The organism is Klebsiella sp. GN_Kp190 (assembly GCF_040061795.1).
Lineage (GTDB): Bacteria > Pseudomonadota > Gammaproteobacteria > Enterobacterales > Enterobacteriaceae > Klebsiella > Klebsiella michiganensis.
Genome location: NZ_JBEAFN010000016.1, coordinates 1 through 103395 on the forward strand (window position 1 = coordinate 1; position 103395 = coordinate 103395).

99 protein-coding genes, 2 tRNA genes and 7 pseudogenes are annotated in these 103395 nt (G+C 55.1%); 46 read left to right on the top strand and 62 right to left on the bottom strand.

What is annotated here, in order from left to right:
• From ABLU67_RS12335 to ABLU67_RS12415, 17 genes and pseudogenes are all read left to right on the top strand, one after another.
• Nucleotides 1-926, top strand: a pseudogene (locus tag ABLU67_RS12335) (hypothetical protein); the annotation flags it as partial.
• Nucleotides 853-1902, top strand: coding sequence for a T6SS effector BTH_I2691 family protein (locus ABLU67_RS12340; RefSeq protein ID WP_139512708.1), 1050 nt, complete (start codon nt 853-855; stop codon nt 1900-1902). The pseudogene ABLU67_RS12335 and the gene ABLU67_RS12340, both read left to right, overlap by 74 nt.
• Nucleotides 1899-2858, top strand: coding sequence for a putative type VI secretion system effector (locus tag ABLU67_RS12345; protein ID WP_196096764.1), 960 nt, complete (start codon nt 1899-1901; stop codon nt 2856-2858). The genes ABLU67_RS12340 and ABLU67_RS12345 overlap by 4 nt, the downstream gene beginning before the upstream one ends.
• A 171-nt stretch (nt 2859-3029) precedes the next feature.
• Complete coding sequence (locus ABLU67_RS12350; RefSeq protein WP_064375894.1) at nt 3030-3218, top strand: hypothetical protein; 189 nt, start codon at nt 3030-3032, stop codon at nt 3216-3218.
• On the top strand, nt 3215-3940 hold the full coding sequence (locus ABLU67_RS12355; protein ID WP_154918345.1) for a putative type VI secretion system effector: 726 nt from the start codon (nt 3215-3217) through the stop codon (nt 3938-3940). The genes ABLU67_RS12350 and ABLU67_RS12355 overlap by 4 nt, the downstream gene beginning before the upstream one ends.
• A 455-nt stretch (nt 3941-4395) precedes the next feature.
• The gene (locus tag ABLU67_RS12360; protein WP_158510894.1) at nt 4396-5301 is read left to right on the top strand and encodes a DUF4123 domain-containing protein; all 906 of its coding nucleotides are present in this window, start codon (nt 4396-4398) and stop codon (nt 5299-5301) included.
• 50 nt (nt 5302-5351) lie between these two features.
• Nucleotides 5352-6527, top strand: a complete 1176-nt coding sequence (locus ABLU67_RS12365; protein ID WP_064375803.1) for a hypothetical protein — start codon at nt 5352-5354, stop codon at nt 6525-6527.
• Nucleotides 6490-9951 (top strand): ImcF-related family protein, encoded by a 3462-nt coding sequence (locus ABLU67_RS12370; RefSeq protein ID WP_348852314.1) that lies wholly within the window; start codon nt 6490-6492, stop codon nt 9949-9951. The genes ABLU67_RS12365 and ABLU67_RS12370 overlap by 38 nt, the downstream gene beginning before the upstream one ends.
• Nucleotides 9951-10160: pseudogene (locus ABLU67_RS12375) on the top strand (type VI secretion system protein TssA); the annotation flags it as partial. The gene ABLU67_RS12370 and the pseudogene ABLU67_RS12375, both read left to right, overlap by 1 nt.
• 80 nt (nt 10161-10240) lie before the next feature.
• Nucleotides 10241-10426: pseudogene (locus tag ABLU67_RS12380) on the top strand (type VI secretion system protein TssA); the annotation flags it as partial.
• Nucleotides 10427-10452: 26 nt separating this feature from the next.
• Nucleotides 10453-10704, top strand: a pseudogene (locus ABLU67_RS12385) (PAAR domain-containing protein); the annotation flags it as partial.
• Between the two features lie 126 nt (nt 10705-10830).
• A complete protein-coding gene (gene tssF / locus ABLU67_RS12390; RefSeq protein ID WP_148851291.1) occupies nt 10831-12585 on the top strand; it encodes a type VI secretion system baseplate subunit TssF in 1755 nt (584 codons plus the stop codon).
• A complete protein-coding gene (gene tssG / locus ABLU67_RS12395) occupies nt 12549-13634 on the top strand; it encodes a type VI secretion system baseplate subunit TssG (protein WP_348852315.1) in 1086 nt (361 codons plus the stop codon). Before tssF ends, tssG begins: the two co-directional genes overlap by 37 nt.
• Nucleotides 13612-14157 carry a type VI secretion system lipoprotein TssJ gene (tssJ, locus tag ABLU67_RS12400; RefSeq protein ID WP_047723692.1) on the top strand — a complete coding sequence of 182 codons (546 nt, stop codon included), beginning with the start codon at nt 13612-13614 and terminating at the stop codon, nt 14155-14157. Before tssG ends, tssJ begins: the two co-directional genes overlap by 23 nt.
• 502 nt (nt 14158-14659) lie before the next feature.
• Nucleotides 14660-15748, top strand: a complete 1089-nt coding sequence (locus tag ABLU67_RS12405; RefSeq protein ID WP_004851647.1) for an ABC transporter substrate-binding protein — start codon at nt 14660-14662, stop codon at nt 15746-15748.
• Nucleotides 15749-15819: 71 nt separating this feature from the next.
• A complete protein-coding gene (locus ABLU67_RS12410) occupies nt 15820-17589 on the top strand; it encodes an iron ABC transporter permease (protein ID WP_014229644.1) in 1770 nt (589 codons plus the stop codon).
• Nucleotides 17582-18652, top strand: coding sequence for an ABC transporter ATP-binding protein (locus ABLU67_RS12415; RefSeq protein WP_348852316.1), 1071 nt, complete (start codon nt 17582-17584; stop codon nt 18650-18652). The genes ABLU67_RS12410 and ABLU67_RS12415 overlap by 8 nt, the downstream gene beginning before the upstream one ends.
• A 56-nt stretch (nt 18653-18708) precedes the next feature.
• On the opposite strand, the gene ABLU67_RS12420 is transcribed toward ABLU67_RS12415, so the two are convergent.
• Genes ABLU67_RS12420 through budA form a run of 3 tightly spaced genes read right to left on the bottom strand, consistent with a single transcriptional unit; the run spans nt 18709 to nt 21972 of the window.
• Complete coding sequence (locus ABLU67_RS12420) at nt 18709-19479, bottom strand: (S)-acetoin forming diacetyl reductase (RefSeq protein WP_014838693.1); 771 nt, start codon at nt 19477-19479, stop codon at nt 18709-18711.
• 23 nt (nt 19480-19502) lie between these two features.
• Complete coding sequence (gene alsS, locus ABLU67_RS12425; RefSeq protein WP_014838692.1) at nt 19503-21182, bottom strand: acetolactate synthase AlsS; 1680 nt, start codon at nt 21180-21182, stop codon at nt 19503-19505.
• Between the two features lie 10 nt (nt 21183-21192).
• Entirely contained in the window at nt 21193-21972 is a 780-nt protein-coding gene (gene budA / locus ABLU67_RS12430; protein ID WP_004851637.1) for an acetolactate decarboxylase, read from the bottom strand.
• Between the two features lie 106 nt (nt 21973-22078).
• Here budA and ABLU67_RS12435 point away from each other — a divergent pair, with 106 nt between their 5' ends.
• Nucleotides 22079-22951, top strand: coding sequence for a LysR family transcriptional regulator (locus tag ABLU67_RS12435; protein WP_014229640.1), 873 nt, complete (start codon nt 22079-22081; stop codon nt 22949-22951).
• A 28-nt stretch (nt 22952-22979) separates the two neighbouring features.
• On the opposite strand, the gene cspF is transcribed toward ABLU67_RS12435, so the two are convergent.
• The gene (gene cspF / locus ABLU67_RS12440) at nt 22980-23192 is read right to left on the bottom strand and encodes a cold shock-like protein CspF (RefSeq protein WP_004136705.1); all 213 of its coding nucleotides are present in this window, start codon (nt 23190-23192) and stop codon (nt 22980-22982) included.
• Here cspF and ABLU67_RS12445 point away from each other — a divergent pair.
• The gene (locus tag ABLU67_RS12445) at nt 23140-23418 is read left to right on the top strand and encodes a hypothetical protein (protein WP_162097154.1); all 279 of its coding nucleotides are present in this window, start codon (nt 23140-23142) and stop codon (nt 23416-23418) included. The genes cspF and ABLU67_RS12445 overlap by 53 nt on opposite strands.
• Here ABLU67_RS12445 and ABLU67_RS12450 read toward each other — a convergent pair.
• Entirely contained in the window at nt 23363-23533 is a 171-nt protein-coding gene (locus ABLU67_RS12450; RefSeq protein WP_213220741.1) for a YnfU family zinc-binding protein, read from the bottom strand. The genes ABLU67_RS12445 and ABLU67_RS12450 overlap by 56 nt on opposite strands.
• 365 nt (nt 23534-23898) lie before the next feature.
• Between ABLU67_RS12450 and ABLU67_RS12455 the strand changes: the two are divergent.
• Nucleotides 23899-24096, top strand: a pseudogene (locus tag ABLU67_RS12455) (sodium:proton antiporter); the annotation flags it as partial.
• A gap of 60 nt (nt 24097-24156) precedes the next feature.
• On the opposite strand, the gene ABLU67_RS12460 reads toward ABLU67_RS12455, so the two are convergent.
• Nucleotides 24157-24297 (bottom strand): hypothetical protein, encoded by a 141-nt coding sequence (locus tag ABLU67_RS12460; protein ID WP_004851627.1) that lies wholly within the window; start codon nt 24295-24297, stop codon nt 24157-24159.
• Between the two features lie 315 nt (nt 24298-24612).
• Here ABLU67_RS12460 and ABLU67_RS12465 point away from each other — a divergent pair, with 315 nt between their 5' ends.
• Complete coding sequence (locus tag ABLU67_RS12465; RefSeq protein WP_025105876.1) at nt 24613-25521, top strand: DUF535 family protein; 909 nt, start codon at nt 24613-24615, stop codon at nt 25519-25521.
• 115 nt (nt 25522-25636) lie between these two features.
• Here ABLU67_RS12465 and ABLU67_RS12470 read toward each other — a convergent pair whose 3' ends face one another.
• Nucleotides 25637-26308, bottom strand: a complete 672-nt coding sequence (locus ABLU67_RS12470; protein ID WP_025105875.1) for a helix-turn-helix domain-containing protein — start codon at nt 26306-26308, stop codon at nt 25637-25639.
• A gap of 404 nt (nt 26309-26712) precedes the next feature.
• On the opposite strand from ABLU67_RS12470, the gene ABLU67_RS12475 reads away from it, so the two are divergent.
• Complete coding sequence (locus tag ABLU67_RS12475) at nt 26713-27264, top strand: tyrosine-type DNA invertase (RefSeq protein ID WP_014838689.1); 552 nt, start codon at nt 26713-26715, stop codon at nt 27262-27264.
• A gap of 37 nt (nt 27265-27301) precedes the next feature.
• Here ABLU67_RS12475 and ABLU67_RS12480 read toward each other — a convergent pair whose 3' ends face one another.
• The 6 genes from ABLU67_RS12480 to ABLU67_RS12505 all read right to left on the bottom strand — a co-directional run bounded on the left by ABLU67_RS12480 (nt 27302) and on the right by ABLU67_RS12505 (nt 33836).
• A complete protein-coding gene (locus ABLU67_RS12480; protein ID WP_025105874.1) occupies nt 27302-27829 on the bottom strand; it encodes a fimbrial protein in 528 nt (175 codons plus the stop codon).
• A gap of 45 nt (nt 27830-27874) precedes the next feature.
• Nucleotides 27875-28876 (bottom strand): fimbrial protein, encoded by a 1002-nt coding sequence (locus ABLU67_RS12485; protein WP_348852317.1) that lies wholly within the window; start codon nt 28874-28876, stop codon nt 27875-27877.
• Nucleotides 28877-28891: 15 nt separating this feature from the next.
• Entirely contained in the window at nt 28892-31462 is a 2571-nt protein-coding gene (locus ABLU67_RS12490) for a fimbria/pilus outer membrane usher protein (protein WP_048262250.1), read from the bottom strand.
• Between the two features lie 60 nt (nt 31463-31522).
• Nucleotides 31523-32212: a fimbria/pilus periplasmic chaperone gene (locus ABLU67_RS12495; protein WP_025105871.1), complete on the bottom strand. Its 690-nt coding sequence runs from the start codon at nt 32210-32212 to the stop codon at nt 31523-31525.
• 100 nt (nt 32213-32312) lie between these two features.
• Nucleotides 32313-32831 (bottom strand): fimbrial protein, encoded by a 519-nt coding sequence (locus tag ABLU67_RS12500; protein WP_064374877.1) that lies wholly within the window; start codon nt 32829-32831, stop codon nt 32313-32315.
• 456 nt (nt 32832-33287) lie between these two features.
• On the bottom strand, nt 33288-33836 hold the full coding sequence (locus ABLU67_RS12505) for a tyrosine-type DNA invertase (protein ID WP_025105869.1): 549 nt from the start codon (nt 33834-33836) through the stop codon (nt 33288-33290).
• Nucleotides 33837-34260: 424 nt separating this feature from the next.
• Here ABLU67_RS12505 and ABLU67_RS12510 point away from each other — a divergent pair.
• Nucleotides 34261-36665, top strand: a pseudogene (locus tag ABLU67_RS12510) (membrane-bound PQQ-dependent dehydrogenase, glucose/quinate/shikimate family).
• A gap of 75 nt (nt 36666-36740) precedes the next feature.
• Here ABLU67_RS12510 and ABLU67_RS12515 read toward each other — a convergent pair.
• The 11 genes from ABLU67_RS12515 to ABLU67_RS12565 form a co-directional block, all read right to left on the bottom strand.
• Nucleotides 36741-37706: an oligopeptide/dipeptide ABC transporter ATP-binding protein gene (locus ABLU67_RS12515; RefSeq protein ID WP_064377220.1), complete on the bottom strand. Its 966-nt coding sequence runs from the start codon at nt 37704-37706 to the stop codon at nt 36741-36743.
• A complete protein-coding gene (locus ABLU67_RS12520) occupies nt 37703-38683 on the bottom strand; it encodes an ABC transporter ATP-binding protein (protein WP_049083735.1) in 981 nt (326 codons plus the stop codon). Before ABLU67_RS12520 ends, ABLU67_RS12515 begins: the two co-directional genes overlap by 4 nt.
• On the bottom strand, nt 38680-39630 hold the full coding sequence (gene opp4C / locus ABLU67_RS12525) for an oligopeptide ABC transporter permease (RefSeq protein WP_102076002.1): 951 nt from the start codon (nt 39628-39630) through the stop codon (nt 38680-38682). Before opp4C ends, ABLU67_RS12520 begins: the two co-directional genes overlap by 4 nt.
• Nucleotides 39627-40586: an ABC transporter permease gene (locus ABLU67_RS12530; protein WP_049083734.1), complete on the bottom strand. Its 960-nt coding sequence runs from the start codon at nt 40584-40586 to the stop codon at nt 39627-39629. The genes opp4C and ABLU67_RS12530 overlap by 4 nt, the downstream gene beginning before the upstream one ends.
• Before the next feature lie 43 nt (nt 40587-40629).
• Entirely contained in the window at nt 40630-42333 is a 1704-nt protein-coding gene (locus tag ABLU67_RS12535; RefSeq protein WP_102803299.1) for an ABC transporter substrate-binding protein, read from the bottom strand.
• Between the two features lie 149 nt (nt 42334-42482).
• The gene (locus tag ABLU67_RS12540; protein ID WP_348852318.1) at nt 42483-43529 is read right to left on the bottom strand and encodes an ATP-binding cassette domain-containing protein; all 1047 of its coding nucleotides are present in this window, start codon (nt 43527-43529) and stop codon (nt 42483-42485) included.
• Between the two features lie 62 nt (nt 43530-43591).
• A complete protein-coding gene (locus ABLU67_RS12545) occupies nt 43592-44368 on the bottom strand; it encodes a MetQ/NlpA family ABC transporter substrate-binding protein (RefSeq protein ID WP_046878498.1) in 777 nt (258 codons plus the stop codon).
• Between the two features lie 22 nt (nt 44369-44390).
• Nucleotides 44391-45065 (bottom strand): methionine ABC transporter permease, encoded by a 675-nt coding sequence (locus tag ABLU67_RS12550; protein WP_046878497.1) that lies wholly within the window; start codon nt 45063-45065, stop codon nt 44391-44393.
• 1 nt (nt 45066) lies between these two features.
• Entirely contained in the window at nt 45067-46290 is a 1224-nt protein-coding gene (locus ABLU67_RS12555) for an SfnB family sulfur acquisition oxidoreductase (protein ID WP_047723712.1), read from the bottom strand.
• Between the two features lie 272 nt (nt 46291-46562).
• A complete protein-coding gene (locus ABLU67_RS12560; protein WP_025105858.1) occupies nt 46563-47201 on the bottom strand; it encodes a CatA-like O-acetyltransferase, family 1 in 639 nt (212 codons plus the stop codon).
• 30 nt (nt 47202-47231) lie between these two features.
• A complete protein-coding gene (locus ABLU67_RS12565) occupies nt 47232-47615 on the bottom strand; it encodes a VOC family protein (RefSeq protein ID WP_048262238.1) in 384 nt (127 codons plus the stop codon).
• Nucleotides 47616-47708: 93 nt separating this feature from the next.
• Between ABLU67_RS12565 and ABLU67_RS12570 the strand changes: the two genes are divergently transcribed.
• Entirely contained in the window at nt 47709-48479 is a 771-nt protein-coding gene (locus tag ABLU67_RS12570; RefSeq protein WP_004851588.1) for a DeoR/GlpR family DNA-binding transcription regulator, read from the top strand.
• A gap of 12 nt (nt 48480-48491) precedes the next feature.
• Here the strand turns inward: ABLU67_RS12570 and ABLU67_RS12575 are convergent, their stop codons facing one another.
• Nucleotides 48492-49121 (bottom strand): LysE family transporter, encoded by a 630-nt coding sequence (locus ABLU67_RS12575; protein WP_014229623.1) that lies wholly within the window; start codon nt 49119-49121, stop codon nt 48492-48494.
• Nucleotides 49122-49345: 224 nt separating this feature from the next.
• On the opposite strand from ABLU67_RS12575, the gene ABLU67_RS12580 reads away from it, so the two are divergent.
• Both ABLU67_RS12580 and ABLU67_RS12585 read left to right on the top strand, forming a co-directional pair.
• Nucleotides 49346-49981: a carbonic anhydrase gene (locus tag ABLU67_RS12580; RefSeq protein WP_004119381.1), complete on the top strand. Its 636-nt coding sequence runs from the start codon at nt 49346-49348 to the stop codon at nt 49979-49981.
• 106 nt (nt 49982-50087) lie between these two features.
• Nucleotides 50088-50894, top strand: coding sequence for an MBL fold metallo-hydrolase (locus ABLU67_RS12585; protein WP_109240441.1), 807 nt, complete (start codon nt 50088-50090; stop codon nt 50892-50894).
• A gap of 22 nt (nt 50895-50916) precedes the next feature.
• Here ABLU67_RS12585 and ABLU67_RS12590 read toward each other — a convergent pair whose 3' ends face one another.
• A complete protein-coding gene (locus ABLU67_RS12590; protein WP_186006115.1) occupies nt 50917-51801 on the bottom strand; it encodes an SDR family oxidoreductase in 885 nt (294 codons plus the stop codon).
• A 373-nt stretch (nt 51802-52174) separates the two neighbouring features.
• Between ABLU67_RS12590 and ABLU67_RS12595 the strand changes: the two genes are divergently transcribed.
• Complete coding sequence (locus tag ABLU67_RS12595; RefSeq protein ID WP_200914248.1) at nt 52175-52567, top strand: YdeI family stress tolerance OB fold protein; 393 nt, start codon at nt 52175-52177, stop codon at nt 52565-52567.
• A gap of 21 nt (nt 52568-52588) precedes the next feature.
• Nucleotides 52589-52738: a hypothetical protein gene (locus ABLU67_RS12600; protein ID WP_004851580.1), complete on the top strand. Its 150-nt coding sequence runs from the start codon at nt 52589-52591 to the stop codon at nt 52736-52738.
• Between the two features lie 37 nt (nt 52739-52775).
• On the opposite strand, the gene ABLU67_RS12605 is transcribed toward ABLU67_RS12600, so the two are convergent.
• From ABLU67_RS12605 to ABLU67_RS12625, 5 genes are all read right to left on the bottom strand, one after another.
• On the bottom strand, nt 52776-54386 hold the full coding sequence (locus ABLU67_RS12605; RefSeq protein ID WP_348852319.1) for an FAD-NAD(P)-binding protein: 1611 nt from the start codon (nt 54384-54386) through the stop codon (nt 52776-52778).
• Between the two features lie 182 nt (nt 54387-54568).
• Entirely contained in the window at nt 54569-56143 is a 1575-nt protein-coding gene (locus ABLU67_RS12610) for a carbohydrate porin (RefSeq protein ID WP_221842451.1), read from the bottom strand.
• A 117-nt stretch (nt 56144-56260) separates the two neighbouring features.
• Nucleotides 56261-57658, bottom strand: coding sequence for a PTS transporter subunit EIIC (locus ABLU67_RS12615; RefSeq protein ID WP_025105851.1), 1398 nt, complete (start codon nt 57656-57658; stop codon nt 56261-56263).
• 7 nt (nt 57659-57665) lie between these two features.
• Complete coding sequence (locus ABLU67_RS12620) at nt 57666-59333, bottom strand: alpha-glucosidase (RefSeq protein ID WP_260632052.1); 1668 nt, start codon at nt 59331-59333, stop codon at nt 57666-57668.
• 42 nt (nt 59334-59375) lie between these two features.
• Nucleotides 59376-60374, bottom strand: a complete 999-nt coding sequence (locus tag ABLU67_RS12625; protein WP_004851570.1) for a LacI family DNA-binding transcriptional regulator — start codon at nt 60372-60374, stop codon at nt 59376-59378.
• Between the two features lie 354 nt (nt 60375-60728).
• Here ABLU67_RS12625 and ABLU67_RS12630 point away from each other — a divergent pair, with 354 nt between their 5' ends.
• The 4 genes from ABLU67_RS12630 to ABLU67_RS12645 are packed head-to-tail and all read left to right on the top strand — an operon-like array spanning nt 60729 to nt 63231.
• A complete protein-coding gene (locus ABLU67_RS12630; protein WP_046878490.1) occupies nt 60729-61232 on the top strand; it encodes a hypothetical protein in 504 nt (167 codons plus the stop codon).
• A 9-nt stretch (nt 61233-61241) separates the two neighbouring features.
• The gene (locus tag ABLU67_RS12635) at nt 61242-61688 is read left to right on the top strand and encodes a YetF domain-containing protein (RefSeq protein WP_025105847.1); all 447 of its coding nucleotides are present in this window, start codon (nt 61242-61244) and stop codon (nt 61686-61688) included.
• A gap of 12 nt (nt 61689-61700) precedes the next feature.
• Complete coding sequence (locus tag ABLU67_RS12640; RefSeq protein WP_009653693.1) at nt 61701-62219, top strand: 2-oxo-tetronate isomerase; 519 nt, start codon at nt 61701-61703, stop codon at nt 62217-62219.
• A gap of 22 nt (nt 62220-62241) precedes the next feature.
• Complete coding sequence (locus ABLU67_RS12645; RefSeq protein ID WP_134897281.1) at nt 62242-63231, top strand: SDR family oxidoreductase; 990 nt, start codon at nt 62242-62244, stop codon at nt 63229-63231.
• On the opposite strand, the gene ABLU67_RS12650 is transcribed toward ABLU67_RS12645, so the two are convergent.
• The 10 genes from ABLU67_RS12650 to mdtK all read right to left on the bottom strand — a co-directional run bounded on the left by ABLU67_RS12650 (nt 63228) and on the right by mdtK (nt 71735).
• Nucleotides 63228-64853: an alpha-amylase family protein gene (locus ABLU67_RS12650; protein ID WP_224259933.1), complete on the bottom strand. Its 1626-nt coding sequence runs from the start codon at nt 64851-64853 to the stop codon at nt 63228-63230. The two genes, ABLU67_RS12645 and ABLU67_RS12650, sit on opposite strands and share 4 nt — an antisense overlap.
• 8 nt (nt 64854-64861) lie before the next feature.
• Nucleotides 64862-65872: a cytochrome d ubiquinol oxidase subunit II gene (gene cydB / locus ABLU67_RS12655; protein ID WP_046878487.1), complete on the bottom strand. Its 1011-nt coding sequence runs from the start codon at nt 65870-65872 to the stop codon at nt 64862-64864.
• The gene (locus tag ABLU67_RS12660) at nt 65872-67275 is read right to left on the bottom strand and encodes a cytochrome ubiquinol oxidase subunit I (RefSeq protein WP_049070108.1); all 1404 of its coding nucleotides are present in this window, start codon (nt 67273-67275) and stop codon (nt 65872-65874) included. The genes cydB and ABLU67_RS12660 overlap by 1 nt, the downstream gene beginning before the upstream one ends.
• A 62-nt stretch (nt 67276-67337) precedes the next feature.
• Complete coding sequence (locus tag ABLU67_RS12665) at nt 67338-68219, bottom strand: manganese catalase family protein (RefSeq protein ID WP_348852320.1); 882 nt, start codon at nt 68217-68219, stop codon at nt 67338-67340.
• Nucleotides 68220-68238: 19 nt separating this feature from the next.
• Nucleotides 68239-68745, bottom strand: a complete 507-nt coding sequence (locus tag ABLU67_RS12670) for a ferritin-like domain-containing protein (RefSeq protein ID WP_009653688.1) — start codon at nt 68743-68745, stop codon at nt 68239-68241.
• A gap of 32 nt (nt 68746-68777) precedes the next feature.
• Nucleotides 68778-69275 (bottom strand): ferritin-like domain-containing protein, encoded by a 498-nt coding sequence (locus tag ABLU67_RS12675; protein ID WP_014229611.1) that lies wholly within the window; start codon nt 69273-69275, stop codon nt 68778-68780.
• Nucleotides 69276-69363: 88 nt separating this feature from the next.
• Nucleotides 69364-69549: a general stress protein gene (locus ABLU67_RS12680; protein WP_004136767.1), complete on the bottom strand. Its 186-nt coding sequence runs from the start codon at nt 69547-69549 to the stop codon at nt 69364-69366.
• Nucleotides 69550-69993: 444 nt separating this feature from the next.
• Nucleotides 69994-70070 (bottom strand) — tRNA-Val (locus ABLU67_RS12685).
• 4 nt (nt 70071-70074) lie between these two features.
• Nucleotides 70075-70151: transfer RNA gene (locus ABLU67_RS12690), tRNA-Val, on the bottom strand.
• A 210-nt stretch (nt 70152-70361) separates the two neighbouring features.
• Nucleotides 70362-71735, bottom strand: a complete 1374-nt coding sequence (mdtK, locus tag ABLU67_RS12695; protein ID WP_348852321.1) for an MdtK family multidrug efflux MATE transporter — start codon at nt 71733-71735, stop codon at nt 70362-70364.
• A gap of 229 nt (nt 71736-71964) precedes the next feature.
• On the opposite strand from mdtK, the gene ABLU67_RS12700 reads away from it, so the two are divergent.
• Nucleotides 71965-72600, top strand: a complete 636-nt coding sequence (locus tag ABLU67_RS12700; protein ID WP_004851490.1) for a riboflavin synthase — start codon at nt 71965-71967, stop codon at nt 72598-72600.
• 30 nt (nt 72601-72630) lie between these two features.
• Here ABLU67_RS12700 and cfa read toward each other — a convergent pair whose 3' ends face one another.
• Together cfa and punC are read right to left on the bottom strand one after the other, a co-directional pair.
• The gene (cfa, locus tag ABLU67_RS12705) at nt 72631-73779 is read right to left on the bottom strand and encodes a cyclopropane fatty acyl phospholipid synthase (RefSeq protein ID WP_046878484.1); all 1149 of its coding nucleotides are present in this window, start codon (nt 73777-73779) and stop codon (nt 72631-72633) included.
• A gap of 298 nt (nt 73780-74077) precedes the next feature.
• On the bottom strand, nt 74078-75262 hold the full coding sequence (punC, locus tag ABLU67_RS12710; protein ID WP_046878483.1) for a purine nucleoside transporter PunC: 1185 nt from the start codon (nt 75260-75262) through the stop codon (nt 74078-74080).
• 112 nt (nt 75263-75374) lie between these two features.
• Between punC and punR the strand changes: the two genes are divergently transcribed.
• The gene (punR, locus tag ABLU67_RS12715) at nt 75375-76286 is read left to right on the top strand and encodes a DNA-binding transcriptional activator PunR (RefSeq protein ID WP_004851483.1); all 912 of its coding nucleotides are present in this window, start codon (nt 75375-75377) and stop codon (nt 76284-76286) included.
• Nucleotides 76287-76304: 18 nt separating this feature from the next.
• Here the strand turns inward: punR and purR are convergent, their stop codons facing one another.
• The gene (gene purR / locus ABLU67_RS12720) at nt 76305-77330 is read right to left on the bottom strand and encodes an HTH-type transcriptional repressor PurR (RefSeq protein WP_004851481.1); all 1026 of its coding nucleotides are present in this window, start codon (nt 77328-77330) and stop codon (nt 76305-76307) included.
• Between the two features lie 296 nt (nt 77331-77626).
• Between purR and ABLU67_RS12725 the strand changes: the two genes are divergently transcribed.
• Nucleotides 77627-77716 carry a YnhF family membrane protein gene (locus ABLU67_RS12725; RefSeq protein WP_049082851.1) on the top strand — a complete coding sequence of 30 codons (90 nt, stop codon included), beginning with the start codon at nt 77627-77629 and terminating at the stop codon, nt 77714-77716.
• Nucleotides 77717-77880: 164 nt separating this feature from the next.
• Nucleotides 77881-79047 (top strand): MFS transporter, encoded by a 1167-nt coding sequence (locus ABLU67_RS12730; protein ID WP_004851479.1) that lies wholly within the window; start codon nt 77881-77883, stop codon nt 79045-79047.
• A 56-nt stretch (nt 79048-79103) separates the two neighbouring features.
• Here ABLU67_RS12730 and sodB read toward each other — a convergent pair whose 3' ends face one another.
• Entirely contained in the window at nt 79104-79685 is a 582-nt protein-coding gene (sodB, locus tag ABLU67_RS12735) for a superoxide dismutase [Fe] (protein ID WP_004851476.1), read from the bottom strand.
• Nucleotides 79686-79809: 124 nt separating this feature from the next.
• Complete coding sequence (locus ABLU67_RS12740) at nt 79810-80664, bottom strand: C40 family peptidase (RefSeq protein WP_348852322.1); 855 nt, start codon at nt 80662-80664, stop codon at nt 79810-79812.
• A gap of 339 nt (nt 80665-81003) precedes the next feature.
• On the opposite strand from ABLU67_RS12740, the gene grxD reads away from it, so the two are divergent.
• The gene (gene grxD / locus ABLU67_RS12745; protein WP_004102692.1) at nt 81004-81351 is read left to right on the top strand and encodes a monothiol glutaredoxin 4; all 348 of its coding nucleotides are present in this window, start codon (nt 81004-81006) and stop codon (nt 81349-81351) included.
• A 51-nt stretch (nt 81352-81402) separates the two neighbouring features.
• Here the strand turns inward: grxD and rnt are convergent, their stop codons facing one another.
• The 4 genes from rnt to ABLU67_RS12765 all read right to left on the bottom strand — a co-directional run bounded on the left by rnt (nt 81403) and on the right by ABLU67_RS12765 (nt 84391).
• Nucleotides 81403-82047 carry a ribonuclease T gene (gene rnt, locus ABLU67_RS12750; protein WP_049071466.1) on the bottom strand — a complete coding sequence of 215 codons (645 nt, stop codon included), beginning with the start codon at nt 82045-82047 and terminating at the stop codon, nt 81403-81405.
• 106 nt (nt 82048-82153) lie between these two features.
• Nucleotides 82154-82561, bottom strand: coding sequence for a lactoylglutathione lyase (gloA, locus tag ABLU67_RS12755; RefSeq protein WP_004119471.1), 408 nt, complete (start codon nt 82559-82561; stop codon nt 82154-82156).
• A gap of 79 nt (nt 82562-82640) precedes the next feature.
• A complete protein-coding gene (locus tag ABLU67_RS12760) occupies nt 82641-83738 on the bottom strand; it encodes an alkene reductase (RefSeq protein WP_004851469.1) in 1098 nt (365 codons plus the stop codon).
• Between the two features lie 53 nt (nt 83739-83791).
• A complete protein-coding gene (locus ABLU67_RS12765; protein ID WP_014229601.1) occupies nt 83792-84391 on the bottom strand; it encodes a TetR/AcrR family transcriptional regulator in 600 nt (199 codons plus the stop codon).
• Between the two features lie 121 nt (nt 84392-84512).
• Between ABLU67_RS12765 and ABLU67_RS12770 the strand changes: the two genes are divergently transcribed.
• Genes ABLU67_RS12770 through sodC form a run of 3 tightly spaced genes read left to right on the top strand, consistent with a single transcriptional unit; the run spans nt 84513 to nt 86299 of the window.
• Nucleotides 84513-84773 (top strand): DUF1289 domain-containing protein, encoded by a 261-nt coding sequence (locus ABLU67_RS12770; RefSeq protein WP_162140793.1) that lies wholly within the window; start codon nt 84513-84515, stop codon nt 84771-84773.
• 48 nt (nt 84774-84821) lie between these two features.
• A complete protein-coding gene (locus ABLU67_RS12775; protein ID WP_009654772.1) occupies nt 84822-85718 on the top strand; it encodes an aldo/keto reductase family oxidoreductase in 897 nt (298 codons plus the stop codon).
• A 59-nt stretch (nt 85719-85777) separates the two neighbouring features.
• Complete coding sequence (gene sodC / locus ABLU67_RS12780) at nt 85778-86299, top strand: superoxide dismutase [Cu-Zn] SodC (RefSeq protein ID WP_004119475.1); 522 nt, start codon at nt 85778-85780, stop codon at nt 86297-86299.
• Here sodC and ABLU67_RS12785 read toward each other — a convergent pair.
• The 3 genes from ABLU67_RS12785 to ABLU67_RS12795 are packed head-to-tail and all read right to left on the bottom strand — an operon-like array spanning nt 86292 to nt 89459.
• Nucleotides 86292-88316 carry an FUSC family protein gene (locus tag ABLU67_RS12785; RefSeq protein ID WP_025105834.1) on the bottom strand — a complete coding sequence of 675 codons (2025 nt, stop codon included), beginning with the start codon at nt 88314-88316 and terminating at the stop codon, nt 86292-86294. The two genes, sodC and ABLU67_RS12785, sit on opposite strands and share 8 nt — an antisense overlap.
• Nucleotides 88316-89212: an HlyD family secretion protein gene (locus tag ABLU67_RS12790; protein ID WP_014229597.1), complete on the bottom strand. Its 897-nt coding sequence runs from the start codon at nt 89210-89212 to the stop codon at nt 88316-88318. Before ABLU67_RS12790 ends, ABLU67_RS12785 begins: the two co-directional genes overlap by 1 nt.
• Nucleotides 89213-89222: 10 nt before the next feature.
• On the bottom strand, nt 89223-89459 hold the full coding sequence (locus tag ABLU67_RS12795; RefSeq protein ID WP_004851455.1) for a DUF1656 domain-containing protein: 237 nt from the start codon (nt 89457-89459) through the stop codon (nt 89223-89225).
• A gap of 171 nt (nt 89460-89630) precedes the next feature.
• On the opposite strand from ABLU67_RS12795, the gene slyA reads away from it, so the two are divergent.
• The gene (slyA, locus tag ABLU67_RS12800) at nt 89631-90071 is read left to right on the top strand and encodes a transcriptional regulator SlyA (RefSeq protein ID WP_016810099.1); all 441 of its coding nucleotides are present in this window, start codon (nt 89631-89633) and stop codon (nt 90069-90071) included.
• Between the two features lie 41 nt (nt 90072-90112).
• On the opposite strand, the gene ABLU67_RS12805 is transcribed toward slyA, so the two are convergent.
• Nucleotides 90113-91465: a GGDEF domain-containing protein gene (locus ABLU67_RS12805; RefSeq protein WP_064357277.1), complete on the bottom strand. Its 1353-nt coding sequence runs from the start codon at nt 91463-91465 to the stop codon at nt 90113-90115.
• Between the two features lie 226 nt (nt 91466-91691).
• A complete protein-coding gene (slyB, locus tag ABLU67_RS12810) occupies nt 91692-92159 on the bottom strand; it encodes an outer membrane lipoprotein SlyB (RefSeq protein ID WP_004851450.1) in 468 nt (155 codons plus the stop codon).
• A gap of 271 nt (nt 92160-92430) precedes the next feature.
• Here slyB and anmK point away from each other — a divergent pair, with 271 nt between their 5' ends.
• The 5 genes from anmK to pdxY all read left to right on the top strand — a co-directional run bounded on the left by anmK (nt 92431) and on the right by pdxY (nt 97135).
• On the top strand, nt 92431-93555 hold the full coding sequence (anmK, locus tag ABLU67_RS12815; RefSeq protein WP_032748924.1) for an anhydro-N-acetylmuramic acid kinase: 1125 nt from the start codon (nt 92431-92433) through the stop codon (nt 93553-93555).
• A gap of 92 nt (nt 93556-93647) precedes the next feature.
• Complete coding sequence (gene mliC, locus ABLU67_RS12820) at nt 93648-93971, top strand: C-type lysozyme inhibitor (protein ID WP_077599002.1); 324 nt, start codon at nt 93648-93650, stop codon at nt 93969-93971.
• 57 nt (nt 93972-94028) lie between these two features.
• Nucleotides 94029-94685 carry a pyridoxamine 5'-phosphate oxidase gene (pdxH, locus tag ABLU67_RS12825; RefSeq protein ID WP_004851446.1) on the top strand — a complete coding sequence of 219 codons (657 nt, stop codon included), beginning with the start codon at nt 94029-94031 and terminating at the stop codon, nt 94683-94685.
• Nucleotides 94686-94938: 253 nt separating this feature from the next.
• Complete coding sequence (tyrS, locus tag ABLU67_RS12830) at nt 94939-96213, top strand: tyrosine--tRNA ligase (RefSeq protein ID WP_004851444.1); 1275 nt, start codon at nt 94939-94941, stop codon at nt 96211-96213.
• Between the two features lie 61 nt (nt 96214-96274).
• Nucleotides 96275-97135 carry a pyridoxal kinase PdxY gene (gene pdxY, locus ABLU67_RS12835; RefSeq protein WP_009654806.1) on the top strand — a complete coding sequence of 287 codons (861 nt, stop codon included), beginning with the start codon at nt 96275-96277 and terminating at the stop codon, nt 97133-97135.
• A gap of 47 nt (nt 97136-97182) precedes the next feature.
• Here pdxY and gstA read toward each other — a convergent pair whose 3' ends face one another.
• From gstA to ABLU67_RS12870, 7 genes and pseudogenes are all read right to left on the bottom strand, one after another.
• Complete coding sequence (gstA, locus tag ABLU67_RS12840) at nt 97183-97788, bottom strand: glutathione transferase GstA (RefSeq protein ID WP_004851441.1); 606 nt, start codon at nt 97786-97788, stop codon at nt 97183-97185.
• Between the two features lie 108 nt (nt 97789-97896).
• Nucleotides 97897-99402 (bottom strand): dipeptide/tripeptide permease DtpA, encoded by a 1506-nt coding sequence (dtpA, locus tag ABLU67_RS12845; protein ID WP_014229591.1) that lies wholly within the window; start codon nt 99400-99402, stop codon nt 97897-97899.
• A 597-nt stretch (nt 99403-99999) separates the two neighbouring features.
• The gene (nth, locus tag ABLU67_RS12850) at nt 100000-100635 is read right to left on the bottom strand and encodes an endonuclease III (RefSeq protein ID WP_004851438.1); all 636 of its coding nucleotides are present in this window, start codon (nt 100633-100635) and stop codon (nt 100000-100002) included.
• Nucleotides 100628-101335: an electron transport complex subunit E gene (locus ABLU67_RS12855; protein ID WP_004851436.1), complete on the bottom strand. Its 708-nt coding sequence runs from the start codon at nt 101333-101335 to the stop codon at nt 100628-100630. The genes nth and ABLU67_RS12855 overlap by 8 nt, the downstream gene beginning before the upstream one ends.
• A gap of 3 nt (nt 101336-101338) precedes the next feature.
• Complete coding sequence (gene rsxG / locus ABLU67_RS12860) at nt 101339-101959, bottom strand: electron transport complex subunit RsxG (protein ID WP_254540018.1); 621 nt, start codon at nt 101957-101959, stop codon at nt 101339-101341.
• Nucleotides 101960-101969: 10 nt separating this feature from the next.
• The gene (rsxD, locus tag ABLU67_RS12865) at nt 101970-103022 is read right to left on the bottom strand and encodes an electron transport complex subunit RsxD (RefSeq protein WP_254540020.1); all 1053 of its coding nucleotides are present in this window, start codon (nt 103020-103022) and stop codon (nt 101970-101972) included.
• Nucleotides 103023-103395: pseudogene (locus tag ABLU67_RS12870) on the bottom strand (electron transport complex subunit RsxC); the annotation flags it as partial.

Sequence of the window (103395 nt, forward strand, 5' to 3'; positions counted from 1 at the left end):
GCGGCAATGTGTGGTTTGCGTTCAGTCAGTATCCGTGGGAGCAGGAGACGCTCGACCGGTATCGCACCAGACCTGAGGAGCGCATCGCGAGAATGCAGAAAGTGATGCCTTCGGTGGCGGGGGCTCAGCGCACAAAAACAGGGACCGATGTCACCGCAGCAAGCCTGAATCAGGTGCTGGACTATCAGGTGCCTTCTGTTTCGGGTCTGCTGCCCGGTCCGGATGATGCGAAAGTGGTAAATGTCAGCCGGGTATCGTCACTCTGGGAGCCGACGGAGGATAACCCCTGGCGGGTCAGCCATGATGTGGTGAAAATGCAGTCCAGCCTGTATCCGTGGGCGCAAAACCGCAGTGGCAGGGCAGGCGCGACGGTCACGGCCATGGAAAACCGAAGTGAGGGAATGACACCGCTGCTGCTTCCACTCTGGGATCCGGTGGGGATTGTCCATGAGCTAAATGGCTGGAGCCAGGATGTGCTGGGGCGCCAGGCGCAGTTTCTGCAGGAGCGTGAGCTTGAGTGCGCCACCAGAACAAACCTCGACGCCGTCAGAACGCTGCTGGAAGGCAATGCCGAATCTCTGGAGGACGCGATGCGGAGACGGAGAATGGACAGTCCGTTGCTGACAGACGAATATCTGGATACCCGTCTGCAGGCGCTGGAGAAAAGGTATAAGGATAAGCCTGATGTGCTGGCACAAATCAGGGCAGATGACAGGTTAGTCAGGAAGTGGCATGCGCAGAACGTGACGGCATCATACCCGGAGAGCGTGCTGATGAGTCCACCTGAACCGCTGGCTGCTCACCAGCGCCGGGTTGCCGCGATAGGCAGCCCTGATGCAGCAGGTCAGCAATATGAAAAAACTGGAGGAGTACTACCAGAAATCGCTGTCCGCGGTGGTGAAGGGGCTGCGGGAAAATGCCGGTAAACTGGAAGTACAGCTCTTTAGCACGGATGCGTTTATCGTCACGGTGGGAGACAGGGTAAGCCGCATTCTGCTGGTGGATAAGGCAGGCGAGAAGCTGGCGACCACGGCCTTCAGGCTGGTATTTATGGTAAGGGCGGGGATACCGTCAGAGACCGTTCACGCGTTAGTGGATGAGTATCTGAAAGATGCCCCGGCGTTGCGTCAGACGGTGCTGGAAGGTATACGGCGCAGCGGACGTTTTATGGCGAGCCGGAATGAAGTCACCGCGATTAGACAGACGATGAGCAGCAGGCTGGCAGAGCACTTTGCAACAGAAAAGGGTCAGGCTGAATACCGGCTGGCGGGAATAAACAGCCTGTTGCTGGTGCTGAATGCGATGGATTTTATCTACCTGTGCGGACAGGTCAGGGAAGAGAAAAAGCCGCTGTCGAGCCTGATGGCCAGCGGGCTGGCGATGGTGAGTCAGGGGACGTCAGTTATTTTACCGGCAATAGAGAAAGGACTGGAAGCCCGTGAGCTTACGGTTTCCTGGGTCAAAGGAGTCGGGGCGGCAGCAGGTGGGGCAGCTTCGATGTTTTCGGTATATGCGGATGGTGCAAATACTTACGAAGAGTTTCAGAATAATCGATTTGTCCTGATGAGTGTGATGGGGTTGAAAACATTTGTGGATGGGCTGGCTGTCACAAAATCGGTCGGTCTTCTGCTGGAACAGTTTAGTAAACCGATAGCTAAAAAAATCGCTGGCAAAATTACAGGTGCTTTGGCCTGGGAGCTTTTAGGGATCCGAATACTTGCAGTACTGATGACCTGGGAAGTCTTGGTGGCAATAACTTTGCTGCAGGTGGTTGTGACCTGGATATCGGACGATGAGCTCCAGGTGTGGTGTAAGAAATGTGTGTTTGGCACAGCACCATTCAACCGCAGTGTGACAGACCAGAATAAAGCCCTGGAAGCAGCAATAAAGGATATTTCATGAATTCAGTTGAAAATCAGCAGATATGTTCGCGGTTTGTTGCGCCAGAAAAATTAGCCAATTTACGAACCAGGCAGGAAATTGAGGTGATGAACGGCAGACCGTGGACGCGGGAGCTTCCCCCTCCGCCGGTATTGCCACCTTATGGTCCTCTGGAAAAAATCAATGGCCGAATTGAATCTTTTCGCAGCGAATATTATCGGGAGTATTTTGATGCAAATGCCTACCGAACTCACTCTTTGCCGGAGATAACTGACGGGCAGCGAGGTGCGGCTGCCGGTGCAGCGATAGTTGCAGGAAGTCCTGGCGTCGGGGCTGTGATGATGGCTGAAAGTGAATCTTCAAATGATTCGGCGGAATATGTACAGGGGATGATTAATGGTCAGCCGTTCCGTGGTTGGGTGGGTGTCACCCGACTTCAGGCTGGCGATAATGTGGACATGGTTGTTGAGTGGCAGCATGACCATTATGAAGTCTATGCCATTGCGTTACCGAAAGAGCGGATAGTCTCGATATGTCCGAAATGTGATATGGGGCATATTGCGCATATGCTTTGGCGGATTAAAAATATGATTATTTTAACAGCTATACTCATCTTTATGTTTGCATGTATTTGCCTTGTTAAATCCTTAAATGAGGTGGGCTGGGGACAGTTGAATTTTTGGAAAGAATATTTTGTTTTTCTCATGATGATGCTAGGGCTGGCTTTTCTTTTTACTGGAGCGATTGCTATTGCAGCTTATAAAACCTACTCTTCCACTTGTTGTAAGCTGGCTGAAGAGATATTTCAGTTGCTGGGGGTGAATAATTTTGTAGCAGTCAATCTCAATAAATTAACCCAAAAACGCGAAAAAAAAATGATGCAGAAGAGGGAATGGTACGATCCGGGTGATAAAAATAAACCGGCCTGCCCTTCTTCTAAGTTTATTTATTCGGGGGAGTGGTGGTTTTACTATTAGTTAAATATATTACAATATTTATTCTTAACTGATGGGGTTGAAAACATTTGTGGATGAGCTGGCTTTCACAAAATTGTTCGGTCTTCTGCTGGAACCGTTTAGTAAACCGATAGCTAAAAATATAGCTGGAAAAATCACAGGTGCTTTGGCCTGGAGTTTTTAGGGACCCGAATGCTTGCAGTACTGATGACCTGGGAAGCCATGGTGGCGATAACTTTGTTACAGGTGGTTGTGACCTGGATATCGGACGATGAGCTCCAGATATGGTGTAAAAAATGCGTGTTTGGCACAGCACCATTCAACCGCAACGTGGCAGACCAGAATAAAGCTCTGGAAGCGGCGATAAAGGATATATCATGAATTCAGAAGAGCAGAAGCAAATATGTTCCCGGTTTATCAAATCAGAAAAATTAGCCGATTTACGGACAAAACAGGAAATTGAGGTGATGAACGGCAGGCCGTGGACGCGTGAGCTTCCTCCTCCGCCGGTATTGCCGCCTTATGGCCCTCTGGAAAAAATCAGCGGGCGGCTGCAGTCTTTCCGTAGCGAATATTTTCGGGAATATTTTGATGCAGATGCCTACCGGACCAGCACGTTGCCGGAGATATCAGATGGCCAGCGCGGAGCTGCCGCTGCTGCCGCGATAGTGGCAGGAAGTCCTGGCGTCGGGGCTGTAATTATGGCTGAGAGCGAATCATCGAATAATTCGGCGGAATATGTGCAGGGAGAGATTAATGGCAGGCCATTTCGCGGCTGGGTGGGTGTCACCCGGCTTCAGGCTGGTGATAAGGTGGACATGATTGTTGAGTGGCAACACGATCATTACGAGGTCTATGCCATTGCGTTACCGGAAGAGCGGATAGTGTCTGTATGTCCGAAATGTGATATGGGGCATATTGCGCATATGCTGTGGCGGATTAAAAATATGTTTATTCTCACGGGGATTTTTTTCTTCTCGGTGCTTTTTGCGGGAGTTCTGAGTGAAGTGATTGAAGGCACCTGGAAGAGCCTTGAGTCATTTATCACCACATACTTTTGGTTGTATGTTATAGCATTGTTGGGGGGGGGCTTTCAGGATTAATTGCATTCTTTGCCTATAAAGCCAGTGCGCCAACACGCTGCAAACTGGCTGAGGAGATATTTCATTTGCTGGGTGTGAAAAATATTTCAATAGTAAATCTCAATAAGCTGACAAAAGAACGTGAGCAACAACTTAAAAAATAAAGGGGAGTGGTATGACCCGGATGATGAGAATAAACCTGCCTGCCCTAGTGCTGAATTCATTTATTCATTTGAGAGCTGGTTTTACTACTAATTAAATAGACTGCAGTATTGGTTTTTAGCGCAAACGGAAATATCTGCACAAATGTGTGGCAGTAACGTTGTAAAAATGATTGAGCGAAATTTAATGGGGAAGAGTAGGTGTCATGCTCTATGAGGGGGCGCTGAGGAGATTTATTATTCAGCGAAATGGGAAACATTATAAACACCAATAAATTGCAATGTGCTTTTAATATCATTATGGCAGGGTTGATTATGGATAGTGAATCTTTTTATGATATAAATGAAAAAATTACCAATGCCGCTTTTGAAAAAAACGGGCAATGCTTTCTACTGATAGATGCATCTTTAGAACAGTATCAATCAGAGCTTTTTTTGCCTGATATTCTTAGGGAGTATAAATCTTATCCTGTTATATTCCACCAGAGAGAACTTCAAAGCGTTGTACCACTTTACCTTTTTCCTCTTAGTACCTTCAGTGAGAGAGATGGTCAGTTGTTTAAGAATAGTATTTATCATTCACTGAATGAGTTGAAAACAGAAAAACTTGATTCCGGGGAAGGACGCAGCGTGTGTGCATGGATTTCGACGGATTTAACTGGGGAACAGCTTGCTGAACAGGTCGCTTTGTCCACCGTACAGTCGATTCAATCAGTTGGTGATATATTACTTCGCTATTACGATCCATCAGTATTTGGTTTGTTAATGCCTATTCTGGATAAATGGCAAAAACAACAACTATTAAGCAATGTTAATACATGGTCTTATATCGATGGGGACGGAATAGCTCAGATAGTGAATGGTGATGGTGAATGCAAAAAAAAATTAAACCACTCACTTGGATTGACCGAGCAAAATGCATTAGAAATTGAGCGAATTTTAGTTATTAATAATGTTTTGCGCATATATCGAAAAATGAATGCGCCCCATAAACTCAGTGAGCGCGAGGTGATGAAATTATTGCGCCCTGCGCTGAATTATTATTATGCAACTTTCTCTGCATCCAATAATGATGTTATTGAGTTCGGGCTTGATGTGTTGAACGCACAGCGACTATTTTATCAGGATGGAGTATTTGAGAAGTTCGTATTTAGTAATCGCAGCAAAGACCTTCAGTTATACTCAGATATTAAATCCAGAATTGACAGTATGGCATGTTAAGAAGTGTTTTCGTTTAAGAAAATGTGCCATTAACAATGGTGGAGAATGATATGAATTGGCCCGTACAAATAATCCCTCCAGCCGATAAGGCTCCTGGAATTAAATGGAGTAACTGGTTTTTTTCTTTCATAGGTATTTTGTTGACTTTGGTGGTTAGTTGGGTTGGGGCAAAAATCGCTTCCCCTACGGAAGAGAATGCGCTATTAAAATTGCTTACCTTGTTGTTTTTTTTGGTGCCGCTTGCTTTTTCTCTCATTATTTCCTTTAGGGCCTATTACCATGGTTTGTGTTTGTCGGCATTCGAAGCAAGAGAGCGCGAAGCAGCATTAGTCAGGGAGCACTGGTCTGAATGGGCAAATCAAAAATTTTATGTTTCCGCTTATAAATTGTTTCTCCCTTCTGTAATATCGCAAACCGATATAGCAATGTCTAATTCTGTTGAGATATATAATAATCAGCAATTGAAACTACGGGGTCATAACGATGAGTTATATACTGAAGAACAACTAATTTATGAACTGTTGGCGTCTGTCAGGGTAAGGTTGTTACGACTGAAAGAATCATGTATATTCGATATCGTATTTACCTATGATAGTAGTTATATTACTTTCTCTACATTTAAAGAATGTTGGGCTGCAATCGGTTTTGATGGTAGTTGCTTAGGTAATTATTATTATTGGAATAAAATATTAGAGCAGGAATTTGATACACTATCTAATGTTTCATCCAATCGGGTATTAATAATAATATCTGCAAACATTGAGAGTTTTGAAAAATATCCCCCTAACTCAACGGAATTTGCTTCAATATTGCTGGTGACTCATCAAGAGCAACCGCCGGAAAAAGACAATGGTGGTGTGGCTTTGCGAGCGATGGCATGCAACAAAAATCTAACCAAACAAGAAGTCATCCACATGATGACTTACCAGCCAGATGTGCTTAAAACGACAAAAGTGCTTTTTAGCAATATGAATATACAGGATGTTTCAGAAGTCTCAGAGATATTAAGGCTCTCTTCTTTATCTATGAATGTTGAATGGGAACATGATATAAAGCATTTAAATTTGATATTGGGTAATTTATGTGAGACCCATTTTTGGTTGGTGTTCGCTCTGGCGCTTTTCATATCAGAAAAAAATAATGAATCGGTTTTAATGGTCGCCAGCGTTGGTGATGAATACGTTTTTAATGTCATTAAACCGTTTGATAATAGCAAGGAGCATTAAATTGAATACCCCGGCAAAATGGAGAGTGATTGGCCTTGTCTCCTGTCTCATTATCTTTGGCGTGCTGACTTTTATAGGATGTTACTACTATGGGGATATCTTTGGATGGGTATCTTCTAAAGAAAAAGTGAGCCTTTGGTTCTTATGCATGTTTTTATTTTCCGTATTCCTGATGTTGATGAACTTTGGTGTGTGGTTCCATCAAAAAGAGTATCGCTTTCAGCGTATGGCGGGAGGGAAGTCCGTCACAGCTAATGTCCGTAATAACTATAAAAAATCCAGTAAAAAGGATCCTGTAAAAGCTCATTTACGCCGGCGCTATAGCTTCTTATGGCGTCGTAAAGTCCGCCTGCTGTTAATCACCGGCGATGAAGCCGCTATCGAACAGCTGGTTCCCGGCCTGCAACAGCAGCAGTGGCTCGAAGGCAACCGCACCGTGCTGATTTACGGCGGCAGCCTGGCACCGGAGCCTGACCGCGAAAAATACACCGCATTGCGCAAGCTGCGCCGCGGACGCCCGCTGGACGGGATTGTCCGTGTCATGCCCCCGTCACTTAACCTGACCCCGCAAATCAGCGACTGCGATTTACGCGGACTGGAAAAAATCAGCGAACTGCTGCGCTATTCCGCCCCGGTCTGGCTGTGGCAGCTGTGCGACAGCAACTGGTCGCAGCGTACGCGTCCTGAGCAGGCTGTCGGGGCAAGCTTTCCCCTGCGCGCAAAAGAAGACGATATTATCCGCCAGCTGGAGCGGATGCTGCCGGCCCTGCGGGCGCAGGGGGTAAGTCAGGTCGCGGAAGACAACAGCCACGACTTCCTGCTGCGTCTGGGCCAGCACCTCCAGGACGGCGGTATCGTCCGCCGGGCTCAGCAACTGCTGCCATGGCTCTACGACTCTCAGCAGCGCGTTCCGCTGCGTGGCCTGATGTTCAGCCTGCCGGAGAATACATCCGCCAGTACGTCAGGGGGAACAGCCGATGATGAGCAATATATCCCTGAATTACAGCGCCATGCCCTGACCCTGCCGGCGACCTGGCAGGGTATCGTTGACGACTGCACCCGTGTGCGGGGCCGCCGTGTCGGCATGGCGTGGGAGAGGATGCTTGCCTGGACACTGATGACCATCATCGTTGTCTGGGGGGCGGGAATGCTGCTGTCGTTTACGGTCAACCGTCAGCAGATAGTCTCCGTCGCCGAACAGGCACATGCCCTGGTGGCGCATCCTTCCGTATCGGACAACCAGCTGACGGCCCTGCATACTCTGCGTAATGATGCCGGGCGTCTGCAGCATAATGCTCAGGAGGGCGCCCCCTGGTATCAGCGCTTCGGCCTGGACCATAACCAGCAGTTGCTCGACGCGATGCTCCCCTGGTACGGCGTGGCCAACAACCGCCTGATACGCGACCCGGCAAATGAGGCGCTTAAGCAAAAGCTCAGTGCGCTGGCAAACTCTGCACCCAACAGCGACCAGCGGGCACAGCTGGCGAAACCGGGCTACGACCAGTTGAAAGCCTGGCTGATGATGGCCAGGCCGGATAAAGCCGACGGTGCATTCTACGCACAGACCATGAAAACCGTGCAGCCGACGCGGACAGGTATCTCAACCGGTCTGTGGCAGAGCCTGGCGCCGGATTTGTGGGCTTTTTACATTTCCGAACTGCCTGCGCAGCCAAAGTGGGTAATCACGCCGGATGCGCAGCTGATCAGCCAGAGCCGCCAGGTCCTGCTGCAGCAGATAGGACGGCGCAACGCGGAAAGCACGCTGTATGAGAACATGCTCAAATCCGTGCGTCGTAACTTTGCCGATGTGTCTCTGGAGGACATGACTGGCGGTACCGATGCGCGGCGACTGTTTACCACCGAGGAGGTGGTGCCGGGCATGTTTACCCGCCAGGCCTGGGACCGGGGGATTCAGCAGGCCATCGAAAAGGCGGCGAACTCCCGCCGGGATGAAATCGACTGGGTGCTCAGCGACAGCCGAAAAGCCGTCTCCTCAGACCTGTCGCCGGAAGCCCTGAAAGCGCGTCTGACACAACGTTACTTCACTGACTTTGCCGGCAGCTGGCTGAGCTTCCTCAACAGCCTGCAGCTTAATCCGGCGAACAATATTGCAGACGTTACCGACCAGCTGACGCTGATGAGTGACGTCCGCCAGTCGCCGCTGATTGCCCTGATGAATACGCTCGCCTGGCAGGGACAGACCGGCCAGCAAAGCGAAGGTCTTTCGGACGCCATCATCAAATCGGCCAAAGACCTCGTAGGCAGAAAGGACAAACCGATGATTGACCAGTCTGCCTCAGGCCCGCAGGGGCCGCTGGATGAAACCTTTGGCCCGCTGCTTCAACTGCTGGGCAAAAACAAAGGCAGCAACGTGATGTCGGCGGATAACACGCTGAGCCTGCAGACGTACCTGACCCGTATCACCCGCGTGCGGCTGCGCCTGCAACAGGTGGCCAGCGCTTCTGACCCGCAGGCGATGATGCAGACCCTGGCGCAGACCGTGTTCCAGGGCAAAAGCGTGGACCTTACCGACACCTGGCAGTACGGTAGCCTGATTTCGGCAAGCCTTGGCGAGGAGTGGAGCGGATTTGGCAGCACAATGTTTGTGCAGCCGCTGACCCAGGCCTGGGAGACCGTGCTTCAGCCGTCGGCAGCCAGCCTGAATGATAAATGGAGCCGCTCGGTTGTCGCGAACTGGCAAACTGCCTTTGACGGTCGTTTCCCGTTTGCCGCCAGCAAAAGTGATGCCTCCCTGCCGATGCTGGCGGAGTTTGTGCGCAAGGACAGCGGGCGCATTGAGCGCTTCCTGACGACGGAGCTCAGCGGTGTGCTGCACAAGGAGGGCAGCCAGTGGGTGCCGGATAGGGTCAACAGCCAGGGGCTGAGCTTCAACCCGGCCTTCCTGCGGGCCATTAATCAGTTGAGCCAGCTGTCGGACATTCTGTTTACCGATGGTAGTCAGGGCATCAGCTTTGAGCTGCAGGCGCGCCCTGTGCCGCAGGTGGTGGAAACGCAGCTGACCATTGATGGGCAAAAGCTGCACTACTTTAACCAGATGGCTGACTGGCAGTCCATTCGCTGGCCTGGCTACACTTACAAACCAGGAACCATGCTGACATGGACCACCGTCAATGCCGGTGCGCGTCTGTTTGGTGATTACAGCGGGACCTGGGGCTTTATTCGCTGGCTTGACCTGGGTAAGCGTCAGCAGCTTGACCGCAGCCAGTGGATGATGAGTTTCACCGCACCGGATGGCCGCACCCTGCAGTGGGTGCTGCGCTCACAGCTCGGAAAAGGTCCGCTGGCGCTGCTGGAATTACGCGGCTTCACGTTGCCGGATCAGATATTCAGCGTCGACAGCGCGGCTACGGCTCAGGCGCTGATGACCAAAACGGAAGACAGTGATATGGACGGAACCGAATAATGGGCACTCTGCAGAATCGGCTTGCTGCCTGTCAGGCGGATGAAAACCTGCTGCGACAGCAGGCGCAGTCACGCACGGAAAACTGGCAGCCCTGGCTCGCCCCGGTCAGCGCTACCCGTCCGAGGGAAGAGGTGCCGGGATATGACGATGATTCCCAGCTCATCCGGGAGGAGGTCAATAAACTCTCCGGCATACGCCGCGGGCTGATCAGCGGGCGATGCTCAAACGTCTGTACCTGCAATAGAGTTGGCTGGAAATACCGGAGCAGGCGACTGCATCTTTTCGCATGGCGCTAACCCTCACGCAGTGGGTGCCGGCACTGTTGTTTGAAGTGAAATCGTCCCGCCTCAGACTACTGCGCATGAAAGCCGCACGCAGTGAAACCGATAAAACGCGGTTACAGCCAGAGATGGACCAGCTTCTGGCCGGTCTGATTGCGCTCGATCCGGCAGGCAGTGCGGTGCTTTGCGGTTGAATGATTGATGAACTCAGGATGGGAAAATGGCGAAAGGTTATTATCTGGTAAAGGGTGACATGACCACTTGTGGTGGAAAAATCCTTGGAGGTGATCCGACCGATACCGTCATGGGGATCCCTGTAGCCCGGGAGCAGGAGAATGTGACCTGCGGAAAACATGCCGGTATGTACAAAATAGTGGGACATATTCCGAACAATAATGCCAATGGGCGGAAATATGCTGGTTCGCTACATAGCACCAGCAGTTGCCCCTGCGGCGCAAAATTTATCCCTTCCCGGCATCAACGTACTTATGGTGGCTAATGACAGCATCTGCCATCGTTATGTTTTTTAACCTTATGCTGAAGTTACTACAGGGCGCAGCTGTGCTCTGAATCCAACGGAAATAAAGCAAAAATAAATATGGACGACTTAACCCTGCGTTATTACGACGCCGAAATGCGCTACCTGCTGGAAGCCGGCGAAGAGTTTGCCCGCGCTCACCCCGAGCAGGCGGCAATGCTCAATCTCGATAAAGCGGGCGCGCGCGACCCGTACGTGGAGCGCCTGTTTGAGGGCTTTGCCTTCCTGATGGGGCGTCTTCGCGAGAAACTCGATGACGACCTGCCGGAACTGACCGAAGGGCTGGTCAGCCTGCTGTGGCCGCAATACCTGCGCACCATTCCGTCGATGTCGGTGGTGGAGTTCACGCCCGACTGGCGCGAGATGAAAGAGAAGATGCGTATCGTCAAAGGTTTCGAGGTCAATTCGCAGCCGATCGGCGAGAAGGGCACGCGCTGCCGGTACACCACCACCAAAGAAATCACCCTTCAGCCGCTGTCGCTGGAGCATGCCCGTCTGTCGACTGACCCTGACGGGCGTTCGGTCATCAACCTGCGCTTTAACTGTAGCCATCTCGCCGACTGGAGTCGTGCCGATCTCAGCCAGATCCCGTTCTACTTCAATGCTGACGCACCGCTGGCCTGCGCCATGCATGAAGCCTTTACCATGAACACGGCGCGTCTCTGGCTGCGGATGCCGGGTGATACGGACAGAAAGCCACTCGACGGGTATTTCACCGCGCTGGGATTCGGCGATGATGACGGGCTGTGGCCGAAGGACAGCAGCAGCTTTAGCGGTTATCAACTTTTGCTGGAGTACTTCACCTTCCGCGAAAAGTTCATGTTCACGGGCCTGCGCGGGCTGGAGACCGCGGTCTTTCCGGCTGAGCTTCCGTGGTTTGAAATCGACGTGGTGCTGGCGGAACGCTGGGAGCATGACTTCAGCTTTACCGAAAAACATCTGCGCCTGAACTGTGTGCCGGTGATTAACCTGTTTCCGCTGGAATCTGACCCGCTGACGCTGAATTCACTGCAGACCGAATACATGCTGCGCCCGATGCGCGTGCAGGATGGCCATACCGAGATTTATGCTGTCGATTCGGTGATATCCTCAAGCCAGTATACCTATGTACCGTTCTCCAGTTTCCGCCACAAAGGCGGCATGATGCGCCATGAAGCGCCGGAGTATTACTACCACACCCGCGTGCGCCGTGGTCCGTCAGGACTGTATAACACGTGGCTTATCCTCGGCGGCGAAGCCTTTGATAATCACACGGTGCCGGAAAACGAAAGCCTGTCCCTCACGCTCACCGGTACCAATGGCCAGCTGCCGCGACGCGCATTACAAAGCACCGTGCTGGATACGGTGATGAAAAGCACCTCGGCCAGCGTCGCCGTGCGTAACCTGTGTGCGCCGACGCTGCCCTGCTATCCCCCGGCACAGGACCGTTTTCACTGGCGCGTGCTGAGCCACCTCGGCAGCGGGTTTCTGTCGATGATGGATAATGCCGACGTGCTGCGCGGCACCCTGGCGCTGTATGAATGGACCGACAGCGAGATGAACCGCCGTCGCCTGGAAGCCATTATTGACGTGAAGCACAGTGAGACCGGGCGATTTGAGCAGGGCTACCTGGTACGCGGCGTGCAGATTGAGGTGACCCTTGACAGCCACGGCTTTGCCGGTCGCGGCGACATCTGCCTGTTCGGCGAGATGCTGAGTCGCTTCTTCGCGCTTTACACCGACATCTATCTGTTTAACCGCCTGATTATTATTCTGCAACCGACCGGAGAGCGCCTGGAATGGGAAGAGAAGCACAACCGCCGCATTCCTGGCTGAGCCCGCGGCTCGTAGCCGACCTGCACCGCATGAATTTTTATCGCTTCTGTCAGCTTCTGGAGAAGCGTAATCCGGACAGGCCGCTGATGGGGTCAACCAGCCACCCTGCTGATGACCCGGTGCGGTTTGCGCCGCATCCGGGGATGGGGTTTCCGGGCAGCGAACTGAAAGCCGTCGAATATGACAAGGATGATGACAGCAGGCCACCTCGCATCCGCACAACCTTTATGGGGATGTACGGTGTCGACTCACCCCTGCCGACAGCCTATCTCGATGACATCACTCAGTGCCGTGAAGGGCATGACGCGCTGCAGGGCTTTCTGGATATTTTCAGCCACCGTATCCTGACGCAGTTTTACCGCATCTGGCGGAAATACTCTTATCCGGCCACGTTTGAGGCAGGGGGAACTGACTGCATTTCGCAGTCGCTGCTGGGTCTGGTGGGGCTGGGCATACCGGGAACCGCAAACCACATCGCCACACCGGTATCCCGCTTTCTGGCGCTGCTCGGTGTGCTGCGCCAACCCGGCAAAACCCAGGAGGGGATGCAGGCGCTGGTGAGACTGCTGGCCCCGGATACTACGGTGCAGGTAAGTCCGTACTGCCTGCGGCCGGTGGAGATCGGCCAGCCGCTGGGTTTTTACGGCGATGACGATTTTCTGCTGGACGGCAATACGCCGCTGGGGGAAGAAGCGATGGATGCGGGCAGTCAGCTGCTGGTTGCGCTCAGGACGGATAACGAACAGGAAGCGCAGGGCTGGAAACCGGATGGTCTGCTGTATCAGGATTTTCTGGTGATGCTGCGTGTTTATCTCGGCTGGCGTTTTAAGGCCAGGATCACCCTGACCACCCGGACCCAACTGCTGGCCGTCCCGCCGCTCGGCGAAGAACCTTTCTGGCTCGGCATGAACGGCGTGCTGGGAGCGGAGGAGGGGGCGTTTGCGGACGATCTCCCGCTGACCTTTACGACAGAACTGGGTTACTACACCGGGCTGGCGCCTGCGAAACCACAACAAGGAAATCGACGTGCTAAGTACAAATTTGATTAAGCCCGCGTGCTGGCTACCTGCTCTACTGGCGTTCAGCCTGGTGGGCTGTGGGGTGACGCAGAGTATTACGGATGGCACCAAATCGGTGTATACGGCGGTGTTTTATAAGAAGATTAAGGTGCTGCATCTGGATTTTACAGCCCGTGAAGCACTGAATACGGATTCCCGCGAGAGTAACTCACTCTCCGAGCCGGTGGTGGTTCGTGTCTACCAGTTGAAAGACCGCAAAACCTTCGACAAAACGGTTTATCAGCAACTCCTCAAGAACGGCGACACGATCCTGAAAGCCGACCTGCTGGCGACCCGCGATGTGGTGATAAAGCCGGGTGGGGATGCGAATCTTGATATGCCAATGGAAGAAGGCGCGCAGTTTGTCGCGGTGGCCGGATTGTTCCGCCATCCGGATATGGTCAACAACACCTGGAAGCAGGTTCTCAGACGTGAAGATCTCGATCCGGATAAACCCCGTATTCTGGAAGCCGGAAATAACCACCTGGCATTACAGCCGCTGAAGGAGGACTAATGCCACAGGGACACAACACCCCCTCGCTGTATGAAATGCTAAGTGGTAATCCCGCCAGTCAGCAATGACGTCAAGGACATAGCGGAGATAGCTTTCTGGCTACATAGGCCTGGTTCCATTTTAAATTCAGGAGAATGGCGAGTTCATTTGATGAAATGCCTTTCCATTACCTTATTTAACAGCTCAATTGTAAGGCCGATCGCAAAATTTACCCTGATGGCAATATCCATAAGCTCGATTGATGTTCGCCCGGCGCCAGCGGGTGTTATTTTTGTGTGTAAGAAAACGCAATACTGAGGGGGTAAGAAACAGAAAAACTTAATCTTTTCTTAATATTTCCGCCCAACAACCTTTATCTCTTTAGCCGCGCCCCACGAATCTTCCTTTAAATTACGCCAGCGTCACAAAAGCCGTAAAAAAACAAACCCCGGCGTTGCAAGGCTCTGGCGTCCCGCTATATGTTAAATTTAAGTTTAATAATTGATATCTAAAGGTTGACTTTATGTATATGAAAATTAGTGGGTTAGTGATTTCACTGACGGCAGCTATCTCCGGACAGGTCCTTGCCGCAGTTCCTCAGGGCTATCCGGCGGATTATCAAAAGGTGGTGGATGCCGGGATTAAAGAAGGCAAAGTGGTTATCTATTCAACGACCGATACCAAGGCCGCAGGCCCGTTAATTAAAGGGTTTGAAGCGCAATATCCCGGCATTAAAGTTGAATATAACGATATGAACAGCACCGAATTGTACAACCGCTATATCAGCGAACAGGCGGCGGGCGGCGGCAGCGGCGACGTGGTCTGGAGCTCTTCCATGGATACGGCGCTGAAGCTCGCCACCGATTACGCCGAAGAGTACGCCTCGCCGGAGCGGGATAAGCTGCCAAAATGGGCGGTCTGGCAACAGAAAGCCTACGGCACGACCTACGAGCCGGTGGTCTTTATCTACAATAAGCGGCTGATCCCTCAGGGCGAAGTACCGGATTCGCATACCGCGCTGGCGAAGCTGATCGCCGGCCAGGCCGATAAATTCAAAGGTAAGGTCACGACTTATGACATTGAAAAATCGGGTCTGGGTTTTATGCTGGCGGTACAGGACAGCAAAGCCGATGCCAGCTACTTTGACGATCTGGCGGGCATAGCGAAAGGCGGCCTGACCGTGCAATCGTCCACCGGTACGATGATGGAGCGCGTCTCCTCCGGGGAAAACCTGATTGGCTACAATATTCTCGGATCCTACGCGGAGGCGCGGGCCAAAAACGATCCTTCGCTCGGCATCTCCTATCCGAAAGATTATGTACTGGTGCTCTCGCGGGTCTCTTTTATTACCGCAGAAGCCGAGCACCTTAATGCCGCGAAGCTGTGGTTTGATTACGTGCTGTCGGAAAAGGGACAAAGCATCCTGGCGAACCAGGCCGATATTCCCTCCCTGCGCAATGATATCGAAGGTAAAAATGATATCGACGGTATGACCAAAATGCTCGGTAGCGCGCTGAAGCCTATTCCGGTCGATGAAACGCTGCTGGCGTATCTTGAGCCGAAACAACGACTGGAGTTTATCAAACAGTGGCGCACCGCCGCGGCGAAATAACCCTCCGGCGCTGCGCATCATTTCAGGATGCGCAGCCCGCTTAACGCCCGCCAGGTTTAAAGGGATCGCTTATGAATGTCTTACGTCGAAAATGGCAGGGTTTGCCGCGCGGTATCGTCGTCGTGATGACGGCGCTGGCGATTTATGTCCCGCTGTTATTTATCGTGGTGCAGAGCTTTCTCTCGGCGCCTTTTTTTGCCCGCACGAAATCGTTCAGCCTCGAAGCCTTCGCCTTCATCTTTAGCGACCCGGATTTTTATCTGGCGCTCAAGTCCGGGTTTATTCTGGCGTTTGGTCTGGTGGCGATTGCCATCCCCCTCGGCGGGATCCTCGCCTTTTTAATGGTACGTACCGATTTACCCGGGCGGCGGTTTATCGAGCCGCTGATTCTGGTACCGATTTTCGTTTCGCCGATGGTACTGGGCTTTGGTTACGTGGTGGCGGCCGGGCCGGTGGGCTTCTTTTCGCAGTGGGCCGAGCAGCTGATCGGCTTCGTGCCGTGGAATATTTACTCGATGTTCAGCATCGTGGTAATTGCCGGGCTGACGCACGTTCCGCATGCCTATCTCTATATCTCTTCCGCGCTGCGCAGCGTCGGATCGGATGTCGAGGAGGCCGCGCGGACGGTGGGCGCATCGCCGCTGCAGGTGATGACTTCGGTGAGCCTGCCGATGGTGCGACCGTCGATACTCTACGCCTGCGTACTGCTGTTTTTCCTCGGCCTGGAGGTATTTGGCCTGATGCTGGTGCTGGGCGATCCGGAAGGCAACATGGTGCTGGCGACCTATCTCTATAAGCTCACCAACAAGCTCGGTACGCCTTCTTATCACCTGATGGCGGCGGTGGCGGTAGTCCTGATCTGCATCACCGTTCCGCTGGTGATGCTCCAGCGCCGCCTGATGCGTACCGCCAACCGCTTTGTCACCATGAAGGGAAAAGCGTCCCAGGCCCGCGCGCTGCCGCTGGGGAAGTGGCGCTGGGTCGCCGGGGTTGTGGTGGTGGCATGGCTGACGGTCACCATTGGGGTGCCGCTGATCGGCGTGGCGCTGCGGGCCTTTATTTCAAACTGGGGTGTGGGCGTTTCGCTGTGGGATGAACTCTCGCTGGCGACGTTCCGTAACATCTGGCAGCAGCCGAATCTGCTACGCGCCATCGTTAACTCTATGGCGATTGGGGTGATTGGCGGCGCGCTGGCGGTGGTCTGCTATCTGTTCGTGGGCATCGCGATGCACCGCAAACCGGATAACGTCACGCGCTTTCTGGACTATAGCGTGCTGGTGCCGCGCGCGGTGCCCGGGCTGCTGGCCGGGCTGGCGTTTCTGTGGGTATTTCTGTTTCTGCCGATGTGGCTCGATCAGTCGCTGAAAAACGGCTGGCTCTCGGCGCTGCCGGTGGCAGACTGGCTGCGTGAACATCTGATCGTTCAGCTGCGCGCGCTGCGTAACACCATTTTTAGCGTCTGGCTGGCCTATACCGTCGTATGGATGGCTTACGGGCTGCGGCTCATCTCCTCGACGCTGCTGCAGGTAGCGCCGGAGCTGGAGGAGGCCGCACGCAGTACCGGCGCATCGCGCGGGCAGATCACCCGCCACGTCACGGTTCCGCTGTCGCGCTACGGCTTAATCGGCTCCTGGCTGCTGATGTTTCTTATCTTCGAGCGCGAATATTCCACCGGGGTTTATCTGCTCTCTCCGGGCACCGAAACCATCGGTTCGATGCTGGTGTCGCTGTGGGCGGCGGGGGCTATCGATATCGTTGCCGCGCTCTCCTTTATTAATATTCTGCTGGTGGTCGTGGGCCTGGGTATCGCCCTGCGCTTTGGAGTGAAATTACATGATTGAAGTATCGGTAGAAAACCTGCATCTGACCTACGGTGATAATCCGGTGCTCAAGGGCGTGTCAATGGAACTGAAGCGGGGTGAGGTGGTCTCGCTGCTCGGGCCATCGGGCAGCGGAAAAACCACGCTGCTGCGGGCGGTCGCCGGGCTGGAGAAGCCGACCAGCGGCATTATCACCATTGGTAAAACCCGCGTTTATGACGGCAACCCGCGTAGCGAAATCCCGGCGGAGGCGCGCAACCTGGGGCTGGTATTTCAGTCCTACGCGCTGTGGCCGCATAAAACGGTGTTTGAAAACGTGGCGTATCCGCTGAAGCTGCGTAAGGTTGCCGCCGCGGAGATCAAGCAGCGGGTGCAGACCGTGCTTGAACAGCTGGGTCTGGGGCATCTTGGCAATCGCCATCCGCACCAGCTCTCCGGAGGGCAGCAGCAGCGCGTGGCCATCGGCCGGGCGCTGGTTTACAACCCGCCGGTAATTCTGCTGGATGAGCCGCTGTCGAACCTTGACGCCAAGCTGCGGGAAGAGGCGCGGGTCTTTTTGCGCGAGCTGATCGTCAAGCTGGGGCTGTCGGCGCTGATGGTCACGCACGATCAGAACGAGGCGATGGCGATTTCCGATCGCATTCTGCTGCTCAATAACGGGGTGATCGAGCAGCAGGGAACGCCGCAGGAGATGTACGGTAGCCCGAGAACGCTATTTGCCGCCGAGTTTATGGGCAGCAATAACCGGCTGCATGGCACCGTCACCGCTCTGGATAATGGTCGGGCGCGAATTGAGGGCGCCAGCTGGGCGCTGTGGGGGATGGTCGGGGAGGGGGTCAAGGTGGGGGAAGAGGCGACGGCGGTGATCCGCGTTGAACGCCTGCGCATCGCCTCAGCGCCTGAGGAGAATATGCTGGCACTGCCGCTGCTGACCAGTATGTATCTCGGCGACCGCTGGGAGTACCTGTTTCGCACCGAGGGCGATGATTTCGCCATTCGCGCCTACGGCAGCGCGCTGCGCGATGCCGAGCGCTGCCATCTGGCCTTGCCCGTCAGCGACCTGTGGATCTTCCCTAAAGGGTGAGATAAAAAAGCCCCGGCGCTGAAGCCGGGGCAAACCATGTCAGAGCTTATTTATTATTAGCTAAATACCATGCCGCCATCGATCAGCAGCGATTGGCCGGTCATATAGTTGGAGTCCGGACCGGCGAGATAAGAGACGCAGGCCGCGACGTCTTCCGGCTCGGAAAGCCGTCCAAGGGTAATGCGTTTGGCGAACTCCTGGGTCCCGTAGCCCAGCGGTTTACCCGCCGCTTCGGAAACCTGACGGTCGATTTCCGCCCACATTGGGGTTTTAACGATCCCCGGGCAGTAGCCGTTAACGGTAATTCCCAGATGCGCCAGATCGCGGGCGGCGGTTTGCGTCAGGCCGCGCACGGCAAACTTACTTGAGCTATAGACCGCCAGTTCCGGGTTACCCACGTGGCCCGCCTGGGAGCAGGCGTTGATGATTTTGCCGCCGTGGCCCTCTTTTTTAAACGCCTCTACCGCGGCCTGGATACCCCAGATAACGCCTTTGACGTTGATATTGTAGACTTTATCGATCACGTCCTCGCGAATCTCTTCGATAGGCGTGGAGGGGGCCACCCCGGCGTTGTTCACAATCACGTCAAAACCGCCCAGGCCCTTCCGCGCCTGTTCTACGGCGGCAAAAACCTGGTCGCGTTTAGAGACATCCACCTTCACCGCCAGCGCCTGACCGCCGCCGCGGTTAATTTCATCGGCGACCGCCTGTGCGGTGGCGTCATTGTAATCGGCGATAGCCACGGCAAAACCATCTTTAACCAGGCGAAGGGCGATAGCTTTCCCGATGCCCTGGCCCGCGCCGGTCACGAGTGCGACTTTTTTCATTGCTGGATTCCTTCTGTAGTAACTCAAAGTATTTGACTGAGATGAAGCTGGCCCATCAGCAGCGGGTTGTCGCTGTAATCAACGGGGATGGCGACCACGGCGGGGCCGTCGACGTCCATCGCCGCCCGCAGCGTCGGCTCAAGGGCGGCAGCGCTCTCTACCGCAAACCCTTTGGCGCCGAAGGCTTCGGCGTAGGCTTTAAAGTCCACCGGACCGAACTCAACGCCGGAGAGCCGCTGGTATTTTTTCTCTTCCTGAATCGCCACCATGTTGTAGCCGTTATCGACCCAGATGATATGCAGGACGTTAGCTTTTAGCCGTACGGCGGTCTCCAGCTCCATACTGGATTGCAGGAAGCCGCCGTCGCCGGAAACCGAAACCACTTTGCGCTGCGGGTTCACCAGCCAGGCGCCAATCGCCCACGGCAGCGCCACCCCCATGGTCTGCTGGCCGTTGGAAATCATGACCTGACGGGCGCGGAAGCTGTAGAGATAGCGGGCGATCCAGATATGAAAGCTCCCCATATCGACGGTCAGCGTTACGTCGCTGTTGACGATGTCCTGCATGGCGCGAACGATGCGCAGCGGATGAAGGGCAAACTGGTTCAGCTGTGCGCCGCGGCGGTCGAGCAGCTCCCGCTGATGCTGGCGGTCAACCAGGATCTCGGCGGCCTGCGGCGACAGCACCAGCTGGTGGTCGATACGCTGAGAGAGTTTGTTTAGAGTGGCGGCAATATTGCCGACCAGCTCGATGTCCGGGGTATAGTTGCGCTCTTCGTAAGCCGGCAGCACGTCGATATGCACCAGCGTGGCGTTGCCGTTATTCCACATGGCCGGTTCGTACTCCACCGGGCTATAGCCGATGCAGATGACCAGGTCGGCGAGATGCAGGAGTCGATCCCCCGCCTGGTTATTGAACAGCCCAACCCGCCCGGCGAAGCGGGTAAAGTGGTCCTGATTCACCGCGCCGGCGGCCTGATAGGTGCTGGTAACCGGGATATGGCTTTTTTTCAGCAATTCACGCAGCGCCGCGCTGTTTTCCGCCTGGCTGGCCATCAGGCCGAGCAGGAATATTGGATTTTTAGCGCCGGCAATCATCTTCGCGACTCGCTCAATGGCTTCGTCCGGCGCCGCACCGGTCTGCGGCGCATCGCTGGCGGGCAGAACCCTGGCGTGGACCGGCCCGTCGACCACGTCCTGCGGCAGGCTGACGAAGGCGCTGCCGGGACGTCCCTGCTCGGCGGCGCGAAACGCGTTGGAAACCACTTCCGCCAGCGCTTCCGCGGCGGTGACTTCCACCGAGTATTTGGTTACCGGACTAAACATCGCCACCGTATCCATACTCTGGTGCACCTGTTTGGCCTTGTCGGCGCGTTTTACCGCACCGCCCAGCGCCACCACCGGGTCGCCTTCGCTGTTTGCGGTGGCCATGCCGGTAATCAGGTTGGAGCAGCCGGGGCCGGACGTGACCAGCGCGACGCCCGCTTTCCCGGTGATGCGGCCAACCGCGGCGGCCATAAACGCGGCGTTGGCTTCGTGGCGTACCGGAATAATGCGAATGGAGGAGTCCAGCAGCGAATCGAAGACTTTATCGATTTTGGCCCCTGGAATGCCGAACACCTGTTGTACGCCCTGCGCCTCAAGCTGGCTGACGATAAGGTCGGCGCCGTGCGCCCACTGGCGCGGTTGATGTTGATTATCCACGAGAATCTCCTTAGTTTTCGACTGAGCGAATGGCGGCATCAAGATTGTCAGGATGCAGATCCGCCTGCAGGAAGGCGCTATCGGCAGGAAGGTCAATCATCAATTTGTGGATCTCACCAAAGGTCAGCACGCCGTGGTCGAGCTGATAATCGAGCAGATGGCCGCCGCCCTGGCGGTCATCGGTGATGAAGTGTTCGTGGTAGCCGGCAACGTTAATGCCCTGCATATGCTGCGGCGTGCGAAACCCCACCAGTACCCCTTCGCGCTGGTTGAAGCGGAAAACGGGCTGGTCGTCGAGCACGTCGGTCATCGCCCGGTAGGGCGGCGTCTGGCGCGGTACGGTGCGGGTATGGGCGTGGCGAAAATGGCCGTTGATACGCAGGGCGCAGAACAGATTATCGGAGGGGATTTGCCGGTCGATAATGTCGTGCAGCTGTTCGCGGCTGACCGGTTTATCAAACGTTTTGCGGTACTGCGGCTGAAACCAGGTCATCACCGCGAAGGGCGTACGCTGCTCCATGCGGGCTTTGCGGGCGCTGCCGTCGGCGCGCAGCTGGTAAACCTCGCTGCTAAACGCGATCAGCTCGCCGTCCAGTTCATTAAAGGTGCCCAGGCCGAAATCGCCGTGGGTGAGCAAATCGGCGATGGTGGTATTGCCCTCATAAACGCCGCTCAACAGCGCGCTCATCAGAGAAGTCTGGTAGATGACGCTATCGGGATGTTGCGCGGAAAATCCTCGTAGAGTTTCACACAGGCTCTCTTCGCAAGAGCATTCAGCAGAATGGTTCATTACCCGCTTCCTCGTTCAACGAATATCAGAAAGGTTAAATAAATGTTGACGCGATTCAGCTCACAGTTCCAATATAGAATCTATGATTTTTTGAGACGTTTTCGATATGGAACTTCGTTATCTGCGCTACTTCGTCGCCGTCGCTGAGGCGCGACACTTCACTAAAGCGGCAAAAGAACTTGGCATCTCCCAGCCGCCATTAAGCCAGCAAATACAGAGACTTGAACGGGAAATTGGCACGCCGCTTTTCCGCCGTTTAACCCGCGGCGTCGAGCTGACGGAAGCGGGGGAGTCTTTCTATGAGGATGCCTGCCAGATCCTGGCATTAAGCGACGCGGCGCTGGAAAAGACCAAGGGGATCGCCCGCGGGTTGAACGGCCGACTCTCGCTGGGCATTACCAGTTCTGATGCCTTTCATCCGCAGATCTTTAGCCTGCTCCAGCAGTTTCAGCACAGTCACCCGGGAGTCACGTTACATCAGGTCGAGGGCAATATGGCGACGCTGATGGGGGCGCTTGGCGAAGCGGAGCTGGATATCGCTTTTGTGCGCCTGCCCTGTGAAAGCAGTAAAGCGTTCAACCTGCGAATTATCGACCAGGAGCCGATGGTGATTGCGCTGGCGCGTTCGCATCCGCTGTCGTCCCACAGCGAGCTGACGCTGGAGCAGTTAACGGACGTGGCGCCGATTCTTTTCCCGCGGGAAGTGGCTCCGGGGCTGTATGAGCTGGTGTATAACAGCTATCTGCGCGCCGGTATTGATATGCAACGAACGTATCAGTCATCGCAAATATCATCGTCGTTAAGCATGGTGGAGGCCGGATTCGGGTTTGCGCTGGTGCCGCAGTCCATGACCTGCATCACGCTACCTAACGTCAGCTATCACCCTTTGTCGGGCACGCCGCTAAAAACCGATATTGCTATCGCCTGGCGACGCTACGAGCGCTCGCGCACGGTGAAGCGTTTTCTGGCCATGTTTTAATCCGCTCGGTAGCGCCTGGAGCCGGTGTTTACGAAAGATAGACATTGGCGGCGGTTGGCCCTCGCAGTCCGTTAACGCGACGAAATTCAACGCGGATTCCCGGGCTGATTGTGGTGGGTTCGCCGGGCGATAATGCGGAAATATGAACCTGAACGTCTTTGCGACCATCGGAGGGGATTATCAGGCCTTTGCCTGTTTTATTATCAAATGCTTTGACAATACCTGTCATTTTTTGGAACAACGAAATACCTTTTAAATATGAAAACCGGCACGACTATACAGTAAGCGCGCGGGAAGTCTATTCAAATCAAAATAAAACCCGCGCTGGCGGGCTTTTTTTCGCCAAAAGAGATCGGCGCTGGCTGATTATTGCTCAACCACGCGCGGCAATCGGCATCTGGCAAGAGAAAATTATGCAGCGGGTCGTGATGAGGACTGAAAGAGTTTATGGCAGTAGGGACAAATGAGTTGCGCACCTTTTTGGACTCGGCTGAAGCTGTGTTCTGAATCCTGGGAGCAGTTAGGGCAGGAGCATTTAACCAGATAATTACGGCGAGTTTTAGCGTCTTTGCGTTCTGACATATGATATTTCCTGATTTAAGAGCGTATGACCATACAGCATTCTAAAGAAAATAGCTCTAACTCATTCTTCGCAGCGGTGGCTCAGGCTGTGAGCGGCAGGACGAAAAAAAGATCCAGCGGAAGCGTGCAGGAGAAGATTTTTCCTCTACCTTTTGTGATTAACATCACCCTTTAAAATAAAGTTATTTTATATCAATTGCTTAATGATTATTGATTTTGGCGTGTAGAGAACAGTTTTCTCGTTTTTTCCCTGAATAGAGTGAAAATAGGCAAAATTTTCTTCCTTGTCTGATATACATTTTAATAGTGATTGAAGGACGCAAATCTCTTTTATCTGGTTCCGCGCGCGGTATTCTGAACGTTGAGAACTTTTCAAAGAACTTTATATCGGCTAAGCCAGCATAGTTAAAATTAGTTTAATCATGATCCTGGCTTTCCTGATGGGGCATATTTCAGCGGAACTGAACACCGGGCAGTATATTGCCTCCATTACCTCCGGCGTTATTCCATCCGGTTTCGCGATCGGCTTTATCTTTCTGATTGCCACGGTGATGTCGCTGGCCGCGGGCATCCCCTGGGGGAGAGGCAGGTAAAAAAAACCGGCAGGGCAGCCGGTTTCGTCGTTAGATCTTACAGGCGTCGCCGCAGTCATCGTCGGCAACAACGGCCTGCGCTTTTTTATCGGCCTCTTCAAGGCGCTCAGCGTTGCGCTCTTGCGCTTCTTCCAGCCCGCTAAAGACGAGGTTATCGAGATCAATTTCCATGCGTTACCCACTTAAGTTCAGTTTTGACCGTGAGCAAGTATAGGCAAAACGCCGGAGGGATGCACCTGGTGTGAACCCGTGTAGCACATAGCGATAAGTGCGGGTGTATTATTGCGTGCTGTCGTGAGCGAGCGCGGGTCGGGATCCTACTAATAATAATAGTTGAAAGCATGTTTCATAACCTGCCGGCGATTATTATAGTCGCGATCAAATTATTTATTAAACGAATCGACAACGAGCGCTGGGTTAGACATTGACTTGTATAAAATATGCTAATATTGACCGGCTTATGGATGTATCTATGGATTATGGTCAATGGTCTCGACAACAGCAGTAGCCGCTATCAAAGAATGGCGGAAAACTAATAAATTTATTTGTCACGTTAAACTCAACTATAAAAAGGTATTGCGGAAATGCAGAGAGATATCTTTAATTGGAGGGAAATATAAGGAATATCAGACGTTATGTGAAAATTACGCTTGCGCAAAACTAACAGGAGCAACCGAGGGGCTGGTTAACTTTGAAGATAAACCCTTTAAGGCCTATTTAAATAAAAAGATGTCAAAAAGAGCGAAGCTCAATATTGCTCATGGCGCTTTGAATTTTATAGAGAAAACCTTTCTTCCCGAGGCGTTGCCGCAGCTGTACGATATGAAAGCATTTGGTCGTTCGCTAATCACTATTCCGCTGAAAAACGGTACCTGCATTGATGTGAAGCTGCTGGCATCGCCTTTTCAGGAGGAGGGGGAGCTGATGCTATTAATGTTCCTGGGTGATAAACGCGTCTACAGTATCTGTTTTTCCTGCACCGAAGATGGCCGGGCCTGGATTGGCGGCATCCAGGGTGGGAAAGACATTGATAATGAAGAAGTGAAAGCGCTGACCAAGGAGCTTTACGGCATCCGACCTAAGAACTTAATTATCACGCTGCTGTACGGTTTTTTGTCGCATTTCAATATCAAGGAGATCTATGCGATCGACAGCCATTACCATGTTAAAAGCGACAGAGTAAAAACCAGCTATTCTGAGCTTTGGCTGGAAATTGGCGGTGAGAAGCATCGTCGCGGCTGGTATAAATTACCGGCGAACGAGATAAAGAAAAGCCTGGAAGAGGTTAAAAGCAAGCACCGGAGCCAGTTTATCAAGCGAGAAGGCTTGAAAGAGCTGGCCCAGCTGGATATGGCCGCCGCGCTACGCGACATTAGCGTGGATCGTCACTGCTGATTATCCTCGTTTCGCATTTGCCGGTGGGCAGGGGGCTGCCCACCGGCAATGGCGGAGTCAACGCAAGCTGAATGCGGCCGGCGCCTTCATCGCGGTGGCCGCTCGGCGAAAGACGTTATTCACTAAGCTTTAGGCTGGGAGGCAGTTGATTCATCGTCACCAGAATCCCTCGATGGAGCTGAATAGCGCCCAGCTGTTTTAATTTGGCCAGGGTTCTCATGACCCCACTGCGCGACAAAAAGGTTCGCGACAGAATATAATTGGCGGCGGTGATTTTATTTTTGATCGCTTCCGGTTCATTGTTTAATTCTATAAGCTGATGAACGATAATTTCATAACAGGAAAGTTTAGAAACCTTAAAGCAGTGGGCGTAGACTTTTGCCGACGAATATTCCAGAAGTCGTGAGACATTTTCCCATAATTGCTGTTCGGCGATGATCTTATGCGCCTCGTTAATTGATATCAGACCAATAGAAGATGTTTCCTGGGTGCGCAGGTAAATATGCCGAGAATAACGTAGCTGACTATTCATGCCAAAGATGAATGGACTCGTTTCGGAGTTGATGATGAGTCCATCGTTGTTGCGATATAAAGACATCGTGCCACGGAACAAAACCAAGCATTGATGCTGGTTTTCTTTTACTATGCCGATGTTTCGTCTTCCATCCATTAACATTTGGTTACATTTGGGTGCCAGGCAACGAATGAGTTTATCAATGTCGTCTATGGGTTTGGTGATGGTTCGGAGCAGATCTGTGTCATGTTGCACACGAGGGATTGTTTCCATGCTTATGATTTCCTTATAAAAAAGAGAACTCCCAAAAAACAGCAAACTGTAGCCAAAACATTATCGATGACGCTGAGGGGGCGAATAAACCCCCAATGAGTCTACACATAGACTTAAAAAAACTTGCCGCCTCATCAGACTTAAGATAAATATTAATAGCATAAGCTTATAAATCTCCTTATTTACATAACAGCTAAATCTATTTGGTTTTAATTTTATCGATGTGGCATTTGGGCTATTCCTGATATTTGATATTATTGGGCGGTAGCGTTTATGACTATTAACAGTGTTCAGGACTTGCAGTTATCAAGGATTGCTCGACAGTGGATTGCCAGTAGCCATGAGCAGAGTCAATAAAGGAGCCAAATCTCAGGGGCTCCATTGAAGAAACCGTCAGGTTGGCTATGAAAAAACGAAAATATTTAAGTAAAAAAGAGGTGCAGGCATTAATTGATGCTTCGCAGCAGCAGGATGGCTCGCTGCGTGATTATTGCATGCTCCTCATGTGTTTTATTCACGGACTGCGCGTAAGTGAATTACGTTTTTTAAAAGTGAGCGATATTGATTTATCCAGCCAGCGGATCGCCATTCGGCGTTTAAAAAATGGCTTTTCAACTATTCATCCTCTTCAGCCCCGTGAACAGCTGGCGTTAAGCCAGTGGCTGGTTAAGCGCACGAGCTGTTTAAACGCCGATCTTCCCTGGCTGTTCCTGTCGCGAAAAGGCACTCCGCTTTCCCGACAGCACATTCACGTTATGATGCGAAATTATGGCGTGCAGGCCGGCATTGCCGTTCCGGTACACCCGCATATGCTGCGCCACGCCTGCGGTTATGCGCTTGCGGAAGAGGGCGTTGATACACGCCTGATTCAGGATTATCTCGGCCATCGCAATATCCAGCATACCGTCTTGTATACGGCGAGCAATCCGGCGCGCTTTAGCTCGATTACCCTCTGAAGCCGGAGTATCTGGCTCGATAAGAGCCAGATACCCTTTAGTTATAGGTAAAGTTCATAACGACCATCGCGCTGATATGACCCGCGGTGGCGTCCCCTGCGACGCTAAATATGCGCGCGCGCATATCGAATATGGCCTGACGGTTATTATCGACGTCGACGGCAATAGATTTTCCGCTGCCTGCATTAATTGAACCGGTTATACGCTGAAGTTCTATCGCGACATTGCGTGAACTGTCCGGGCTGCTCACGTTGGCATATAAATCAGGGTCAGCTCCGTCGACAGGGCCTGTAAAGTGAGCGGTAACGCTTGATGTTCCTACAGGGCAGTGGCTCAGCGTGACGTAAAATTCTTTCCACTCGGAGTAAGAGTTGGCCGCGCTAAGCCGGCGGCTGGGAATATTTTGTCCGAGATCGATATTATAAATACCGTTGTTTTCGACGGTGCAGGAAGACGCAACAATATCGCCGTTGATATAAAGAGTGACATCCGCAGCATAAGCGGGTAATGACGACGAAATCGCCGTAAATAACGTTATGACGGCCGGGCTGGCGATAATTCTCATTATCGACTCCTTAAGTAAGCAGTGAGAAACGAGAGCGGGATAAACTCAGTTGTACATCATCGTTAAGGTGGCCACCGCGTTGGCGTGGCCGGGATGGATCTCCGGCGTGTTCTGGTAATAGCGAAAGGTGAGCGGCAGGGTTATCGATGCGCCAGCCTCAGGGATGGTGCCGACCGGGAAAAAACGATCGAACTGGACGGGCGAGCCGTTATAAAGCACCTGAACGCCGACCCCCTGGGCTACGCCGATTTCATTGCTTAAGGCCACTACGCCGAGCGTCGGGGAGAGATAATCTTGACTGCTTATTGACGTATTCACGGCGACCTTATCGTCGCACCGCACCGGAATTGACAAACTCTGTTCGCCGCTGGTGCTGCCCGGACCAGAGAATTGGCCCACCGGAACAGCACCCATGTTGACAGTTAACGTCGAGGGGACGGTGCAGCTTACCGCTTTATAAACAATATCTCCGGCATAGCCGATATAGTTTTGCTGCCCCTGGCTGCCGATGCCCAGACCGGTATCATAGACCCCCATACCAAATTTGGTTTGCGCGACATCGAGAGTGCCGCTCGTTGCCGTATCCCCCGTTTTTACCAGCGTTAGTGTGACCGTATATCCAAAGGTCATGCTGGCGTCGCGGGAGATATACCCCAGCGCCTGCGCGCGCGTATCGCAATCGCTGCCGATACCACTCACCCTTTGGCCGGCGCTATTTTGCAGCGCAATACCGATGCCTTCGACGCCGGTTTCATAGACCCCCGGAAAACCCGCGACTTCTTCGCCGCTGCCGTAATAGCAGGCGATAATGGGGTGCCCCGGGGTGACATCCGCCCAACCGCTGCGGCCTTTGCAGTTTCCGTTAAAGGTGAAGACCCGCTGCGTGCCGGGAATATCGCTGCCTACCGGCAGCGCCCGCGATACCGCGATCTGCGCGAGCTGCTGGGTAAACGGCGTGGGCGGAGAACTGGGACAATAGTTGTTCTCCGCGTGGGCAGCGCTGGCGATCAGAGTAACCAGCATAAGGGGGACGTTGACTCGTTTCATATCGTCATGCTCCTGCTATAAACACTGTGCATTAAGGTTGATGATCCCGCTGGCGCTTTGCGTCAGGCTGTAATTCACTCTGCACCGGCCATCAGGGTCGTGACTCCAGCTAACCTCCAGCTGACCCGCGTCTTTTAGCCCCGTCAGATAAACCTGTCCTCCATCGCCTACGATGAAGCTTTTTGGCGTCGGGGAGGCGGGATCGATAACCGTTGCGCCGAACGGTACCGACGCGCCGTTGCGTTTTCTCAGGGTCATCAGGACCCGTTTACCGAGGCTGGTTTCATAGCTGGCCTTCACCAGCGCGCCGCGCGTGGGGATGACCGTCTGCGTTGCCAGCGCCAGTTCGGCATCATCGGCCAGGGTTTCGGTATTCAGCGTGAGATCGTTTTTGCGATAGGGGCTGAGGTAGGGGACGACGGTGTAGCCGAAGCGATCGGTTTTGACGCCTGACTGCCCAAGCACCGCTACGTTTTGTGCGCCGGGCGCGGCGATCAGCGCCATCGTTTCGCCGAGGGGCTGGCTAAAGGTGAGGCCGTTGCGATGCGCCACGATCCCGCCCTGCAAGCCATAGTTAACGCGTTCGCTGTAGCGATCGCGGGCGTAGCCGACGAGGGTCTCGGCGTAAGAGGCGCGCCAGTCGGCATTAATCCCGCTATTGCTTCCCTGGCCCTGAGAACCATAGCCCTGCATGACGCTCCAGCTCAGATTGTTATCGGCCAATAAGGTACCGCCCAGGCTCAGATTATTGGTGGTATTCCCCTGCTTACTGGTATTCATCATGTAGCTGACGTAGGTGGGATGGCCGCCGAATAATTTCTCCAGAGGAATACTCATGGTGAGCGCAAACAGCCCATCGCGGTCGTAGATGCGCCCGGAGCGCTGGCCGTAGCGTTCTGCAGAGTGAATGTTATAGCTGTAGCTCAGACCGAAACTGATGCCTTTATACGAACCGTTGTAGCTCGCGCTATATGACTCCATGCGTTTGTTTGTATCCCAATAGTCTTCCACGATGGCGCTAAGCGCGAGGTTGCCTGGTATCTGAAACAGGTTCTGGCTGACGGTTAACTCGGCGCGGTTGCGCCTGCGTTCCGGCATCACGTAGCGCCGCCCATCGCGCCAGGTATTAAGAACGTCCTGCATATCCCAGTAGCCGCTGGTGGCATAGCGATAGCCAGCGAAGGTGAAGTTAGTCCCGGTCTGCACCAGGTTTTTGCTGTAGCGAATACGCCAGGATTGGCCTTCTTCTCGCGGTCGATTTTTTTGCTGCGACCAGGCCTGGGTGATATCGGTGGATAGGGCGCCAATGGAGCCCAGGTTTTTACCTATGCCCAACGCTAACGCCTGGTATCTGTTACTGAACTGGCCGCCGCCGTATACGGTGTAGCCGGCGGGAAGGCCATAAATCGCCGTGCCGGCGGCCAACGGGGCTTTATCAATGCCGTTGTCATAGGCGCGGTAAACGCCGGTGGTCATGGCGTATTTTAACCGGCCTTCGCGCTGCAGCACCGGGACCGAGGCGTAGGGCACCACGAGGAATTGTTCGCTGCCGTCAGACTCTTTGATGGTGACGTACAGATCCCCGGAACCGCCGGTGGGGTACATATCGGTGATTTCGAAGCTGCCGGGCGAAACGTAGGTCTGATAAATGATGTATCCGTTTTGTCGGATCGTGACCTGGGCATGGGTACGGGCGATCCCCCGCACTACGGGGGCATAGCCGCGCAGGCTCTCCGGCAGCATATCGTCGTCAGACGCCAGCTGGCCGCCGCGAAACGGAATACTGTCGAAAATATCGGAAGGCGTGGTGCTATCGCCCAGCGTCAGTCGGCTCTTCAGCGAGCGTATATCGCGCTGGGCGTAGGTATAAACGGTATCCCATTTTGTTGAGGTGCCGCTTTCACCGTTCTGGCTGTTGCGGTTCCAGGTGGTGTAATTACGCAATCGCCAGGGACCGATATTAAGACCGGGGCGTAAATTAATGTACTGCGCGTTTCCGCCGCCGCCGCCGCCTTTTTTGTCCCGGTTGTTGGCGCCGCTGACGCTGTAATTGACCAGCGCCGCCGGAATGCCGTCATCCCACCGCGCCGGATCGACCCAGCCGCGCGCGGCGTTGGTAAGGGAAGATTGGGGAAAACTTAACAGCAGCTGCTGGTGCGAGAAACGAAAGTCGGCGCTGGCCTGAGGAATCGCCGACAGCCTTGCGCAGCTGGCATCGGGCTGGCCTAACGTCGGATAACGCTGGATCATGACGCCCCATGAGGCCAAATCGTTCAGGGACAGGCAGGGCTGTAATGTGTTCTGTCCCTGCGCGTTTTGCTGTATGCGGAACTCAACGTCCCGGGTATCCACCTTGCTGTCATTGACATAAATATCCACCCTGTAGCGTCCGGGCTGCTGCCCGCCATGCTCCTCGAAGGCGGAGAGATCGGTGGTGGCCAGCCCGCCTGCGCCGGTTTCCAGATGGGCGGGGTTGAACCGTTCCCGGGCGTTAGCTGAGGGGCTTATCCCCACAATCAGGGCAATCTGGGTGGCGATAAGGTAAGCTAAATTCAAGGGCGAGTCGCTTGAGGTTCTTTTGTTCATCCTGAAATGCTCCTTAGCTGACGGCAAATCGCCGCAGCGCAAACCGTCGGCAGCGGCGGGTTAGCGAACCTGCGTGTGGCTTTTTCCCACGCCGCCAAAGTCGCTAATGATTTTCCATGACACCAGGCCGGTCACCTTGCCAGGGGTAGCAAACGTGGCTGAGCTCATTGGTGCGACAAAGGTGGCTTCGGTAATGGGATGATTGCCCACCGTGACCTCGTTGAAATTCATGTAAAACGGCGTCGGATTCGATACCGTTAGCCTGCTGCCCGTCAGGCTCCATTTCAGCTTATGGGTCACCTCTTCCGGGATACCCTTCAGCGTTTTGGGACGATAAATAAGCTTGAGGCGCGTTCTTACGGCGATTTGCAACGTGTTCGCGTCTTCCGGGGCGGTATTTGTCGGAATAGCTTTGACGTTTAGCCAATAAAGCGACTCGCGATCGGTAGGGAGCTGGCCGCCGGTATTGACGATCCGCAGCAGGTTTTGCTGATTGCCGTCGAGGCGGAACAGCGGCGGGGTAATAATAAACGGCGGCCTGGCCGGATCGTTATTGCGCGGCTCCACCCACGACTGGATCAGATATGGGCCGGTATCCGAATTGCTGACGCTTAAAGAGGCCTCTTTTTTGCCGCCATCAAAAATCAGTCGCGTGCCGCCAATTGTGACGCCGCCGCTTTCTGTCGCCGCCGCTAATTCGCTCGCCAGCACCAGGAGGAGAAGGGGAAATATTCTATATCCTTTATGCATGATAGCTATTGACTCCACAAATACGAAAAGGGACGGACCGGCCGCTGCCGGTCCGCGGAAATAACGCCAGCGCAACAGAAATACGCCGACGAAATATCCGTTAGTTGTAATTGAGGGTAAATGTGCTGGTAGAGTTAGCGAACCCTGCGTTTACGGTGCTTGATGTCGCATAATAGCGGGCGACGAAAGCGAGACTATTTTCGCCCGGCTGTAGCGGGTAAGCGGACGAGGCGGTATATAATGGGACGACGACGTTTTTATTATCCATTAACTGGATCCCGACGCCCTGTGCCACGCCAGGCTCTTGGGTGAGCGCCAGAATAGTGCCGACGCTGCTATCCGCCGTGCCGTCGAATTTTACCGTGGCCGACTTAGCGGATTTCGGGCAATCTTTCAGGGCAATAATAAATTTGGTCGCCGAGGCCGTGGAGCCCGCGCCGGTGAAGGCCTTGCTGGAGACATTCCCCATCATAACCGACAGCGGGTTGGTCATATTATTGATCACGGTACAGGCGCTATCGGTGATGGAACCGTAAAAATTAATACGGCCATCATCCGCGAATACGGAGGCGGACATGACACCGGCTAACAGACCAACAGCAATAAGACTCTTGTTCATAAGGTAGTCCTTATAGGCAATATAGAAAGGTAATAGCCTCACAGAAATAAATTTCTCATGAGCCTTTATTAATCTGATAGCCAGATGTCGTGCTGAAATAGATTCAGTGACGCTGAGGTTTATTTCTGCAGAAGACATTTTGTATCAAAGTGTCATGTTTAGTTTTATCTATTTTGTTTGTTGATTTTTTAGATGTAGATGCCAGGGATGGCGATTTTTGCAATATTAAAAACCATAAATTCAGGATTGGATGGTAAATAATCTGGTGTTTCGGAGGCTGACGTCTGAGGTCCGGGGTTGCTGGAAAATGCGCGTTAGTTTCTAATCTATTGATAATTAATGTTTTTAATTTTTCGAGATGCGAAAAACCTTACGGGTTGACAGGTTATTGGTGATTTATTATGTTAGTGACAATCTGATACATTATGTCAAGTAAGAAATATATTGGTTATCGCGTCACCATATATTTTTAAATCTTGCAGCATTGCTCGCAGTATAAAGCACCGTATGCTGAATATTTCTGTGACCGAGATAATCCTGAATTAGCCGGGTATCCATGCCCTTATCGGCCAGCGAAAAACCGCAGGCGTGGCGCAGCATATGCGGATGGGCCGCAATCCTTAAACCCGCACTTTGGCTATAGTGGCTAATCAATACGTGGATCCGCTGACGCGATAGCGGCGTTCCTTTTTGCGAAAGAAATAGCCAGTCGCTGTCGCTGTTGCGATAGTTTTTACGCGCCGACAGCCATTCACGGATAAACGTCATCTCGCTGGAAAAGAGAGGATGCGTGGTGGAAAACCCATTTTTAAGCCGTTTGACGTAAATTGAGTGGTTATGCAAGTCAAGGTCAGATAGCCGCCAGTGGCGAATTTCGCTGACGCGGCAGCCGTGAATGAAGCACATCCAGATTAAACAACGATCCCTCTCCGGGTTCGCTCCCTTATACGCCTCGTTGATGATTTTTTTTATCTCAGTTTCGGTGAGATATTTTCGTTTATTCATGTTTACTCTCCTGAACAGCCATGAAATTTTTCCCCTTCAGGTGTCAAGGCGAATGGCTTCGCCCGATGTAAGCGGTCAAATGAACGCGCCGGGTATGATTAAACAGCGGGGGGAGGATAGCAAGACGATCGGACTGATTCGCCTGGATCGAAACGGGCTTAACAGCGGATGCAACGCGGGCTTTGCGGCTTTCGTTATAACCCATCATTCGTTCAACTTACTTTTATAAATTAAAAAATTTTAAACATTTAATGCCTGATAGTTTTACATTATTTTTACAAATACATATAATTCCTTACGTTCTTCGCTCTGTCCGAGAGCGTCCAACCAACATGATATGCGGTATGCGCTTTTCTTGGTCTGATAACGCGCTGTTTATATGAGATGTTTTGGTTTTTTCGACTGACGTCGTATGGGATGAAATATGGACGAACAACAAGGTAGCGGTAGGGGCCTGTTCTTTACCGTTTACCGGGTACTTTTTGCATTACTGAGCTTTGGCACTGGACTCTTTTTCACTATCTGGGGGGCAAACTCTTCTCTCTCGGCGGCAGCGCCTGGTATCTGTTAGCCGGTCTCGCTTATCTGCTTATCGCCGTCGGCTATCTTGTCCGCAGCCGCTATGTCCTGCCTTTTGCCATTCTGACTTTCCTGTTGACCCTTTGCTGGGCGCTGTATGAAGTGCAGCTCAGCTATTGGGGCCTGATCCCCCGGCTGGTCGTTCCCGCGCTGATGCTGATGCTGGCGCTGTGGCTGGCGGCGACGCTGCCGATCCCGCCTGCGCGCAGACGCTACGCCAACTGGAGCGCCTCGGCGATTTTCCTCCTGCTGCTGGCGACGCTGGTTTCCACCTTCTACCCGCACGGCGGTATTCATCACGGCGTGGTGAAAGCGAGCGACGACAGCACGCCGACCCTGGCTGCCAAAAGCGATAACTGGGCGTTCTTCGGCCGCGATGCCTCCGGCACCCGTTTTGCGCCGTACGATGAGATCACGCCGCAAAACGTCAAAAACCTGAAAGTCGCCTGGACGTATCACACCGGCCGCCGGCTAACCGGCGCCGGGATTGGCGTCGATGAAAATACCCCGCTGCAAATTGGCGACACGCTGTACTCCTGTACGCCGCTGAACGTGGTTACGGCGCTGGATGCGGATACCGGGAAAGCGCGCTGGCGTTTTGACCCGCACGCAAGTACCGCCGAACACGTCACCTGTCGCGGGGTCGGCTATTACGATGTACAAAGCGATGATTCGCTGAGCGCAGAAGAGAAGGCCAGCCCGGCGCTGCAGCAGTGCCCGCAGCGTATCCTGGTGTCTACCGTCGACGCCCGTTTGATCGCCCTGAACGCCAAAACCGGCGAACTGTGCGATGACTTCGGCGATCACGGTAGCGTCGATCTGAAACAGGGTATGGACAATACCGAAAACAGCAAACGCTACCACCCGACCTCAACGCCGGTGATTATGGGGCATATTGCGGTGCTCGGCGGCTGGGTGCGCGATATCGTGCACGGTGAACCGTCCGGGGTGGTACGCGCGTTTGACGTACGTAACGGAAACGTGGTGTGGGCGTGGGACGTCGGCCAGCCGGAAAACGTTACCGACCCGGTAAAAGGTCGCGTCTATACCCTCGAAACGCCGAACGTCTGGACGGTGCCGGGCTTTGACAAAGAGCTGAACCTGATTTATCTGCCGACCGGTAACGGTCCGCCGGACTACTGGGGCGGCGATCGCAACGCGGCCAAAGAGAAATACGGATCTTCCGTGGTGGCGGTGGACGCCAGCACCGGCGAGACGAAGTGGGTCTTCCAGACCGTGCATCATGATATCTGGGACTATGACCTGCCGTCGCAGCCGGTACTGTTCCATATGAAAAACGAGCGGGGCGAAGAGGTTCCGGTTCTGATCCAGACCACCAAAACCGGGCAGATTTACGTACTCGACCGGCGTACCGGTAAGCCGGTGACCCGCGTGGAAGAGCAGCCTGTCGCCCATGATGGCGCGGAAGGCGAGCATCTCTCCGCCACCCAGCCTTTCTCCACCGGCATGCCGCAGCTGGGCGTCGAGCCGCTCACCGAGAAATCGATGTGGGGCGTGACGCCGTTCGATCAGCTGATGTGCCGTATCGACTTCAAAGCGTCGACTTATCTGGGCATGTACACGCCGCCGTCAGAGAAGCCGTACATCGAGTGGCCAAGCCTGCTGGGCGGCATGAACTGGGGCGGTATCACTATCGATGAGCGCACAGGAACGCTGTTCGTCAACGATATGCGGATGCCGTTGAGAATGTCGCTGGTGCGCAAAGAGGATATGGCGAAATATAAAGTCTCCACCGACGAGGTGCCCGGCTTTATGGGAACCGTGCGGCCGCAAATTGCCGGGCCATACGGCGGCGTGCGGATCGATATTTTGCAGTCGGCGCTGGGCGTTCCCTGTAATACCCCGCCGTTTGGCACCATGAGCGCCATTGACCTCAACACTCGCCAGCTGTTGTGGCAGGTGCCGATGGGGTCGGTGGAGGATACCGGTCCGCTGGGGCTGAAAACGCACATGCATATCCCGCTGGGTATGCCGACGCTGGGCGGCCCGACGTCAACCGCTTCCGGACTGGTGTTCTTCGCGGGAACTCAGGATAACTACCTGCGCGCGCTGGATTCCGCCACCGGTAAAGAGCTGTGGCGCGCTCGTCTGCCGGTTGGGGCAGTGGCGGCGCCGCTGATCTATAAATCACCGAAAAGCGGTAAAGAGTACGTGGTGATCTCCGCCGGGGGCGCCAGCCACTCGCCGGACGTGGGCGATGATATTATTGCCTTCGCGCTGGAAGAGTAGCCGCAGCCGTTTCGCTCTTGCGCAAGTAACCGCCCCCTGTGGGCGGTTTTTTTATGGTCCGAAGCCTGGCCGGCGCTAAACCGCGTGACAGGCGACGTGGTGGCCGTCGGCGACCTCCCTTAATAGTGGAATATCGCGACGGCAGCGGTCGCTGGCCTGCGGGCAGCGGGAGGAAAAGCGACAGCCGGAAAGCGGCCGGGACGGGTCGGGAATTTCACCTTGTACCACCGCGACCGGCTCGCTGTCCGGATCGAGGGTCGGTACCGCCGCCAGCAGCGCCCGGGTGTAGGGATGCAAAGGCCGGCTGAATAGCGCATCGCGGCTGGCAGTCTCCACCAGTTGCCCGAGATACATCACCGCCACGTCATCGCAGAGATGTTCTACCACCCCGAGATCGTGGGAGATAAACAAAAACGTCACCCCATGATCGTCGCGCAGATCGGAAAACAGATTAATAATCTGCGCCTGAATCGACACATCGAGGGCCGAAATCGGCTCATCGGCAATAATAAAATCCGGGTTTAAGATCAGCGCCCGGGCAATGCCGATGCGCTGACGCTGGCCGCCGGAAAACTCGTGCGGGAAGCGGTTGTAATGCTGCGGCGCCAGCCCGCAGATGCGCATCACCTCAAGGGTTTTGTCATACAGCTCCGCCCGGCGACAGAGCTTGTGCTCCAGCATCGCTTCGCCAATGGCGTCGCCGATGCGAATGCGCGGGTTTAACGAACTGTAGGGGTCCTGAAACACCAGCTGGATTTTAGGCCGCAGCGCGCGCATTGCCCGCGGCGGCAGTTCGGCAAGTTCCTGACCGCGAAACTTGACGCTGCCGGCGGTCTTCTCATACAGCCCCAGTAGCGTACGGCCAACGGTGGTTTTCCCGCTGCCGGATTCGCCCACCAGACCAAAAATCGTTCCCCGGCGAATCTTAAAGCTCACGCCATCCACCGCCCGCAGTACACCGGTCTGCTGACCGAACAGCCCATCGCGCAGCGGGAAGTGTTTTTTCAGCCCATCCACTTCAATCACGTATTCATGACTCATGTCACGGACTCCGAAAGTTCACTGTAAAAGCAGGCGGCCTGCCGGTCTTGCCCTGACAGCGGCGGAATGCTCTGTCGGCAGCGCGCGGTGGCTTTTGCGCAGCGCTCGGCGAAGGCGCATCCAGCGGGAAGGGCGGCGAGGTCCGGCACCTGGCCGGGGATTGAATAGAGGCGTCGGCGCCGCGCCCCCGGCACCGGCCGCGAGGCAATCAGCCCCTGGGTATAGGGATGCTGCGGGTGACGCAGAATCGCGGCGGTCGCGCCCTGCTCGACGATACGCCCGGCGTACATCACCACAACGTGCTCGGCCATCTGCGCGATAACCCCGAGATCGTGGGTAATCAGCATCATCGCCATCCGGTTGGCCCGCGCCTGGTCGCGCAGCAGGCGCAGGATCTGCGCCTGCACGGTGACGTCCAGGGCGGTTGTCGGCTCATCGGCAATCAGCAGCTTCGGCTGGCAGCTCAGCGCCATGGCAATCATCACCCGCTGCAGCATGCCGCCGGAAAGCTGATGAGGATAGCTGGCCATCAGGCTCTCCGCGCGCGCCAGCCCGACATCCGTCAGGCGCTGGGTAGCGTGCCGCCATGCGGCCTTCGGCGGCTCGCCGCGGTGGCGAATCAGCGGTTCGCAGAGCTGCTCGCCGACGGTGAGTACCGGATTCAGGGCGGTCATCGGCTCCTGAAAAATCATCGCCAGCTGATTGCCGCGCAGGTCGGCCATACGGGCGTTTTTCAGTCGCAGCAGGTCCTGGCCCTCAAAAAGAATTTCCCCGCCGTCAATGCGCGCCGCCTGCGGTGGCAGCAGACCCATTAACGACATGGCGGTGACGCTTTTGCCGCAGCCGGATTCGCCGACCACGCCAACGGTCTGCCCGGCGCGAATAGTGAACGACACATCCTGTACCGCGCGTACCCGGTTTTTGTCGGCGGCAAAAGAGACCGAAAGCTGATTAAAGGTGATTAATGCGCGACTCATTTCAGCCTCTGTTTCATTTTAGGGTCCATGGCGTCGCGCAGGCCGTCGCCCAGCACGTTAATGGCGATGACGGTGATAAAAATGGCGATCCCCGGCGGCATCCACAGCCAGGGCCGGCGCTGAAAGTCGATCAGGCTATTGGCGGCGTCCATCATATTGCCCCACGATGGCGTCGGCGGTACCACGCCAAGCCCGAGGTAGCTGAGCGCCGACTCGCTGAGGATGGCGTTCGCCACCGCCATGGTCGCCATGACCACCAGAATCGGTACCGTATTCGGCAGCAGATGACCAAACAGACGGCGTCGCGCCGACAGTCCCAGCACCTGGGTTGCCAGCATAAAGTCGCGCTCGCGCAGGGAGAGGCACTGCCCGCGTACCAGACGCGCCAGCTTCGGCCACTCCAGCAGGCTCAGCATAATCACCACCATATAGATGCGTGAGTCCGGTGAGAAATCGAGCTCCGAGAGCATCGCGCCCGCGACAATCAGCAGCGGCAGGCCGGGGATAGTCATCACCAGATCGGCAAAACGCATAATAAGTTTATCGGTCAGGCCGCCGGCGTAGCCCGACAGCGCGCCGAGCAGATAGCCAAGGGTGACCGACAGCAGCATGGTCAGCAGGCCGATAATCAGCGAAATGCGCCCGGCCAGCAGCAGGCGGGTGTAAATATCGCGACCGAGAAAGTCGGTACCCAGCCAGTGTTCCGCGCCGGGCGGCCTGTTAATCATCAGCGCGTCGGTGGCATCGTCTTTCCACGGCGACCACAGCGGCCCCAGTATGCACCAGAGGGCCATGATGACCAGCAGCAGCAGGCACAGCATCGCCAGGCGATTGCGGCGCAGCGCCTGCCAGGCCTGACGCCAGGGGGATGGGGTCACCTGCGCCAGCGCCGGGATTTCCGCCTTGCGCAGGCGTCGGTTAGCAGAAAACAGAGAGCTGAGCATCAGGACCTCACGCGAATGCGCGGGTCGACCCACGCGTAAAGCACATCGGCAATCAGGTTGCCAAGAATGGTCAGCACCGCCAGAAACAGGGTAAAGCCCATTAACACCGGGTAGTCGCGGGCGGCCAGCGAATCGATATGAATATGCCCGGCCCCCGGCCAGTTAAACACTTTTTCGGTAATGATCGCCCCGGAGAACAGCCCCGGCAGCTCGAAGCCGAGCAGGGTGATGATCGGCAGCAGGGCGTTACGCAGGGCGTGCTTGAGGATAACCGTGCGTTCGCGCAGCCCTTTCGCGCGGGCGGTGCGGATAAAATCCATTTTCACCACGTCGAGCATGCTGGCGCGAAAATAGCGGGTCAGGCTGCCCGCCTGGAGCATCACCAGCGCCAGTACCGGCAGCACCAGATGGGCGGCGACCTGCAGCACATACTCCCAGCCGCGATCGTCGCTGCCGGTATTGGTCATGCCGCCCACCGGCAGCCAGTGCAGGTCGACGGCGAACCACTTGATGAGCAGCAGACAGAGAAAAAAGGTCGGGAACGACATGGCGGCGAACACCGCGACGCTCACCAGATGATCGAACGCAGAATTGGGCTTCAGCGCTGAGACCACGCCCACCGTCAGGCCAATTCCCCAGTAAAATACCAGCGCCACGCTGGCCAGCAGGAAAGAGTTCCAGATGTACTGGTTGAGCAGCTGGCTGACCGGGATCTGGTACTGCAGCGAAAACCCGAGATCGCCGCGCAGCAGCTGGCCGAGCCAGTGGATATAGCGGGTGAGCAGCGGTTGATCCAGGCCGTAAATGGCTTTCAGTTCGGCGGCGCGGGCGGCGGTGAGGGTGATATTGCCGTCGATAAAATCGCCCGGCGTTTTGGCAAACAGCATAAAGATAATAAAGGAGGCCAGCAGCAGCATCGGCAGCGTTTGCAGCAGCCGTCTCAGGATGAAATTTCTCATGACATTCTCACGTCAGCCGCCGGTCATCCCGGCGGCCGGGGATTTACTTAACGATTTTGACATCCGGCAGGCTGCCGGTCAGGCCGTTGTAGATATCCGGTTTGAAGCCGGTGACCCGGGCGCTGCTCGCCGAGAGAATTTCACGGTAGCCGAGAAGGATCACCGGCGGGTCCTGCGCCAGTACCTGATACAGCTGGTGGTAGATAGGCTTACGTTTCTCGACGTCGAGCACCGAGTTACCTTCGGTAATCAGCTTATCGACCTGCGGGTTGTTATAGCCGGACTCTTTCGCTTCCGCGCTGTAAAAATCCCACACGCCATCATGCGGGTCGTTAAGGGTGCTGGTGCTGAACGACGCCAGATCGTAATTACCCGACTTACGCTGCGCCATCAGGGCGTTGAAATCGACGACCTGCGGTTTTAACAGGACGCCAATCTGCTGCCAGTTCTCTTTGGCGATGGGGATCAGCGCATCGTTGAGCACTTTCTTGCTCACCAGCAGCGTTAACTCCAGGCGTTTGCCCTCTTTAACGCGGATACCGTCCGGCCCCGGTTTCCAGCCGGCTTCGTCAAGCAGCTTTTTCGCCTGCGCCGGGTCATAGTGATACGGGTTTACCCCGTCGGCGTTCCAGGCCCAGGAGATCGGCGCGATAGGCTCAATCGCCACCTTGCCGTAGCCCTGGTAGACCACATCAATCAGCTTCTGGCGGTCGAGGCCGTAAATCAGCGCCTGGCGTACCTTCACGTCCTTCAGCGCCGGGCGGCGGACGTTAAATTCCACCTGGCTGTAGTCGCTGGAGCCGTAAAGGTTGATGTTGGCAAAGCCGAGCATTTTCAGCTGTTCGATATCGTCAGGACGCGAGGTAAAGGCGTCGTAGTCGGTTTCGCCCGTCTGGAAGAGCTGGAAGTTGGTTGACGGGTTGGTCACGCGATAGATAAAGCGCGGGGTGGGCGGCGTACCGCGATAAAAATGGCTGTTGGCGTGGAAACGAATCTCCTGGCCGGGGATGTATTTGTCGTAAACGTAGGGACCGTTGCCCAGCGGTTTGCCGTGCAGGGTGCGCAGATAGTCGAGGTTGCCGCGCTGGTAGCCTTTGCCGTAATAGGCTTTGGATAGGACCGGGCCGCCAATTTTTGCCAGCGTCGTCGCGCCCGGCTGGGTGGTGGTCACCTGCAGCGTTAAGGCGTCAAGCACTTTCAGACCGCTGACGCTATCGGCTTTCGCCGCTTTGTACTCCGCGCCGCCGGCAATATTGGCGAGCGTGATATCGGTATCGCCGTCGTATTTCGGATCCAGCAGCACGGTAAGGGTAAAGGCGACATCGTCGGCGGTCAGCGGCGAACCGTCGCTAAAGGTCAGGTTGGGGCGCAGCTTGATGGTGTAGACCTTGTTATCCGGACTCACCGTCCAGCTTTCGGCGAGGCCCGGCACCAGATTGCCGTGGCTGTCCCAGTCGATCAGGCGAGAGAAAATCACGTTGGTGACGTTCTCATCCCAGCCGTTGACGAAGAAGTAGGGGTTAAAAATGCCCTGCGGCTCGGAGATGCCGGCCACGACGGTATCTTTGCGCAGCTTCGCGGCGGCGGGGATCTGGCTGGCATCGCTGGCCGGGGTGATCCCTTCTTTTAAAATGTCGTCGGCGATGGCGACCGAAGAAAATGCCACCGCGCCGCCGAGCAACGCGATTTTCAGAGCAAGCGCGAACCGCGTCTGTTTGGTTTTTAACCCGTGCAGTAGTCTGGACAAAAGTGCTCCCTCATCAAAGAATTGCGTAAAATATTTACAAATCATGACGAAAGATAAGAGGCGCACCGCGCACTGTCTAACACCGAAAAGCTATGGCTTATAGCGATTTAGCATTAGCAATAATTCAGCATTAATCTGTCATTTTTGCGCTAAGCGCCAGCATTCTCTGCTGTCGGTTCGCCGGAGAAGGTCAGGCGGTCTGCTACCCAGCCGGCATGCTGCGCTAAGCGCTGATTTGCCAGCGGTGTCGCCAGGCGTACCCGCAGCTGGCCAATCACCCGTCCCTGAATCTGCTCGCAGCTGCCGTAAAGCAGGCGAGCATCGTCGCCCAGCAGCGCGGCGATATGCTGTAAGTTGGGTTCATGTCCGCTGCTGCCGTCAAAATGCAGCGTGACCAGCTGCTGGTTTCCGCTCAGCGGCGGACGCTCGTCCGGGCGGTCATGGTGCAGCGTGCCGAGCAGGCTTTGGGTGACTTCGTGCCGGGGATGGCCAAATACTCGCCACACCTCCCCCTGTTCGATAATTTCTCCGCGCTCAAGCACCGCGACCCGGTCGCAGAGGGTGCGAATGACGTCCATCTCATGGGTGATCAGTACGATGGTCAGACCGAGGCGCTGATTAATCTCTTTTAGCAGTTTCAGCACCGCAAGGGTATTTTCCAGGTCGAGGGCCGAGGTGGCTTCGTCGCACAGCAGGATCTCCGGCTGCGTAACCAGCGCGCGGGCGATGCCGGTACGCTGCTTTTGTCCCCCGGAAAGCTTAGCCGGCCAGCTGTCGCGCAGGGCGCTGAGGCCGACCAGCGCCAGGATCTCATCGACCCGTCGCCGCCGCTCCGCTCGCGGTACCCCGGCCATTTTCAGCGGCAGCTCAACGTTCTGCGCCACCGTTTTGGTGGCCATCAAATTAAAGTGCTGGAAGATCATCGCGACCCGGCGGCGCAGGTCGCGCAGCTGGCTGCGGGAGTAGTGCCGCGTATGCTCGCCGTGAATGATAATTTCACCGCTATCGGCATTTTCCAGGCGGTTGAACAGGCGCAGCAGGGTTGATTTTCCGGCGCCGCTGCGCCCGATAATGCCGAAGATTTCTCCCTGCGCGATCTGCAGATTAATATCCCGCAGCGCCTGCACGCCGTTGGGGTAGGCTTTACTTATCTGGCTTAGCTGAATATGCGTTGTGGCGTTGGGTTTTTGCGTCACGATAGCGGCTCTGTTAACGAAATTAAGCGGCAGCCCGCAGGCTGCCGATGAACATCCGGCGATTAAAAACCGGGCAAAATTTTGCCTTTATAGCGGGTGAGAATAAAGCTGCGCACGCGGTCTGAGTTCAGGGCTTTCGCCAGCTTCTGAATGCCGGGATCGTTGATGTTGTCGGGACGCGCCACCAGATACTCGACGTACAGGTCGCTGCCTTTTTCCACCAGCAGCGCCTTGTCGGTATCAATTCCGGCCTCCAGCGCATAGTTGGCGAAGATAAACGCCAGATCGACCTGATTCACCGCCCGCGCCAGCATTGCGCCTTCCAGCTCGCGAATTTTAAAATGGTGTGGATTAGCGGTGATATCTTTGGTCGCCGACTGCGGATCCTGCGGGTTTTTCAGGGTAATCAGCCCGGCATTGCTGAGCATCACCAGCGCGCGACCGGTATTCACCGGATCGTTCGGAATGGCAACGGTGGCGCCATCCGGTACCTCTTTGAGCGTTTTATATTTACTCGAATAAGCGCCAAAGGGTTCAATATGCACGCCGACCACAGGAAGCAGATGGGTATGGCGGGTCTGATTGTAGTTATCAAGGAAAGGGCGGTACTGGTAGTAGTTGGCGTCGAGATTTTTCTCCGCCAGCTGCTGGTTAGGCTGGATAAAGTCGTTAAAGACTTTAATTTTCAGATCGACCCCCTGTTTCGCCAGCTCGGGCTTCACGAACTCGAGAATTTCGGCATGGGGGACCGGCGTTGCGCCCACGGTCAGCGTCTCATTGGCGCTGGCGGACAGGGAGAAAAGGGCCAGAAGCCCCGCTGCGAGGATTGTTTTTTTCATTGTCTTATTCCTGAAGCTATTGTTATTTGCGGCTCATCGCCTTCACCAGACGATCGCCGCTCATTTGTACTATCTGCACCAGCGCAATCAGCAGCAGAACGGTAATCGCCATGATGTCCGTCTGGAAGCGCTGATAGCCAAAGCGGATGGCCAGGTCGCCCAGCCCGCCGCCGCCGATGACCCCGGCCATCGAGGTGTAATCCACCAGTAAAATCGCGGTCACGGTCACGGCGGCAATCAGCCCGGCGCGCGACTCCGGCAGCAGGGTGTGCCAGATAAGCTGCCAGGTGTTGCCGCCCATCGACCAGCTGGCCTCCACCAGGCCGTGCTCCACCTCGCGCAGCGCGGTCTCAACCAGCCGGGCAAAGAAGGGCGCGCAGCCGACAACCAGCGGCGGGATGGTGCCTTCAACGCCGAGCGAAGTGCCGGTAATCAGCGTCGTCACCGGGATCATCACGATCAATAAAATGATAAACGGCAGCGATCGCAGGACGTTGACCCCCAGCGACAGCAGGCGATAGAGGCGCGGCGCGTGAAGCAGGCGAGGCTGGCCGCTGAGATAGAGCACAATCCCCAGCGGCAGGCCAATCAGCACGGTAAAGCCCAGCGACCAGCCCAGCATGGTCAAGGTATCGACGCTGGCCTGCGCCACGTCGCCCCAGTCGATATTCGCGAAAAAAGCCAGCGCGCGGTTCATCTCAGTTCCAGTCATGGCGTTGCGGACGAATGCCGTTGAGCACCCAGTTGCCCAGCAGCTGATATTTCCAGCGCACCGGGTCGTGCAGGGTGTGGACGCGCCCGTTGCGCCAGTGGCGATCAAGATTGAGGGCGATGCTGGTCGAGCGAGTGCCGCTAAGCTCAAACAGGCGGCTGGCGGCTTCCAGCGCCGCTTCGGTGGTAAAGACCTTGGCGCGCGCCACGGCGATAGACGCCTGGGCGACGTTATCCTCGCTCAGATCGTATTTATACCGGTCGAGCACCTTCCCGGCCCGCTCCAGCAGCGCGTCGGCGGCCGCCAGGCGGCTGTCAAGCTGGCCTATCTGATAGATAGTCAGCGGATCTTCGCTGGCGCGCTCAACGCCGGCATCAATCCACGGCCGGGCGAATTCGCTGACAAAGCTTACCGTATCGCTAAGCGCCGCGCGGGCGATCCCCAGATCGATGGCGGCGGTGGTGAGCTGGGCAAACGGTCCGGCAAGGGTTGGCGTCGCGTAGGATTTCCACGTCGGGAACAGGTGGAAAGGCTCGACGGCCAGATCCTCCGCCAGGACCGTCCCGCTGGCGGTGGTGCGCTGGCCGAGGCAGGCCCAGTCGTCGATGACCGTCAGCCCTGCAGATTCGCGCGGAACAAACGCCAGCTGCGCGTTATTCTCCGCATCCAGCGCCAGAATGCCGATCCAGTGGGCGTAGAGCGATCCGGTGCAGTATCCTTTACGACCGGTGATGCGCAGACCGCGATCGCTGGCCTCCAGGCGGGTGCGGATATCGAGCACCGTCTTACCGCCGGTCTCAGAAAGGGCATTGGCGAAGCGATAGCCTTTCAGCACCTGAGCGAAGAAAAAGGCCTGCTGCGCTTCGCTGCCCTGCAGACGAATATCCTCCAGCAGGCAGTAGTGGTTCTGCGGGATTTGCCCCAGCGACGGGTCGGCGGCGGAAATAATCGCAATCACCTGAGCCAGCGTCGCGGCAGAAACCTCGGCGCCGCCCCACTGCCGCGGGACGGTAATCCCCCACAGGCCGCTGTTGGAGTAGGTATCGATAATCTCCGGCGGCACGCTGCCGCTGCGATCGCGTTGCGCCGCGTCGGGCTGCAGTACCGCCGCGATCTCATGGGCGATGGCGATCGCTTCGTCATCGCTGCGGATAACGTATGCCTTTGGCGTCTGGCGGGTATAGCGAAGGGTTAGTTTTTCGTCGGGCATAGTCACATCTCACGGTTCAATAAACGGTATATGCAAAAAATAACTATCTAAATAGTTAATAATTCCTGTGGGTTATATGACAGCTAAAGCAAAGGCTATGCCAGAACACATTTCATTTTTAATGTTTATTAATCAGTGAGATAGGTTTTGTGGAAAGCGCGCGGGCTGCTGCAATTGCAACCTGAGGCAACCCGCGTGTTGGATTTGCAGCAGCGCAGGGAGGGGAAGCCACCCCGGGAAAGGTCGGGGCAGGGGAATGACAGGGACGATATTTATTCTGCCTGCCAGAGGGTCTCCGGCTCGGCGAACCCCTCTTCGACTCGGGCAAAGAAGCGGCTGGCGTGCAGGCCGTCAACAAAGGCGTGATTGAATTTGCCCGCCACCGGGATTATGCCGTTTTTCAGCTTGCCCCAGGTGAGGGCGGGCACCGCCGCGCCGACGTAATACTCCGCGTGAGTGATGGCGCTGAAATGCAGCCACGGCAGGCAGCTGGCGCAGAAGAAATTCTCGCCGTTGACGATAAGCGGCGCCGGCGCGGTATGTTTCGCCGCTTCAATGTTCGGCGTGGCGGCATGGCTGAAGGCGGCAAAATCGGCGGCGTTGTCGCACCAGACCTGGCGAAAGCCTTCCTGGGCGGTCATCACCGGCGTCATTACCGCCAGCTGGTCATATTCGATAATATCGTCGCCCAGCAGCCGCTGTTTCAGCTGCGGCACCCCGTTCGCCGCGCGAACCAGGGCGTAGAGCGCCAGCTGGAAAAACGAGACGCCGCGATCTTTCGCGCACTCATATAGCCGCTGCGCCTCGACAGGAACGCAGAGATTAAAGCTGGGGTTGGCAAAACCGCGATAAAAATCAAAATGATCTTTTCGCGGCCAGTTTTGTTTGTCGATTACGCGATAGTTGGCCACGGGCGTCTCCTGTTGAGTCAGTGCCTGATACTATGCGACGATTTCAATCAGGTTGCCATCGGGGTCTTTAATCACCGCTTCATAATAGCCATCGCCGGTGGTCCGCGGCGGCGAGACCAGAATCCCCTGCGCGGCGGCGCGGTTTGCCAGCGTATTGACCTTTTCAGCGCCGCCAACGGTAATCGCCAGGTGTACCCAGCCGGTGTGGTTGTTATCCGCCGTCTGCGCGACAAGCCCCGGCTTGGTCATCAGCTCAATGGCAATGCCGTCGCCAATCTTGACAAAAAAGGACTCAAAGCCCGGGTTGGTTTGGCTGCAGTACTTCTCATTAATCTCGCCGTCGAAGAAGGCCACCCAAAAGCGGGCCTGTTGCTCAAGCTGGCGGGTCCATAGGGCGATGTGGGCAATTTTCATAGCAAACCTCTTTATAGGGTGTATTGACAGTCAGGGTCTGAATGCACGATCATGCACTTTGTTGCTCGATAAAGATTTTATCAGGAGTTATTTGTGCTCGATTATGCTGCTTTTCCTAAACAACGACAAGCGCTTATTTGCCAGATCCTGCAGGAGAACGGCAGGGTGGTTTGCGCCGAACTCGCCAGCCGCCTTAACGTCTCCGAGCATACTATTCGCCGTGATTTACATGAACTTAGCCGCGAAGGGTACTGTAAAAAGGTCTACGGCGGCGCGGTCATGACCCTGCCGGAGGCGGGGGACTATAGCGAGCGCAAAGAGAAAAATACGGCGACAAAAAGCAGGATCGCGCAGAAGTGCGCAAAGCTGGTGAAGCCCGGCGGCTGCATTTTTATCGATACCGGCACCACCAACCTGGCGATGGCGGAAGCGCTGCCGGCGGAGCTGGCGTTAACGGTGGTCACGAATTCTCCCGAGATCGCTGCCGTACTGCTCAAAAAACCGCTGTATGACGTGGTGATGCTTGGCGGTCAAATCCAGCGGGCCAGCGGCGGCTGCGTGGGCGCCTCCGCCGTGGCGCAGATTCAGGGCATGCTCTTCGATCAGGGATTTATCGGCGGCTGCGCCATGGCGCCTGAGTCCGGTCTGACGGGCTTTGACTACGCCGACTGTGAATTTAAAAAAGCGGTGATAAAACAGTGCAGCGAAATCATCGTCGGCCTGACCTCGGATAAAATCCCGGCGGTGGCGCGCTTTGTGGTGGTCGAAAGCAGCGCCATTGACGTGCTGGTGGTCGAGGAGAATATCAGTCGCGAATATCGCGACGCGTTTAGCGAACACGATATTCGTATTTATACCGTTTAAACGGTTGCTGGCCTACTTTGACAGCGAAGTGGCAATCAGGCGCAGGCCGAGCGCGCCCAGCACGGTGGCGGTGACGATATCGATCTTACGCTTCATGCGCAGGTAGACGCTGCGCGGTCGCGCGGAAGAGAGCACCAGGGCCACCAGCGAATACCAGCTGACGTCAATCAGGAAGCTCATCAGCGGCACGATATAGTAAAAGGCCAGCGGGATGCGCTCCGGCAGCAGGGCGGTAAAAATAGAGGCGAACACCAGCGCCGTTTTTGGGTTGCTGAGCTGGGTATAGAGGCCATCGCGGAAGGTTTTCAGCAGGGAATGTTCCGCCGCCATGCCGCCTGCCGCAAAATCCATCGGCTGCGCCGCGCCGCGGTAGATTTTATACCCCAGCCAGAGCAGATAGAGGCCGCCCGCGACCTTCAGGCCAATAAACATTTCCGGCACCGCGGTCAGCACTTTTTGCAGCCCCATCATGGCCATAATCGAAAAGATAGCCGCCCCCGTCCCGGTTCCCAGCGCGGTGACCAGACCATGCATCCTTGAGCGCGCAACGGCGTTGCGGGCCACGTAAATAAAGCTTGGGCCGGGGCTGATCACGCCCATAATGAGTACGGCGGCAATGGCCATCAGGCTGGATAAAAACATAAACGCTCCTGGTTGATGTTGAGCGCTAAAGTCGCATCCGGCTCCCGCTCATGATTGTTTCACCGTCAAAAAATAAACAATCTTTAGCGCGCTGTCACCCGACTTTACGGCGCGATGTTTCATCGCCTGTTCGAATAACGATTCCCATTTCGCGCGTCGGTGATAAACTGGCTAAATGTGATCTTTGTCATATCGTCATTAAAACAGAGAAAAGAGACACTGCTATGCAACATATCATTGAGGGCTTCCTCAACTTCCAGAAAGAGATTTTCCCGCAACGTAAAGAGCTCTTCCGCAGCCTGGCCTCCAGCCAAAATCCTAAAGCGCTGTTTATCTCTTGTTCCGATAGCCGCCTGGTGCCGGAGCTGGTGACCCAGCAGGAGCCGGGCCAGCTGTTTGTGATCCGTAACGCCGGGAATATCGTGCCCTCTTTCGGTCCTGAGCCGGGCGGGGTTTCCGCGACGATCGAGTATGCCGTCGTGGCCCTGGGCGTGACCGATATCGTCATTTGCGGCCACTCCAACTGCGGCGCGATGAAAGCCATCGCCACCTGCCAGTGCCTGGACCCCATGCCTGCCGTTTCCCACTGGCTGCGCTACTCCGATGCGGCGAAAGCCGTCGTGGAGAAGAAAACCTGGGCCAACGAGACCGATAAAGTCAACGGTATGGTGCAGGAAAACGTTATCGCCCAGCTGAACAATATTAAAACCCACCCGTCGGTTGCCGTGGGTCTGCGGGATAGCACGTTGCGTCTGCACGGCTGGTTCTACGATATTGAAAGCGGTGACATTCGCGCGCTGGATAAAAACAGCAAAACCTTTGTGTCGCTGTCGGAAAACCCTGACGTTTATTTCGAATAAACTTCTCTTTCAGGGCACGGAAGCCCTGAGATGCTCACCTCCTGCCATAAATTTCCTGTCTGCCATACTCATTACGGCTTCCTGAATGATTTCTTAAGGAGAAGTGATGATTAAGCTGTGCGCAACCTGCGGGACGTCTTATGACGATCGCGGCAACACCCTGAACCATTGTCGTATCTGTGAGGATGAACGCCAGTACGTCCCGGCCAGCGGGCAGGTCTGGATCAAGCCAGACGATCTGACCGAGACGCATACGAATACGTGGCAGCAGCATAACGATCGGCTGTTGAGCGTCAGGACGGTACCGAAATTTGCAATCGATCAGCGCGCGTTTCTGCTGCTAACGCCGCAGGGGAATATTCTCTGGGACTGCATCGCCAATCTTGATGCCGCCAGCAAAACGCTGATTACCGCCCTGGGCGGGTTAAACGCGATCGCCATCTCCCATCCTCATTACTACACCACGATGCAGGACTGGGCCGACGCCTTTAATGCGCGAATTTATCTCCACGCCAGCGATCGCGAATGGATTATGCGCGATAGCCCGGCCATCACGCTATGGGAAGGAGATGCGCTGGAGATCCTCCCGGCGGTGCGGCTGCTGCGCCTGGGCGGCCATTTCGCCGGAGGAACCGTTCTGCACTGGGCGAAAGATGACGGTATTATGCTGGCGGGCGATATTATCCAGGTGACGCCGGGGGCGCGCGCCGTTTCGTTTATGTGGAGCTATCCCAATTTGCTGCCGTTGGCGGCCGCCAGCGTGGAGAAGATCGTTGAACGTCTGGGCGATACGCCTTTCGGGGCGCTGTACGGCGCCTTTAAGGGGCAGAACGTCCCCAAAAATGCCCGGCAGATCGTTCTGGACTCAGCGCAGAAATACCTCGCCTGTCTTAAGACGACGGCACACCGCTGAGAGGCGCGCCGCCGCGCGGGATTTACAGCACGCCGTCGCCGCCGTCGGAGCACCATACCTGGCCGGAGGTGAAGGAGCAGGCATCAGAGGCAAGGGTAACGTACAGCGGCGCAATCTCTACCGGCTGCCCGGGACGCCCCAGCGGCGTATCGGCGCCGAACTGACGCACCTTCTCATCCGGCTGGCCGCCGCTTGACTGCAGCACCGTCCAGTAGGGACCGGGGGCGACCGCGTTTACCCGGATACCCTTCGGCCCGAGCTGTTTGGCCAGCGATTTCGTGAACGCCACCAGGCAGGCTTTGGTTTGCGCGTAGTCCAGCAGGATGGGGCTCGGCTTAAAGGCCTGCACGGATGAAGTATTAATAATCGCGCTGTGTTCTTTAAGATGACGCAGGGCGGCTTTGGTGATCCAGAAGGCCGCATAAACGTTGGTTTTGAAGGTGGCGTCAAAGTCGGCGGTGGTGAGTTCTTCCAGTGATTCGCAATATTGCTGGCGTCCGGCGTTATTGACCAGAATATCCAGCCCTCCGAGTTCGCTGGCGGCCTTTTCCACCAGGGTTTCGCAGAAGGATTCGTCGCGCACATCTCCCGGAATCGCGACGGCTGTACGTCCTTCGGCCTGAATCAGGGCAATCACGGTTTCCGCATCGGACTCCTCTTCCGGCAGATAGTTTATCGCCACATCGGCGCCTTCGCGGGCGAAGGCGATCGCGACCGCGCGCCCAATCCCGGAATCGCCGCCGGTAATCAGGGCGCGCTTACCGGCGAGCCGCCCGGAACCGACATAGCTCAGCTCACCGTGATCCGGCTGCGGCTTCATCTCTTCGGCAAGACCCGGCGGCGATTGCGGCTGGTCAACAAAGGGGGGACGGGGATACTTCGCGGTATTGTTAGCGCTGTCGCTCATACTGACCTCCTCGTGTTAAAAGAGTAAGCGTAGTTGCCTGGTCAGCCTGCCGTGGAATATTGAAGAATAATTGAACGGCTTCGCTGTTATAATTTTGGCGCTTTGATTCCTCTCCCATCGGTAATTTACTGATTGCCGGGAAACTTTTCAAAATGAGAGGCACCAGCAGCGTTTGGCATTTTAGGATTATTCTATCGCAAGCCTGACGGTATATTTAGCGCCTTTTTAATGCTGTCCGGCGCGCATATTTACGCGGGCGGTGAAGTCGTTAAAAATATTTCCCGGGCGACTCATCAGGTACGGAACTTGTGAAAATGAACATCAGCAACCAGACTTATTAAGACAAGACAAAAATATGCCGGAGGTATGGTTGATGAAAAAATTACTGCCCGTTATTTTCTGTGCGCTGATGGCTCAGGGCGTTTATGCCGCGGACGACGGGGGATTTAAAAAAGATGCCGCTCCGCCGCCGCCGCATAAAATTGACGATGGCTACCGCGGGACGGAGGACGGACGAATTATGACCGTGCGCCAGGCCCTGGAAATGCACGATGGGGCAACCATCTCATTACGCGGCAATCTTATCGAGCAGCACGGTAACGACCGCTATAGCTTTCGCGATAAAACCGACACCATCGCAGTGGTTATCCCCGCCGCGGTTTTTGATGGCCGCGAAGTGAAGCCCGATCAGATGATCAGCATCAACGGCAGCCTCGATAAAAAAATGACGCCGCCGGTAGTGCGGGTGGACCGGATCCAGAAATAACCGCTCAAGCAGGAGGAATTGATGTCCGTACAGCATCCAGCCGACCCGGATAAGCGGGGCCGTCATCCATCGAAAGAGGACCCGCGCGAGCAGGGGGAAGTGCCGCGTAAAAGAGACGACAGCGAAGATCATAAAAAAGATCCCTGGCATCCCCAGCCTGAAAAGCGTTAAAAATAGCCGCCCGTCAACGGGCGGCTATTTTTCTTTCCTAAAGATCGAGCGGGGATAAACGCCTGCGCGAGCGGCTTGCCGGCTGGGATATCGCTTTCGCTATCGCCGCGCCGATCTCCGCGCAGGCGGTGATACCCTGAACGAAAGGCTGGTCGTGCATCAGCCAGGGAATGGCGGCGAACGCGATGCGCTCGCGTACTTCGGGCGGTTCCCGCAACGTATAGTCGTCTCCGACCTCAGGAATCTCTTCTCCGGTCGCCAGCAGCTGCTCCCTTAAATGCGGGAAGGGAAGATCTTTATTTTTCAGCGGCTTTTGCCCTCTGGCATCAATAAACACATCAAACGTATAGCGATTTTGTTCGCTGGTAATCACCGTTTTTTCCTGCTCTACCGCCATCTCATAGTCATGCCCTAAGGCGAGAATAGTGATGACGCCCGCTTCGCGCAGCGCCAGCAGCCGGCGGATAGACTCTGAAGGAATGGCGGCATAGCAGTCGATAAAGACCCGCGCAAGGCCATTTTTGAAACGCTCCCGGTCATGGTCATTAAGGTGAGGCACCATCGTCTGAACGGCTTCATGCAGCCGCAGGATCGCGTAGCGCCAGGGAACCGTATATCGCGCGCGTTTGTTGCGCTCAACCTCTTCAAGGTTATCCAGCGCCCAGTGGAACGGATTATGCTGCTGGCGTTTAGCAAACCACGCCTCGCTGAAGCTGTCGGCGTTAAGGCTGTGAAGGGCGATATTTTCGCTCCATAGGGGGTCGGCAAGCGTGATTTCCTGCGCCACCAGCTCAAAGACGCGATCGAGCAGACCGTCGTTGCCCGCGGCGATGGCTTGCTCCATCGCGCTTTCGCTGACGATGCTCAGCGGCTCCCAGGGAATAGGGCAGTAAAAATCCGCTTCCGGCAGAATGCCGGAGCGCGACATCAGCGCGATGCTTAGCGCCTCGCTTGCCTCGTCCAGCCTGAAGGCGAGGGCGTCATCGTCGGACCCTATAAACCGACCGTGCTGGACGGCGACGGCCATCGCGGCGTCAATTCCGCTTAGCGAGGTACCCATAATGCCCACCCGGCAGGGGGGAATGCTGGCCTCCATGAGGCCAGACCACGGGCTGGGAAACCAGGTGCGGGTCGACTCTTCTTCATCGGGCCAGACGTGTCCGGTGGCGATTACCGCGAGGTCAAAGGCTTCGGCGACCGGCTCATCCTCAACCCACAGTCTGACCCCTTCTTCGGTCGCCTGCAGGTCGCTGACCCGGCAGGACTCATTGACCCGGATGCGAAAACCCTGCTCCCTGGCCTCTCCGACCAGCGCAAGAAACTGGTCGCGAAAGTATTCACCCAGCAGGATGCGCGGTAAAAATTGACGATCGTGCAAAGCGTCGTAATCCACGCCGTAGCGCGCAAGGCGGGTCCGGCTCTGGGCTTTCAGCCAGTCGAGATAGCTGCTCTGAATGGGAGGGATTTCAATGCTGGCGATATTGGCCAGCATCATGCGCGAATTCTCTTCATCGCTGTAGGGCATGCCCACGCCCGCTTCCTCGGCCTGCTCGTAAATTGACACGTCCAGCGGCTCGCCCTGTTTGAGTAATGAGAACAGGGTATAAATTCCGGTTGGACCTGCGCCGATAATGGCAATTTTCTTCATAATGACTGACCCGCCGTTGTTGTTATCACATTTGTTGTCGGTGGCCTTCCGCCAGTTGAAAAGCTCCACGATAGATCATTTCCGGGTAACGGAAATCTGGCCCAATAATTGTGGTTCAAAATGAGGAAGAGGGCCAATTGCTGGCGCGCATCTTCCTCGGGGTTAGTCAAAGAGGCAGGCTTTCAGAACCAGGTTTCGAGCTGGGCGCCGAAGAATAGCGTCCCCGCGCTATGGTATCCGGCGCTGCCGAAGGTGTCCGTCGAGGAGTAGTCATCCAGCGATTTGTCCCAGCGCATCCAGGTGGCAAAAAAGCGGATTTCCGGGCGTTCAAAGAAGTCCGTCACGTTCTGCATCTTGAAAGTAGGAGCAAACGTCAGCTTGTAATAGCTGCCGCTGGCAGCTCTGTTGCCATTAAAGCCTTTCGGATCGATATCCATATACTGATAGCTGCTTTCGTACTGCAGGGCGAAGTTCTGCTTAATCTGCTGAATTATTCTCGCGTTCAGGGTCACCCAGTCGTAATGGTCTGAATCGATATAGCGGCTATTGCTGCTCTGGGCGACGATCAGCGGCGCGAAGCTCAGCCTGTCGGTGAGGGACGTTATCCCGTAAGAGGCAAACTTGACGGTCCATGCCGGGTTTATCAGATAGCCGTCGGAGCCCGGGCCGCGAACCTCCGCCCCCAGCGCGCGGCCATAAAGCAGGGCCGTTTTGGTACTGCCGGGACGCAGGCCGTAGAAGCTGTCGCCATGGTACGCCAGCATGGTGTTGAACCCCTGCGAGGCCGCTTTATCCGACGCCAGGCCATCGTTAATGCGTTTATCGTTGTCCTGCGAGTATAACCCGTTGAGCATCCACTGCCAGCTGTCCAGCCGGTTATTCAGCGAGAAGGTGTAGTTTTGAATATAGGTGTTATCCGCGCCGGTCATGTTGTTATATTCAACGTTGTCCATCGTATCGATATCGTTGAAATTACGCCCGTATACGGCGAGATTGGTTTTGATATCGCCCCACAAGTTCACGTCATAAATACCGGCGCCGGTACCGATTAAATTCATCATATCGGAATCAAGCCAGTGAATATCAAAGTTATCCCGGTCTTCACGCTTGCCGGCCCACAGCGTGGCCTGTTTAAATGCGCCGCTAAACGAAGGCATATCGCTCATTTCGACAAACGCCTGCCGTACGTTCATCTGACCGTTGAATGAACTGTCGGTATTGTACGTTTTATCCCACTCGGCGATTTTCATGTAATAACGCAGCTGGCTGTTATTATCATATTTTCGCCGGTAGTTGATATCGGCGGTTACGTAGGTATCTGATTCATTGCCCAGGCGCCCGACGCTGCCGCCGGTACTGCCCGCAGGCGTCAGAGAGGGGCCTACGGTGCTGGTGGTGCCTTTGCTGGTCAATATTCCGCTGCGCGCGTAGCCGCCGAATTTAATCTCCCGATCCTTCTCTTGTGCGATAAGAGGCTGCGACGGTTTACTTTTTATTCGCGCCAGGTCTTGCTCGGTTTGCTGTTCGACAAACTGTAATCTTTCTTGCGCGCGCGCCGCGTTTTTTTCGGCGCTGGCCGCTCTTTTTTCCGCAGCGTCTATTTTTCGCGTCGCATCCTGTAATTGGATGCGCGACTGTTTTAATTCGGCCTCAAGCCTTTCGAGTCGGGCGTTAATTTCATTCAGGGTCGTATCCGCCGCAGCGGCGGATGCTGGCAAAGCCAGCGCGCAGAGCGTAAGCATATAGGCTTTCATCATTAATACCTGTACAGGGGTAGCTGTGCTCTGGACGCGCGGGCGCAGAGCACAGGTTACTGTGCCATTAAAATGGGATGTTTATTGGGGTGTTAAATTAATAGTTGGGCTTTATTTTTTTCAGGCCTCTTTGGTCGCTTTATCGGTTTTGACAAAAATGAACGTGATAATAAAGGCAAAAATAAAGACCGCGAGTCCGACGGTAATATAGGTAACAAACTGATAGCGATCGTAGAGATACATCAGCGGCGACAGCAGGACCGCCAGACCGTATGAGTTCGCTTTTATCGACAATAGCGACAGCACCATGCCGCCCAGCGCCGAGCTGGTGAGCATCACCATTATCGCCCGTAGCCCGGATTGCATCACGATACCGAATAAAGCCGGTTCCGAAACGCCTAATAGCTGAGTAATGGTCGCGGAAATCCCGGCGGTTTTAAACGCGATATTTTTCGCCTTCAGTGAAATAGCCAGACATACGGCGGCGTTGGCAAAGCCGTACATCGCGCACACCGTAATTAATGGATTAAACCCGGTACCGGCAATCAGCGAGGTTTCAATCATAATAAACATATGATGCATCCCGGTCATCACGGCAATGGGATAGATGAAGCCGATTAACAGACCGCCAATACCCGCAGGCAACGTCAGAAATTGCTGAATAGCCATCACGGCATAATGTTCAAACGCATGCACCAGCGGCCCTAAAACCAGTAAAGCGATGGCCACCGCAATCAGGATGACGATAAACGGCGTAAAAATCAGATCCATCGAGTTGGGCATCACCCGGCGGAAAAAAATTTCCAGCTTAGCGCCGATAATGCCGGTGATCAGGGCGGTCAGAATAGACCCCTGATAGCCGACCAGAGGAATAAAACCCAATACATAAATTGGGCTGCTGTTGCCGTACGCCACGTCATAGGCGTTCGGCAGCGCGGGGGAGACCAGCATCAGGCCGATTAAGAAGCCGATTATTGGCGTACCGCCAAATTTCTTAAACGCCGACCAGCAAATAAACGCCGCCAGAAAGGCGAAAGCGGTGTCGCAAAGCACCGTGGTCAGCGTTTGCAGCGCCACCGGAACCTGATGAACGCTGCCGCCAAACCACGCCTGGACGGTATCGTTAAAAATGACCCCCTTCAGGCCGAGAAACAGGCCGGTGGCCCCGAGTACCGGGACAATCGGCACAAACACGTCCGATAAATTGCGAATTCCCCGCTGTAACCGGCCCGTACTCTGCTTCGTCATTTCATCCTTGCTGATTTCGGCCACCTGGAATTCGTTAACAAACGCCTGGTAAACCTTATTGACGATCCCGGTTCCGAGGATTATCTGATACTGGCCAGCATTAAAAAATACGCCTTTGACTTCGCTAATATTGCGGATTTTATCGTCATCAATTTTCTGTCGATCTTTTACCTGCAAACGTAAACGGGTGGCGCAGTGGGTGGCTGAGGCAATATTTTCCTTGCCGATGATATTCACGATCTCAACGGCGATATTTTTATAGTTGTTCATATTTGACTCATTCCTTAACGAGAAGGGTTTGATAGGGTTTCAGGGGAGTCTCAGCGTTGGCATAATTATTGAGGACAATCTCACCCGCCGGGAGCGTAAAGGGCAGAGGCTGTGCGCTTAAATTGGTTATCGAGATAAAACGCGCGGTCGCCGTTCTCCGTTCGTAGGCAATGATGCGATCGTCAACGTCTTCTATGGCGGCGAATGAACCATAGATCAGCGTTTGCGGATAGTGCTTATTTCGCAAGGCGATCATCTTTTGGTAAAACGCGAATACTGAATCCGCATCGTTTATCTGGCTTTGCGCGTTGACGCTGAATTCAGCTGCGGAAAACGCCAGCCAGGGCCGCGCGCCCCGGTTAAATCCGCCGTTGGCGCTATCTGACCACGGAAAGGGCGTTCGCGAATTGTCCCGCGAGCGCTGGTTGATAAAGCCTAACGCCTGCTGTTCAGAGAAACCTTCCGCCAGGGCGCGGTGGTAGTTATCAATACTGGAAATATCGTCAAATTCCGCGATCGATTGTCGGCGGAAATTTTTCATCCCCAGCTCCTGGCCCTGATAAATAAACGGCGTTCCGGCCATAAAGAAGTACATCGCGGCCAGCGCTTTGGCACCGATGTCATTTTGATAATCCGCGTCGCGGATAAGCTTGGACAGCGCGCGGGGCTGGTCGTGGTTTTCAATAAACGTCGTTCCCCAGCCGGCCTGGCAAAAGGCCCGTTGGCTGGCAAATAGCGCCTCCCTGAATTCGCGAACGTTCCAGTCGCGCTGCTTAAACCATTCAGAACCGTTTTCGACATCAATATCGGCGGCGTGAAAATCGAAAATCATATTAAAGTAGCCGTCTGCCCCAATATAGCTGTCGTACTCTTCCAGAGGCACGCCCGGCGCTTCGCCCACGGTTACGCAGCGGTGACGACGGAAAGTGCGCTCTTTTAGCTCATGGAGAAAGCGCTCGATGCCCGGACGGTTGCGCGATTTCGCTTTAATCGATGCCAGACCATCAATACCGTCTGCGGGCAGAGAGGCGTAGTCCTGATCTTTTTTAATAAAGGTAATTGCATCGATGCGAAAACCGGCGATGCCTTTATCCAGCCACCAGTTAATCATGGCGTAGATTTCCTCGCGCAGCTGCGGGTTTTCCCAGTTGAGATCCGGCTGCTTTTTATGAAAAACGTGCAGATAGTAGCACTCCTCGCCAGCGACTTTTTCCCACGCGCTGCCGCCAAAAATCGATCGCCAGTTATTGGGCGCGCCGCCCGCCGAGGCGGGTTTAAAGATGTAATAATCACGATATTTCGATTGAGGGTCGGCCAGCGCGGCCTGAAACCAGGGGTGTTCATCGCTGGTATGGTTAACCACCAGGTCGACCATTACCTCAATGCCCAGCTCGCCAGCCTGTTTAATCAGGTTATCAACGTCCTGCATCTGGCCTAAATCGGGATTCACCGCATAGTAGTCCGCGATATCGTAGCCGTTATCTGCTCCCGGCGAGCGGTAGAACGGCGAGACCCAAATCAGGGTGATGCCCAGCGTTTTCAGATACGGCAGTTTAGCGATAATACCCGGGATATCGCCAACGCCATCGTTATTGCTGTCATAGAAGCTTTTTGGGTACACCTGATAAATAACCGATTCTTTCCACCATGCGCTTTGTTGTGATTGATTCATCATTTCTCCTGAGTATGAAATCGATACCATATTGAGTGAAAAAAATTACGCCGAGGCTCTGATAACCAGTTCCGATTTCAGGTCTTCCTCGTCATAGCGATACTGCGTGTGGTTGATCAGGGACAGCAGGCGTTCTACAGAGATGCGGCCCAGCTGCTCAATGGGCTGGCTAACGGTAGTGAGCGGAATATGCACCATCTCCGCCACGGGAAGGTTATCAAAGCCCATGACCGCCAGTTCGCCGGGAACGCTGACGCCGTGGGCCGATAGCGCGGAAATCAGGCCGCAGGCGACCTCATCGCTGCCGGCGAAAATCGCATCGGGACGTTCGCTTTTCGTCATCTGCAGAATTTGCTCAGCCAGGCGCTGCCCGTCGCGCCAGGTGTGGACATGACGAAAAATAAACCGCTCGTTAACCGCCTGCTGTCCGTCTTGCATAGCGGCAATAAAGCCGCGGTTCCTTCTGCTGCCGTGGCCCTTTTGCTGGAATGCGCCACCGGTGGAGTAGGCGATTTTTTTATACCCTTTGTTAAGCAGCCAGCTGACGGCGTTATAGGTTGCCAGTTCATCGTTCATTCTGACGACGGGCAAAGTGGTATTATCTATGCTGGTGTTGCACAGCAGGATAGGGCCATATTTCTGATATTGCTCAATGACGTCTTTGTCACTCTCTACGGCGCATAAGATCAGCCCGTCGATGATTTTTTTCTTCAGCAGATCGAGACAGTTTTCTTCTTCGCCCGCGCTATTGTGGTTCTGGACGATCAGCACCGAATAGCCGTTTTTTCGTGCCGTAACTTCAAGGGCGTCGACCAGGCTGGCAAAAAAAGGGTTGGTTATCCTTGAGATAAGCACGCCAATCCGGTGGGTTTTCACCCCGCGCATCTGCTGCGCGACGGTGCTCGGCTCGTAATCCAGCTCTTTCATGGCCGCGAGGATTTTTTCCTTTTTATCTTCAGAGATATAAGGATGATTGTTCAGGAAGCGGGATACCGTCGTGACCGACAGGCCGGCTTTTACAGCGACGTCTTTTATGGTTGCCATGGTTTTTATGAAATCGATATCACATGGGCATAAAATATTTTCGCGCAGGAGTCGGGTCAACCTCATTTTTATAAAACATGACCTGACTCACAATAAAGTTAACGACACGCCTGCTGAGCGGTACGGATGTTGTCGCGGGCAACGGCCTAAGCTCGAGACAACATCCGTGCACCCGCCGCGCTAAATGGAAACATCTTCCTCCGGATGGAGGCGGGGGAGATGCTCAACGAATAACAAGCGAGATGTCCCGTTTTGCTATTATTCAGGGTTTGGCGCGACGAACTTGACATATTAAACCGGGTTGCTATTCCTTAATCTGGCGCTCCGATAATAAGCGCAACGGTGAGGTGAAAAATGGCAAGTGAAAAAGAGAGGCTGCCCGGGATTAAAGAGAACGAATTTTTTCTTAATTTTGAATGCGCTGCCCGCCAGATAGGCCTCGGAATATTATTGGCGATCATACTGGCAGCCCTTTTGGGTCTCTTTTCTGGAGGATATTTTAGCACTGCCGAAAAAACAACTGCGCAGCGCAATTTAACGGTGGCCTATGACCGCTTCGGTCGTTTGCAAACTGAATTCAGGCTAAAGATTACCGCCCACCCGCGGGTCGCGGATAAATATATTTTTAGCCTTGGCGGTGATTTTACCTCTTCTTTTGAACCTGGCAGTATCTGGCCCCGGCCAGACAGGATGTACAGTCAGAACGACCGGCTCTTTCTGGTCTATAATGATTTGAAAAGCATGAATGATTTTTCTATATGGCTCTACGTTACGCCCACCCGCCCAGGTAAGTTGAACCACTCTTTGCAGCTAAACGGCGAACCCGAAATCCGCTTCTGGCAATTTATTTATCCTTAGGAGGATGCGATGGAGATGGTCTTGCGTGCGTTAGCGATATATTTAATTTTGCTGGTGGTGTTTAAAATCGCCGGCCGCCGGGCGCTATTACAAATGACCAGCTTTGATCTGATTTTATTACTTATTATCAGCGAGGCTACCCAGCAGGCGCTGCTGGGGAACGATTTTTCGGTGACCGGCGCAATGCTGACGATTATGACGCTGGTGGTCGTGGATATGCTTTTCGGATTAATGAAGAAATATTCTGCTGGCGCAGAGTCAGCGCTTGATGGTTGCCCGGTGATTTTAGTCGAAAATGGCGTGCCGTTAATTGACAAGCTGAAAAAAGTGGACGTCTCCTGTGATGATATTCTGGTCGCCGCGCGGCAGAATCAGGGTATTACGGAATTAAGTAAAATCAAATATGCCATACTGGAACGGAATGGCCACATTTCTATTATTCCTGCTGAGAGTTAAAAAGGTCTTTTTATGTCAAATAACCCTTATAACCAGGCGAAAACCACCGGCGAGTTGACTAAACAGGTCGCCAGCGCGCTGATTGACCGTCGTTTACGCTTAACCACCGCGGAATCCTGCACCGGCGGTAGCCTGGCGGCAGCGCTGTGCGCGGAAGCGGATACGGCCGCATTCTACGATATTGGCTTAATCACTTTTAGCGATCGGGCGAAACAGCAGCTTCTCGACGTCAACGCCTCAACGCTGGAGAAATATAGCGCCGTCAGTCGGCAGACCGTTGAAGAGATGTCCACCGGCGCGCTGGCGCGTTCCGGGGCGGATATCAGTATCGCCATTAGCGGATACGCGGGGCCGGACGGCGGCGATGACGGGACGCCTGCGGGGACCGTCTGGTTCGCGTGGAACTTTCGCGGCAGTATCGACGCGCATAAAACGCTGTTTTCCGGCGAGTGCCAGGATGTTGTGGAGAAAGCCGTACGCTATTCACTGGCGATGCTCATCGAGAAACTGCCCGGCTGGCAGAGCGCATAACGCTTTTATTGCGGAGGTTTATATGGCAGTCATGGCGATCACTGGCGGTACTGCGGGAGTCGGTAAAGCAACGGCCCTGCGCTTTGCGCAGGCAGGCTATGACGTCGGCATTATTGCCCGCGATGGCCGAAGCCTTGAGGCGACGAAGCAGGAGCTCCTTCGTTGCGGCGTTCGGGTGCATACCGTGCAGGCCGATGTGGCAAATGCCGATGCGCTCTTGACCGCCGCCGGCGAAATCGAAAATCGGCTCGGGGCTATCGAGGTATGGGTCAATAACGCGATGTGTGCGGTGCTGGCGCCTTTCAGAGCGATGACCCACGACGAATTTAGACGGGTAACCGAGGTCACCTATCTCGGCTACGTTAACGGGACTCGCGCCGCGCTGGCGCTGATGACGCCCCGCGATCGCGGAGTGATTATCCAGGTTGGCTCCGCGCTCGCCTATCGCTCCATTCCGCTACAGTCCGCCTACTGCGGGGCAAAGGCCGCGATTCGGGGTTTTACCGATGCGGTACGTACGGAGCTGATGCATGAGAATAGCGGCGTGAGTATTGCGATGGTACAGATGCCGGGGCTGAATACGCCGCAGTTCGAGTGGGCGCGCAATAAGTTTGCCTGGGCGATGCGCCCGGTGCCGCCCGTATTTCAGCCGGAAGTGGCCGCCCAGGCTATCTTCAACGTCGCGCGCCGGCCCGTACGCGAACTCTGGGTAGGGAGCAGCACGATTCAGTCCATTATTGGGCAATTTCTTTTCCCGGGCTTCCTTGACCGGCTGATGGTCAAAAAAGCGTGGGAAGGGCAAATGACCCGGCGCTTGAATGCCGACGACCGTCAGGACTATCTCGAACAGCCGGTCAGCGGATTGCATAAAACGCACGGGCGTTTTTCCTCTGAGGCGAAATATCGCGCCACCGCCATCACTTCCGGCGTGCCGGGAAAAGCGCTGCTGGGCGGCGCGGCAGCGGCGGGGGTACTTTTAGCAAAATGGTTCATCTCGCGTAAAAAACGCTAACGCAGCGCGCTACTGTTGGTCCAGAACCATCGATAGCCATATGCGCTAATCTCCAGCTTAGCGTGCTTACCGGGAGTGAGCGCGTCCGCGTAGGTTTTGTCGGCCAGGCAGGGCGTCCACACCGCCGCATAGATCCCTTTCGCGGTAAAACGCAGCGGTTTATCACTGAAATTAAGAAAGGCGATAACGCTGCGCTCGTGGTCATCGTAGCAGATCCCGAGAATCGCCTGCCGATCGGTGCTAATGATGCGGAAAGGCGCAACGGCGATTTCCGGAAATTCTGACCGCGTATTGGCGATATCAATAATACGGTGCAGGAGAGAATGGCGGTGCAGCAGGGAATCCGCGACGTTGACTTTCTGATAGCGAAACGGCCCCCGGTCGATCATGGGTGCCACAAACGTCTGCGGATCGGCTGCGGAGAAGCCGCCGCCCGCTGAACCGGCCCACTGCATCGGCGTACGCACCGCGTAGCGCTCTTCCAGCGCCAGGTCGTCACCCATGCCGATCTCATCCCCGTAGCGCATGATCGGTACGCCAGGCAGCGAAAAAAGCACGGCATGGCAGAACGCCAGCCGCCGCCGGTCGCCGTTCAGCATGGGCGCCAGCCGACGGCGAATACCGCGCTGATAAACGTTCATCTCCTTATCCGGCGCGAAGGCATCCAGCACGGTCCGCTTGTTCTTATTACCGATCCCTTCAAGATCCAGTTCATCGTGGTTGCGCAGCCAGTTTGCGAAGCAGCAGGCGTCAGGAGGCACCACCATTTTCTTGATGGCGTCGATCAGCGGGCGGGCGCTCTGGCTGGCGAGGCTGACGTAAAAATATTTGTTCAGCCAGAAGTTAAGTACCATATTAAGTCGGTTATTATCGCCAAAATAGTCGCGATACTGCGCCACCTCAACGTCGACTTCGCCGAGCAGTATGGCCTGCGGATTATGTCGTTCAACCAGCCGACGCAGATGTTCCAGGAGCCATAGCCCGCGTTTCTCCTCGCCGCGTCCGGCCTGTTTCGTCAAATGCGAGGCGGCATCCAGACGAAAGCCGGAAACCCCCAGCTTCAGCCAAAAGATAACGATGTTTTCGACCTCTTTGATCACCGCGGGAGAGGCCAGATTGAGATCGGGTTCATGGCGGTAAAACATATGGCGAAAATATTGCCCGGCTTCGTCATCCCACGACCAGATGCTCTCTTCGACGCCGGGAAACATGGGCGGCGTATCGTCATCATCGCTATCTGCCCACAGATAATAGTCGCGGAACGGCGAGCGACGGCTGCGCCGCGCTTGTTGAAACCAGGGGTGAGCGTCGGAGGTATGCTGGATCAGCAATTCAATAATAACCTGCATGCCTAATTCGCGGGCCTGCTCGATAAAAGCAATGATATCAGCCAGTTGACCAAATCGCGGATCGACCTGCAGATGGTCGCTGACATCGTAACCCTCATCCAGAAACGGCGTCAGGTAGAAGGGCGTTATCCAGATCACCGTCGCGCCCAGCCGGCGAATATAGCGCAGCTTCGCCGCGATCCCGGCGATATCGCCGCAGCCATCGCCGTTAAGATCGTAAAACAGCGCTGAATCAATCTGATAGATAATGGCCCGCGTATGCCAGTCAGCCATAGCCCACCTCAGTGATAGCCTTCATTTCCGGAAACTTTGCCGCGGAATACGTAGTAGCTCCATGCGGTGTAAACCAAAATCACCGGAATGATAAGCAGGGTTCCTACCAGCATAAATAGCTGGCTGGCCGGCGGCGCGGAGGCTTCCCACAGCGTGATATGCGGAGGGATGATATTGGGCCACAGACTGATGCCCAGGCCGCTGAAGCCGAGAAAAATAAGCCCAAGCGTCAGGAGGAAAGGGCGGGCGTGGCTCGCGGGATGAGCGCTCAGGCGCCAGATCCACAGGCTAAAAACGAGTACCAGAATGGGAACGGGCACAAACCAGTAGAAATTAGGCAGGGTAAACCAGCGTTGAGCAACGGACGGCCAGCCCAGCGGCGTCCAGACGCTGACCACGGCGATGACCGCCATCAGCGCCAGAAGCGTGTGACGGGTCAGCTCACGCATGCGCTGCTGCAGCGCGCCTTCGCTTTTCATGATAAGCCAGGTGGTGCCGAGGAGCGTATAAGCCACCACCAGCCCTAAGCCGCAGAACAGGCTAAAGGGCGTCAGCCAGTCCAGCGCTGAGCCGATGAACCTGCGGTCGGCAACCTCGAAGCCGCTGATGACCGCGCCCACAACTATCCCCTGGCTAAAGGTAGCCAACAACGAGCCGCCCACAAATGAGTAATCCCAGAATTTTTGATGAGAGGGGGTGGCCTTAAAACGAAATTCGAAGGCGACGCCGCGAAAGATCAGTCCAATTAACATGGCGGTGAGCGGAATCGTTAGCGCATCGGTGATGACGGCGTACGCCAGCGGAAAGGCGCCGAATAGCCCCGCGCCGCCCAGCACAAGCCATGTCTCATTGCCGTCCCAAACCGGGGCGACGCTGTTCATCATCACGTCGCGCTCGTTGGCGTTGGGCACAAAGCTGAAGACGATTCCGATGCCGAGATCGAAGCCGTCCATAACGATATACATCAGCGTGGCAAACACTATGATGACAAACCAGATAACGGGGATATCGATGCCCATTAGCGAGTCTCCTCTTCAGGCACGGCCTCTGCGGCGGAAAGGGGGCGAGCCGGCGTACCGGAGGTTGTCGATGTCAATTCGCTGACGGGCTGAGGCCCTTTCTGAATCAGCCGGATAATGTAGTAATAACCTACGCCAAACACCGAACAGTACACCACGAAAAAGACCAGCAGGCTGACGATCATTTGCGCTGTGCTGTGGAGAGAGACCGCATCCCGGGTGCGTAATAAACCATAGATGACCCAGGGCTGGCGTCCCGCTTCGGTCGTGATCCAGCCGGCCAGCAGCGCCAGCAGCCCCGCCGGCCCCATCGCCAGCGCAAACCACTGAAAGGCGCGGGAGTGAAAAAGACGCTGCCGGTAGCGAAGCCACAGGCTCCATACGCCGAGGGTAATCATCAACACGCCCATGCCGACCATGATGCGGAAAGACCAGAAGACGATAAGGGAGTTTGGCCGATTCTGCGGCGGAAAATCTTTCAGCGCCGGGACCTGCTTGTTCAGGCTATGGGTGAGGATCAGGCTGCCAAGCGCAGGGATTTCCAGCCCGTATTTGGTGCGCTCTTCATCCATATCGGGCACGCCAAACAGCAGCAGCGGGGTGGCTTCTCCGGGTTTGTTCTCCCAGTGGCCTTCTATGGCAGCGATTTTTGCCGGCTGATGTTCAAGCGTGTTGAGCCCGTGCATATCGCCAACGATAGCCTGAACCGGCGCGACCAGCAGGGCCATCCACATCGCCATGGAAAACATTTTACGTATGGCCGGCGTATCATTGCCCCGCAGAAGATGCCAGGCGGCGGAGGCGCCGACGAACATCGCGCTGCTGAGAAAAGCGGCAATCGCCATATGGGACAGACGATAGGGGAAAGAAGGGTTAAAGATAATCGCCAGCCAGTCCTGGGGAATGACATGACCGTTTTCAATGGTAAAACCCTGTGGCGTCTGCATCCAGCTATTTGATGCGAGGATCCAGAAGGTTGACATCAGCGTGCCCAGCGCCACCATGCAGGTGGTGAAGAAGTGCAGACCGGGAGGAACTTTGTTCCAGCCAAAGAGCATAACGCCTAAGAAACCGGCTTCGAGAAAAAAGGCGGTGAGCACTTCGTAAAGCAGCAGGGGGCCGGTAATGCTACCGGCAAACTGTGAGAAACCGCTCCAGTTGGTGCCGAATTGATAAGCCATGACCAGGCCTGAAACCACGCCCATCCCGAAATTAACGGCAAAAATTTTCAGCCAGAAATTATACAATGAGCGCCAGACGTCATCTTTTGTCCGCAGCCACATCCCCTCCAGCACCACCAGATAGCTGGCCAGTCCGATGGTAATCGCCGGAAAAAGGATATGAAAAGAGACGGTAAATGCGAACTGCAGCCGAGCCAGATTAAACGCGTCGAGTTCAAACATATTCCGGACCCCATCACAGAACAACCCCCCGAATTGAGCAGGGGGAAGTGATTAACAGCAGGTTATTGAGGACCAGGGCTTTTCTTGCCTGCGCCGAGCTCTGCGCCGGTAAGAGGATCGCCATCCGGGTCGGATTGGGTTCGTTCCGCCATGGCTTTAACCAGCGCCTGCTGCTCGGCACTTAGCTTGACGCTGACGCCTCCGTCTCCGCCGTCGACTGCAGGCTGGGGATTCGCCACATACTCAAAGTGCCGATCGCTATTCCAGCTACCGCGAATGTCGTCGCCCTCTGACATATTGTAGTAGGTGCTGGCGTATTCATTGACGGGCGGTAATTTCCCCGGCGGATAGTTGTTTCTGATGGACTGGAGCGCTTTTTCGAAAGAGAGCTGATGAGCGGCTTCCCGGGTCATCAGAAAGGCCAGCGCATCCTTGACTCCGGGATCATCAGTGACGTTGATCAGGCGCTCATAGATGATTTTGGCTCGCGCCTCGGCCGCTACGTTGGAGCGTAAATCCGCGGTTGGCTCACCAATCGTATCAATATAGGCGGCGGTCCAGGGCACCCCGGCGGAGTTGGTCAGCGGCGTGCCTGCGCCATATAGCAAAGAGGTGATATGGCTGTCGTTACCGTTAGCGGTAAGCGAGCGGTACAGGTCGGCTTCGTTTTCCACGCCTTCCGCCAGGGCGCCTTTGGCCCCTTTATTGAGCATGCCAACCAGCGAGCCGATAATTTCAAGGTGGCTCAGCTCTTCGGTGGCTATGTCCATCAGCATATCTTTACGGCCCGGATCGTCATCGCTCAGGCCCTGAGTAAAATACCGGCATGCGGCGGCCAGTTCGCCCTGGGGCCCGCCGAATTGTTCCAGAAGGAGGTTCGCCAGTCCCGGATTCGGCTCGGCGACCCTTACGGTATACTGAAGCTGCTTAACGTGTCGGAACATAGGCTCTTATCCTTATTGCTTATTTTTTCGCTTCAACGCCTTCGGCTTCAGAGCGCAGAAGGAACTCTTCCGTCGTTTGCGGAATATGTTTCAGCAGCCAGTCGGCCATGGCCCGCTCTTCTGCCAGAATCGATTCGATGGCGGGGATTGAGGCGGTGTCGCCGGCTTTATTCGCGGCGGCAAGCAGGGAGGTATAACAGGCAATTTCAAACTGCTCAAATACATAACCGCTAATTGACCCTTTAACGATTTCATCGGAAGGGAACATCCCGCCAATGGATTGGCCCAACGCGGCCATTTTGCTCATGGAATCCTTCAGCACCGAGCGTGATATATTATTACGATCCAGAATCTCCTCCAGTACCGTAATTTGGCGTTTGGTTTCAGTTACGTGCTGTTGAATTCTGCTGCGCAGGTCAGGATAATTATCGATGCGGCTCGCCATGGATTCCAGCATAGATTCTGCCTGTTTTTCCATTGCATGCGCATCGCGTAGCCAGTCGTGATAATGTTCAAGATAATTCATAATCAACTCCTTAATATTGGTTTACCATCTGGCTATTTATTTTGGGCGTCTTTATTAATATTGCCGACCGCCAGGTCAGTTAATTTAAGGTCGGTTGATTTTTCTTCTTCTAACGTTTCCGCTAAAAGTTTAACCGCTTTTTTATAGCCAAGCTGTTCTGCTAAAGTGGCGAGAGTGCCGTAGCTGGCAATTTCATAATGTTCAACCTTTTGCGCAGCGGCAATTAACGCCGCATCCCGCACTTCATTTTTCTCCGTGCTCTCAATAACTTCGTTAGCTTCTTCAATTAGCCCCTCCATCGCCACGCATTTCATCCGTTTGATTTTGATATCAGGCTCTTGTTCGACAATTTGATCGATACGTTCAATTTGCCCCTGAGTCTCCTCCAGGTGGGCTTTGAACGCGGCGCTAAGCTGTTCGCTGGACGCCGCTCTGGCGAGTTTCGCCAGGCCGCGGGTTAATTGTTTTTCTGCGCTATACGTATCCGATAAAAGATGAATAAAAACGTCTTCTATGCTCTTCATATTCATATTAATTACCTTTATACACGGAGAATAACTGCGAGTCCGCAGACTCGCAGGTTACTCTTTTAGTTACAAGAGAATGAGGCGATTAATATCAGGAATTATCAGATTTACGCCCGCCGCCATGGCTATTTTGGCCGCCTTTTTTACCGGCCTCAGATGCGCGCTGCGGATCGTTTTTAAAGTTACCACCGCTGTGCTGACCGCCTTTACGTCCTGCTTCAGATGCTTTATCACGGTCTTCAGCGAAATTACCGGAACCACCACGATGTTCTGCCATATTTTCATACCTCTGTTGTTGAGTTTATGTCAGGAAGATACGCTATAGGTACGTATCCGTTGTCGTTCAGAAATTAAATTTAGTCGTTATTTTTGAACAGTCAAACCGGTTTGTGGTGATATTTTTTGAAATACTCTGAATTGCACTGCCGTTACCGTTTCGCTTGTTTTTAATGAATGTCAGCATAACGGGTTATGATCTAACGAAAGATTTTTATTCGCGAGGGAATATCGGCGGGGCCGCTGCGTTAATAAATGCAGCGTAGACGCGGCGCAGGGCTTTACGTCAATTTACATAAGCGCGGGAAATAAGTTGTCGGAATGGTGAAAGATATTAAGGACACGACCGGGAAAAATCAGAAAATAGCGTATTGCCAGCGCTGAAAGTAATTTTCGGATATTTCAATGCGGGAGATAAAAGGCACCAGATCACGAGGCTGTGAAATGGTGCGTCCGAGTGGACTCGAACCACCGACCCCCACCATGTCAAGGTGGTGCTCTAACCAACTGAGCTACGGACGCATTATGGTGCGTTTAATTGGACTCGAACCAACGACCCCCACCATGTCAAGGTGGTGCTCTAACCAACTGAGCTATGAACGCAATGTTGCAGTGGCAACGGGGACGCATATTAGCGGGAGGGAGGGGTTGTGGCAAGAGGCAAACGTCACTTTTCTTCCAGATTTCTCACGATCGCAGAAGTTTTATCCATATTGGTTATATTTTACTGATGCAAAAGAATATTTCTTCACCAGCTTGAGAAAACGGCGCTGAATCAGCGCCGTTGGATAGCGACTTCGCTTCCGCGACGGGCTAGCGCGCCGCGCGTTGTAAAATGACGCTGGAAGGCTGACGCTGCAGGAAACGCATGCGCAGCATCATCATTACGGCGGCGGAGGTGAGGCCAATAATAAAGCCGCACCAGAACCCGGCGGGGCCCATGCGCGGTACCACGATATCGGTCAGCGCCAGCAGGTAGCCGCTCGGCAGTCCCAATACCCAGTAGGCGGTAAAGGTGATAAAGAAGATGGAACGCGTGTCTTTGTAGCCGCGCAGAATCCCGCTGCCGATCACCTGAATGGAGTCGGAAATCTGGTAGATCGCCGCCAGCAGCATCAGCTGGGACGCGAGGGTAACCACCTCGGGATTATCGTTATACAGCAGCGCGATTTGCTTGCGCATCAGGATGGTGAAAACCGCCGTGAAAACGGCCATGCACACCCCGACGCCGACGCCGGTTCTGGCCGAGGTCTGGGCCTCCAGCGTGGAACCCTGCCCGAGACGGAAACCGACGCGAATGGTCACCGCTGCCGCCAGCGAGAGCGGCAAGACGAACATCAGCGAGCTGAAGTTGAGGGCTATCTGATGCCCGGCGACGTCAACGATCCCCAACGGCGAAACCAGCAGCGCCACGACGGCGAAGAGGGTCACTTCGAAAAACAGCGCCAGCGCAATCGGCAGGCCCAGCTGTACCAGACGCTGGATGACGGCGAAATCAGGTTTACTGAAGCGCTCTGTGTAATGAATATCGCGCATCGAACGCGCGCGGCGCACCCAGAAGAGCATGCTGAAAAACATGACCCAGTAAACCGATGCCGTCGCCACGCCGCAGCCGATACCGCCGAGCTCCGGCATACCAAAGTGGCCGTAGATAAAAATGTAGTTCACCGGAATGTTGACCAGCAGACCGATAAATCCCATTACCATACCCGGCTTGGTTTTCGCCAGGCCTTCACACTGGTTGCGAGCGACCTGAAAGAACAGATAGCCGGGCGCGCCCCACAGCAGCGCCCGCAGGTAGCCGACCGCCTTCTCTGCCATCGCCGGGTCGATGTTATGCATTGAGCTGATAATGTAACCGGCGTTCCACAGCACGACCATCACCAGGAGGGAGACGAAGCCAGCCAGCCAGAACCCCTGGCGTACCTGGTGAGCAATACGCTCGCGACGGCCGGAACCATTCAGTTGGGCAATAACGGGCGTCAGGGCCAGCAGCAGGCCGTGGCCAAAGAGGATCGCCGGTAGCCAGATAGAGGTACCGATGGCGACGGCCGCCATGTCGGTGGCGCTATAGCCACCCGCCATAACGGTATCGACAAAGCCCATGGCGGTTTGCGCCACCTGGGCGAGTATAACGGGTATAGCCAGTGATAATAACTGACGCGCTTCAATAAAATACTTCTGCACGTAAACACCTTTATATTGTTGTTATTGGAGGACTAAAAAAGCCGCCATATGTGGCAGCAAGAAGAAAAGCAGAGGGATTTGCCAGACTATTGTAGCGAGGATTAGCCATTTAGCCAGTGAAAAAATTCCACTGCACGTTGTGCGCTGGCAACCTGTTTTGCCACCTGTTATTGTTCGTCATAGCCTAAAACGGTACTGATACCGTCACGAATTTATACAGGAGCAAAATATGTTTACCGGTATTGTGCAGGGGACCGCCAAAGTGGTGGCGATCGATGAAAAACCTAACTTTCGCACCCACGTCGTGGAGCTGCCTGAGCATATGCTGGCGGGGCTCGAAACCGGGGCTTCCGTAGCGCACAACGGCTGCTGCTTGACCGTCACCCATATAGACGGCGCGCGAGTGAGTTTTGACCTGATGAAAGAGACCCTGCGTATAACTAATCTGGGCGAGGTTGGCGAGGGCGACAGCGTTAACGTTGAGCGCGCGGCGAAATTCAGCGATGAAATTGGCGGTCACCTGATGTCCGGCCATATTATGACCACCGCGGAAGTAGTGAAAATTCTCACCTCGGAAAATAACCGCCAGATCTGGTTTAAGGTTCAGGACCCGACGTTGATGAAATATATCCTCTATAAAGGCTATATCGGCGTAGATGGGATTAGCCTCACCGTCGGTGAAGTGACGCCAACCCGCTTTTGCGTTCATTTAATTCCGGAAACGCTGCAGCGCACCACGCTTGGGGTGAAAAAGCTGGGCGATCGGGTGAATATTGAAATCGATCCGCAGACTCAGGCGGTCATCGATACCGTCGAGCGCGTGCTGGCGGCGAAAGAGGCGGCACTGAAAACGGCGGCCGAGTAAAAAATACCCCCGCCGATGCGGGGGATATTTTTAGCGGGCCACGCGCAGGCCGTGTTCGGCCCCGCGAGAAAAAACCACCTGCCAGAGCTGAATATCGCGCGCGCGGAAAGCGCCAGCGCAGGCATTCAGATAATAGCTAAACATACGTTTGAAGCGTTCCGAGTAGTTGTCGGCGATTTCCGGCCAGCTGGCGAGGAAGCGCTCATACCAGGCCATCAGCGTCGTGTCGTAGTCGACACCAAAATTATGCCAGTCTTCCATAACGAAATGCGATTCGCTGGCTTCGGCAATATGGCGCACCGACGGCAGGCAGCCGTTAGGGAAGATATATTTGTTAATCCACGGGTCAACGCTATGATCGGTTTTTTTCGAACCGATAGTATGCAGCAGGAAACGACCGTCGGGTTTCAGATTACGATCGACCACATCAAAATAGGTGGCGTAATTTTTAGGCCCGACATGTTCGAACATGCCGACGGAAACAATACGATCGAAGCTTTCGTGCAGGTCGCGATAGTCCTGGAGCAGGATAGTGACGTCGAGGTCCGCGCAGCGCTGCTGCGCCATTTTCTGCTGCTCTGCCGAGATGGTCACGCCAACCACGCTGACCTGGTAATGTTTGGCCATGTAGTAAGCCAGCCCGCCCCAGCCGCAGCCGATATCCAGCACCCGCATCCCTGGCTCAAGCTCAAGTTTACGGCAGATCAGATCTAATTTTGCCTGCTGCGCGTCATCGAGAGTCTGCGCGTCTTTCCAGTAAGCGCAAGAGTACTGCATATAGGGGTCGAGCATGCGGCTGAACAGATCGTTACCTAAATCGTAATGCTCTTTACCGACAATCCAGGATCGTTTTTTACTTTGCAGATTGAATAAGCGTGCGCTGGCGATACGCAAGGTATCTTTGAAATGATGGGGAAGCTGATTTTCCAGACCGGCGCGTAAAACTTTATGGAAAAATATATCCAGCCGCTCACAATCCCACCAGCCGTCCATATAGCTCTCGCCTAACCCCAGCGACCCTTCCTGTAAAACGCGCTTAAAAAAGAGAGGGTTTTTAATTCGCAGGTCGGAGGGAGCAGGACCATTAATTTCAATGCCCGCACGGCCTAATAATTCAGCTGCAATTCGGTACCAGTCATCATTTGGTACACTTACTTCTTCTATACACGATGAACTCATAGCTTCTCCATCACGCCCAAGTGATCAGAACCTTAAAACAGCGTAGACGCTTTTTTGGCTTTGTGAGAAATCTCACGGATAATCCGTGAGGCTGCTATCCGACGTAGAACAGAGGAAGGGAGGTAACCCTTGCCGAAAGGCCTTCCATGGTGAAACGGGATGCATCCTGCTCCCGTTAAAATCAATTAGTTTTCTATTTATGTGACGCCGGATCCAGTATAGGCCGCTAAAAACAGGCTTTCAACAAAAATATCTTAGCAAGCTAATTACTGGATCTTAGCACTATCAGCACATTACCTTAAGCATGTGACGATTTTGTTTCCAGATGCGCGGCTTTGTGCTGCATGCGGTAGCCCATCCCGGCCAGCACGATGGAGACCAGCATCACGCTGGTGGTCGTTTGCAGCGGGGTGGCAATCAGCGTCGAGACCAGCAGGCTGGTAAGGAAACAGAGGCCAAGCTGCAGGGTGTTTTGCAGCGCAGCGGCGCGACCGGTCGCCTGCGGGAATGGCTTCAGGGCCTGCGCGACGACGATAGGGTAAATACCGCCATTCACCACCGCCATGGCGCAGAACGGAATCATCAAACCAACGAGCGTGGCGTTTTCCCGCAGGCCTACCAGCCAGGTGGCGGCGACGCTGAGGGCGAAAATCGTCAGCAGCCAGGGCAGAATTTGCTGGCCCTGCCATTTTTGCAGCGCCGCGCGGCAGCCATAACCGCCCACCAGAAACGCGATAGTTTGCGGAACGTAGCTCAGGCCGATAACGGTCGGGCCATAGCCCATTTCATGAAGAATAAACGGCGACCCCGTCAGCCAGGCAAAAAAGCTGGCGGAACAGGCGGCGTAGATGAGCACGTTACCGCTATACTCGCGCGAGCGCAGCAGGGTGAGAAACGTGAGCTTCTGCTGGGCGCTGGCAGCCGGTTTGTTCGCTGGCTTCAGGCGCAGGGCGGGCAGCATCAGCAGCAGGGTAATCGCGAACAGCACGGCAAAAATAGCCTGCCATTCAAAATGGACCAGCAGCCAGCTGCCGAGCAGCGGCGCCAGCGCCGGCGATAAACCGACCAGCGGCATAATGGCGGCGAAAATCCGGTTGGTTCTTTGCGCTGGATAATAATCGGTGACCATCGCCTGCCAGGTCACCGCGGCGGCGCAAACCCCCAGGGCCTGAATAAATCGCAGCGCGAGCATCAGGTTGGCATCGCGAACCCACAGCATCCCCAGACAGCCGATAGCAAAAATGGCCAGCCCGCTCAACAGCACCGGCTTGCGGCCATAGCGATCGGAAAGGGGCCCCCAGAAAAGCTGGCCCAGCGCAAAGCCTGCCAGGAACAGGCTCAGGCTGGCGCTGACGGAGGCTGCAGAAGTGTTCAAATCTTGTTGCATGGCGGCGAAAGCCGGAAGATACATATCGGTCGCCAGAAAGCCCAGTACGCTGAGTCCTGCCAGCCAGACTAAAAATCCTTTCCCAGGTTGTTGCATCATCTTCTCTTTTTATTGTTGCAGGTACGATGGCGCAGAGTGTAGGGAGTGCATTAAGGCTTGTGAAACGCTAATATTTGTCAGGTGAATTCAAAAATTTTGCAGGCAGAAAATGTGGTCCGAATACTCGCTTGAAGTTGTCGATGCTGTCGCCCGTAACGGCAGCTTTAGCGCCGCAGCGCAGGAACTGCACCGCGTACCCTCGGCCGTCAGCTATACCGTGCGTCAGCTGGAGGAGTGGCTGGCGGTACCGCTGTTCGAACGCCGTCATCGTGATGTGGAATTAACGCCGGCCGGCGTCTGGTTTTTACAGGAGGGGCGTTCTGTTATCAAAAAAATGCAGATCACCCGCCAGCAGTGCCAGCAGATAGCCAACGGCTGGCGCGGGCAGCTCTCTATTGCGGTGGATAATATCGTTAAACCCACGCGCATGCGGCAGATGATCGTTGATTTCTATCGTCATTTTGATGACGTCGAACTGATTGTTTTTCAGGAGGTGTTCAACGGCGTCTGGGATGCGCTCGCCGACGGTCGCGTGGAGCTGGCCATCGGCGCGACGCGCTCAATTCCGGTAGGAGGCCGCTACGCCTTTCGCGATATGGGAATGCTGAGCTGGGACTGCGTCGTCGCGAGCCACCATCCGCTGGCCAAAATGGCCGGGCCTCTGAGCGATGACGTCCTGCGCAACTGGCCGTCGCTGGTCAGGGAGGATACCTCGCGCTCGCTGCCGAAGCGGACCACCTGGCTGCTGGATAACCAGAAGAGGGTGGTGGTGCCGGACTGGGATGCCTCAGAAACCTGTCTCTCCGCCGGACTGTGCGTCGGTATGGTACCCGGGCATTTAGCGCGCCCGTGGCTTGATAGCGGCGCATGGACGGCGCTGGAGCTGGAGAACCCCTTCCCGGACGCCGCATGCTGCCTGACGTGGCAGCAAAGCGATGCCTCGCCGGCGCTGCTATGGCTGCTGGATTACCTTGGCGATAGCGAAACGCTAAACCGGGAGTGGCTGCGGGCGCCGGAATGACCGACGCCGCGGGAAAGGTTAACGGCGATAATCAACAAACGGGCCATCGGCCACGGAACGGCGCTCGACCAGGCGAGGGTGGACTTCAATCGACTGCGAGATTTCACGCTTATTAACGATGCGGTCCAGCAGCATGTTAAACGCCGCTTCGCCAAGAGAGTCTTTAGGCTGATGAATGGTGGTCAGCGCCGGGCTAAAGTAGCGGGCGTTGCGCACGTTATCATAACCGATCAGCGAAATATCCTGCGGCACGCGCAGACCCATTTCATCCGCCGCGCAGATGGCGCCCATCGCCATAATATCCCCGCCGCAGAAGATGGCCGTTGGGCGAGGGTGCTGGCCGAGAATCTGCTGCATGGCGCGGTAGCCGGATTCCGGCTCAAAATCACCCTGCACAATCCAGTTTTCCGGAACGCTAATCTGCGCCTCTTCCATCGCTTTCATAAAACCTGCCAGCCGGCCTGCGCCGGTGTTACGCTCCAGCGGGCCGGGGATCACGCCGATATCGCGATGCCCGCGCTCAATAAGGTAGCGCCCGGCGATATAGCCGCCTTCAAAGGCGTTATCGACAACCGAGTCGGTGAAGTCGGCTTTTGCCTCGCCCCAGTCCATCACTACCATCGGAATATGACGATACTCTTCCAGCATGCTTAACACCGACTCCGGATACTCGGAGCACATCACCAGCAGGCCGTCTACGCGTTTCTGCGCCATCATTGACAGATAGGCGCGCTGTTTCTCAGGGTCGTTCCACGCGTTGCCGAGGATCAGGGTGTAGCCCTTCTGGAAGCAGCTCTTCTCGACGGCTTCGATAATCTCAGCGAAATAGGCCGCTTCGCTGCTGGTTGCCAGCAGACCAATAGATTTGGTGTGATTGACCTTCAGGCTGCGGGCAACGGCGCTGGGGGAGTAATGCAGTTCTTTTATTGCCGCCCACACCGCATTGCGCGTCTCTTCCGCAACGAATCGGGTTTTGTTAATCACATGTGACACTGTTGTAGTGGAAACGTTTGCGCGCTTCGCTACATCTTTAATAGTTGCCATTACTTCTCACTCCAGACCTTGACCTGATCGTCTGTTTATCGGTACGTAAACGTTTGCCTGTACACACCCTGGCGCCAAAATTGAGCATGGCATCACGTCGGGAAAACGACACAGAACGACAGGAAGGGGTCAATGGCCGATACGCTTTCAAATTAGCGTGGGATTTTGTCCGATCTTGGGGCAAAGGGGAAGAGCAAAAATGTGCATCACTCTAAATCTCGGAAGATTTTTACGCTATTCTGTGTAAAAATGAGCAAGCTCACTTTTCATGTGGGGATAATCAGGGGGAAAAATTGATGGATACAAATTTAAAGTTTTCGCTGACGACAACGATTATTGTTCTTGGTTTGATTGTTGCCGCAGGCTTGACCGCCGTACTGCACTAATTATGCGATAAGGGAGGGGCCGCTCTCCCTTTCTCTCCGCCATTATTATCATTTTCGCAAAAATCTTTTGCCATTTCGTTCACTTTTGTTTTTCTGTGATTGATGTCATGCTTTTGACTTCTGATGAGATGCCGTCGCGGAAGGCGGCCTGATGGAGTCCCTGCATGAAAATCAATTTTCCCCTGCTCGCGCTGGCGATCGGTGCCTTTGGTATCGGCACAACCGAGTTCTCCCCGATGGGGCTATTACCGGTTATCGCTAAAGGCGTGGACGTTTCGATTCCGGCGGCGGGAATGCTGATTAGCGCCTATGCCATCGGCGTGATGGTCGGCGCGCCGCTGATGACTCTGCTGCTCTCCCACCGCGCGCGCAGAAATGCGCTGATCTTTCTGATGGCGATTTTTACCCTCGGTAACGTACTCTCTTCCATTGCTCCGGATTACACCACGCTGCTGCTGTCGCGCATTATTACCAGCCTTAACCACGGCGCCTTCTTCGGCCTGGGTTCGGTGGTGGCGGCGAGCGTTGTGCCAAAACACAAACAGGCCAGCGCCGTGGCGACGATGTTTATGGGGCTGACGATAGCGAATATCGGCGGCGTTCCCGCGGCGACCTGGCTGGGCGAAACCATCGGCTGGCGGATGTCGTTTCTTGCCACGGCGGGGCTGGGCGTGATTGCGATTATCGGTCTGTGGTTTTCTCTACCGAAGGGCAGCGCCGGCGAGCGCCCTGACGTCAAGCAGGAGCTTTCCGTGCTGATGCGTCCGCAGGTGCTGTCGGCGCTGCTGACGACGGTACTGGGGGCAGGGGCGATGTTCACGCTTTATACCTATATTTCTCCCGTTTTGCATACCATCACCCACGCCTCTCCGCTGTTTGTGACCGCCATGCTGGTGCTGATTGGCGTCGGCTTCTCGCTGGGTAACTACCTTGGCGGTAAGTTTGCCGACCGTTCCGTTAGCGGGACGCTGAAGGGCTTTCTGCTGCTGCTGATGGTTATCATGCTGGCGATCCCGCTGCTGGCGCAATCGCAGGTGGGCGCGGCAATCAGTATGGTGGTCTGGGGCGCGGCGACCTTTGCGGTGGTGCCGCCTTTGCAGATGCGCGTGATGCGCGTCGCCCACGAAGCGCCGGGGCTGTCATCATCGGTCAATATTGGGGCTTTTAACCTCGGAAACGCGCTGGGCGCGGCGGCGGGCGGCGCGGTGATCTCTGGCGGCCTGGGCTATGCCTTTGTCCCGGTGATGGGGGCGATTATCGCAGGCGTGGCGCTACTGCTGGTGCTGTTCAGCGGCCGGGCGCAGCCGGAAGAGGCGTTCGCCAACCGTTAATATTGCGTGAAGTCATACAATAACCGCAGAAGCTGCAAGGCTTCTGCGGTTTGCTTTTATGCAGCCAGATTAGCAGCAACAAACTTCCAGTTTACCAGCGCCCAGAAGTGCTCCAGATAGTTCGGACGGGCGTTACGGTAGTCGATGTAATAAGCGTGTTCCCAGACATCCACGGTCAGCAGCGGAGTCGCGTCGCTGGTCAGCGGCGTACCGGCGTTGCTGGTGGAGACAATGGCCAGGCTACCGTCGGCGTTTTTCACCAGCCAGGTCCAGCCTGCGCCGAAGTTTTTTACCGCTGCGTCGGTGAATTTGGCTTTGAAATCAGCGAAGCTGCCGAAGGACTTAGCGATAGCCGCCGCCAGTTCGCCTTGCGGTTCGCCGCCGGCGTTAGGCGCGAGGCAGTTCCAGTAGAAGGTGTGGTTCCAGACCTGAGCGGCGTTGTTAAAAACGCCGCCATCGGAAGAACGCACGATCTCTTCCAGAGTTTTGCCTTCAAACGGAGTGCCTTTGATCAGGTTATTCAGGTTGGTGACGTAGGCCTGGTGGTGTTTACCGTAGTGGTATTCCAGGGTTTCTGCGGAAATGTGCGGCGCCAGGGCGTCTTTTGCATATGGTAATGCAGGTAATTCGAACGACATTGCTACTCTCCTTTTTATAGTTTGCCTGCGCAATAACCATGTATTACGCAGGGTAATAATAGTAGCAAATTAAAAGATGTGGCAAAAGAGAGAGTTACCCTGCCGCCGCAGCGGCAAGGCACAATTAGCGAATGGTTTTCGGCGTCATGACGCGACGCGCGCCAACGTAGTGGCGTACCCAGTAATCGTCGCTTAATGAGGTGATCTGAATATCGCGGCCGGTACGCGGAGACTGGATAAATTTGCCGTTGCCAACGTAAACCCCGACATGGTCGGCAGTGCCGCGCCCGCGGGTGCGGAAGAAGACGAGATCCCCGCTTTGCAGCTCGCCGCGATCCACCGGACGGGCGTCGCGCAGGTGATACATCTCATTGGCGGTGCGCGGAATGTGAATTTTAACCAGGTCCTTATAGGCGTAATAGACCAGACCGCTACAATCAAACCCGGTACGCGGAGAGGTGCCGCCCCAGCGATAGGGTTTGCCAATCTGATCCATCAGCTTGGACATGGCGGTGCTTTGCGCCTTTTGTACCCGAGCTTTATGCGCGTCGGCGATGGTCAGCTGCGGCTCGTCGGCAACCGGTTTGCAGCGGCTTTTATAGCCTTTACGCACCACGCACTTTTTCTGCACGCTTGCGGTTGCCAGCTTGCTTTCCGCTATCGACCTTGTCGAGCTGGCGCACAGTTTTTTATAGCCTTTGCGCAGAACGCATTTTTTTGTGGCGCTGGCAGTCTGGCGTGACGCGGTTGATTTGCTGCGGCTGGCGGTCGACGTTTTCTTGCTGGGGGTTTTGGCGGTGGTTTTACTTTTAGAACTGGCTGCTTTTTTCTTACGCTCTGCGGTCGTGCCCTTGGCCGGATGCGCTTTTGGCGTGGCCGAAGCGTGCGTATGCCCGGAAGCATGCGCCAGCGGCGTAAGTGAAATAGATGTGAAAAGTAATGCACAGAGCGAAATCGCGATTTTGTTAAGACGCGCCACTGAGCAATCCCCTGATTAAATTACAGACATATACAGATGCCTGACGATGAATGACAAACCGCATCGATTCTAAAGCATAAAATCGTGGAGAGTTACTACTCTTTTGTATCTAACGTCTCGTTTGGTTAACATTTGCAAAAAAATGCTTCCGTCAGCGGTACCCGCGCGTGAAAAACGCGCAACGCGTTGCCGCGTATAGCAATAAAATGATATTTTTAAGGCAACTTATGCCGACAGAAGATAAAATGTGGCAAGTGAAAAAAATGTTATTATCGGTCCTGCGCCCAGGGCGCTACAATGACAAATTACTGCCGTAAAGAAGTTTAAGGAAGCACGACAATGAGCACGACTTTAGAAAAAATCCAACGTCAAATCGCTGAAAACCCGATCCTGCTGTACATGAAAGGGTCGCCGAAGCTGCCAAGCTGCGGTTTCTCCGCTCAGGCCGTTCAGGCGCTCTCCGCCTGTGGCGAACGTTTTGCCTACGTCGATATCCTGCAAAATCCGGACATCCGCGCAGAGCTGCCGAAATACGCTAACTGGCCGACCTTCCCGCAGCTGTGGGTTGACGGTGAACTGGTCGGCGGCTGTGACATCGTGATTGAAATGTATCAGCGCGGCGAACTGCAGCAGTTGATCAAAGAAACGGCCGCGAAGTACAAGACTGACGAACCGAAAGCAGAGTAATTCGGCTGCCAATAAAAAAGCGACTTCCGGTGAAGTCGCTTTTTTTATCGCTTACTCTTCGGCCACGGGTAATGGCCAGCCGCCAAGGCGCTTCCAGCGGTTGACGATTTCGCAGAACAGTTTGGCGGTTTGCTGGGTATCGTAAAGCGCCGAGTGTGCCTGGGTACCATCAAATGCCATTCCCGCGGCAATACAGGCTTTCGACAGCACCGTTTGACCCAGCGCCAGGCCGCTCAGAGCCGCGGTATCGAAGGTCACGAACGGATGGAAGGGGTTACGTTTCAGGCCAGCCCGCTCTGCCGCCGCCATGGTAAAGCTGTGATCGAACGTGGCGTTATGCGCGACCATAATCGCGCGGCTGCAGTCGCTCTCTTTCATTCCCTTGCGGACCATTTTAAAAATCGCGTGCAGCGCATCGTATTCGCTCACCGCGCCGCGCTCGGGATCGTTAGGGTTAATACCGTTAAAAGCCAGCGCTTCGGGCTGCAGGTTGGCGCCTTCAAAAGGCTCAACATGAAAATGCAGCGTTTCGTCCGGCATCAGCCAGCCTTCCTCATCCATTTTCAACGTAATAGCGGCGATCTCCAGCAGGGCGTCGGTTTTGGCATTAAACCCGGCGGTTTCAACATCGATTACCACAGGATAAAAACCGCGAAAACGGTCGCACAGACCATTAAGTTGAACGTTCTCGGACATCAGATTCTCTTAGCTGGAAAAAAGTAGCGCGCATTATGGCAAATTTTGCCGCGGCTTGCAGCAGGAAGGGGATAAAACAGCAGGCACCGCGGGTGCCCGCAGCCGATTAGTTGCCGAGGCCTTTTCCGGCGTCTTTCTCTTCAATCAGTTCAATTTTATAGCCATCCGGATCTTCGACGAAGGCGATGACGGTGGTGCCGCCTTTGACCGGGCCGGCTTCACGGGTCACGTTGCCGCCGTTCTGGCGGATACGCTCGCAGGCTTCGGCCGCGTTTTCAACGCTGAGCGCGATATGGCCATAAGCGCTGCCGAGATCGTACTTATCAACGCCCCAGTTATAGGTCAGCTCAATCACGGCGGTATCGCTCTCTTCGCCGTAACCCACGAATGCCAGCGAGTATTTATACTCAGTGTTTTCGCTGGTGCGCAGCAGTTTCATGCCCAGCACGTTGGTGTAAAACTCAATAGAACGTTGCAGGTCGCCAACGCGCAGCATGGTGTGAAGTAAGCGCATAATGTCCCCTATGCAGTTTGTTTTGATACATCAGAGCGTTGAGTATAGCGGCGATAACCCGCCGCTATCAATGGAGGGATTACAGGGTAGGGTAATCGGTATAACCTTCCGCGCCGCCGCCGTAGAAGCTTTCCGGACGCTGCGGATTCAGCGCGGCCTTCTTCTGCAGGCGCGCGACCAGATCCGGGTTGGCAATATAGTCGCGACCGAAGGCCACGGCATCGATCAGGCCTTTACCGATCAGATCGTTTGCCTTTTCCACCGTGTAGGCGCCAGCGCCGATAATAGCGCCCGGGAAGCGGTCGCGGACTTTCTGACGGAATTCATCGCTGTACGGTTGGCCGCCAGCCCAGTCCGGCTCGGACATATGCAGGTAAGCAATACCGCGTTTGGCCAGCGCTTCGATGAGATAGAGCGCGTCGGCTTCTTCATTCGGGCCATTATCGACGTTCTGGAAGCTGCCGATAGGCGAGACGCGAATCCCGATACGGTCGGCGCTCCACTCTTTACTCGCCGCATCAACCACTTCCAGCACCAGGCGAGCGCGATTTTCCACGCTGCCGCCGTACTGGTCAGTACGATGGTTGGAAGAAGGGGAAAGGAACTGGTGCAGCAGGTAGCCGTGCGCGGAGTGCAGTTCGACAAGGTCAAAACCGGCATCGCGGGCGTTGCCTACCGCCTGGCGGAAATCATCAACGATCCCCGGGATCTCGGCGGTTTCGAGCGCGCGCGGCATCGAGGTGTCTACGCGAATAGCGTGGCCGTTTTCATCACGCAGCGAGGTACGGGTGCCCGCACTAATGGCCGATGGCGCAACCGGCGCGGCGCCACCCGGCTGAATGCTGCTGTGGGAAATGCGCCCGGTGTGCCACAGCTGAACGGCAATACGCCCGTTTTCGGCGTGTACGCCGGCGGTGATTTTTTTCCAAGCGGCAATCTGCTCCGGGCTGTGCAGGCCCGGTGCGCCCGCGTAGCCTTTAGCCTGAGCGGAGATCTGGGTGGCTTCGGAAATAATCAGACCTGAGCTGGCGCGCTGGCGGTAGTATTCGCCCATCAGCGGGGTAGGAATATCGCCCGGTTCAATGCTGCGCAGACGCGTCAGCGGAGCCATAAACACGCGATTCGGTACGGTTACCGCACCCACTTTCAACGGGGTAAACAACTTTGATTCTGACATAATGACTCCTGAGTAGACCGGTCGTCTTGAAACGGGGTAAATAAAAACGCCTGTTAAACGGCAGGCGCAGCAATAATACGTTTGGCGTGGGCAAGGGCGCTTTCCAGCGGCGTTGCGCTACGCGTAATTTTAGCCTGCAGATTCGCCCCCAGCCACAGGGAGTAAAGCACCTGCGAGAGCGTTAAGGCGTCTCCGTCAAACGCAAGGCTGCCCTCCTGACGGCCTTTCTCCAGCGCGTCGCCGAGGAGAACGATGATCTGGCTGGCGCCTTTATCCATCGCGGTGCGCATATCTTCCGATAGATCGCAGACCTCTGCCGACAGCTTCACCGTCAGACAGCCGCTGATGATGCCCTGCTGGCAAAACTGCGTCAGCGTATGCTGATAGTAGGCCAGGAGGCGATCGCGATAGTTCCCCTCGCCGTGGTCAAAATGATCGACCAGGCGCTGAAGATATCCGGCGTAGTGATGGTCGAGCAGCGCAACGCCAAAGGCTTCTTTAGAGCGAAAGTAGTGATAGAAAGAGCCTTTCGGCACCTCCGCTGTTTTCAGCAGTTCGCTCAGACCCATACCGGTAAACCCCCGATGCATGCAGAGCTGCTCGCCGGTGGCCAGGATATGTTCGCGGGTGTTACATTCACTGTGCTTGTTCATGGCGTTCACTGTAATAGACCGATTGGTCTAATGCAAGTCATAATTAAAAATGCCGCCTGGCGCAGAGGCTGATGAACAAAATTTGCGTACGGCGGATGAAACGTCTTCAATAAAGAAAGAGATGAGCGGCAGGAGAGGCGAAGTGGCTGAACAACTGGAATTCTTCCCGGTACAGAGTCCGTGCCGGGGGATTTGTCAGTCTGATGAACGCGGCTACTGTCGGGGGTGTATGCGTAGCCGCGACGAGCGTTTCAACTGGCAGAAAATGAGCGATGCGCAAAAGCAGGATGTTTTGCGTCTGTGCCGTCAGCGGCTACTGCGCAAATTACGCGCAGCTAAGCAGGATAGTGCGGAAGAACCGCAGCAACCCTCACTGTTTTAAGCCTAAAATTGCGTATACTCAGGGCACTTTTTTATTGAGGAAGCTGTTATGGTTCAGCGTATTGCTATGGCTCCGCAGGGGCCGGAATTCTCTCGTTTTGTGATGGGCTACTGGCGTCTGATGGACTGGAATATGTCCGCTCAGGCGCTGGTGGGCTTTGTTGAGCAACACCTGGATCTGGGCATTACCACCATCGATCATGCCGATATTTACGGTGACTATCGCTGCGAGGCGGCGTTTGGCGAAGCGCTAAAGCTGGCGCCGCATCTGCGCAGCAGGATGGAAATTGTCACCAAGTGCGGGATTGCCACGAAAGCGCGGGCGGAAAACACCATCGGCCACTATATTACCGACCGCGACCATATTGTTCTCAGCGCGGAGCAGTCGCTGCGTAACCTTGCCACCGACCATATTGACCTGCTGCTGATTCATCGTCCGGACCCGCTGATGGATGCGGATGAAGTGGCGGAAGCCTTCCTGGCCCTTCACCATAGCGGCAAGGTTCGTCACTTCGGCGTATCGAACTTTACCCCCGCCCAGTTTACCCTGCTGCAGTCGCGCCTGCCGTTTACCCTGGCGACCAACCAGGTGGAAATTTCTCCGGTTCATCAGCCGCTGCTGCTTGACGGTACGCTGGATCAGCTTCAGCAGCTGCGTATTCGCCCGATGGCCTGGTCCTGCCTCGGCGGCGGTCGTTTGTTTAACGACGACAGCTTCCAGCCGCTGCGCGATGAGCTGGCGCGCGTTGCTCAGGAGCTGAATGCGGAGAGCATTGAGCAGGTGGTGTATGCCTGGATCCTGCGCCTGCCGTCGCAGCCGTTGCCGATTATTGGCTCAGGGAAAATAGAGCGCGTGCGTTCCGCAGTGGTGGCCGAAAAGCTGAAGATGTCCCGCCAGCAGTGGTTCCGTATCCGCAAAGCGGCGTTAGGCTACGACGTTCCGTAAACCCCATCACCTCCGCAATGGCCTACACTTAGTAGCGACAGAGCCATTAAGGAGGTGTTATGCAACGATGTATTCTCGCCATACTTACCCTGGCCGCGTGCGCAGGCGCGCAGGCGGCCAGTGAAAGCGTCGATATCAATCTTGTCACCAGCCAGAGCGTCGGTCAGGCTATCGGTAGCGTTAAAATCAGCGAAACCGCGAAAGGCCTGGAATTTACGCCAGACCTGAAGGCGCTGCCTCCCGGCGAGCACGGCTTCCATATCCACGCCAACGGCAGCTGCCAGCCCGCGATTAAAGAGGGTAAAGCCGTCGCCGCTGGCGCAGCAGGCGGGCACTACGATCCGCAAAAAACCGGTAAGCATGAAGGTCCCGACGGCGCCGGTCACCTCGGCGATCTGCCGTTCCTGGTGGTCAATAACGACGGTAAAGCAACCCAGCCGGTGGTCGCGCCGCGCTTAAAAACGCTGGATGAGGTTAAAGGGAAGGCGCTGATGATTCACGTGGGGGGCGACAATATGTCCGATAGCCCGCAGCCCCTTGGCGGCGGCGGCGAGCGGTTCGCCTGCGGCGTGATTAAGTAGTTCTTTCCGTTAAGGTGCCGGCAATGGGCGCCTGTTCCAGCTGCGACAGCGCGCACCACAGTCGCCAGATAACCGCCGCCAGCTCTTTGGCTGCCGGCTGGTGGTGGTGATTAAGCGCGTCGCAGATGCGCTGCAGCTCCTGCAGCGTCGAGGCGAGTGGCCGCTGCTGTACCCCGCGCTCGCTCATCACATCCCGCAGCAGGCTGATGCATAAATCGCGCACCTGCGATAGCGGGTCGGAACGGGTTTCCCACTCGCGAAGCTGCCACACCACGTGGGAACAGTTGAGCAAAACCACGCCCCAGCGCAGCAGCCAGCGGCGCGCCAGCGCATCCTGGCTATTGCTGAGCTGGCTGATGTGGTGATAAACCAGCGATTCAAATTCATGCTCGCTATGCTGCGGGCGGCGGCTTAGCTGGTCGACAAAGTGACGCCGTAACGCACGGATATGACGGCGGCTTTTACGCGCGTCTGAACCCGGGCTGATGATGGCGAACGCCAGCCAGGCAAGGCCGACGCCGATGATTTTGCCCAGATTATCGTTAAGAAACGATGCGTAGTCGTAGACCGGCGGGTTGGTCACCGAAATAAACGACCCCATAAATACAATCAGCTGCCCCCACAGTCCGGCGAGCTTAGGCATCTGGAGTTTCAGCAGCTGCATGGTGGTCAGCAGGGGAAACAGAAACAGCAAGAACTGCCATAAATCGGTTATCTGCACCATCAGGCCAAACTTCACCACAAAGCTAAAGAGTGAAAGCAGGATCAGGGTACGCATCAGCAGCGTTAGTGACTTAAACGGCGAAGGAGAGACCGAATAGAGCACGCAGCAGATCGCCGCCAGGGTCAGGGCTGCAGCGCAGGCCTGCCATTGGGTGCTAATTCCCCAGGCGCCGACCATCACCAGCGCGCAAAAGGTGCGTACGCCGTTCCATAAGGCTTCGGCCTGATCGGTATGGCGAGCCAGCGCTGGCGCGGAAGGTACGTTAAATTCGGTTATCGCGCTGGCGTTTTCGATGCGCCTGAGCCAGCGGCTGCTCTCCAGATAGAGACGACAGAAGTAGCGCAGACGCTTCCAGAAGGCGATATGCCGGTAGTCAGCGTCCGCGGGGGGCGCCAGCGGAGCGATGATGCGGGCAACGCTCAGGGCGTCGGCGTTGGCATGAGATAACTCGTTGAGCAACGACTCCAGTATCTCGCGGGTGCGGGCGGGCGCGGTGGGCCAGTTGAGCAGCATTCGCCGCAGGCTCGAAATCACGCTGGTCATTCGCAGCTGTTGATGCAGCAGGTAGTTCAGCAGCGGGTTTTGCCGACGAAAGCGATAGTGGCTCCAGAAGGCCTGAATGCGCAGCAGATTCATGGTCAGGATTTGCCCGATCACGCTCTCGTGCGCGGTGCGAATGGCATCGGTCGTTTCCGGCACCCACAGCAGGCTGGCGTGTTCCAGCAGGCGCGCATGCATGTTTTTCAGCGCCGTCAGCAGCGTAGCGCCATCGGAGGTGCTCGGTAAGATCATCATCATCAGCCCGCCGCACAAAATACCGACGATGACTTCGCAGACGCGCGACTGGGCGATAGTCCACAGTTCGTTCGCGTCGGTGATATTGATAACCGGGAACGCGATAATCGCGCAGGTGTAGCCCGCAAGCTGGAAAGCGTAGGCGACGTTATTGGTAAACATCGCGCAGGCCCACGTGCAGAGGGCTATCCACGCCGAAATGCTGAACAGAAACAGCCACGGATCGTTGAGCGTATGCCCGGCCAGCAGCAGCGCCGCGCAGGCGCCGAGCAGGCTGCCGGCAATACGCCCGAAGCTTTTGCTGATCACCCCGCCGACGGTGGGAAAACTGACCACCGCGGCGGAGGTCATCGCCCAGTAGGGTTCGTCAAGATTCAGCCAGTAGGCGACGCTCAGCGCCAGGCACATGGCAATCCCGTTACGCAAGGCATAGCGCCACTGCGGACGGCTGGCCTTAATCCACGGGAGCGAGCGCCACGTCAGAGCCTGCAGCTTCATTATTGCGCGCCGATGGCTACGGTGCAGGTGGTACCGGAGACCAGGATGGTATCCGGCGGCAAGTGATCAAACTCAATACGCACAGGTACGCGCTGGGCAAGTCGGACCCACGGAATATTCGGTTTAATGTTCGCTACCAGATCGCCGCCGCTCTCCACGCTCTGGTCGACGATGGCGCGTCCGATGCTGCTCACGTGACCCTGTAACTTCTGCTTGCTGCTATAAAGAATGATCTGCGCGCTGTCACCGGGACGGATATTGCGCAGTTTCGTTTCTTCAAAATAACCCACCACGTAGAAGGAGCGGCTGTCCACGAGGGCGAAAACCGGGTGGCCAACGGCGGCGTAGTCGCCAACCCGGGTTGAGAGATTGGTGACCCAGCCGTCAACCGGCGCTTTTATTTCCGTCTGCGTGAGCTGCCATTGGGCGTGATCGAGGGTTGCCTGCGCCACGCCAACCACGGCCTTAGCGGCTTCGAGGTTGGTCGTGGCGGTATTCAGCGCGGTATTGGCGTTTTCTAAATCCTCTGCCGAGATAAAGTTCTGTGAAAGATGACGCCGACGGCTGGCATCGCTGGCGGCTTTTTTCTGTTCTGCCTGCGCGCGGGCGACTTCCGCTTTGGCTTTAGCAAGCTGCGCCCGGGCGTTGAGCAGGGCGATTTTATAAGGCGTGTCATCGATTCTGAACAGCACGTCTCCCGCTTTAACCAGCTGGTTGTCGCGCACGTTGAGCTGCAGGATGCTGCCGGAAACCTGGGGCGTGACGCCAACCTGCTCGGCGCGGACCTTGCCGTCGCGGGTCCACGGGGATTGCGTGTAGTAATTCCAGACCAGCCAGGCGGCAATAATAGCCAGCGCGGCGACCAGCAGCGTGGATAAGTATTTTAGTTTCTTCATGTAATGAACATTACCAGATAGTCAGTAAAACCAGCGCCAGACAGACGGAGAGCGCAAAGAAGGAAAGGTCCATTAGCAGGGGATGCCAAATCTCGCCTGCATACATCCAGTCCCGCAGCTGGCGGTGGATAATCAACCAGATAAAAAAGCCCAGCAAAACGGCTTTAAAGACGGGAGGGAAATAGACAGAAGCGCCGAAAACCAGGTCCTGGAGCGACAATCCGGCAGTGTTAAGACTCAGTTTCACAAGCAAAAATCCTTTGCCGTTGCAGGAAGAATGTTCAGGTTATGCGATTATTCACATTGTAAATCATTGTTCTGATTTTAGTGAATCGGGTAATTCATTTGTTTTGGTAATTTAAATGCTGCACACTATTCTAAAATCAGTATAATAACTTAGCAAGCTAATTATAAGGAGATGAAATTGGAATCGCCACTTGGTTCTGATCTGGCACGTTTGGTGCGCGTCTGGCGCGCGCTAATCGACCATCGCCTGAAACCTCTGGAGTTAACGCAGACGCACTGGGTCACGCTGCATAACATTCACCAGCTGCCGCCTGAACAGTCGCAGATTCAGCTGGCGAAAGCCATTGGTATTGAGCAGCCGTCGCTGGTTCGCACGCTCGACCAGCTGGAGGAGAAAGGGCTTATTTCTCGCCAGACCTGTGCTAACGATCGGCGGGCAAAACGTATCAAGCTTACCGAAAAAGCCGAGCCTCTGATCAACGAAATGGAAGAGGTTATCGGCAAAACGCGTGATGAGATTCTGGCCGGCGTATCTAAGGAAGAGGTGGAAACGCTGCTTAATTTGATTCGTAAACTTGAACACAATATTCTCGATCTCCAGGCAAAAGATTGACCTTAGCGAGGCCTTGAGGACTCTCAAGGCCTCTTTTTTATTTATTCACGCCAGACCACTACGCGGTTACGCCCGCTGTTTTTCGCTTCATACATCGCGGTATCCGCGCGCTTAACGCACTCTTCTGCCGAAACGTGCGCATCCTGCGTGGTGAACACGCCCATACTGATGGTCATTCTCTCCGGTAATCCCTCCTGCTTCTCGCTGACCGACAGGCGGATACGTTCGGCGATTGCCAGCGCTTCGTTGGCGCCGATATTCACCAGCAGCACGGCAAACTCTTCCCCGCCGATACGCGCGGCAGCGTCGTCCTGGCGCACGTTGTTCTGCAACACGCTGGCAGCAAACTGAATCACCTTATCTCCCTGCACGTGACCGTAGGTGTCGTTGATGCGCTTAAAGCGATCGAGGTCGCAGACGATAACCGACAGCGGCTGTGAAGCGGAAGCCTTCGACAACCGCTGAGTCAGGGTGTCATAGAAATAGCTGCGGTTATACAGCCGGGTCAGGGGATCGCGAATCGAGTTCTGGTAAGAGCGGACGTATCTTTCGTTTGATTCACGATAGAGTATAAAAACGTCACCAAGCAGAATTAAAATCAGAAACAGGGTGCTCAGCGTTTCAAAAAGCCGCGCCTGGTTCCAGGAGTGAGCGTTACCGCTAACCGTGGAGAGCAGCACCAGCAGCGTAAAGATATAGGCGGTACAAAAAAAAGCGCCGCTGTACCAGAATATATTACGCAGCCGAGTCAGGCCGATCAGTAAAATCAGCGTTAATGACCATATGATAATTAATAGCCAGCCAATGCGATTATGCCATAGTGGCGTAAAGGTGTAGGTTAGATTGTCAATGAATTCAATGCTTAGCAACGGCGAGTTGCTTGAATGAACCCACGATAATATGAGCGTTGCGGTGATAAAAATAAAACAACTACTGAGCACCGCACCGTGAATTTTTCTTGAGTGGCCGGTAATATGTCGGATGCGATATAAAATAATTGAGGTTATAAATAAAACAGCCATCATTACGTTGCGGAAAAAATAAAAAATCAGCGCGTCATTTTGATTGATCTCGCGCCCCTGAGCGCAGACCAGCCAGTCGGGATAGCTGCCTATCGTTCCCAGCATCAGCAGGGCCGAGCAGGTAAACGCGAAGGCTATCGGGGCCAGGTACAGCTGTTTTTTATCACACAGATATTTCATGCCCATAAAGCAGGCAATCATAATATGAAAGCCCATCAGTGAAATAGTCAGCACGGGGAAAAGCATGGATGATGTTGTAGAAATACGATGAATTAATGAGGTGGTAATAAAATTAACCACAGCAATAGAAAGACTGCACGCGATAGCGTAAATAAATATCCGATAGGGTAAGCTTTTTATATTAACGCGCATAGTCAACATCCCTGAAAAATGCGAAGGTAAAACGACAGAATTGCCGCAATGTTTAAATAATACTGGCTGGAGAATACTTGATGGTGACGGGCGGAATATTGCGCGGGCGCAAATTAGTGCATGTATGAAAGAAAAATATAAATATATATGAATTATTTATTTACGCTGGGAAAATAATACGTATTTTATATCAATAAGCGGCCCGTCCGGGCCGCAGAGAGAAGATTTAGCGCGGGGAGACCGTCACCTGGCTGCCGCTGCCGGCAATGGCTACGCGCTGGCCGACGGAGAACGGCGTGCTGCCTTGCTTCTGCACGACCATGATGGTGTTACCGTCATCTTTGCGGATTTCCAGCTCAACGCCCTGAGTTTTGTTCATCGCGCCCTGTACGCCCTGACCGGCTACGCCGCCGGCGACAGCGCCTGCCGCCGTTGCCAGGGAGCGACCCGTGCCGCCGCCAATGGTGTTACCGAGGAAGCCGCCGAGCACCGCGCCGCCGATAGCGCCGATGGCGTTGCTGTCATCTCCGCCCTGAATCTGCACCGCACGGGTATGCACAATGGTGCCGTAGGTCACGCTCTGGACCTGTTTGGCTTCAGATGCGGAGTAAACATCGCCGGACAGGCCGCTGCTGCTGACGCAGCCTGCAAGCGTAAAACCAATCATCGAGACAGCCAAAACACGTAAAATCATTTATGAATCTCCTGTTCACCAAGAAGCGTTCTGTTGAACTTCCTTGTAGCCAATTATATGGCATTTAAGCGTCTGCTGGCATAGCAGATGCAACGACTATACAAAAAATAATAATCAGAGTCGTCTCAACCTAAACTAAACACAAGTTCTTTACCCTAAGAACCGGCAGCGCTGCTTGTATTGTTAAAAAGTATTATAGCAGCGTAGCTTTGCCCCCTCGTTTATGATGGAGTGTGGGGATATACGAGAGTCATGGAATGAAGGAAAGCGTATGAAATCAGGCCGCTTTATCGGCGTTATGTCCGGCACCAGCCTTGATGGTGTTGATGTTGTTCTCGCAGCAATTAATGAAAATCTGGTTGCCCAGCAGGCCAGCCTGACCTATCCCATCCCCATCGCGATTAAAGAAGATATCCTGGCCATCTGCCAGGGGCAGCCGCTGACTCTTTCGCAGCTGGGGCGTCTCGATACGCGCCTGGGACGCCTATTTGCCGATGCGGTTCTGGCATTGATGGCTCAGGAAAAGCTTAAGGCGGCGGACATCATCGCTATCGGCTGCCACGGCCAAACGGTCTGGCATGAGCCAGCAGGCGATGCGCCGCATACTCTGCAGATTGGCGACAATAACCAGATTGCCGCGCATACCGGCGTGACGGTGGTCGGGGACTTTCGCCGTCGCGATATGGCGCTCGGCGGGCAGGGCGCGCCGCTGGTCCCGGCGTTCCACCACGCGCTGCTGGCGCACCCGGTTGAGCGTCGAATGGTTCTCAATATTGGCGGGATCGCCAACCTCTCTTTGCTGGCGCCAGGTCTGCCGGTGCGCGGCTACGACACCGGCCCGGGCAACATGCTGATGGATGCGTGGGTCTGGCGTCAGTGCGGTAAACCCTTCGATAAAGACGCACAGTGGGCCAGCGAGGGTAAAATTGTGCTGCCGTTGCTGCAGGATATGCTAAGCGATCCGTGGTTTGCGCTGCCGGCGCCAAAGAGCACCGGTCGTGAATACTTTAACTACGGTTGGCTGTCGCAGCATCTGGCGCGTTATCCGGGGCTTCGCGCCCAGGACGTTCAGGCGACCCTTGCGGAGCTGACCGCCGTCAGCATCAGTGAACAGGTGCTGCTCAGCGGGGGATGTGAACGTCTGTTGGTATGCGGCGGCGGGGCGCGCAATCCGCTTCTGATGGCCCGTCTGGCGGCGCTGCTGCCGGGAACCGAGGTATCGACGACCGATGAGGCGGGGATCAGCGGTGATGATATGGAGGCGCTGGCTTTCGCATGGCTGGCGTGGCGGACGCTTGCCGGACTACCCGGCAATCTCCCTTCCGTGACCGGCGCGTCGCAAGCTTCCGTGCTTGGTGCGATTTTTCCGGCCAATCCGCCGCAAAATCAGAGTTAACTGAAATCACCCGCGCCGGTTTCTTCGTAAACTGGACAGCGTTGAGGGAGGGCGTTATGCCTTCCCGGACCGGGAAAGTCGAAGGCAAATTGATGAAAAAAATTCTTATTCTTGCTGTACCTTTTATGCTGGCGGGCTGTAGCTATTACAACCAGTTTGTCGAGCGGATGAATACGGACACCCTCGAGTATCAGTGTGACCAGAAACCGTTGACCGTCCATCTCAATCATACTCGCCAGCAGGTCAGCTTTATTTACGATAATCAGCGGCTCAATTTACAGCAGGGGCTCTCCGCTTCTGGCGCGCGCTATACCGATGGCGTTTACGTCTTCTGGTCGAAGGGCGATAGCGCCACCGTCTATAAACGGGACCGTATCGTGCTGGAAAACTGTCAGCTGCAAACCGCCAAACGTTGAGATTTCAGCCATGGGGGCGCACAATAACGCTACCCTTTGATTATTTTCTCAATTGCCATGTCTGATAACGACGAATTGCAGCAAATCGCGCACCTGCGCCGTGAGTATACCCGTGGTGGCCTGCGCCGCCACGATCTTCCCGCCGAACCTCTGGCACTCTTTGAGCGCTGGCTGCGTCAGGCCTGTGACGCAAAGCTCGCTGACCCAACGGCGATGGTTGTCGCGACCGTCGATGAAAACTCGCAGCCTTACCAGCGCATCGTGTTGCTCAAGCACTACGATGAGAAAGGCCTGGTGTTCTATACCAACCTCGGCAGCCGCAAAGCCCATCAGATTGAAAAAAATCCCCGCATCAGCCTGCTTTTCCCATGGCATATGCTGGAACGTCAGGTGATGGTTATCGGTAAAGCGGAACGCCTTTCAACGCTGGAAGTGGTGAAATATTTCCATAGCCGTCCGCGCGATAGTCAGATTGGCGCATGGGTGTCGCAGCAGTCCAGCCGTATCTCGGCGCGCGGCATCCTTGAGAGTAAGTTCCTCGAGCTTAAGCAAAAATTCCAGCAGGGCGAAGTGCCGCTGCCGAGCTTCTGGGGCGGATTCCGCGTCAGTATCGAACAGATGGAGTTCTGGCAGGGCGGCGAGCATCGTCTGCACGATCGTTTTCTCTACCAGCGGCAAAACGGCGGCTGGCAAATCGACCGACTGGCGCCATAAAGGACGCAAAAATGTTGTGTTAAGCGCTGGTGCATCGTGGCCCGGCGCTTTATTCTATACGCTTCATTTTTCAAGCTGCATCTTTGTTAGCTGCGCCTGCCTGGCTCTGTCGCTTACCTGAGTAAGTTCCCTGGGCTTTCACATGCTTGCCGCGGCGACGCAGCTTGAATAATTTTGCGTAGATATTTTTTTCGCGTCTGGCGAAAAGTCGTGTACCGGCAGAGGTGCAGTCGTTTTATAGATGGAGAATTTGATGGCAAGCAGTAACTTGATTAAACAATTGCAGGAGCGGGGGCTGATAGCCCAGGTGACGGACGAAGAAGCGTTAGCAGAGCGACTGGCGCAAGGCCCGATCGCGCTCTATTGCGGCTTCGATCCCACCGCTGACAGCTTGCATTTGGGGCATCTTGTTCCATTGTTATGCCTGAAACGCTTCCAGATGGCCGGCCATAAACCGGTTGCCCTGGTGGGCGGCGCGACCGGTCTGATTGGCGACCCGAGCTTTAAAGCCGCGGAGCGTAAACTGAACACTGAAGATACCGTGCAGGAGTGGGTAGATAAAATCCGCAAACAGGTCGCGCCTTTCCTCGACTTTGATTGCGGTGAAAATTCTGCCATTGCCGCCAACAACTACGACTGGTTTGGCAGCATGAACGTGCTGACTTTCCTGCGTGATATCGGCAAGCACTTCTCGGTAAACCAGATGATCAACAAAGAAGCGGTGAAGCAGCGTCTGAACCGTGACGACCAGGGCATCTCTTTTACCGAGTTCTCCTACAACCTGCTGCAGGGGTACGACTTTGCCTGCCTGAACAAACTGCACGGCGTGGCGCTGCAAATCGGCGGTTCTGACCAGTGGGGCAACATTACCTCCGGTATCGACCTGACCCGTCGTCTGCACCAGAACCAGGTCTTTGGCCTCACAGTTCCGCTGATCACCAAGGCGGACGGCACGAAATTCGGTAAAACCGAAGGCGGCGCAGTGTGGCTGGATCCGAAGAAAACCAGTCCGTACAAGTTCTACCAGTTCTGGATCAACACCGCGGATGCCGACGTTTATCGCTTCCTGAAGTTCTTCACTTTTATGGACATGGCTGAAATCAATGCCCTGGAAGAAGAAGACAAAAACAGCGGTAAAGCACCGCGCGCCCAGTATGTGCTGGCCGAACAGGTGACCCGCCTGGTGCACGGTGAAGAAGGTCTGGTGGCGGCAAAACGCATTACCGAGAGCCTGTTCAACGGTAACCTGAGCGATTTGAGCGAAGCCGATTTCGAACAGCTGGCGCAGGATGGCGTGCCGATGATCGAAATGGATAAAGGCGCCGATCTGATGCAGGCGCTGGTGGATTCTGAACTGCAGCCGTCCCGCGGTCAGGCGCGTAAAACCATCGCATCCAATGCGGTGACCATCAACGGCGAAAAACAGTCCGACCCGGAATACGTATTTGTTGATGCCGACCGTCTCTTTGGTCGCTACACCTTACTGCGTCGCGGTAAGAAAAATTACTGTCTGGTCTGCTGGAAGTAATTGCGTAAAGGCAGGGGCGTGGGAAACCGCGCCCCTTATTTTTTGCTCTCAGGTAATCAAGATGAAGAATATCCTCGCCATCCAGTCCCACGTTGTGTTTGGCCATGCGGGCAACAGCGCCGCTGAATTTCCGATGCGCCGCCTTGGCGCCAACGTCTGGCCGCTTAATACCGTACAATTCTCCAACCATACCCAATACGGAAAGTGGACCGGCTGCGTGATGCCGCCAGCGCATCTGACGGAAATTGTTCAGGGGATTGCCGATATTAACCAGCTGCAGCGCTGTGACGCGGTATTAAGCGGATACCTGGGATCGGCGGAACAGGGCGAACATATTCTTGGCATCGTGCGTCAGGTGAAAAGCGCCAATCCGGCCGCGAAATATTTCTGCGATCCGGTCATGGGGCACCCTGAAAAGGGCTGTATCGTAGCGCCCGGCGTCGCGGAGTTTCATGTACGCTATGCGCTGCCGGCGAGCGATATTATTGCGCCAAACCTGGTTGAGCTGGAGATCCTCTGCGGGCATCCGGTGGCGAACGTTAACGAAGCGGTGCTGGCCGCGCGCGAGCTGATTGCACAGGGGCCGGAAGTGGTGCTGGTGAAGCATCTTTCGCGGGCCGGGCTGAGTATGGATCGTTTTGAAATGCTGCTGGTCACCGCGCAGGAAGCCTGGCATATCAGCCGTCCGCTGGTGGATTTTGGCATGCGCCAGCCGGTGGGCGTCGGCGATGTCACCAGCGGGCTGCTGCTGGTTAAGCTGCTGCAGGGCGCGGGACTGCGCGATGCGCTGGAGCACGTGACCGCCGCGGTGTATGAAATCATGCTGGCGACAAAAAATATGCAGGAGTATGAGCTACAGGTTGTGGCGGCTCAGGATCGCATCGCGCAGCCGGAGCACTACTTCAGCGCCACGCAGCTTTAAGAGGCGTGAGAACAACTTGCCCGACCTGCGTCGGGCAAGCATCGGCTTCACTTCAGCCCTTCAGCCTCGAGGGCGGCGGCTACCGCAGGCCGCGCGGCAACGCGCTTCATCCAGGCTGCAATATTGCTATAGCCTTCCATATCCAGCTTCACGGCGTACGCCCAGCGCAGCACGGTAAACAGGTAGCCATCGGCGATAGTGAAACGGTGCCCGTTAATCCACTCTTTATCTTCCAGGCATTCGTTCACGTACTGCATTTTTTTGTCCAGCAGCGCGCGAGCGACAGGTTTGTAATCCTCCGGCGTATCCGGGCGAAACAGCGGGGTAAAACCTTTATGCAGCTCCGTCGCCACGTAGTTTAGCCACTCCAGCGTCTGATAGCGGGCAATGCTTCCCACCGGCGCCAGCAGCTGGCGGTCCGGCACGCGATCGGCGATATATTGCATAATGGCCACGCCTTCCGTCAGCAGCACATCATCGTCCAGCAGCAGCGCCGGTACCTGACCCTTCGGGTTGATCTGCAGATAATCATCCCCGTTTTCGAGACGTTTTTTCATCACGTCAACGCCCTGCAGGGTGAAGTCCAGCCCGCTTTCGCGTAGCGCGATATGCGAAGCAAGAGAACAAGCGCCGGATTTGTAGAACAGTTTCATCGGTAACTCCTCGTGGCTGCGGTTTCCTGTATGTTAGTCCGCCCAGGGGTAAAAAAAAACCGCTAACAGCGCGTTAGCGGTTTAAATTTATGGGTTTTCCCGGGGAGCTTAAGCCGTAGCGGTATCGCTGGCTTTTGCCGTTTTATCGTCGTCCTGGGTCATACGGTTCAGCTTCGGCGCCGTCATGAGCATCAGGATGGCGATAATGCCGGTGGCGACACCGATATGCAGGAACACGCGACCGTAAACTTCCAGCGACATCAGCGGGTCAGTCACGTTATCCGGCACCGCCATCATGTTCGCCACGTAGCCGCCGATCAGGTTGGCGCCAGCGGTAGTCAGGAACCAGCTACCCATAATGAAGCCCATCAGGCGCTGCGGAACCAGCTGTGCCACCATCGCCAGACCCAGACCGGAAATCATCAGTTCACCGATACTCTGCAGGCCGTAGCTGATCACCAGCCAGCTGACGTTTACGATGCCCGCATCGCTGGCGAACTTAGCGCCCAGCGGCAGGACAAGGAAGGCGCCGGAGCACAGGACCATACCAATAGCAAACTTCATCGGCATCGGCAGGGTATCGCCCATCTTGTTATAAATGGCGGCCAGAATCGGGCTACCGATAATGATCCAGAAAGGGTTCAGCGCCTGGTACTGCTCAGGCTCGAAAGCGATGCCCAGCAGAGAGTGTTCAACGTTGCGAATCGCAAAGAAGTTGAGGGAGGTTGGCATCTGGCTGTACAGAACGAAGAAGATAATCGCCTGCAGCATCAGGATGAAAGCGACGATCATTTTGCGACGGGCCGCGCCCTGCATCGCGAAGGCTTCTTTAGCGAAAATAACGATGATGCCCAGCGCAACCACGCCCAGCGCCATACGTGCAATACCCTGGTTGTGCAGCAGCCAGGTTGCAATCGCGATGAGAACCACCACGCCAACGATAGTCGCCAGCAGCTTACCTACCTGCAGCGGGGCGAAGTCAGGCTTCGAGCCGTACTGTTTAACCCAGCGCTGGCAGAAAGCGAAATTGACGATGGTGATCACCAGACCGACAAAGCTCAGGGCGAAAGCGACGCTCCAGCCAAACTTCGCCGCCAGCCACGGCGTGGCCAGCATAGAGAAGAAGGAACCGATGTTGACGGACATATAGTACATGGTAAATGCACCGTCCAGACGCGGGTCGTTCTTTTCATAGCAGGTTGAGAGCAGGGAAGAGGGGTTAGCCTTAAACAGGCCGTTACCGACGGCAATCGTCGCCATACCCATATACACGATGCTCGCATCGTGCCCGGACCACGCTACCAGGCCGTAGCCGATAGCCAGAACGATTGCGCCGAGCATGATGACGCGCTTAGTGCCAAGCACCTTGTCGCCCAGCCAGCCGCCAATCGCCACCAGACCGTAGACCAGCGCGCTAAAGGAGGAGAACAGAGTAATAGAGTCCGCTTCTGACATACCCAGCTGTTTAACCAGGTAAACGGCCATGATCCCTTGCAGGCCGTAGAAACCAAAACGTTCCCACAGCTCAATAGAGAAGATGAGATAGAACGAACGTGGTTGTTTGAAAGCGTTTAAACTTACGCTTTCTGTTGGTTTATTGTTTGCAGTCGACACAAATACCTCTTTTTTTACATCCCATATTAACGGGGGGTGTTCGGGGCGCAATCTTCTCAGACCGCCGCCTTTATAGTTATTCTGGAGGGAAAACGGCAGGTAATGTTCACTATCCTGCCCCTTCAGGCAATAGCTTTGCAATAATCTGTTACACATATTCCATGTGGCATAATACACCGTCTACTCAAATGTTATTCAGAGTTAAATTTCAAGGTTTAGCCAAAGGGAGAGTTTTTATCTGTTGGGATCCGAAGTTTTTCGCATAATGGCGATATGTTCGGCTGTATGCGCTTGCATCCAGTGATATAGCCCATAATCCTAAAAATTGATGGGTTATTGTGTTGGTATTTAACTTAAGGGTATTTGAATCAGCAGGTTTGCACGCAAAAGCGTTAACATTAAATCAACAATAAATTGACCAGGTGATCTCGATCACAAATGCATAGAAATTTTGCCTCTAAAAAAAATGAATAAGCTGGCCGATGATTATATAACCGCATAATCACCCGCAACAGCGCGAAAATGATGGCGTGAATGTCGATGAAGGCGGGGGAAAAGCAGCGTCATCACCCTGATGGATAATGACGCGATGCGTGTTCAGAGATCGACCTTCTCTTTGTACTCGCAAAGGTCTTCTATCAGGCAGGAGCCGCAGCGCGGTTTGCGGGCAATACAGGTATAACGACCGTGCAGGATTAACCAGTGATGGCAGTCGACTTTAAATTCCGCTGGAACCACCTTTAACAGCTTTTCTTCGACCTGTTCAACGTTCTTACCGGGCGCAAATTGTGTCCGATTGCAAACGCGGAAGATATGCGTATCGACGGCGATTGTCGGCCAGCCGAAGGCGGTGTTGAGTACCACGTTCGCGGTTTTACGGCCGACGCCGGGAAGCGCCTCAAGGGCCGCCCGATCTTCCGGCACTTCGCCATTGTGCTGCTCAAGCAGGATACGACAGGTCTTGATGACGTTTTCTGCTTTGCTGTTAAACAGGCCAATAGTCTTGATATACGACTTCACGCCCTCAACGCCCAGCGCCAGCATGGCCGCCGGCGTGTTGGCGACCGGGTAGAGTTTTGCCGTCGCTTTGTTGACGCTGACGTCGGTGGCCTGCGCCGAGAGCAGGACGGCGATCAATAATTCAAACGGCGAGTGAAAATTCAGCTCCGTGGTGGGGTGCGGGTTGTTATCCCTGAGCCTGGTGAGGATCTCCAGGCGTTTACTCTTATTCATTCCAGGCTTTTCCCGTCACATCAGACGGCGCAACGACATCGGCTTGTACCGCTTTAGCTTTGCGCTGTTTGCTACGTTCATCGATAAGGTATTTTACCGCCAACATCATGCCGAGGCCAATAAATGCCCCCGGCGGCAGCATCGCCAGCAGAAACGGCGTATCGGTATGAAATACTTCAATGCGCAGAACTTTAGCCCAGCTGCCGAGCAGGCTGTCGGCACCATCAAACAGGGTACCGTTGCCGAGAATTTCCCGCATTGATCCGAGCACAAACATCGCGCAGGTGGCCCCCATGCCGATGGAAAAACCATCCAGCGCCGACAGCGCCGGGCCTTTTTTCGCGGCAAAGGCCTCAGCGCGCCCAACCACGATACAGTTGGTGACAATCAGCGGGATAAAGATCCCCAGAGACTGATAGAGGCCGAACGCGTAGGCGTTGATCAGCATCTGCACGACGCTCACCACCGAAGCGATGATCATGACGTAAATCGGAATACGGATTTCCGCCGGCGTCCAGCGGCGCAGGCTGGAAATGGTCAGGTTCGTCAGGGTGAGCACCAGCGTCGTCGCCAGCCCAAGGCCAAGGGCGTTGGTGGCGGTCGAGGTCACGGCGAGTAGGGGACACATCCCCAGCAGCTGAACCAGCGCGGAGTTGTTTTTCCACAACCCCTGAACAATAACGTCTTTTACTTCGCTCATGATTTAGTCTCCACAGGGAGTGAATGCGGAAATCTGCGCGGGCAGCGTTTGTGCGTACAGGCCGGCGCGCTTGACGGCATTGACCACCGCGCGCGGGGTAATGGTGGCCCCGGTAAACTGGTCGAAGTTGCCGCCGTCTTTTTTCACGGCCCAGTGGCTGTCGTTTTGCCCATGAATCACTTTACCGGCAAAGAGGGTGATCCAGTCGGAAATTCTGAGTTCGATTTTATCGCCCAGCCCCGGCGTCTCATGATGTTCGGTGACGCGGGTACCCAGCACGGTACCTTTAAAATCGGCGGCCACCAGCAGCTGAATGGCCCCGGAATAGCCGTCCGGTGCGGTGGCTTCCATCACCGCAGCCACCGGTTTTTCGCCATCCTGAGCGATCCAAACCTTGTGCTGGCCTTTTCCCAGCGCCGGGGCGGTAACTTGATAACAGCTTTTCAGCAAGTCGTTGTTATAAAGATTAGCCGGCATAACCTGGTCAAATAAGGCTTTTTGCTGCTGGGCAGCCTGGTCTTCAATGGTGCTTTTGGTCAGCTCGTTAATCGCGGCCGTCAGCCCGGTAGACCCCGCCGCAAAGAGGGCCAGCGTGATGCCGTGTTTACGCATGCTTTGTAACATGTTCGGGTCCTCAGCGGTGGCCGTACGCGCGCGGGCGCGTATAGTAATCGATCAAGGGAACGGTAATATTGGCCAGCAGAACGGCAAAGGCCACGCCATCCGGATAGCCGCCAAAGCTGCGAATTAGCCATACCAGTAACCCCGCCAGCGCGCCGAAGATCAGGCGTCCGCGATTGGTGGTGGAGGCGGTTACCGGATCCGTCAGAATAAAGAACGCGCCCAGCATGGTGGCGCCGGACAGCAAATGAATCTGCGGCGAGGCGAGGCTTTCCGGGGAGAACAGCCATCCGAGGGTAGCGCAAACGGCAAGGCTCAGCAGAAAACTGACCGGGATATGCCAGCGAATGGCTTTTTGCCATAACAGGAACAGACCACCCGCCAGATACGCCAGGTTAACCCACTGCCAGCCGAGGCCGGCGAGCGCGCCGCCGTAGACAGGATACTGGAGAATCTCTTCAACCGCGTGACCGGCATGAAGCGAGGTTTTGAAGGTATCAAGCGGCGTGGCCTGGCTGATACCGTCAATGCCCATTCGCAGGCTGTTCATGTCTCCACCGCTCGCCGTATGGCCAGTGAAAATCATCCGCAGCGCGTCGCTAAATCCGGGAACATTAGCGGCTATCTCATGCGGCGGGAGCCACGAAGTCATCTGGACCGGGAAGGAGATGAGCAGTACGACATAGCCGATCATTGCCGGGTTAAAAGGATTATGACCCAGACCACCGTAGAGCTGTTTAGCGATGATCACCGCGAACGCGGTCCCCAGCACCACCATCCACCAGGGAGCAAAAGGCGGAATACTAATGGCCAGCAGCAGGCCGGTCAGCAGCGCGGAGTTATCGGCGAGGATCGCGGGAATATTTTGTTTGCGCAGTTTAAGGATGGCCGCTTCGGCTCCCCACGCCGTGATGGCGGCAAGGATAATTTGCAGCACGGTACCCCAGCCGAAAAACCAGGTCTGAACCGCGATGCCGGGCACGGCGGCGAGCAGCACCAGCAGCATAATCCGCGAAGTCTGGCGCTGATTGTGGGTATAAGGGGAACTTGCGATTCTGAAAACCATTTAATCCTCGTTAACTGCCTGCCGGGATGCTTTCCGGGCCTGAACGCGGGCGATTGCTTCAGCGACTGCCGCTTTGCGGGCGTCATCATTGGCTGCCGACGGGGGAACTGCTTGTTGCTGTTGTTCTGCTTTACGCGCTTTAGCCCGGGCGATGGCGGCCTCGACGGCGGCCTTGCGCGGGTCAACGGCGGCGGGCTGCTCCGCTGGGGCGTCTTCTGCCGGAGCGGCCTGCTGTTGGGCTTTACGCGCTTTGGCGCGGGCGATGGCGGCCTCAACGGCGGCCTTGCGCGGGTCAACGGCGGCGGGCTGCTCTGCTGCGGCGTCTTCTGCCGGAGCGGCCTGCTGTTGGGCTTTACGCGCTTTGGCGCGGGCG

Coding starts and splice junctions, on each gene's coding strand:
- ABLU67_RS12340 (WP_139512708.1), top strand. CDS start 853: ATGAAAAAACTGGAGGAGTACTACCAGAAATCGCTGTCCGCGGTGGTG.
- ABLU67_RS12345 (WP_196096764.1), top strand. CDS start 1,899: ATGAATTCAGTTGAAAATCAGCAGATATGTTCGCGGTTTGTTGCGCCA.
- ABLU67_RS12350 (WP_064375894.1), top strand. CDS start 3,030: ATGCTTGCAGTACTGATGACCTGGGAAGCCATGGTGGCGATAACTTTG.
- ABLU67_RS12355 (WP_154918345.1), top strand. CDS start 3,215: ATGAATTCAGAAGAGCAGAAGCAAATATGTTCCCGGTTTATCAAATCA.
- ABLU67_RS12360 (WP_158510894.1), top strand. CDS start 4,396: ATGGATAGTGAATCTTTTTATGATATAAATGAAAAAATTACCAATGCC.
- ABLU67_RS12365 (WP_064375803.1), top strand. CDS start 5,352: ATGAATTGGCCCGTACAAATAATCCCTCCAGCCGATAAGGCTCCTGGA.
- ABLU67_RS12370 (WP_348852314.1), top strand. CDS start 6,490: ATGTCATTAAACCGTTTGATAATAGCAAGGAGCATTAAATTGAATACC.
- tssF (WP_148851291.1), top strand. CDS start 10,831: ATGGACGACTTAACCCTGCGTTATTACGACGCCGAAATGCGCTACCTG.
- tssG (WP_348852315.1), top strand. CDS start 12,549: ATGGGAAGAGAAGCACAACCGCCGCATTCCTGGCTGAGCCCGCGGCTC.
- ABLU67_RS12405 (WP_004851647.1), top strand. CDS start 14,660: ATGTATATGAAAATTAGTGGGTTAGTGATTTCACTGACGGCAGCTATC.
- ABLU67_RS12410 (WP_014229644.1), top strand. CDS start 15,820: ATGAATGTCTTACGTCGAAAATGGCAGGGTTTGCCGCGCGGTATCGTC.
- ABLU67_RS12415 (WP_348852316.1), top strand. CDS start 17,582: ATGATTGAAGTATCGGTAGAAAACCTGCATCTGACCTACGGTGATAAT.
- ABLU67_RS12420 (WP_014838693.1), bottom strand. CDS start 19,479: ATGAAAAAAGTCGCACTCGTGACCGGCGCGGGCCAGGGCATCGGGAAA.
- budA (WP_004851637.1), bottom strand. CDS start 21,972: ATGAACCATTCTGCTGAATGCTCTTGCGAAGAGAGCCTGTGTGAAACT.
- ABLU67_RS12435 (WP_014229640.1), top strand. CDS start 22,079: ATGGAACTTCGTTATCTGCGCTACTTCGTCGCCGTCGCTGAGGCGCGA.
- ABLU67_RS12450 (WP_213220741.1), bottom strand. CDS start 23,533: ATGTCAGAACGCAAAGACGCTAAAACTCGCCGTAATTATCTGGTTAAA.
- ABLU67_RS12460 (WP_004851627.1), bottom strand. CDS start 24,297: ATGGAAATTGATCTCGATAACCTCGTCTTTAGCGGGCTGGAAGAAGCG.
- ABLU67_RS12465 (WP_025105876.1), top strand. CDS start 24,613: ATGGTCTCGACAACAGCAGTAGCCGCTATCAAAGAATGGCGGAAAACT.
- ABLU67_RS12470 (WP_025105875.1), bottom strand. CDS start 26,308: ATGGAAACAATCCCTCGTGTGCAACATGACACAGATCTGCTCCGAACC.
- ABLU67_RS12475 (WP_014838689.1), top strand. CDS start 26,713: ATGAAAAAACGAAAATATTTAAGTAAAAAAGAGGTGCAGGCATTAATT.
- ABLU67_RS12480 (WP_025105874.1), bottom strand. CDS start 27,829: ATGAGAATTATCGCCAGCCCGGCCGTCATAACGTTATTTACGGCGATT.
- ABLU67_RS12485 (WP_348852317.1), bottom strand. CDS start 28,876: ATGAAACGAGTCAACGTCCCCCTTATGCTGGTTACTCTGATCGCCAGC.
- ABLU67_RS12490 (WP_048262250.1), bottom strand. CDS start 31,462: ATGAACAAAAGAACCTCAAGCGACTCGCCCTTGAATTTAGCTTACCTT.
- ABLU67_RS12495 (WP_025105871.1), bottom strand. CDS start 32,212: ATGCATAAAGGATATAGAATATTTCCCCTTCTCCTCCTGGTGCTGGCG.
- ABLU67_RS12500 (WP_064374877.1), bottom strand. CDS start 32,831: ATGAACAAGAGTCTTATTGCTGTTGGTCTGTTAGCCGGTGTCATGTCC.
- ABLU67_RS12505 (WP_025105869.1), bottom strand. CDS start 33,836: ATGAATAAACGAAAATATCTCACCGAAACTGAGATAAAAAAAATCATC.
- ABLU67_RS12515 (WP_064377220.1), bottom strand. CDS start 37,706: ATGAGTCATGAATACGTGATTGAAGTGGATGGGCTGAAAAAACACTTC.
- ABLU67_RS12520 (WP_049083735.1), bottom strand. CDS start 38,683: ATGAGTCGCGCATTAATCACCTTTAATCAGCTTTCGGTCTCTTTTGCC.
- ABLU67_RS12530 (WP_049083734.1), bottom strand. CDS start 40,586: ATGAGAAATTTCATCCTGAGACGGCTGCTGCAAACGCTGCCGATGCTG.
- ABLU67_RS12545 (WP_046878498.1), bottom strand. CDS start 44,368: ATGAAAAAAACAATCCTCGCAGCGGGGCTTCTGGCCCTTTTCTCCCTG.
- ABLU67_RS12550 (WP_046878497.1), bottom strand. CDS start 45,065: ATGAACCGCGCGCTGGCTTTTTTCGCGAATATCGACTGGGGCGACGTG.
- ABLU67_RS12555 (WP_047723712.1), bottom strand. CDS start 46,290: ATGCCCGACGAAAAACTAACCCTTCGCTATACCCGCCAGACGCCAAAG.
- ABLU67_RS12565 (WP_048262238.1), bottom strand. CDS start 47,615: ATGAAAATTGCCCACATCGCCCTATGGACCCGCCAGCTTGAGCAACAG.
- ABLU67_RS12575 (WP_014229623.1), bottom strand. CDS start 49,121: ATGTTTTTATCCAGCCTGATGGCCATTGCCGCCGTACTCATTATGGGC.
- ABLU67_RS12580 (WP_004119381.1), top strand. CDS start 49,346: ATGCAACATATCATTGAGGGCTTCCTCAACTTCCAGAAAGAGATTTTC.
- ABLU67_RS12585 (WP_109240441.1), top strand. CDS start 50,088: ATGATTAAGCTGTGCGCAACCTGCGGGACGTCTTATGACGATCGCGGC.
- ABLU67_RS12590 (WP_186006115.1), bottom strand. CDS start 51,801: ATGAGCGACAGCGCTAACAATACCGCGAAGTATCCCCGTCCCCCCTTT.
- ABLU67_RS12595 (WP_200914248.1), top strand. CDS start 52,175: ATGAAAAAATTACTGCCCGTTATTTTCTGTGCGCTGATGGCTCAGGGC.
- ABLU67_RS12600 (WP_004851580.1), top strand. CDS start 52,589: ATGTCCGTACAGCATCCAGCCGACCCGGATAAGCGGGGCCGTCATCCA.
- ABLU67_RS12605 (WP_348852319.1), bottom strand. CDS start 54,386: ATGAAGAAAATTGCCATTATCGGCGCAGGTCCAACCGGAATTTATACC.
- ABLU67_RS12610 (WP_221842451.1), bottom strand. CDS start 56,143: ATGATGAAAGCCTATATGCTTACGCTCTGCGCGCTGGCTTTGCCAGCA.
- ABLU67_RS12615 (WP_025105851.1), bottom strand. CDS start 57,658: ATGAACAACTATAAAAATATCGCCGTTGAGATCGTGAATATCATCGGC.
- ABLU67_RS12620 (WP_260632052.1), bottom strand. CDS start 59,333: ATGATGAATCAATCACAACAAAGCGCATGGTGGAAAGAATCGGTTATT.
- ABLU67_RS12625 (WP_004851570.1), bottom strand. CDS start 60,374: ATGGCAACCATAAAAGACGTCGCTGTAAAAGCCGGCCTGTCGGTCACG.
- ABLU67_RS12630 (WP_046878490.1), top strand. CDS start 60,729: ATGGCAAGTGAAAAAGAGAGGCTGCCCGGGATTAAAGAGAACGAATTT.
- ABLU67_RS12635 (WP_025105847.1), top strand. CDS start 61,242: ATGGAGATGGTCTTGCGTGCGTTAGCGATATATTTAATTTTGCTGGTG.
- ABLU67_RS12640 (WP_009653693.1), top strand. CDS start 61,701: ATGTCAAATAACCCTTATAACCAGGCGAAAACCACCGGCGAGTTGACT.
- ABLU67_RS12645 (WP_134897281.1), top strand. CDS start 62,242: ATGGCAGTCATGGCGATCACTGGCGGTACTGCGGGAGTCGGTAAAGCA.
- ABLU67_RS12650 (WP_224259933.1), bottom strand. CDS start 64,853: ATGGCTGACTGGCATACGCGGGCCATTATCTATCAGATTGATTCAGCG.
- cydB (WP_046878487.1), bottom strand. CDS start 65,872: ATGGGCATCGATATCCCCGTTATCTGGTTTGTCATCATAGTGTTTGCC.
- ABLU67_RS12660 (WP_049070108.1), bottom strand. CDS start 67,275: ATGTTTGAACTCGACGCGTTTAATCTGGCTCGGCTGCAGTTCGCATTT.
- ABLU67_RS12665 (WP_348852320.1), bottom strand. CDS start 68,219: ATGTTCCGACACGTTAAGCAGCTTCAGTATACCGTAAGGGTCGCCGAG.
- ABLU67_RS12670 (WP_009653688.1), bottom strand. CDS start 68,745: ATGAATTATCTTGAACATTATCACGACTGGCTACGCGATGCGCATGCA.
- ABLU67_RS12675 (WP_014229611.1), bottom strand. CDS start 69,275: ATGAATATGAAGAGCATAGAAGACGTTTTTATTCATCTTTTATCGGAT.
- ABLU67_RS12680 (WP_004136767.1), bottom strand. CDS start 69,549: ATGGCAGAACATCGTGGTGGTTCCGGTAATTTCGCTGAAGACCGTGAT.
- ABLU67_RS12700 (WP_004851490.1), top strand. CDS start 71,965: ATGTTTACCGGTATTGTGCAGGGGACCGCCAAAGTGGTGGCGATCGAT.
- cfa (WP_046878484.1), bottom strand. CDS start 73,779: ATGAGTTCATCGTGTATAGAAGAAGTAAGTGTACCAAATGATGACTGG.
- punC (WP_046878483.1), bottom strand. CDS start 75,262: ATGCAACAACCTGGGAAAGGATTTTTAGTCTGGCTGGCAGGACTCAGC.
- punR (WP_004851483.1), top strand. CDS start 75,375: ATGTGGTCCGAATACTCGCTTGAAGTTGTCGATGCTGTCGCCCGTAAC.
- purR (WP_004851481.1), bottom strand. CDS start 77,330: ATGGCAACTATTAAAGATGTAGCGAAGCGCGCAAACGTTTCCACTACA.
- ABLU67_RS12725 (WP_049082851.1), top strand. CDS start 77,627: ATGGATACAAATTTAAAGTTTTCGCTGACGACAACGATTATTGTTCTT.
- ABLU67_RS12730 (WP_004851479.1), top strand. CDS start 77,881: ATGAAAATCAATTTTCCCCTGCTCGCGCTGGCGATCGGTGCCTTTGGT.
- sodB (WP_004851476.1), bottom strand. CDS start 79,685: ATGTCGTTCGAATTACCTGCATTACCATATGCAAAAGACGCCCTGGCG.
- grxD (WP_004102692.1), top strand. CDS start 81,004: ATGAGCACGACTTTAGAAAAAATCCAACGTCAAATCGCTGAAAACCCG.
- rnt (WP_049071466.1), bottom strand. CDS start 82,047: ATGTCCGAGAACGTTCAACTTAATGGTCTGTGCGACCGTTTTCGCGGT.
- gloA (WP_004119471.1), bottom strand. CDS start 82,561: ATGCGCTTACTTCACACCATGCTGCGCGTTGGCGACCTGCAACGTTCT.
- ABLU67_RS12760 (WP_004851469.1), bottom strand. CDS start 83,738: ATGTCAGAATCAAAGTTGTTTACCCCGTTGAAAGTGGGTGCGGTAACC.
- ABLU67_RS12765 (WP_014229601.1), bottom strand. CDS start 84,391: ATGAACAAGCACAGTGAATGTAACACCCGCGAACATATCCTGGCCACC.
- ABLU67_RS12770 (WP_162140793.1), top strand. CDS start 84,513: ATGAGCGGCAGGAGAGGCGAAGTGGCTGAACAACTGGAATTCTTCCCG.
- ABLU67_RS12775 (WP_009654772.1), top strand. CDS start 84,822: ATGGTTCAGCGTATTGCTATGGCTCCGCAGGGGCCGGAATTCTCTCGT.
- sodC (WP_004119475.1), top strand. CDS start 85,778: ATGCAACGATGTATTCTCGCCATACTTACCCTGGCCGCGTGCGCAGGC.
- ABLU67_RS12785 (WP_025105834.1), bottom strand. CDS start 88,316: ATGAAGCTGCAGGCTCTGACGTGGCGCTCGCTCCCGTGGATTAAGGCC.
- ABLU67_RS12790 (WP_014229597.1), bottom strand. CDS start 89,212: ATGAAGAAACTAAAATACTTATCCACGCTGCTGGTCGCCGCGCTGGCT.
- slyA (WP_016810099.1), top strand. CDS start 89,631: ATGAAATTGGAATCGCCACTTGGTTCTGATCTGGCACGTTTGGTGCGC.
- ABLU67_RS12805 (WP_064357277.1), bottom strand. CDS start 91,465: ATGCGCGTTAATATAAAAAGCTTACCCTATCGGATATTTATTTACGCT.
- slyB (WP_004851450.1), bottom strand. CDS start 92,159: ATGATTTTACGTGTTTTGGCTGTCTCGATGATTGGTTTTACGCTTGCA.
- anmK (WP_032748924.1), top strand. CDS start 92,431: ATGAAATCAGGCCGCTTTATCGGCGTTATGTCCGGCACCAGCCTTGAT.
- mliC (WP_077599002.1), top strand. CDS start 93,648: ATGAAAAAAATTCTTATTCTTGCTGTACCTTTTATGCTGGCGGGCTGT.
- pdxH (WP_004851446.1), top strand. CDS start 94,029: ATGTCTGATAACGACGAATTGCAGCAAATCGCGCACCTGCGCCGTGAG.
- tyrS (WP_004851444.1), top strand. CDS start 94,939: ATGGCAAGCAGTAACTTGATTAAACAATTGCAGGAGCGGGGGCTGATA.
- pdxY (WP_009654806.1), top strand. CDS start 96,275: ATGAAGAATATCCTCGCCATCCAGTCCCACGTTGTGTTTGGCCATGCG.
- gstA (WP_004851441.1), bottom strand. CDS start 97,788: ATGAAACTGTTCTACAAATCCGGCGCTTGTTCTCTTGCTTCGCATATC.
- nth (WP_004851438.1), bottom strand. CDS start 100,635: ATGAATAAGAGTAAACGCCTGGAGATCCTCACCAGGCTCAGGGATAAC.
- ABLU67_RS12855 (WP_004851436.1), bottom strand. CDS start 101,335: ATGAGCGAAGTAAAAGACGTTATTGTTCAGGGGTTGTGGAAAAACAAC.
- rsxG (WP_254540018.1), bottom strand. CDS start 101,959: ATGTTACAAAGCATGCGTAAACACGGCATCACGCTGGCCCTCTTTGCG.
- rsxD (WP_254540020.1), bottom strand. CDS start 103,022: ATGGTTTTCAGAATCGCAAGTTCCCCTTATACCCACAATCAGCGCCAG.